This window comes from Pseudomonas sp. SK (assembly GCF_012975065.1).
Lineage (GTDB): Bacteria > Pseudomonadota > Gammaproteobacteria > Pseudomonadales > Pseudomonadaceae > Aquipseudomonas > Aquipseudomonas anuradhapurensis.
This window is the reverse complement of the sequence record NZ_CP051857.1, coordinates 1,886,364-2,000,170: the sequence shown is the minus strand read 5'-3', so window position 1 is coordinate 2,000,170 and position 113,807 is coordinate 1,886,364. Positions and strand designations below refer to the sequence as shown.

The window sequence follows — 113,807 nt, the reverse complement described above, 5'->3', positions numbered from 1 at the left end:
CCCCAAACTGGTCAGACCGGTAAGGCCAAAAAACCTTGCAATGTGGGTTTTTTCGCGCTTTTATGGCTTCGCGCTGAACAAACCGGTAAGACCACAATAATTAAGTCCTGCGCTCTTTCGCCCCGTGCGGCTACCGAAGCAAGGACACCGATCAGAGATCCCTCCCATGCTCAAATGGTGCTCGCGTTCGATCTTCCTTCAAGTCGTGCTTGGCCTTGCCCTCGGCATCGCCTGCGGCCTCAGCTTCCCCGAGCTGTCCTTGCAACTGAAACCGCTTGGCGACGGTTTCATCAAACTGATCAAGATGCTCATCGGCCTGATCGTGTTCTGTGTGGTAGTCAGCGGCATCTCGGGCGCCGGCGACCTGAAGAAGGTCGGGCGCATCGGCCTGAAGTCGGTGATCTACTTCGAGGTGCTGACCACCCTGGCGCTGGTGATCGGCCTGGTGTTCGCCTTCAGCAGCGGTATCGGCAGCGGCGCCAATATCCACCTGGACCAGCTGTCCAGTGCCGACGCCAGCAGCCTGGCCGAGCGCGGCCAGCACATTCACGGGGCCACGGCGTTCTTCCTGGAGCTGATCCCCACCTCGGTGATCGGGGCCTTTGCTGACAACAACATCCTCCAGGTGCTGCTGTTCTCGGTACTGTTCGGCAGCGCGCTGAACCTGGTCGGCGATTCGGCCGCCGGCATCTCGCGGCTGATCAACGAACTGAGCCACGTGATCTTCCGCATCATGGGCATGATCGTGCGCCTGGCGCCGCTTGGCGTGTTCGGCGCCATCGCCTTCACTACCAGCAAGTACGGCCTGGAATCGCTGCAACACCTGGGCGGGCTGGTGGCGCTGTTCTACCTGACCTGTGCCGGCTTCGTGCTGATCGTGCTGGGTACGGTCATGCGCCTGTCGGGCCTGAGGCTGCTGCCGCTGATCAAGTACCTGCGCGAAGAACTGACCATCGTCCTTGGCACGGCCTCTTCCGACGCCGTGCTGCCACAGGTCATGCGCAAGCTTGAGCACCTGGGCATCGGCACCTCTACCGTTGGCCTGGTGATCCCCACCGGCTACTCGTTCAACCTCGATGGCTTTTCCATCTACCTGACCCTGGCCATCGTGTTCATCGCCAATGCCACCGGCACGCCGTTGGCCATGACCGACCTGCTGACCATCCTGCTGGTGTCGCTGGTGACTTCCAAGGGCGCTCACGGCATCCCAGGCTCGGCGCTGGTAATCCTCGCTGCCACGCTTACCGCCGTGCCGGCGATCCCGGTGGTCGGCCTGGTGCTGGTGTTGGCGGTGGATTGGTTCATGGGCATCGGCCGGGCGCTGACCAACCTGATCGGCAACTGCGTGGCTACCGTGGCCATCGCCCGCTGGGAGAAGGACATCGACCTGGAGCGGGCGCACAACGTGCTGGACGGCAAACCTGGCTTCGCAGCCACGCCACGCAAGCAGCCCAACAACCATCAACAGGAATTCTGAGCGAACGTGGCCGGCACTGATGCCGGCCCTTCCAGGAGCAAACCGTGATCAGCTCATCGACCGTCGTCAACTCAGTGGTGGAAAAACTGCGCCAGGCCCTCGCCCGCGGCCAATGGCGCAGCGGCGACATGCTGCCGGGCCAGCGCGAGCTGGCCGAACAACTGGGCATCAGCCGCCCCAGTCTGCGCGAAGCGGTGACCGTGCTGGAAACCCTGGGCCTGGTGCGCTCGCTGCCGGGCAAGGGCGTGCTGGTGCTGGACGCCGAGGCCGCCGCCCAGGAGCCCGCACTGGACACCAGCGCCGCAGCCAGCCTGGCCGACGTGCTGGAACTGCGCTACACCCTGGAACCATTCATCGTCGGCCTGGTGGCGCAATCGGCCAACAGCCAGGACATCGGCCAGCTGCGCCTGACCCTGATGGACATGCGCGAAGCATTGGAAGCCGCAGACAGCGAAGCCGGGGTCAGCGCCTACATTGCCTTCCACGAGGCGCTGTTCGCCCTGACCACCAACCCGATCTTCCAGAGCGTGGTGCAGCAGACCGGCAATGCCCTCAAGCAGAGTGCCGACATGCTGCGCAAATCGCCCGAGCACCTGGCTGCACGGCTACAGGAAAACGAAGCAGTGGTGCGTGCCATCCGCGAACGCAACAGCGCCCAGGCCAGTGCCCAGATGCGCCAGCACATCCTCGCCGAAGGCCTGCGCATGGGCATCGCCCTGAACATTCCGGACGAACACCCGCATCCATGACCCAGGAGAGCGACCATGAACGCCGCCCCTCACTTGCCGGCCCTGCTCGCGGCCGGCGAAACCCGCCTGTCGGCCGAGCAGATCTACCCGCGGCTGTTCGACGCCATTCTCGAACAGCGCCTGCCACCTGGCAGCCTCTTGCCCGAGCAGGCGCTGGGGCATGCGTTTGGTGTCAGCCGTACCGTGATTCGCCGCGTGCTCGGACGCCTGTCCGACCAGCAGGTGGTCGTGCAACGCCCCAGCCACACTGCGCACCTGGCCACGCCCGACCCGGAGCAGGCACGCCAGGTACTGAGTGCCCGGCGCCTGGCCGAAACCACGTTGATCACCCTGGCCGCCCAACGCGCCCGACCGCTGCAGATTCGCCAGCTGCGGCAACTGGTGGAGCGCGAGCGCCAGCATCATGAAAGCGGCGAGCGCTGCGCAGCGATCCGCCTGGGCGGGGAGTTTCACCTGAAACTGGCGCAGGTGGCCGCCAATGCGCCACTGGCCCGGTTTCTCAATGGCCTGGTGCCGATGACCTCGCTGATCATCGCCCGCTACGAGTCGCCGTGCTGTGACCACTGCGCGTGGCAAGAGCACGCGGCGATCATCGACGCCGTGGCCCAAGGCGATGCCGAGGCGGCCTTGACCCTGATGCACCAGCACCTCGACCGCCTGGAAGAAAAACTCGACCTGCAATGACCGGGCCGCTGTGCGGCTCAGCGCTGGCAAGCCAGCGGCTACCGCTGTTGCGCTGCGCTTGAAGTTACCGACAAGCGTGTGGCAGCTGGCTTGCCGGCGATGGGCTGCACTGCAGCCCCTGGCCCCCCACCCTATACTCCAGGAATCACCCCCAGCCTCTACCAGGGAAGCGTTTGCGTGAGCGCTCGAGTTTTCCTGATGCTGTGCCTGTTGCTGACCCTCGCCGGTTGCGCGGGCAAGCGCCCGCCTGTCCCGCCGCCACCGGTGGTACTCACTACCGCCACCTGGCAACGTATCGACCAGGAACTGATCGACGCCTCGGTCGGTGCCGCCGGTTCGGCCAACGACTATGCGCGGCGCTCCATGCGGGTGTGGAAGGAGCAGGTCCAGCAACGCACCGAAAGCGACTTCATCCCGTGGTTCACCGGCTACTGGACCCAGCAATGGCTGACGCTCAAGGTGGCCTGGTACAAGCTTGACAGCGGCGAAGGACGAGAGCCGGCAGAAAAGCGCCTGGCGCTGTACCTGCAGGAGCAATACCACGAACGGGTGATCGAACCCGTGGCAGAGCAGATCAACCCCGAAGGCATCCGCGACCGTGCCTGCGAGCTTTACCTGCAACTGCTCGGCCAGCAGCTGCCAGCCATCATCGGCCGCTATAACGCCCCGCCCGAGCAGTTCAGCCAGCGCCTCAACCGCATCCCCGCGATCGCCCTGGGGCCGCCGGATGCGCGCAATGCCAGCTTGTACCAACTGCTGCGGGCCAAGTCACTGGCCGAGCAACCGGCCTGGCAAGCCATGCGCCAGCACTTGCACCAGCAAGCCAGCAAAGGCCCTGGAAAGACCGATGTCGGGCTGAACTCGGTGGCCACGCAGGCCAGCGAAAAACTCGGCGCCACCTTGGCCCCGCGCGGCATCGCCAGTGCCGTGGCGTCGGCGGTAGGCAAGGTAGCCGGGGCGATGATTTCGATTGCCGCGGCCGGCTACGGGATCATGACCCATGACCGGGAACACCCGCAGATGGTCGAGCAGTTACGGGGCATCCTCAACGTGGCGTTGAACCAGGAATGGCAAGAGCTGATGGAGAACCGCCAGAGTGGTGCCATGGCGGGCGTGTACTACCTGTCGGGGCAAATCGAGGACAGCCTGCTGGCCAGTGCGCCGCGGCCGATCGACCAGCCGGTCGAACAGCAAGTGAAGCAGCGGCAGGAGCCGGTGATCATACCCCTGTCGCCCTAGCGGCTGCCGGTACCGGCGCAAGCCACATCAGGCTGGCGCCATTGCCGACCTGGGCAAGCCGAAGATCCGGTCGAACGCCCAGTTGTAGGCAAAGGTGTAGCACGGCACCAGCACAATGAACGCCATGTCCACCAGCAATGCCTCCAGCAATGTCATGTCCAGCCACCAGGCAATCAGCGGAATCAGGTAGACCACCAGCGTCAGCTGGAAGCCGACGGCATGTGCCAGCCGTCGCGCCACACTGCGCCCGCGCGTGACCTGGCGGCTTTCCCACCATTCGAACAAGGTGTTGTAGATCAGGTTCCAGAGCATGGCGATGGTGGTGATCATCACCGCCAGAGGCCCGGTATGCGTAGCCTCGGTGTCCGACAGGTAGGCCAGCCCGAGGGTCGACATGCACAGCCCGATCAGTTCATAGAAGGTCACGTAGACCAGTTTGCGCCTGAGTCCTTGCACCCGGATTACCTCGTGTTGTTGGAAAGCGATGGGGGGCGATGATGCTTCATCACTCTTGACAGCAAAAGTCAGCAGCTGTCAGATCTGCTGACAGGAGTGCTGCCATGAACTTTTCCAGCGACAACATCCAGCTGTTTCTCGCCGTGCTCGACCGCGGTTCGTTTTCTGCCGCCGCGCGGGCGCTGCAGCGCGTGCCGTCGGCAGTCAGCATGGCCATCGCCAACCTCGAGGCCGAACTGGGCTACACCTTGTTCGAACGCGGCCCGCGCGAGGTCCGCCCGACTCCACGGGCCCTGGCCCTGGAGCCGCATGCCCGGCTGATCGCCGAGCAACTGGGGCTGCTCCAGGTGCACGCGCTGGAGCTGTCCCAAGGGCTGGAAAGCAGCCTGACCCTGGTCGTGGTCCCGGATATCGACCACCGCCCGGTGCTGGCCGCCATCGCTTGCCTGGGTGAACGCTATCCGCTGCTGGACATTGCCCTGCTCAGTGCCCCCCAGGAAGAAGCCCTGCAGCTGCTGGACAGCGGCTGTGCCGACCTCTGCGTAGCCTTTGCCGGGCTGCAGGTCGATGCCCGCCGTGGCTTCCAGCACATCGGCATGGAGTCGCTGGTGGCCACCCTGTCCCCTGCCCACCCGGCCTTGCGTGACGGGCGCATCCACTACCTCGAAGACCTGACCCGGGTGCGCCAGATCCTGGTGCGCAGCCGCGACTTGCCGCTGACCGACCCACGGCCACTGATCGGCGCCACACACTGGTCCACCGACAGCTTCGACCTGGCCCTGCAGATGGTCGAGGCCGGCCTGGGCTGGGGCGACCTGCCGCTGTCGCGGGTAGCGCCATTGCTGGCCAGCGGGCGCCTGGTACGGCTGGATTTCCACAACACGCGCAACGAGTTGCAGTTGCCGGTGCACATCCTGTGGCGCAAGCAACACCCCCTGCAGCAGGCCGCACGCCTGTTGATCGAGCAGCTGTGTAGCCAGTGAATACCGTCTGTCGAAACCACCGTCAGAAATTTCTGTAGGCGCTTCAACCTTTTACCCCGTGAGCCGATATCCCTATCGATAGGTTCCGCAGTGTGTCATGAGCGCGCTGCGCCCTCCCCTCAATGGCCCAAGGTCTCGAAACATGAACCTGAAATTTCGCCACAAGATCCTGCTCAGTGCCTGCGGTGTCGTGGTCCTGGCATTCGCCTTGTTCACGCTCTACAACGACTACCTGCAGCGCAACACCATCCGCCAGAACATCGAAGCTTCGGTGCAGCAGTCCGGTGCACTGACCGCCAGCAGCGTGCAGAACTGGATGAGCGGGCGCATTCTGGTGCTGGAAAACCTGGCCCAGGACATTGCCGAGCAAGGTGCCGGTGACAACCTGGCCGGGCTGATCGAGCAGCCGTCCTATACGCGAAATTTCCTGTTCACCTACCTGGGCCAGGCCAACGGTGCATTCACCCAGCGCCCCAACGCACAGATGCCGGCCGGTTACGACCCACGCCAACGCCCGTGGTATGGCGCCGCAGCCGGCGCCGGGCAGACCGTCCTGACCGCCCCGTACCAAGGCGCCGTCGGCGGCCTGATGGTCACCATCGCCACCCCGGTGAAAAGCAAGGCCAATGGCGAGCTGACGGGTGTAGTCGGTGGTGACGTCACCCTCGACACCCTGGTCGAGATCATCAACTCGGTCGATTTCGGTGGCATCGGCCATGCCTTCCTCGCCGACAGCAATGGCCAGGTGATCGTCAGCCCGGACAAAGACCAGGTGATGAAGAATCTCAAGGACATCTACCCTGGCAGCAACCTGCGGGTGGCCGCCGGCATGCAGGATGTCACCCTCAATGGCCAGGACCGCATCATCTCCTTCGCCCCGGTGACCGGCCTGCCTTCGGCGCAGTGGTACATTGGCCTGTCGATCGACAAGGACAAGGCCTATGCCGCGCTCGGCCAGTTCCGCACTTCGGCGATCATCGCCATGCTGATCGCCGTGGCCGCCATCGGCGGCCTGCTCGGCTTGCTGATTCCGGTGCTGATGCGCCCGCTGACCACCATGGGCCGCGCCATGCGCGACATCGCCGAGGGCGAAGGTGACCTCACCCGCCGCCTGGCTGTACAGAACAAGGACGAATTCGGCGAACTGGCCAGCTCGTTCAACCGCTTCGTCGAACGTATTCATGCCTCCATCAGCGAAGTGTCCTCGGCTACCCGTCAGGTGCACGACTTGTCGGAGAAAGTGATCAACGCCTCGAACGCTTCGATCATTGGCTCTGAAGAGCAGAGCATGCGCACCAACAGCGTGGCAGCGGCAATCAACCAGCTGGGGGCGGCCACCCAGGAAATCGCCCGCAATGCCGCAGATGCCTCGCAGCACGCCAGCGGTGCCAGCGAGCAGGCCCATGGCGGCCGGGAAGTGGTCGAAGAGGCGATCAACGCCATGACTGCCCTGTCGCAGCGCATCAGCGAATCCTGCGCACAGATCGAAACACTCAATGCCAGCACCGACGAAATCGGCAAGATCCTCGACGTGATCAAGGGCATCTCGCAACAGACCAACCTGCTGGCGTTGAACGCTGCCATCGAGGCGGCCCGCGCCGGTGAAGCCGGGCGTGGCTTTGCCGTGGTGGCCGACGAGGTGCGCAACCTGGCGCACCGCACCCAGGAGTCGGCGGAAGAGATCCACCGCATGATCACCAGCCTGCAGGTCGGCTCGCGCGAAGCGGTGCACACCATGAACACCAGCCAGGTCTCCAGCGAGCAGACCGTGCAAGTGGCCAACCAGGCCGGCGAGCGCCTGGCCAGCGTGACCCAGCGCATTGGCGAGATCGATGGCATGAACCAGTCGGTGGCCACCGCTACCGAGGAGCAGACCGCCGTGGTCGAGAGCCTCAACCTGGACATCACCCAGATCAACGCGCTGAACCAGCAAGGGGTGGAAAACCTCAACGAAACCCTGCGCCATTGCGACCAACTGGCCCAGCAGGCAGGGCGCCTGAAGCAGCTGGTGGGCAGTTTCAGGATCTGACCCGGCGGATCAGGCGGCACGGGCTGCTGCCGCCCGTACCGCCCCTATCGCCGGCAAGCCAGCGCCCACAGTGACTGCAAATGACGTGCAGCCACTTCAACCGAGGTGGCTGGCTGGCCGGCGACAGGGCTGCCCAGCAGCCCTATACCACCGCTGCTTTCACAGCCCTGCCCCGCCGCACCCAGGCCAGCAACACTGCCGCCATCAGCACGAAGCCCAGATAGCCGAACAGCGGATACACTTCGCCGACCAGGCTGATGAACCCCACCAGGCTGCAGCCGAACGCCACCAACCCGGTCGCCACCGAAGCCCAGCGGAACTTCGTCGTGCCCGCCGGCAACAGCCGCGAAAGGAACGAAAACAGCGTACCCACTGCGGTGTTGACGATCATGCCGAAGATGATCAGACACATCACCAGCCCCAGCAGCGGCGACACTTCACTGGCAATCGACAGCATCGGCATCGGCAGGTTGGCCACGCTGTCCAGGCGCGACAACAGCCCCGCACTCATCACCAGCATCAGGCCACCCAATGCCGCACCACCGAGCAAGCCGCCCCACATCGCGATGTTCTCGCCCTTGGCCGAGCCACCCAGAATGGCCAGGATCGGCGCACCGGCAACCACGTTGTAAGACACATAGAGGCACGCGCCCAGCAGCCAGTGACGAGCACCGGCCTGTTGCTGGCTGGCCAGCTGGTCGAGCTGGGCGAAGCTTTGCTCCCGGGTGAACACGGCATACAGCGCAATCGCCGACGCCACCAGGATCAGCAGCGGCGTGATGGCGCCAATTGCCAGTATCACCCTGCGCACGTCCAGGCACACGATGCCCACCACTACCAGCGTCACCAGCATGCTGCCGCTCAATGCCGGGATGCCGAACTGCTGCTCCAGCAAGGCGCCGCCGCCCGCCAGCATGACCACGGTGACGGCGAACATGAAGAAGGTGATCAGCCAGTCGACGAACAGGCCCAGGTGACGGCCACAGATAGCCTGGATCACATCCTTGTGCGAGGTGGCCTGCTGGCGGTGGCCCAGCCCTGCCAAGGCCATGCCGAGCAACGTGAACAGGGCCGCACTGACCAGTGCTCCAAGCAAACCCCAGACACCGAAATCGACGAAGAACAATAACAGTTCCCGCCCCGAGGCGAACCCCGCCCCCACGATCACGCCAACGAACGCGCCGGCAATCTTCAGCTGTTCTTGCATGTGCACCTCTGAATTTTATTGTTGTTGTGTCACTGGCAGCGCATTCCCTTGTAGCAGCGGGCTTGCGTCGCGATGAGTTGCAGAGCGGCCCCGGCACTTGGTGCTGCAAAGCTGGAATCCTGGGGCCGCTTCGCGACCCATCGCGCCACAAGGCCGTGCCTACACCCTCAGATCAGCCCTCGCCGACGAATGCCTGCACTTCAATCTCCACATCCACCCCCAGCGCCAATGCCGAAGCCACGGTCGAACGCACTGGCAGCGCCGCGCCGAAAAATTCCTTGTACACCTCGTTGAAACCGGCGAAGTGGCTCATGTCCGACAGCCACACCGTGGCCTTGACCACCTGGTCGAAACGCGCGCCGCAGGCCGCCAGGCTTTCGCCGATACGCTCACAGGCCGCACGGGTCTGCGTCTGGATGTCACCACGCACCACTTCGCCGGCAGCGCTCATCGGCACCTGACCGGAGAGGAACAGAAAGCCGCCAGCCTTCACCGCACGGGAAAACGGGAATGGCAGGCTGCTGGGAAAACGCTGGATTTCATTACTCATGTGATGCTCCTTTCAGGGTTGCTGGAAACGGGCCGGGGACAGGCGCTCGGGCGCCACGCCCTGGCTGACAAGTTCGGCGCACAGCGGTTGGCCAAGCAGCAGGTCGGCGGCCAGGCGCGAGGCGCCCGCAGCGGACTGGATGCCATAGCCACCTTGTGCCGCCAGCCAGAAAAACGCTGGCGCGTGCACATCGAAGCCGATCACCAGGTCACCGTCGGCGACGAACGAGCGCAGCCCGGCCCAGGTGTGGCTTGGCCGACGGATCGCCAGGGTGGTCATGCTTTCGATGTTGAAGATACCCAACGCCACGTCCAGTTCTTCGGGCGCGGTGTCCTGGGGTTCGACCGGGTCGGCATTGGCTGGCGAGCCCAGCAGTTGGCCGGCGTCGGGCTTGAAGTAGAAGCTTTCGTCGACGCCGATCACCGCCGGCCAGCGGGCGAAGTCCTGGTCTGCCGGGCCGGGGAAGGTGAACGCGCTGCGTCGGCACGGTTGCAGGCCGATCCGCGCCACGCCGCACTGCTCGGCGACGCGGTCGGCCCAGGCACCTGCGGCATTGACCAGCTGGCGCGCCTGCACCGAGCTGCCATCGCCCAGCTCAACCTGCCACAACTCATCCTGGTAGCACGCCCGGATCAGCTCGGCGTTGCAGCGCAACGCCCCGCCGGCTCCGCGATAGCCGCGCAGGAACCCCTGGTGCAGGGCGTGCACGTCCAGATCCATCGCCCCCGGCTCCAGCACCGCACCGGCCAGCGTCTCGCCACGCAGGCACGGCACCAGGGCCAAGGCGGCATCGCGGTCGAGCAGGCTGACTTCGGTGCCGTTGGCCAGGTTCTGCGCATGGGCCTGCTCGAGCAGCCCGCGCTGTTCCAGGCTGGCCACATACAGGCAGCCACGCGGCTCCAGCAGCGGGTGCTCGCAGAAGCCAGGCGGTGGCGCTGCGTAGAAGGCCCGGCTGGCGCGGGTCAATGCCTGGATCTGCGGGGTGCCGTAAGCCTCCATGAACATCGCTGCCGAACGCCCGGTGGAATGGTAGCCAGGCTGCGCCTCACGCTCGAGCAGCAGCACCTTCTGCTGACCCGCCAGGCGATAGCCCAGCGATGCTCCGGCGATACCGGCGCCAATGATCAGGGTGTCGTAGATAGGGTTCATGCACGCTCCTGTCGGTAATTATCATTTATGAGAATTCTAATATATGAGAATTTAGCCGCGTGCAAGTGCGCAAGGTAAGATAGCCGACCAACGACGCATGCCGAGAACCCGAATGCCCGCTGCCCTACCCCTGCTGGACCGTGCCATTGTCGGCCAGCGCCTGCGCCAGGTGCGCAAGACACGCCAGCTGACCCTCAAGCAATTGTCCGAGGCCAGTGGCGTACCTGTGTCCACCTTGTCGAAAATGGAACTGGCCCAGGTTTCGGTGAGCTACGAAAAACTCGCCGCCGCCGCCCGCGCGCTGAATGTCGACATTGCCCTGCTGCTGCGTGCCGGTGGCACGGTCGCCGCTCCGGCACCGGTGACCGTAGTGGTCGACTCGCTGCCGACGGCGGCGGGCTACTCGACCGGCACCTATGACTATCACCCGATCGCTGGCGACTTTCCCGAGCGCCGCATGACGCCGGCCTATGCCCGCATCATTGCACGCGAACGTGGGCAGTTCGATGATTTCATCCGTCACCCCGGGCAAGAGTTCGCCGTGGTGCTGAGCGGGCGCGTGCGCATCGAATTCGAAACCGGCGAAGCGGTGAGCATCGGGCCACAGGAAACTGCGTATTTCGACAGCCAGGTGGGGCACATCTACCTGTCGGAGAGTGACGACGGCGGCGATGCGCATGTGATGGTGGTGATGACCGATCGCTGAGTTGCCCTGATCCGCATGACTGACCTGTTGAAACTGCCCTGGCCGCCTGGGCGAGGCCAGCCGCGGTTATAACCTAATAACGAACAAGTCTATTTGGCTATAAAAAAATCTATATGCTGGCTGCATCCGATAACGGGCAAAGTTGGGCGGTCGAGTAGCGTATGGATGTAGGTTCTTTCGGTTTCACCATTGCGGGCCTGATCGTGGGTTTCATCGTCGGCATGACCGGCGTCGGCGGCGGCTCGCTGATGACCCCGATCCTGTTGTGGTTTGGCATCAGCCCGGCAACGGCAGTCGGTACCGACCTGCTGTATGCCGCCGTCACCAAGGCCAGTGGCGTCTGGGTGCATGCGCGTAACCACAACGTCGACTGGAAGATCACTGGCCTGCTGAGCCTCGGCAGCGTGCCCGCAGCGGCGCTGACCTTGTGGTTCCTCAGTACCTTGCATACCGACACTTCGGCGCTCAACGCGATCATCAAGCAAGGCCTGGCGGTGGTGCTGATCCTCACCGCGTTGGCCATCCTGTTCAAATCGCGCCTGCAAGCCTTCGCCAGCCGTCATGCCGGCGACCACTATCACCTCAGCGACCGCAGCCTGAACATCCTCACCATACTCACCGGCGTGGTGCTGGGGGTGATGGTTACCCTCACCTCCATCGGTGCCGGCGCACTGGGTACCGTGGCCCTGTTCCTGCTGTACCCGTTCCTGGTCACCCGCCGCCTGGTCGGTACCGAAATCGCCCATGCCGTGCCACTGACCCTGGTGGCGGGCCTGGGCCATGCGGGCATGGGCAACATGGACTGGTCGCTGCTGGGTTACCTGCTGCTGGGCTCGCTGCCGGGCATCTACCTGGGCAGCCATCTCACCGGGCGGATTTCCGACCGCGTGCTGCGTCCGTGCCTGGCGGCGATGCTGCTGCTGATCGGCTACAAGCTGGCGTTCTGAGCCTCATCCCAGGCGCAGGCGCCACTGCCCGGTAAAGCTCAGGTCCAGGCGCGACAGCGGTAACACATCGATCCGCTGGCCAGCACCCGGCGGGCAGCCGAGCACCTGCACCAGCACTGCGCGCATGTTCATCGGGTGGGTGATTGCCATCCATTCACCTGGCCTGTCGAAGGCCGCCAGCCATGCGGCCATGCGCTGGCAAAGCGCGATAAACGACTCGCCACCGTGCACATCACTGGCCGGATCCTGCAGCCATTCGGCCAGAGCCTGCGGTTGCTCGGCCTGCAACTGCTTCAACGGCAACCCGCGCCAACGCCCCAGGTCGCAATCGGCCAGCGCTGGCTCGACCTCTACCCGCCCTGGCAACAATGCCGCGGTTTGGTACGCTCGCCGCTCTGGCGCGGTCAGCACCGACACCCCGCTAAGGTCAGCGAAAGGCGGTGCAACCAACGGCAGGATAGCGTCGTCGGTGTGGTGGAGACGCCCGCTCTTCTGAGCCTGGGTCAGGGCATGGCAGATCAGGGTCAGGCGGATGGCTTTCACCGGGCATCTCTCGTTGGTGGCAGGGGCGCATGGTTTAGCATGCCGAGACAATTCTTGCCGCAACAATCGTGGCCGGCGACCACCGGTGTGGCGTGCAGCACGTCGTGTGCGCCAATCGCAATTTGCATCCTGCCCGCCGCCTCCTACAGTTGGGAGCGTAGCGACCCTGCAGAGCCCACCATGCATAGCCACCAACCAAGCCGCCCCCGGGGCGCCGGCAAACACCTGCTGAAAATCCCCCGTAGCGTCTGGGCGCTGGGCTTCGTTTCGATGTTCATGGATATTTCTTCGGAGATGATCCACGCCCTGCTGCCGTTGTACATGGTCACGGTGCTCGGCACTTCGGTGGTCGCCGTGGGCGTTATCGAGGGCATCGCCGAGGCGACGGCCGCGATCACCAAGTGTTTTCTGGAGCCCTGAGCGACCGCCTGGGCAAACGCAAGCTGCTGACGGTGCTGGGCTATGGCCTGGGGGCGCTGACCAAGCCGGTGTTTCCCTTGGCTGCGGGTTTGGGGTGGCTGGTCGCGGCGCGCTTCGTCGACCGCGTGGGCAAGGGTATTCGCGGGGCGCCGCGGGATGCGCTGGTGGCTGATGTCACCCCGGCGGAACTGCGCGGTGCGGCCTTCGGCCTGCGCCAGGCGCTCGACACGGTTGGCGCCTTTCTGGGGCCATTGCTCGCCATCGCATTGATGTGGATGACGGCGAGCCATTTCCAGACCGTGTTCTGGGTGGCGGTGCTCCCGGCGTTCGCGGCGGTGTACATCCTCATCGCCTTCGTCCACGAGCCTGAAACGCCGGCCACCCCCAGGCCGCTGCGTTCACCGCTGGCACTGCACGCACTGGTTCGCCTGGGGCCGGCCTATTGGCGGCTGATCGGCCTGGCCACGCTGTTCACCCTCGCCCGCTTCAGCGAGGCGTTCCTGCTGTTGCGCGCACAGGACATGGGCCTGGCGCCGCTGTGGGCCCCGGCGGTGCTGGTGCTGATGGCGCTGGCCTACTCGCTGTCGGCCTATCCCGCCGGGGCCCTGTCGGACCACATGGGCCGGCGTGCCGTATTGATGATGGGGCTGGGCCTGCTGATCGCCGCCGACCTGCTGCTGGCCCTGCTGCCCGGCTGGAGCGGGCTTGCCCTGGGAGTTGCCGCCTGGGGCCTGCACCTGGGTTTCAGCCAAGGCATCTTTGCCGCGATGATTGCCGACAGCGCCCCGGCCGACCTGCGCGGTACAGCCTTCGGGCTGTTCAACCTGCTGACCGGGGTGGCGCTGCTGGCGGCCAGCGTGGTGGCCGGGCTGCTGTGGGATGGTGCCGGGTTCCAGGCAACCTTCCTGGCCGGCGCGGGCTTTGCCAGCGCCACCCTGCTGGGCGTGGCGTTGTTACGCTGAGCCCAGCAGGCGGCCAGATCATGGCTATGCGCGCTGAAAGGCCCTACACCAGCGCCGGGTGCTGCTCCAGTAACGACCAACCACCCTGCCCGTCCACTTCCAGGCGATGGGTATGGAACCCCGCCAACGTGCTGCGATGCCCGACACTGACCAGCAAGGTGCTCGGCATTTCCGTACGCAACAGCGCGTACAAGGCATGCTCGAGCCCTTCGTCCATTGCCGAAGTGGACTCGTCGAGGAACACCACTTGGGGCCGGTTGAACAGGACCCGCGCGAACGCCAGGCGCTGCTGTTCCCCGACCGAAAGAATGTGTGACCAGTCACAATTGACCTCCAACCGCTCGGCCAGGTGGGCAAGGTTGACCTGGCGCAACACCTGCTGCATCCGTGGTGCGTCTTCCGGGTTGCCAGCCTCCGGGTAGGCGATGACGGTGCGCAGATCACCCAGCGGCAGGTACGGGCGCTGCGACAGGAACAGGGCCTGATGGCCCAGCGGCCGCCTGACCGTGCCTTCGGCATACGGCCACAGGCCGGCCAGGGCACGCAGCAGCGTGGTCTTGCCGCTACCCGACGGGCCCTTGATCAGCAGCGCCTGGCCGGCACGCAGGTCAAGCTCCAGGTCGGCGATAAGGGTATGCCCGTCCGGGCGCAGCACCTGCAGGCCTGCAATCTCCAGGGCCTGTGCCTGGTCCTGGGTGGTGACACGTGGCAAGGCGCTTGCCTGCGCGTTGGCATCGAGGAAGCCGGTAAGACGGTCAAGGGTCGCCCGGTACTGGGCGAACGCATCATACGATTCGCGGAAGAACGACAGTGAATCCTGCACCTGGCCAAAGGCCTGGGAGGTCTGCATGACATCGCCCAGCTTGATCGCACCGCTGAAGAAGCGCGGGGCCTGGAGAATGAACGGGAAGACCACCGCCACCTGGCTGACCCCCAGGTTGAACCCACTGAACTTGAGGTTTCGGTAAACCAGCGCCCAGGCATTCACGATCAAGGCGCCAAAGCGGCCCAGCAAAGTGCGTCGCTCGACCTGCGCGCCCTGATAGAAGGCGATGTTCTCGGCATTTTCGCGCAGGCGCATCAATGCATAACGGAAGTTCGCGGTGAGCTTCTCGTTGAGGAAGTTCAGGCGAATCAGCGGGCGCCCGAGGCGGAAGGCAATCCAGGTGGCGACGATGACATACAGGTACACGGCGAACACCATTGCCCGGGGGATCTCCATGCCGGCGACCGCCAGCGGGGCGGACAGCCCCCAGAGAATCCCGGTGAAGGCCACCAGCGACACCAGCGCGCTGACCGCGCCCAGTGCCAGGGTCACCGAGTTGCTGACGAAGGCGTTGACGTCCAGCTCGATACGCTGGTCGGGGTTGTCTACCGGCTCAGCGAGGAACTGGCCGCGGTAGTAGGCATCGCCCTGCATCCAGTCGTGGGTCAGACGCTCGGTCAGCCACACCCGCCATTTGATGCTGAACGCCTGGCTTACATAAAAGTTGAACAGCGAGCGCAGCACATGGATGGTGGCCAACACTGCGAAGACGCCGAGCAGGTACCAGAAGGCCGCTTGGTCAAGGCCCTGCAAGGCGCTGTAGAAGCCGTTGTACCAGAACGAGAACAGCACGTTCAGGCGCACCGAGAATAGCGTCAGCACGAGGAGCAGTGCGAACACCAACAGCGGCCGCCAGCTGCGCCTGAAATTGAAATAGGGCCCGGCAAGCTGCCAGAACTGGCTGCCCCAGCGCGTGAAGCGCACGGCCAGTGTGGCGGCTGCAGCAAAGCAGACAAGGGTGGTGAACGAGGCGATTGCCAGCCAGCTCAGGCTCTCTTGCAGGGCCTGGTGCCAGTTCATTTCCATGGTGGGTTTCCGTGCTGAGTGTTTCCGCGAGCGTAACATTGTGCGCGGATTCATCAGACCAAAATGACGCACTTTTCATGATTGCGGTTGAGCGCTGTGCGTGCTTGGTGTGGGTACGCGAATATTGCCCAGCGCTGCAGGAGCGGCCTTGCGTCGCGATCGGTGCAGGAGCGGCTTTCGCCGCGACGCAGGCGGCGCGGTTTGCCAGGTAGATCAGAGTTGCAGGGATCGCGCTGGTTTTGCCGGCGCAAAGACAAAACCCCTACCTGCATGCGCAGATAGGGGTTTTGCGAAATGAATCTTGACGATGACCTACTCTCACATGGGGAAGCCCCACACTACCATCGGCGATGCATCGTTTCACTACTGAGTTCGGGATGGGATCAGGTGGTTCCAATGCTCTATGGTCGTCAAGAAATTCTGTTGCCAGAAGGTCTTGGTAGACACTCCAGCGAATTCGGATATGCGATATGTGTGGTTCGTTGCGAACTTTCGGTTCGTATCATCTTCACCACCGCAATCTGCGTCAGCAAATTGCTTGGGTGTTATATGGTCAAGCCTCACGGGCAATTAGTATTGGTTAGCTCAACGCCTCACAGCGCTTACACACCCAACCTATCAACGTCGTAGTCTTCGACGGCCCTTCAGGGAACTCAAGGTTCCAGTGAGATCTCATCTTGAGGCAAGTTTCCCGCTTAGATGCTTTCAGCGGTTATCTCTTCCGAACATAGCTACCCGGCAATGCCACTGGCGTGACAACCGGAACACCAGAGGTTCGTCCACTCCGGTCCTCTCGTACTAGGAGCAGCCCCTCTCAAATCTCAAACGTCCACGGCAGATAGGGACCGAACTGTCTCACGACGTTCTAAACCCAGCTCGCGTACCACTTTAAATGGCGAACAGCCATACCCTTGGGACCGGCTTCAGCCCCAGGATGTGATGAGCCGACATCGAGGTGCCAAACACCGCCGTCGATATGAACTCTTGGGCGGTATCAGCCTGTTATCCCCGGAGTACCTTTTATCCGTTGAGCGATGGCCCTTCCATACAGAACCACCGGATCACTAAGACCTACTTTCGTACCTGCTCGACGTGTTTGTCTCGCAGTCAAGCGCGCTTTTGCCTTTATACTCTACGACCGATTTCCGACCGGTCTGAGCGCACCTTCGTACTCCTCCGTTACTCTTTGGGAGGAGACCGCCCCAGTCAAACTACCCACCATACACTGTCCTCGATCCGGATAACGGACCTGAGTTAGAACCTCAAAGTTGCCAGGGTGGTATTTCAAGGATGGCTCCATGAGAACTGGCGTCCCCACTTCAAAGCCTCCCACCTATCCTACACAAGCAAATTCAAAGTCCAGTGCAAAGCTATAGTAAAGGTTCACGGGGTCTTTCCGTCTAGCCGCGGATACACTGCATCTTCACAGCGATTTCAATTTCACTGAGTCTCGGGTGGAGACAGCGCCGCCATCGTTACGCCATTCGTGCAGGTCGGAACTTACCCGACAAGGAATTTCGCTACCTTAGGACCGTTATAGTTACGGCCGCCGTTTACCGGGGCTTCGATCAAGAGCTTCGCTTGCGCTAACCCCATCAATTAACCTTCCGGCACCGGGCAGGCGTCACACCCTATACGTCCACTTTCGTGTTTGCAGAGTGCTGTGTTTTTAATAAACAGTCGCAGCGGCCTGGTATCTTCGACCGGCATGGGCTTACGGAGCAAGTCCTTCACCCTCGCCGGCGCACCTTCTCCCGAAGTTACGGTGCCATTTTGCCTAGTTCCTTCACCCGAGTTCTCTCAAGCGCCTTGGTATTCTCTACCTAACCACCTGTGTCGGTTTGGGGTACGGTTCCCAGTTATCTGAAGCTTAGGAGCTTTTCTTGGAAGCATGGTATCAACCACTTCGTCGCCTAGAGGCAACTCGTCATCAGCTCTCGGCCTTGAAATCCCGGATTTGCCTAAGATTCCAGCCTACCACCTTAAACCTGGACAACCAACGCCAGGCTGGCCTAACCTTCTCCGTCCCTCCATCGCAATAACTGGAAGTACAGGAATATTAACCTGTTTTCCATCGACTACGCTTTTCAGCCTCGCCTTAGGGACCGACTAACCCTGCGTCGATTAACGTTGCGCAGGAAACCTTGGTCTTTCGGCGTGCGAGTTTTTCACTCGCATTGTCGTTACTCATGTCAGCATTCGCACTTCTGATACCTCCAGCAAGCTTCTCAACTCACCTTCACAGGCTTACAGAACGCTCCTCTACCGCGTCATCAAAGATGACACCCGTAGCTTCGGTGCATGGTTTGAGCCCCGTTACATCTTCCGCGCAGGCCGACTCGACTAGTGAGCTATTACGCTTTCTTTAAAGGGTGGCTGCTTCTAAGCCAACCTCCTAGCTGTCTAAGCCTTCCCACATCGTTTCCCACTTAACCATGACTTTGGGACCTTAGCTGACGGTCTGGGTTGTTTCCCTTTTCACGACGGACGTTAGCACCCGCCGTGTGTCTCCCATGCTCGGCACTTCCAGGTATTCGGAGTTTGCATCGGTTTGGTAAGTCGGGATGACCCCCTAGCCGAAACAGTGCTCTACCCCCTGGAGTGATACATGAGGCGCTACCTAAATAGCTTTCGAGGAGAACCAGCTATCTCCGAGCTTGATTAGCCTTTCACTCCGATCCACAGGTCATCCGCTAACTTTTCAACGGTAGTCGGTTCGGTCCTCCAGTCAGTGTTACCTAACCTTCAACCTGCCCATGGATAGATCGCCCGGTTTCGGGTCTATACCCAGCGACTAAACGCCCTATTAAGACTCGCTTTCGCTACGCCTCCCCTATTCGGTTAAGCTCGCCACTGAATATAAGTCGCTGACCCATTATACAAAAGGTACGCAGTCACCTAACAAAGTAGGCTCCCACTGCTTGTACGCATACGGTTTCAGGTTCTATTTCACTCCCCTCTCCGGGGTTCTTTTCGCCTTTCCCTCACGGTACTGGTTCACTATCGGTCAGTCAGTAGTATTTAGCCTTGGAGGATGGTCCCCCCATGTTCAGACAAAGTTTCTCGTGCTCCGTCCTACTCGATTTCATTGACAAGAGATTTTCGTGTACGGGGCTATCACCCACTATGGCCGCACTTTCCAGAGCGTTCCACTAATCTCAAATCAACTTAAGGGCTGGTCCCCGTTCGCTCGCCACTACTAAGGGAATCTCGGTTGATTTCTTTTCCTCAGGGTACTTAGATGTTTCAGTTCCCCTGGTTCGCCTCTTGCACCTATGTATTCAGTACAAGATACTCAGCTTATGCTGAGTGGGTTCCCCCATTCAGAGATCTCTGGATCACAGTCTGTTTGCCGACTCCCCAAAGCTTATCGCAGGCTACCACGTCTTTCATCGCCTCTGACTGCCAAGGCATCCACCGTATGCGCTTCTTCACTTGACCATATAACCCCAAGCAATCTGGTTATACTGTGAAGACGACATTCGCCGAAAATTCGCATGTTGCTCTTTCGAGCAGAACTCACAAATTTTACCTTAGCCTGATTAACCAGCAGTGAAACTGGTCATCAGTCTATATCTATCACATATCCGAATTTTTAAAGAACGATCTGACAAAAGCCAGAAATCAACATTCACATTGGAATGCTCATTTCTAAGTTCTGAGCAGTGCTGCGAAACCTGAAAGAGTGGTGGAGCCAAGCGGGATCGAACCGCTGACCTCCTGCGTGCAAGGCAGGCGCTCTCCCAGCTGAGCTATGGCCCCGTGTATTCTAGGCCGCACCAAGTAATTGGTAGGTCTGGGCAGATTTGAACTGCCGACCTCACCCTTATCAGGGGTGCGCTCTAACCAACTGAGCTACAGACCTATAACAGGGTCGCGTTACAGCATCGTCTTTTACAATGAATCAAGCAATTCGTGTGGGAGCTCATCAGCAGGCTGATGTCGTCGATTAAGGAGGTGATCCAGCCGCAGGTTCCCCTACGGCTACCTTGTTACGACTTCACCCCAGTCATGAATCACACCGTGGTAACCGTCCTCCCGAAGGTTAGACTAGCTACTTCTGGTGCAACCCACTCCCATGGTGTGACGGGCGGTGTGTACAAGGCCCGGGAACGTATTCACCGCGACATTCTGATTCGCGATTACTAGCGATTCCGACTTCACGCAGTCGAGTTGCAGACTGCGATCCGGACTACGATCGGTTTTGTGAGATTAGCTCCACCTCGCGGCTTGGCAACCCTCTGTACCGACCATTGTAGCACGTGTGTAGCCCAGGCCGTAAGGGCCATGATGACTTGACGTCATCCCCACCTTCCTCCGGTTTGTCACCGGCAGTCTCCTTAGAGTGCCCACCATAACGTGCTGGTAACTAAGGACAAGGGTTGCGCTCGTTACGGGACTTAACCCAACATCTCACGACACGAGCTGACGACAGCCATGCAGCACCTGTGTCAGAGTTCCCGAAGGCACCAATCCATCTCTGGAAAGTTCTCTGCATGTCAAGGCCTGGTAAGGTTCTTCGCGTTGCTTCGAATTAAACCACATGCTCCACCGCTTGTGCGGGCCCCCGTCAATTCATTTGAGTTTTAACCTTGCGGCCGTACTCCCCAGGCGGTCAACTTAATGCGTTAGCTGCGCCACTAAAATCTCAAGGATTCCAACGGCTAGTTGACATCGTTTACGGCGTGGACTACCAGGGTATCTAATCCTGTTTGCTCCCCACGCTTTCGCACCTCAGTGTCAGTATCAGTCCAGGTGGTCGCCTTCGCCACTGGTGTTCCTTCCTATATCTACGCATTTCACCGCTACACAGGAAATTCCACCACCCTCTACCGTACTCTAGCTCGCCAGTTTTGGATGCAGTTCCCAGGTTGAGCCCGGGGCTTTCACATCCAACTTAACGAACCACCTACGCGCGCTTTACGCCCAGTAATTCCGATTAACGCTTGCACCCTCTGTATTACCGCGGCTGCTGGCACAGAGTTAGCCGGTGCTTATTCTGTCGGTAACGTCAAAACAGCAAGGTATTAACTTACTGCCCTTCCTCCCAACTTAAAGTGCTTTACAATCCGAAGACCTTCTTCACACACGCGGCATGGCTGGATCAGGCTTTCGCCCATTGTCCAATATTCCCCACTGCTGCCTCCCGTAGGAGTCTGGACCGTGTCTCAGTTCCAGTGTGACTGATCATCCTCTCAGACCAGTTACGGATCGTCGCCTTGGTGAGCCATTACCTCACCAACTAGCTAATCCGACCTAGGCTCATCTGATAGCGTGAGGTCCGAAGATCCCCCACTTTCTCCCGTAGGACGTATGCGGTATTAGCGTTCCTTTCGAAACGTTGTCCCCCACTACCAGGCAGATTCCTAGGCATTACTCACCCGTCCGCCGCTGAATCAAGGAGCAAGCTCCCGTCATCCGCTCGACTTGCATGTGTTAGGCCTGCCGCCAGCGTTCAATCTGAGCCATGATCAAACTCTTCAGTTCAATACTGCTTGGGTTTTTAAGAAACCCTAAACTTGGCTCAGCAATCTCAAATGACTATGTGATTTCTCGCATGGCCACTTGTGATGCTGATAATCTTTGTGACTATCAGTCCGTACTCACAAGCACCCACACGAATTGCTTGATTCGATTTGTTAAAGAGCGTTTGGTTAAGAGCGTTTCGTCTCAACCGAGGCGCGCATTCTACGCTTTCCTCATTTGCTGTCAAGCGTTTATTTTGAAGTTTTTTACGAGAAACTCGTTTAGCTTCAAACACTTGACTCAACGGGTGGCTTGCCTTGCTTCGCTACCGCGCTGGAGTGGGGCGCATTATAGGGTGATATTCGAGGCGGTCAACCTTTAATTTCAATAATCTGCAATCTTCCCAAAAAGACTCTGCTGGGCCACCCGGTGGCCACAGCCCTTGCAGTGCCGGTGATATCGAGCGCCCCGCACAGCGCATCGCTGGCAGCGCCTGCATCTGTCTCGGCCTATCCATCCTGTGCATTCGCCGCTGTCTACCTTGGCTGTTCCCTTTCAGCCCAATTGCGCACTATAGTGCGCATTCTCAACCTGCCAAGGATCGCCGTACAGAAATGAACACCCAGCCTCGCAGCCTGGCCGCCACCCTCTTTCCGATCGGCCTGCTGCTCATTGCCATGGCATCGATACAGTCCGGCGCTTCCCTGGCGAAAAGCATGTTTCCTATCGTCGGCGCCCAAGGCACCACCACCCTGCGGCTGATCTTCGCCAGCATCATCATGCTGCTGATATTGCGCCCCTGGCGCGTGCGCATGACTGCCCACACCCTGCGTAACGTGATCATCTATGGCATGGCCCTGGGCGGCATGAACTTCCTCTTCTATATGGCGCTGCGCACGGTACCGATCGGCATTGCCGTGGCCCTGGAATTCACCGGACCACTGGCGGTGGCGATGTTGTCCTCGCGTCGGCCAATCGATTTCCTGTGGATTGCCCTGGCCATCGTCGGCCTGCTGCTGTTGCTACCGGCTGGTGATGGCGGGCAGGCCCTGGACCCGGTCGGTGCCGCCTATGCCCTCGGCGCCGGAGTGTGCTGGGCACTGTACATCCTGTTCGGGCAACGTGCCGGGGCCGAGCATGGCATTCAGAGTGCCGCGCTGGGGGTTGTGGTGGCTGCCCTGTTTGTCGCGCCCATCGGTATTGCCCACGCTGGCAGCACATTGCTTACACCCGCCGTGCTCCCCCTGGCCCTGGGCGTTGCGATTCTGTCCACCGCCCTGCCCTACAGCCTGGAAATGGTCGCGCTCACACGTATCCCGGCGCGCACCTTCGGTACCCTGATGAGCATCGAACCGGCATTCGGCGCACTGTCCGGCCTGCTGTTTCTCGGCGAAGTGCTGACGCTCACCCAATGGCTGGCGATTCTGGCGATCATCATTGCCTCGGTCGGCACCACCTTGTCCATGCGCAAGGAGCCCAGCCCGGCGGTCGCCGCAGACTGACATGAGAAATATTTTCATTTGAGACAGGAATAGTGATTGTGGCGGCCCGCCGCGCTGATTAAGCTGTCACAAAATCATCATCTCTACGCTATCTACTGGACAGAACACGGACGCTGGGGAAATTTCAGGAAGAATCAAAGCAATAACGACGGGGCCAGACGGCTGATCCGCCCTGCATTTAAGGACAGGAATGAAACGTATTTTTCTCATCCTGGCCATCTTGGCCATTGCTGGATGTGCCGCCACCGCCAAGACCGAGGTCAAAAGGGGCAAGAAGGGCCTGCATATCAATTGCTCCGGCCTTTCCTCCTCGTGGGACAACTGTTACAGCAAGGCTGCGAGCGCCTGCAGCACGCGGGGCTATCGCGTCATCGCACGCTCGGGCGATAGCGATGAAGAACCGGGTGACTACTTGTTCGGCATCAACCCGGCGGGTTACACCAGCCGCAGCATGATCGTCATCTGCAAATAAAAAAGGGCAGCTCGCAAGCTGCCCTTTTTACTTGAAGCCTTATAACGGCGCGGTGCGCGTCTCAAGCCAGGCCAGCGCTTCGCCCTTGAGCAAGGGTGCCAGGCGCTCGCGCACCTGGGCGTGATAGCGGTTCAACCAATCCCGTTCGTCCCTGGCCAGCAGCTCGGGCAACAGGCAACGGATGTCGATCGGGCACAGCGTCAGGGTTTCGAAATTGAGGAACTCGCCAAAGGCGCTCGTGCCGGCCTCGCGGGTGACGACCAGGTTCTCGATGCGCACGCCCCACTGCCCCGGGCGGTAGGTGCCTGGCTCGATCGAGCTGATCATGCCCGGCTGCATCGCGGTCTGCGGTGTCGGCGCGGCCTGATAGGCAATCACCTGCGGCCCTTCGTGCACGTTCATGAAATAACCCACCCCATGCCCGGTGCCATGGCCGTAATCCACCTGGTCAGCCCAGATCGGTGCCCGCGCAATGGCGTCGAGCAACGGCGACAGCACGCCACGCGGGAAGCTGGCGCGCGACAAGGCAATCATGCCCTTGAGCACGCGCGTGCAGTCCTGCTTCTGCTGCAGGCTGGGGCTGCCCACCGGTACCATGCGGGTGATGTCGGTGGTACCGCCCAGGTATTGCCCACCCGAATCGATCAGCAGCAGACCATCGCCCTCGATGACCGCGTGCGACTGTTCGGTGGCGCGGTAATGCGGCATGGCGCCGTTGCCATTGAAGGCGGCAATGGTCGCGAAACTCAACGAAACGAAGCCCGGGCGACGGGCTCGCGCAGCGCTCAGGCGCTCGTCGATGGTGAGTTCGGTGATGGTTTCCTGACCGAGGTTGGCCTCGAACCAGGCGAAGAACTCGCACAGGGCCGCGCCGTCCTGCTCCATCGCCTGGCGAATGTGCATCAGGTCGTCTTCGCCTTTGCACGCCTTGCTCAGGGTGGTGGGGTTGATTCCCTCGACCAGCTCAACCCCGCCGGGCAGGTTATCCAGCAGGCCACAGGTGACCCGGGCGGGATCGATCTGCAATCGGCTGCCGGCTGGCAGGGCGCCGAGGGCGCTACCGGCTTCGGTGTAGTCACGCACCTCGATGCCATCCACTGCCAGCACCTGGCGCAGATGGTCATCGAGCTTGTCCTGGCCGACGAACAGGATGGCTTGCTCCTGGCTGATCAGGGCGAACGCCATGAACACCGGGTTGTAGGACACGTCGCTGCCGCGCAGGTTGAAGAGCCAGGCGATGTCGTCCAGGGTGGCGATGAAGTGCCAGTCGGCGCCCTTGGCCTGCAGGCTCTGGCGCAACTGCTTGAGTTTTGCTGCCCGGCTCACCGTGGCATGCGGCGGCAAGTGCTGGTAGACCGGGTTGCCCGGCAGCGCCGGGCGCCCATCCCAGACCTGTTCGAGCAGGTCCCGGCCAGTCACCAGCCGCGCCCCGCGCAGCTTCAACCGGTCGCCCAGCTGGCGTGCCGAAGCCAGGGCCATGACCGCACCATCCACCGCCACGCTGCCGTTGCGCTCGACGTGGTCGCCCAGCCATTCCAAGGCGCCGGGTTTGCCTGGCAACAGCTTCATCAACTCGATGCCAGTGCCTGCCAGCTCATGCTCCGCCTGTTCCCAATAGCGGCTATCGACCCATAACCCGGCAAAATCGGCCGTGACCACCAGCGTGCCAACCGAGCCATGGAAGCCAGACAGCCACCGGCGCCCCTGCCAGTATGCCGGCAGGTATTCGGAAAGATGGGGGTCGGCCGAGGGTACCAGCAAGGCATCGATGCCCTCTGCGGCCATGACCTGGCGCACGTGCGCCAGGCGCTGCGGCACGCTTTGCCCAAGGGTGGTCTGAACGTTCATGCGCTCTCCTGCGGCTACATCACGGTTGATCCAGTGTGCCGATAATGGAACAGCCGTCGAAGCCCTGCAATCGTGGCGACCGACACACGGTATGCATTGCCCGCCACGCCCTGCACATACAGGACATTTCCTACAGCGCGGCCGGGACCACCGATCAAGTTTTGCTGAACTTCGCCAAAGTAACGGCTTCACACAGATACATTCACTGCATACAGGCAAACGACCATGCCCAATGCCAGCGCCCCTAAAAGCGGCGTGGTGCTGCTCGACACCCGGGCACGCACTCCTGACCACGAGCATGCCGTGCATCTCAAGCTCGCCGAAGGCCTGGCGCGCTTGCTGGGTTGCCCATACGTGCAGCCCAGCCAACCGCCGAGCGCCGCCGATGGCTACTACTACCTGCCCACCGAAACCTTGGTCGACCCCAAGCGCCAGGCCAGCCTGGGCATCTGCAGCGAGCACGACCTGTTCGGTGGCCTGGTCGCCTATCCATACATGGCGACCAAGGCAATCTCCCACCCGTTACCGGCGGGGGCCAGTTTCCCTCCAGGCTGGACCGATGCCTTCGCCCGGCAAGCCAGCGACGCCCTGTTGCGCGGCTACACGGTGTTCAGCAAGGCCGACGCACGCAACGCCGCGCACCTGCTGCTGCTGGACGGCCCATTGCGGATCAAGCCCGTGCTGGCTTGTGCAGGCCGCGGGCAGCAGGTCATCACCACGCTGGATGCGCTGGAACCACTGCTAGCCGGCATGGATGACCAGGACCTGGCCCTGTGGGGGCTGGTGCTGGAAGAAGACCTGAGCGAGGTGCAGACCTTCAGCGTCGGCCAGGTGCGCGTCGCCGGCCACACCTGCAGCTACCACGGCATCCAGTACCTGACCCGCGATCACCAGGGCGTCGAAGTCTATGGCGGCTCCGATCTGGTGGTGGTGCGCGGCGGCTACGACGCGCTGCTGCAGCTACCACTGGAAGATCACCTGCGCCTGGCCATCAACCAGGCAATCGTCTACGAGCAGGCAGCCGAGCGCCACCTGCCGGGCTTCATCGCCTCGCGGCGCAACTATGACATCGCCCGCGGCTTCACTGCCGAGGGCCACTTGCGCAGCGGCGTACTCGAACAATCCTGGCGGCTGGGCGGCGCCAGCAGTGCCGAACTGCTGGCCTTGCAAGCCTTTGCCAGCGACCCGGCATTGCAACGGGTGCGGGCTTCCACCCATGAAGTATTCGGCATCCCCGAACTGCCCACTGACGCCACCCTCTTCTATCAAGGAAACGACAGTGAACTCGGACAACTCAGCAAATTTGCGCGGATTCGCGACTATGACCATTCAGAGTGAAACCGTTGAACTGCAGGTCGAGGATGACAGCATCGTCGGCACCCTGGTCAGCCCTGGCAGCAAGATGCCGGGCATTCTCTTCGTGCATGGCTGGGGCGGCAGCCAGCAGCGCGACCTGGCACGTGCCCGGCATATCACCGGGCTGGGCTGTGTCTGCATGACCTTCGACCTGCGCGGCCACGAAAAGACCGAAAGCCAACGGCTGACCGTTACCCGCGAACAGAACCTGATGGACCTGGTAGTGGCCTACGACCGCCTGGTCAGCCACCCCGCTGTCGACAGCAGTGCCATCGCCATCATCGGCAGCAGCTATGGCGGCTACCTGGCCACCCTGTTGACCCGCGAGCGGCCGGTCAAATGGCTGGCCCTGCGCGTCCCTGCCATGTATTGGGACGAGGAATGGGACATTCCCAAGCAGACCCTGGACCGGCAGCGCCTCAACGCTTACCGCCAGCGCCCGCTCGGGCCGGCGGACAACCGCGCACTGGCAGCCTGCGCCGAGTTCGCCGGCGATGTGCTGCTGGTGGAGTCCGAACAGGACGACTATGTGCCGCACAGTACGCTGATGAGCTACCGCTCGGCATTCGTCAGCGCTCATTCGCTCACGCACCGCATCGTCGACGGTGCCGACCATGCGTTGTCCAGTGAAGCTTGTCAGAAGGCCTACAGCTCGATCCTGGCGTCGTGGATCAGCGAAATGGTCATCGGCGCCCGGCTGGACCGTTACCCGCACTATGCGCCCTGGTATGCCTGAGCTTCACTCAGCTGGCAGTGCAGGCCGCCATCGGCGCCACGGACCAGGCTGCGCAGGGTCTGGTAGGCGGCAAACCTGACGCCACGCGCCTGATGCTCGGCGAGCAGTTCGAGAAACGGCTCCTCGACGAAATAGGCAGCAGCCGCCGCCCACGCCTGGCGGGACTGCCATTGCAGGTACTGCAACACTCGGCTGCCATCGTCACTGGCCTGGATGCTGACCCCCTGCAACCCCTCACAGCGTGTGGCCAGCTCTTCGCTGCGCGTCACCAGCGCCTGGGCCAATGCCTGCTGGCGGACGCCGGGTACTTCATATTCGATCATCTGGGTAAACCACAGGGCCTGGGGTGTTGCCATCATGAGCAGTCTCCTTGCTACGGACGCATGCAGCGCGATGCCGGGCAGGGTAAAACCTCAAGTTAAGTCAAGGTCAAGCGTTTTTCCGCTGCGGATACGCCGCACTCGCCCTGGCCGGAGACGGCAAAGCGCCGGCGATAATCGCTCGGGGTCAGGCCGGTTATGCGCAGAAACACCTTGCGAAACGCGCCCGGGTCCTGGTAGCCGACACCCCAGGCGATCTGATCGACGGTACGCCGGGTGAACTCCAGCAAGCGGCACGCCCGCCCTACCCGCACTTGCTGGCAGTACTCGGTCGGCCGCAGCCCCGTTGCAGCACGAAAACGGCGCAGGAAAGTGCGGGCTTCCAGTCCCGCGCATGCAGCCATGCCGGCCAGGTCGACATCCTGCCCGCCATTGCCCTGCAACCAGTGCTGGACTTTCAGCACCGCCTCGTCGCCATGCGCCAGACGCGGGCGGAACACGACACCAGGCAGCGGCGCCGACACCGGTTGCACTGCCAGGTAGCGGGCGGTTTCGCCTGCCAGGGTCGCGCCCATGAAGCGCTCCAGCAAACGCAGGCCCAGGTCGGTCCAGGCCATCAAGCCGGCCGAGGTGATCAGGTCGCCATCATCGAGCAAGGGCTGCTGGGCCTCGACCCGTATCCTGGGAAACCGCTGGGCCAGCGCTTGCACGTAGTTCCAGTGGGTACAGGCCGGGCGCCCGTCGAGCAGGCCGCTGGCAGCGATGAAGAACACACCGATGCACACCGAGGCCAGCACCGTGCCGCGCCCGTGCAGCTCGCGCAGCGGCGCACGGTGGCGCTCCAGCAACTCAGCTTGCGGTGCCGACTCCAGGCTCGGCGGTATGATCAGCACGCGCAGATCAGGCAAGGCGGCGCCTGGGCTCTCGGGCGCAGGCTGCAGTTGCCCCAGGTCGTCGACCTGCCAGAAGCTGACACGTAGCCGCGGCAACTCGACGGCCCCCAGCTCGGCGGCTACCCGGTTGGCCACCAGAAACAGGTCGGCCAGGCCATGCACAGCAGCACGCTGCGCGCCCTGGTACAGCAGCAGGCCGATATCCAGGCTGGTGGCGTTGTCAGTTTTTGCCCGCATAGTGTCGTTTGCGCCAATCCTCAGGTCAGTGGCCACAGCCTATAACTAACGTCATCCAACGACTACTGCCACAGGAGGCAGCATGAGCAAGCAGGCGCTGATCATCATCGACATCCAGAACGACTACTTCCCCGGCGGCAGATGGACCCTCGATGGCGCTGAGCAGGCAGCCGACAATGCCGCACGCCTGCTGGCGGCGGCACGCCAACGGGGCGACCTGGTGGTGCACGTGCGGCATGAGTTCGAGAGTGCCGATGCACCATTTTTCGCGCCGGGCTCGCAGGGAGCTGCCATCCACGCCAAGGTCCGGCCCGAAGCGGGTGAGCCGGTGGTGCTCAAGCACAAGGTCAATGCCTTCCTCGGCACCGAACTCGAACATACGCTGGACCAGCATGGTGTCGAAGCCCTGACCATCGTCGGCAGCATGAGCCACATGTGCATCGACGCCGCGACCCGTGCCGCAGCAGATCTCGGCTACCAGGTGACCGTGGCGCACGATGCCTGTGCAACCTTGCCCCTGGAGTTCAATGGCAAGCAGGTGCCTGCGGCGGACGTGCATGGGGCGGCAATGGCGGCGTTGGCGTTTGCCTATGCCAAGGTGGTGAAGACCGATGAACTGCTGAAAAGCTGATCGGCTTGGGGTTCCCCGGGGGGGCTGCTGTGCAGCTCCCACACCTGCAAACTCAAATAACAACATTACGCACAAAGCGCACCGCCAAGGCCCCGTCATTGCGATAGGCATACCGGCAATTGCTGGGAAACACATGAAACTGGCCTTGCCGCAGGCAGTGCTCGGCCCCTTCGATGATCAGTGTCAGTTGCCCTTCGGCGACATAGATCTGCTCGCTCCAGCCCTCGGCATCGGCCTCGCTGCAGTAGCACTCCCCCGGCGCCAGGGTCCACTCCCACAGCTCCACCTCGCGCCTTGCCGGGCTGCTGCCCAGCAGCACCGCCCTGCTCTGTGGATGCTCACCCGCCCAGGCCAGCTCTTCGATACGGCCCGGGTCACGCTGGTCCGGAGCCTGGATCAGGGTGCTGAAGGCCACGCCGAGGGCTTCGGCAATCAGGTCGAGGGTCGTCAGGCTGACATTCTTTTCGCCCGCCTCGATCGCCACCAGCATGCGCCGGCTGACCCCGGAACGCTCGGCGAGCGCGGTCTGACTCATGCCTGCGGCGTTGCGCAGGCTGCGTACATTGAGGCTGACATGTTGCAGCACCGACGCCCGGTGCGAAGATTCTTTGTGCACTATAGTGCTCACTGGTCGGGATTGCGCAGTATACTGCCCACTTTGCGGCCGATTGTGCGCCGCCCCTTCCGAGTGCGCAAGACCATGAACCAGCCCAGCAGCAAGCCGACCGCCGCCGTTACCTTTCGCCTGAGCAAGGCCGAACTGGTGCTGGTCTTCATCACCATGTTGTGGGGCGGCACCTTTTTGCTGGTGCATAACGTGATGGCCGTCAGCGGGCCGATGTTCTTCGTCGGCCTGCGCTTCGCAGCAGCCGCGCTGTTCGTGGGCGTGGTATCGGCGCGGGCACTGCCTGGGCTGACGTTCACCGAACTCAAGGCCGGCGTGCTGATCGGCGTGTCGATCATGCTTGGCTACGGCCTGCAGACCATGGGCCTGCAAACCATCAGCAGCAGCCAGTCGGCATTCATCACCGCGCTGTATGTGCCATTCGTGCCGCTGCTGCAATGGCTGGTGCTGGGCCGCCGGCCCGGCCTGATGCCGAGCATCGGTATCGGCCTGGCGTTCATCGGCCTGATGCTGCTGGCCGGCCCGGAAGGCGGCCGCCTGCATTTCAGCGAGGGCGAGCTGGTGACCCTGGTCAGCGCGGTGGCCATCGCCGGCGAAATCATCCTGATCAGCCGCTATGCCGGCCAGGTCGATGTGCGCCGGGTCACCGTGGTGCAACTGGCGACCGCCTCGCTGCTGGCATTCCTGATGATCGTGCCGACCCAGGAGCGCATTGCCGATTTTTCCTGGCTGCTGCTGGCCAGTGCGGTGGGCCTGGGCGCGATGAGCGCGGTGATCCAGGTGGCGATGAACTGGGCCCAGAAATCGGTCTCGCCCACCCGCGCCACGCTGATCTATGCCGGCGAACCCGTGTGGGCCGGGATCGTCGGGCGTATCGCCGGCGAACGCTTGCCAGGCGTGGCACTGCTCGGCGGCCTGTTGATCGTGATCGCGGTGGTGGTCAGCGAACTCAAGGTGCGTCGCGCGGGCGAAACCGAGCCAGCGCTGGAAGCACAAAGTGAACGCTAGCGGCACGCCCCTTCTCTAAAGCTGCGGCTATGCTTTGTAAGAAACTGTTATAAAAAATCAGCTGGTCACAGCCTATTTGTAGGATTCTGCGACAGCTTGCGTGTTGGTGATCACCCCCCTGGCACGTATGATTCCTGGCAAACTTCTCCAGAATAGGCCGCTATGTCATTGATAGTGCTATTGCTCCTGCCGTTCGTGGGCAGTTGCCTGGCAGCCGTGCTGCCGCACAACGCACGTAACGCGGAGTCCATTCTCGCCGGGCTGGTCGCCCTGGTCGGCACTGTCCAGGTAGCACTGCTGTACCCTCAGGTTGCCCACGGCGGTGTGATCCGCGAAGAGTTCCTCTGGCTGCCCAGCCTGGGCTTGAACCTGGTGCTGCGCATGGACGGCTTCGCCTGGCTGTTCGCCTTGCTGGTGCTGGGCATCGGCGCGCTGGTGTCGCTGTATGCCCGCTACTACATGTCGCCACAAGACCCGGTACCGCGCTTCTTCGCCTTTTTCCTCGCCTTCATGGGCGCCATGCTCGGCCTGGTGATCTCCGGCAACCTGATTCAGCTGGTGTTCTTCTGGGAACTCACCAGCCTGTTCTCCTTCCTGCTGATCGGCTACTGGCACCACCGTGCCGACGCCCGTCGCGGTGCCTACATGGCGCTGATGGTCACGGGTGCGGGCGGCCTGTGCCTGCTGGCAGGGGCACTGCTGCTCGGCCATGTGGTGGGCAGCTACGACCTGGACAAGGTCCTGGCTGCCGGCGACGTCATCCGCCAGCATGCACTGTACCCGGTGCTGCTGCCGCTGATCCTCATCGGCGCCCTGAGCAAGAGCGCCCAGTTTCCCTTCCAGTTCTGGCTGCCCCACGCCATGGCCGCACCGACCCCGGTGTCGGCCTATCTGCATTCGGCGACCATGGTCAAGGCCGGGGTGTTCCTGCTGGCCCGCCTGTGGCCGGTGCTGTCGGGCAGCGAAGAGTGGTTCTGGATCGTCGGCGGTGCAGGCGCCCTCACCCTGCTGCTTGGCGCCTTTGCCGCGATGTTCCAGAACGACCTCAAGGGCCTGCTGGCCTATTCGACTATCAGCCACCTGGGCCTGATCACCCTGCTGCTGGGGCTCAACAGCCCATTGGCCGCCGTTGCCGCCGTGTTCCACATCCTCAACCATGCCACCTTCAAGGCCTCGCTGTTCATGGCCGCCGGCATCATCGACCATGAAAGCGGCACCCGTGACATTCGCCGCCTGAGCGGCCTGGTGCGGCTGGTGCCGTACACCGCCACACTGGCCATGGTGGCCAGCGCCTCGATGGCCGGCGTGCCGTTGATGAACGGCTTCCTGTCCAAGGAAATGTTCTTTGCCGAAACGGTGTTCATCAGTGCCACCGCCTGGGTCGAGGCCACGCTGCCGGTGATCGCCACCCTGGCTGGCACCTTCAGTGTGGCCTATGCCCTGCGCTTCACCGTCGACGTGTTCTTCGGCCCCAGCGCCGAAGACCTGCCGCACACCCCGCATGAACCGCCACGCTGGATGCGTGCGCCAGTCGAATTGCTGGTGCTGACCTGCCTGGTGGTGGGCATCTTCCCCGCCCAGTCGGTCGGCCCGCTGCTGGCAGCCGCCGCCCTGCCGGTGGTGGGCGGTACCCTGCCGGAGTACAGCCTGGCCATCTGGCACGGCTGGAACGCGCCGCTGATCATGAGCCTGATAGCCATGAGCGGCGGCATCGTGCTGTACCTGGTGCTGCGCAAACAGCTGCGCCTGGGCCGCTTCCCCTACCCGCCGCTGATCGAGCGCTTCAACGGCAAGCGCCTGTTCGAGCACGGCCAGGTGCAACTGATGCTGCTGGCGCGGCGCATCGAGCGCCTGCTTACCAGCCGCCGCCTGCAATCGCAGCTGTTCATGCTGGTACTCGCCGCCTTCTTCGCCGGCCTCATCCCCATGCTGTACAGCGGCCTGAGCTGGGGCGACCGGCCGAAGATTCCCGGCTCGGGCGTGTTCGTCGCGCTGTGGCTGATTGCGATTGCCTGCGCTATCGGCGCCGCCTACCAGGCCAAGTACCACCGCCTGGCGGCCTTGATCATGGTCAGCGTCTGCGGCCTGATGACCTGCATCACCTTCGTCTGGTTCTCGGCGCCCGACCTGGCCCTGACCCAGCTGGTGGTGGAAGTGGTCACCACCGTGCTGATCCTGCTCGGCCTGCGCTGGCTGCCACGGCGGATCGAAGGTGTGTCGCCACTGCCGGGCAGCCTGGACCGTGCACGCATGCGCCGCTTGCGCGACCTGTTGCTGGCGGTGCTGGTAGGTGGCGGCATGGCGGTGCTGTCCTACGCCATGCTGACCCGCCCGACACCCAACGACATTTCCTCGTTCTACCTGAGCCGCGCGCTGCCCCAGGGTGGTGGCACCAACGTGGTCAATGTCATGCTGGTCGACTTCCGTGGCTTCGACACCCTTGGTGAAATTACCGTGCTGGTGGCCGTTGCGCTGACTGTGTTCGCGTTGCTGCGGCGCTTCCGCCCACCGAAGGAAAGCATGCAGTTGCCGTCGCAGCAGCGCCAGCTGGCACCCGATGTGGTCACCGACCTGATCAACCCGCGGCATGCCACCGACACCGCCCTGGGCTTCATGATGGTGCCCGCGGTGCTGGTGCGCCTGCTGCTGCCGATCGCCCTGCTGGTATCGATGTACCTGTTCATGCGTGGCCATAACCAGCCAGGGGGCGGCTTCGTCGCCGGCCTGGTGATGTCGGTGGCGTTCATCCTGCAGTACATGGTGGCCGGTACCCAGTGGGTCGAAGCACAGATGAGCCTGCGCCCGCTGCGCTGGATGGGCACCGGGCTGCTGTGCGCAACCCTGACCGGGGCGGGCGCCATGCTGTTGGGCTACCCGTTCCTCACCACCCATACCGCCCACCTGCACCTGCCGGTGCTCGGCGATGTGCACGTGGCCAGTGCGCTGTTCTTCGATGTCGGCGTGTTCACCGTGGTGGTCGGCTCGACCCTGCTGATCCTCACGGCCCTGGCGCACCAGTCGGTGCGCGCCTACCGCCCGGGCAACCCGGCGAAAACCAGCCAAGCGGGAGCCGCCTGATGGAAGAAGTGATTGCAATCGCCATCGGCGTCCTGGCCGCCTCGGGGGTATGGCTGATCCTGCGCCCGCGGACCTACCAGGTGATCATGGGGCTGTGCCTGCTGTCGTACGGGGTCAACCTGTTCATCTTCAGCATGGGCAGCCTGTTCATCGGCAAGGAACCGATCATCAAGGACGGCCTGCCGCAGGACCTGCTGCATTACACCGACCCGCTGCCGCAGGCGCTGGTGCTCACCGCCATCGTCATCAGTTTCGCCATGACCGCCCTGTTCCTGGTGGTGTTGCTGGCCTCGCGCGGCCTGACCGGTACCGACCACGTCGATGGCCGGGAGCGTGACGAATGAGCGGCATGAGTCAACTGATCATCGCGCCCATCCTGCTGCCGCTGGTAACGGCGGCGGTAATGTTGTTGCTGGGCGAGAAACACCGGCAGCTGAAGGCCCGGTTGAACCTGCTGTCGACCTTCACTGGCCTGGCCATCGCGGTCAGCCTGCTGTTGTGGGTGCGCATCCAGGGCCAGGCGGAATCGATCGGCGTCTACCTGCCGGGCAACTGGTCGGCGCCGTTCGGCATCGTGCTGGTGGTCGACCACCTGTCGGCGTTGCTGCTGACCCTCACCGGCACCATCGGTTTCAGTGCCCTGCTGTTTGCCCGAGCCCGCTGGGATGGCGCCGGCGCCAGTTTCCATGCGCTGTTCCAGATCCAGTTGATGGGCCTGTACGGCGCCTTCCTCACCGCCGACCTGTTCAACCTGTTCGTATTCTTCGAGGTGCTGCTGGCTGCCTCCTATGGCCTGCTGCTGCACGGCTCGGGGCGTGCCCGGGTGCGTGCCGGCCTGCACTACATCGCCATCAACCTGTTTGCCTCGTCACTGTTCCTGGTCGGCGCGGCGATGCTGTATGGCGTGACTGGCACCCTGAACATGGCAGACCTGGCCGTGAAGATCCCGCTGGTGCCGGAGGCCGACCGTGGCTTGCTGCATGCCGGTGCGGCGATCCTGGCCATCGCCTTCCTGGCCAAGGCCGGCATCTGGCCATTGAACTTCTGGCTGGTGCCGGCCTATGCCTCGGCCAGCGCGCCGGTGGCGGCGCTGTTCGCGATCATGACCAAGGTTGGTCTGTATGCCGTGCTGCGCCTGTGGACCCTGCTGTTCTCGGGGCAGGCCGGGGCTTCGGCGCACTTCGGTGGTGACTGGCTGGTATCAGGTGGCCTGGTCACCCTGGCAGTGGCGGCGGTGTCGATCCTGGCGGCGCAACGCCTGGAGCGGATGGCTGCCCTCAGCATTTTGGTCTCGGCCGGTACCCTGCTCGCCGCCATCGGCTTCGCCCAGTCGGCGCTGACCGGTGCAGCGTTGTTCTATCTGGTCAACTCGACCCTGGCGCTGTGCGCGCTGTTCCTGCTCGCCGAGCTGGTCGAACGCTCGCGCTCGGCCAATGAAGCACCGCTGGACGAAGAGGAAGACGCCATGCCGCCGCCGCTGGAGTCACTGCACCCGCCCAAGGGCATCAACCTCGATGATGAGCAACAGGTGGTGATCGGCCAGATCATCCCCTGGACCATGGCGTTTCTCGGCCTCAGCTTCATCGCCTGTGCCCTGCTGATCATCGGCATGCCACCGTTGTCGGGCTTTATCGGCAAGCTCAACCTGATCAGCGCGCTGTTCAACCCGCTGGGGCTGGGCGTGCCCCCTGAACAACCACTGGGTATGTCCGGCTGGGGCCTGGTGAGCTTGCTGATCCTGTCAGGCATGGCCTCGCTGATTGCCTTTGGCCGTGTCGGCATCCAGCGTTTCTGGAAGCCCGAAGAGCGCCCGTCGCCGCTGCTGCGCCGCTATGAATGCCTGCCCATCGTCATCCTGTTGGGCCTGTGCATGGTCCTCAGCCTCAGGGCCGAGCCGTTGCTGCGCTATACCCAGGACACCGCCGCCAGCCTGCAGGCTCCCGAGCTTTACATACAAGCCGTCATGGCCGCGCGACCCGTCCCCGGCCCGACCTCGCTCGACGTACAGGTGCAGCCATGAAGCGACTGTTCCCCGCCCCGTTGTTATCGGTGTCGCTGTTCGCGCTGTGGCTGCTGCTGAACCTTTCGCTCAGCCCCGGCAACCTGCTGCTGGGTGCTGCACTCGGCGTGCTGGCGCCGCTGCTGATGGCACCACTGCGCCCCCAGCATGCCCATGTGCGGCGGCCACTGGTCATTGCCCGGCTGATCGGCCGGGTCGGCATCGATGTGATCATTTCCAACCTGCTGGTGGCCCGTGGCGTGCTGCGTGCCGGCAAGCAACCGCCACGCTCGGCGTTCGTGCACATCCCGCTGAGCCTGCGCGATGCGCATGGCCTGGCGGCGCTGTCGATGATTACCACGGTAGTGCCAGGCACGGTCTGGTCCGAGCTGGCGCTGGACCGCAGCGTCTTGCTGCTGCATGTGTTCGACCTGGACGATGAGGCGGCCTTCATCCAGCACTTCAAGGACACCTACGAACGCCCGCTGATGGAGATCTTCCAATGACAGGTCTGCTTGCCAATGCTGTCCTCGCCAGCCTGTTCATCTTCGCCCTGGCCATGGCCCTGGCACTGATCCGGCTGTTCCGCGGCCCGTCCGCCCAGGACCGGGTGCTGGCGCTGGACTACCTGTACATCCTGGCCATGCTGAGCATGCTGGTGCTGGGCATCCGTTATGCCAGTGACACCTACTTCGAAGGTGCACTGCTGATTGCGCTGTTCGGCTTCGTCGGCTCGTTTGCCCTGGCCAAGTTCCTGCTGCGTGGTGAGGTGATCGAATGACTGAACCCCTGCAACTGCCGTTCTGGGTAGAACTGGTGACCGCCGTGCTGCTGCTGGCCGGCAGCCTGTTTGCGCTGGTCGGTGCCGTGGGCCTGGTACGCCTGAAGGACTATTTCCAGCGCATGCATCCGCCGGCACTGGCCTCGACCATCGGTGCCTGGTGCGTGGCGCTGGCCTCGATCATCTACTTCTCCTGGCTCAAGCAAGCGCCGGTGCTGCACGCCTGGCTGATTCCGATCCTGCTGTCCATTACCGTGCCGGTCACCACCCTGCTGCTGGCCCGGGCAGCGCTGTTCCGCAAGCGCATGGCCAACGAGCCGGTACCGGAAGAAGTCAGCAGCGGTCGCGATCGCGGCAACTGACCAGTCGCCTCACGCCTGGCTGAGGCGCTGCAACTCGCGGCGGACCATGGCCACATAGGGCGGCGGGCCAAGGCGGTACAATTCGCTTGCTACCCAGGTCAACCAGGCGCCTTGCAGTTCCCCGCGCCTGGCCAGCAAACGCTGGGCCTCGGCCACGGCATCCGCCTGGTGTTGGCGATGAAACTCGGCACGCGTGGCGGGTGTGTCGTCACGGGTCATTCACTGGCCTTGAAGGTGGTCAGTTCACCTTTGCGCCATTTGGCGACCTTGCCGGTCACCGCCTTGAGCAACTTGCCCAGGCCTTCCTGAATCTGCTGCTGTGCGGCGAATACCAGCATCACGCCGTGGCCCTCGCGGAACACGATGCCCTCGCCTTCAGGTACCGAGACGAAGGCGTAATCGCCTACGCCATAGACGTTCAGCTTGATTTCACGAAAGCGCATTTCCAGCTTGCCACCTTCCCGGCTGGGCAGCACGGCGGCGCGGAAGTGGTCGCCGACCTTCAGTTCGAGGCGCTGCTTGTCGTCGACCACCAATGCGCTTTCGGTGTCGATTTCGGCCATGTACAGGCCTTCGGGATTCTGTTCGGTGACGTAGACAAAGCGGCCCTGGAACAGCTGGGCCAATTTACCGCGCAAGTCGCCCAGGGCGAACAACGCATGGGTATCAAGAGTGCTGACTGCCAATGAAGTAATCCTCAACCGGTTACAACCCGCGCTCACCCAAGCTCGGTGAAGCACGGCCATTTCTTGTCGATAGGCGAAAAGAGTAATGAAGCGATATGCGAAATGTCTGCGCCCGCTGGCGATGCAGCGTGCGGGATTCTTTACTCTGGCTTGCCAGATCTGGCCTCAATACAGGCTTTCGGCATATTCCCGATCCGGGAAGTGTAATGTCTGACAGCAAACCCGCCAGAAAGATGCGACAGGCAATGCCGGAGCGCACGTGAAAACGGGCCCTGCAATCCATCAGTGCATTACTGAGGGAAGAATATGCACGAAAACACCGAAATCCGTCGAGAGGCAAAGCGCATTTCTTGCCGTTGATACAGCCTGCCCTCGTTTTACCAGGCCCGGCGCAATCGATGCGCTCAGGCGGCCAAGCCTTTCTTCAACTGCTGCAACCAGGCTGCCTGGCACTCCAGCGCCTCTTCGCGCGTGGCGAAGGCGGTACCACGCCGCTCGCCATTGACCAGCACCACCCAGCAGATGCGTTTACCCAGCGCCCGCAGCGTGGCCGGCACACCCGAGCCAATCATCACGGCTACATCGACCCGGCTATTCATCATTCCCTCCGGAATTTAATTAGCACCCTAACGATAAAGCCATGATACGCCCGCTCGCCGCGCGGAAACAGCGCATCCCGGTACAGCAGTTTTACGCGCGGGGCAACAAAACCGCCGGCGGCAAAGAAACGCAAAGAGCCCCAGGGATCGCTCCGTGGGGCTTGGCACACCGCGCGGGGTTACACCTGGCGCTGGTGGCGATCGAGCTGCTCGTGGCGCTCCTGGGCTTCGATGCAGTACTTGGTGGTCGGGCTGATCAGCAGGCGCTTCAGGCCGATCGGCTCACCGCTGTCGTCGCACCAGCCGAAGCTCTCGTCGGCAATACGGTCCAGGGCCATTTCCAGCTGGGGCAACAGGCGCTGGTCGCGGTCGATGGCATTTACCAGCCAGCTACGCTCCTCTTCGACCGAAGCCACGTCGGCAGGGTCCGACGGGGTGTCCAGGCCTTCGATGGTGGCACGGCTCAGCTCGATGCGTTCATGGGTTTCGACTTTCATCGCCTGCAGCAGGCCAGCGAAGAAAGCCAGCTGGTCAGCGTTCATGTAGTCATCGGCCGACATGGCCAGCAACTGTTCCTTGGTCATCGATTTCTCTATGAAAAAATGTGCATTTGGGCGATTCATATGCTGCCGACGCCTTGGCATCGGTGGCGGAATTCTTCAAGCGCCAACCGGCACTCTTTTACAGGGGGCGGAAGTCTAAGGCGCCGCGTCGCGTGGAGCAACTGCAATCGGGTGGGAATTTGCTTCCATTGTCTACATTCCGCTGGTCGGTGCCTTCAGCTCAATGCTATCGCCACCCTCATACGAGGAGTCTGGCCGTGGCCCTGCGCGGCGCTGGCGCTGGCGCTGGCGCTGGCGCTTGCTCTTGCTCTGCTTTTGATCTTGATCTTGATCTTGATCTTGATCTTGATCTTGATCTTGATCTTCGCGACTTCAGGAGGCCGAACGCAGGCCTTGCGGAGGGAGGTGACGGGCATGGATGCCCGTCAAGCGCTGAGGCCCCATGGATGGGGCCTGCAGCGCGTCCTCCCGGGAGCAAGGCCGGAGTGAGGGAACCCCGAAGCGCAGCGTAGGGGCCGGATGATGGGAGCGCAGCGTTTTTTGGTTACTTTTTGCCGCGTTTGGCAAAAAGTGACTCGCCGTAAGGGCGAAAAGGTGAGTCAGCGTCGTCATCGCCAATGGACTTTGCGCGCGATAAAAACCAGCGTTATCCCGCTTTAATCTTTTCGCTTTTCGCTTTTCGCTTTTCGCTTTTCGCTTTCAAGCGTGGGCTTTAACAATGAGGTCAACATTCATTTTCAAACGCGGCGCTTAGTCACCTTTCCGCCCTTACGGCGGGTCACTTTTTGCCAAACGCGGCAAAAAGTAACCAAAAAACGCTGGCTCCCATCATCCGGCCCCTACGCTGCGCTCCGGGGTCCCCTCGCTACGGGCTTGCTCCCGGGAGGACGCGCTGCAGGCCCCATCCATGGGGCCTCAGCGCTTGACGGGCATCCATGCCCGTCACCTCCCTCCGCAAGCCCTTCGCTCGGCCTCCTGAAGTCGCATTCGGCGGCGCCTGAACTATCGCGCGCTTAAAAGCAAAAGCAACGGCAACGGCAACGGCAACGGCAACGGCAACGGCAACGGCAACGGCAACGGTAACGATGCTGCTATCAACGATCCTTGAACTGCGCCTCACGCTTGCCAATGAACGCAGCCATGCCCTCTTTCTGGTCCTCGGTAGCAAATGCCGCATGGAACACCCGCCGTTCAAAGCGCACGCCTTCGCTGAGGGTCACTTCAAACGCCCGATTGACGCTCTCCTTCACCATCATGCTCACCGGTATCGACTTGCTGGCAATGGTCGCCGCCACCTTCAGCGCCTCTTCCACCAGCTCCGCCTGCGGCACGATACGCGCCACCAAGCCAGCGCGCTCGGCTTCTTCAGCGCCCATCAGGCGGCCGGTCAAGCACAGCTCCATGGCCTTGGCCTTGCCGACCGCACGGGTCAGGCGCTGGGTGCCGCCCATGCCCGGCAGCACCCCGAGGTTGATTTCCGGCTGGCCGAACTTGGCATTGTCCGCCGCCAGGATGAAGTCACACATCATCGCCAGCTCGCAGCCTCCACCCAGGGCAAAGCCGGACACCGCGGCGATGATCGGCTTGCGCCGGTTGGCAATACGGTCGGCATCGCTGAACAGGTCGTCGACGTAGATTTGCGGGTATTGCAGCTCGGCCATTTCCTTGATGTCGGCACCAGCGGCGAAGGCCTTGGCGGAACCGGTCAGCACCACGCAGCCAATGTTCGGGTCACGCTCGAGCTGGTCCAGGGCCTGGTTGATCTCGCCGACGATCTGCGCGTTCAGCGCGTTCAGCGCCTGTGGGCGGTTGAGGGTGATCAGGCCGACCTTGCCGTGGATGTCCAACAGGATGGTTTCGAATGCCATGCAGTCTGCTCCTTCAAAGATTGCGCGCAATGACCATGCGCTGAATGTCGCTGGTGCCTTCGTAGATCTGGCAAACCCGAACGTCGCGGTAGATACGCTCCAGCGGGAAGTCGCTCAGATAGCCATAACCGCCCAGGGTCTGCAAGGCATCCGAACAGACCTTTTCGGCCATTTCCGAGGCAAACAGCTTGGCCATCGACGCTTCCACCAGCGCCGGGCGCCCGGCATCGCGCAGTGCCGCGGCGTACAGCACCATCTGCCGGGCCACGGCAATTTTCGTTGCCATGTCGGCCAGGCGGAACGCCACCGCCTGGTGTTCGATCAACGCCTTGCCGAAACTCTGTCGCTCGTTGGCATAGTCGCGCGCCACTTCGAACGCCGCGCGGGCCATGCCCACCGCTTGCGCGGCAATGCCGATACGGCCACCTTCGAGGTTGGCCAGGGCAATCTTGTAGCCCTCACCCTCCGCGCCCAGGCGATTGGCCAGCGGCACGCGCACATTGTCGAAAACGATCTGGCAGGTGTCGGAAGCGTGCTGACCAAGCTTGTCCTCGACCCGCGCCACCTGGTAACCCGGCGAATCGGTGGGCACGATGAAGGCGCTGATGCCGTGCTTGCCGGCGTCCGGGTCGGTGACAGCGAACACGATCACCACCCCGGCGTTCTGCCCGGAGGTGATGAATTGCTTGCTGCCGTTGAGCACATAGTGGTCGCCATCCAGGCGCGCACGGGTCTTCAGGCTGCTGGCATCGGAGCCAGCCTGCGGTTCGGTCAGGGCGAAGGCGCCGAGCATCGCGCCGCTGGCCAGCGGGGCAAGGAACTGGGCTTTCTGCTGCTCGCTGCCAAAGCGCAGGATCGGCACGCAGCCCACCGAGTTGTGCACGCTCATGATCGTCGAGCAGGCACCATCACCGGCGGCGATTTCCTCCAGGGCCATGGCATAGGCCACATAGCCGGTGTCGCTACCGCCCCACTGCTCCGGCACCAGCATGCCGAACAGGCCCAGCTCGGCCATCTCGGCGATGGCCTCCTTGGGGAAGCGATGTTCCTTGTCCCATTGCTCGGCAAACGGCTTCAGGCGCTCCTGGGCGAAGGCGCGCACCGCGTCGGCGATCTGTTGTTGCTCGTCAGTTACCAGCATGGTTCACCTCAGTACAGGCATTCGACAGCCATGGCCGTGGCTTCGCCACCGCCGATGCAAATGGCCGCCACCCCGCGGCGCAGGTTGTTCTGGCGCAGGGCCGACAGCAGGGTCACCAGGATGCGTGCGCCGGAGGCGCCAATCGGGTGGCCAAGGGCGCAGGCACCACCATGGATGTTGACCTTGTCGTGTGGCAGGTCGAGGTGCTTCATGGCCGCCAGGGTGACCACGGCGAAGGCCTCGTTGATCTCGAACAGGTCGACCTCGGCCAGGTTCCAGCCGGTGCGCTTCATCAGCTTGTCGATGGCACCGATCGGGGCAGTCGGGAACAGCGCCGGGGTGTCGGCGAAGGCGGCATGACCATGGATCAGCGCCAGTGGCTTGAGGCCGCGCCGCTCGGCTTCGGAGCGGCGCATCAGCAGCAGCGCCGCGGCACCGTCGGAAATCGAACTGGAGTTGGCCGCAGTCACCGTACCACCTTCACGGAACGCCGGCTTGAGCTGCGGGATCTTGTCCAGGCGGGCCTTGGGCGGCTGCTCGTCGTCCTTGACCAGGCGTTTTTCCTTGCCCTCGGTGACTTCCACCGGGACGATCTCGGCGGCAAACCGGCCGCTGCTGATCGCCGCCTGGGCACGGGTCAACGAGGCAATCGCGAACTGGTCCTGGGCCTCACGGCTGAAGGCGTTGGCCTGGGCGCAGTCTTCGGCGAAGGTGCCCATCAGCCGGCCCTTGTCGTAGGCGTCTTCCAGGCCGTCCATGAACATATGGTCGATGATCCGGCCGTGGCCCATGCGATAGCCACCACGGGCCTTGTCCAGCAGGTAGGGGGCATTGGTCATGCTTTCCATGCCACCGGCCACTACCACGTCGGCGGTGCCGGCCAGCAGCAGGTCATGGGCCATGATCGCCGCCTGCATGCCCGAGCCACACATCTTGTTCAGCGTGGTGCAGGTGGTGTGCTTGTCCAGCCCGGCCCCCAGCGCAGCCTGGCGGGCCGGCGCCTGGCCCTGGCCAGCCGGCAGCACGCAGCCGAACAGGACCTGCTCGACACTGGCGGCATCGATGCCGGCACGCTCGACGGCAGCACGAATGGCCGCGCTGCCCAGTTGTGGCGCCGTCAGGCTCTTGAGGTCGCCCTGCAGGCCGCCCATGGGCGTGCGCACAGCGCTGACGATTACGATCGGGTCGTTGGCGAGGGTCATGTTGGTTCTCCTTACTTGGCAGCCATGCGCAGTGCACCGTCGAGGCGGATCACCTCGCCGTTGAGCATGCTGTTCTCGATGATGTGGCGGGCCAGCGCGGCATATTCCTGCGGGCGCCCCAGGCGTGGCGGGAACGGCACGCCGGCCGCCAGCGATGCCCGTACCTCCTCGCTCATGCCGGCCATCATCGGCGTTTCGAAGATGCCTGGGGCGATGGTCATCACCCGGATGCCGAAGCGTGCCAGTTCGCGGGCCGCCGGCAGGGTCAGGCTGGCGATGGCGCCCTTGGAGGCTGCGTAGGCGGCCTGGCCGATCTGCCCGTCGTAGGCGGCGATGGAAGCAGTGTTGATGATCACCCCGCGCTCGCCGCCCTCATCGGCAGGCTCTTCGGCCATGGCCGCCGCGGCCAGGCGCAGCAGGTTGAAGCTGCCGATGAGGTTGACGTTGACCACCTTGGCGAAGCTGGCCAGGCCGTGCGGGCCCTGCTTGCCGAGCACTTTTTCGGCACCGACGATACCCGCGCAGTTGACCAGCCCGTGCAGGCTGCCAAAGGCACTGACAGCCGCGTCGACCGCTGCCTGGGCAGCCTGCTCGTCGCTGATGTCGGCCACCGCGAAGCGGGCGTTGTCGCCCAGTTCGCGGGCCTTGGCTTCGACAGCCTGGGCATTGAGGTCGACCAGCATGACCTTGGCGCCGGCCGCGACCAGCATCTGCGCGGTGGCAGCGCCCAGCCCGGAGGCGGCGCCGCTGACGATGAAGTGTTTGTTGGCTATTTGCATGATCGGTTTCCTTTCACGCGCTGGCAGGGGTGGCCTGTTGCGCTTGTTGTTTGGCGACTTCCTGGTTACGCAGGATGAAGCGTTGCAGCTTGCCGCTCGGGGTCTTGGGCAGCTCGCTGACGAATTCGATTTCCCTGGGGTAGGCATGCGCATACAGGCGCTGGCGCACGTGCTGGCGCAGGGTTTCTTCCAGCTCGGCGCTAGCGACGTGGCCGCTGGCCAGGACCACGAAGGCCTTGATCAGCTCGGTCCGCTCAGGGTCCGGTTTACCGATTACGGCGGCCTCGACCACTGCCGGGTGTTCGATCAGCGCGCTTTCCACATCGAACGGGCCAACCCGGTAACCCGAGGTGGTGATCACGTCGTCGCTGCGGCCGACGAAGCTGATGCTGCCATCCGGGTTCAGCTCGACGGTATCGCCGCTGAGGTAGTACTTGCCGACGAAGGCCTTGGTCGGCAGGCCGTGGTAGCCGCCAAACCAGCACAGCGGCGACTGCTCACGGTCGACCGCGAGAATCCCCGGCTGGCCGGCTGCCAGTTCCTGCCCCTGCTCGTCCACCACGACGATGCGATGGCCGGGGATGGCAAAGCCGGCCGAGCCCAGGTGCACCGGGTGCTGCAGGCCATGATGGTTGCACAGCACCATGCCCAGTTCGGTCTGGCCATAGTGGTCGTGGATGGTCACACCGAGTTCGTCGGCAAACCAGCGGATCACCTCCGGGTTGAGCGGTTCGCCGGCGCTGCTGACCACCCGCAGCCGGCCCTTGACCGGCTTGGCGAATGCGTCGCCGGCAGCTATCAGCAGGCGGTAAGCGGTGGGCGAGCCGGCCAGGTTGGTGATGCCCAGCGTGTCGATCACCTGGGCGCAGCTGTCGACGCTGAACGGGCCATCGTAGAAGGTGGTGGCATGGCCCAGCGACAGCGGGCCAGTGACGGCGTAATACAGGCCATAGGCCCAGCCCGGGTCGGCCAGGTTCCAGAAGTTGTCCTGCGGGCGCAGGTCGATGGCATCGCGCATGTAGCCCTGGAACGCGACGATCGCACGCAGCGGCACCTCCAGCGGCTTGGCCGGGCCGGTGGTACCGGAGGTGAACATCAGCAGGAACGGGTCATTGCCCGAACGCATCTGCGCTTCGCAGCGCTCCGTCGTGCTGGCCAGGCTCTGCTGGAAATCCAGCTCGCCGCTGCGGGCGTTGACCGTGATGATGGTCGGGCAGCCGTGCACATCGTCCAGCTTGGCGCGGTTGTTGCTGTCGGTGACGACGACGCGGGCGTGGGATTGGTCCAGGCGGTGCTCGATGGCCTTGGGGCCGAAGGCGGTGAACAGTGGCTGGTACACAGCCCCCAGGCGCCAGGTGGCAAGAATCGTGATCAACAATTCGGGGGTACGTGGCATCAAGCCAGCGACGCGATCGCCCGCTTGCACCCCTTGGGCCTTGAGCACCGTGGCGAAACGGGCTGCCAGGTCGCTGAGCTGGTCGAAACTGTACCGCGCAATGTTGCCGTCGCGGTCCATGCTGGTCAGTGCCAGCTTGCCGGCCCCGGCATGGCGGTCGCAGCATTCGACACAGGCATTGAGGGCCGTGAGGTCGCCATGCAGCGCCGCCGCAGCAGCCTGGGCATGGTCGAAGGCACGAACGGCCTCGGCGTAATCACGCATCGTCGGACTCCTGGTTTGTTGTTTTTGGAGTTAACCATCGGTCCGACGATGTTCGCGCCGCTCAGGCACGGCGACAATGGCCAAAGCTGTCAATCTGGATGACCGGTTTGGCCGCCTCGGGCTCAGCCCTCGGCACGCTCGGTAGCACGCAGATAGGATTGGCTCAGCCCGCTGATCAAGCGCTCGATATCCGCGGCTTCCCGCTCTCGCAGCAGCTCCAGCTGTGCTTGGTATTCGGCCGGCGACAAGGCCGGCCTCTGTGCTTGAAGCCGGATTGCGCGCTGGCTGTAGTCCGCTGTGATGGCGTCGAACATCTGCTCATGCCGCTGGCGCAGATAACGGCGCCAGAATTCACGCTGGCTCAGGCTATCGGTGAGGGCGCTGAGCGTTTGCGCCTGGGTCACCCGCCGGTACGCCTCCTCGACCTGGGAATCTGCCAGTTCCGCCGCATCGGGGTAGTTCATGGCATGCGGCTGGCAGGGCAATGCCAGGCGAACACGCAGGCGCACCCGGTAGGCCAGTTGCAGGGCCAATTCGTCGAGATGCTGCCCAGCCGAGAGGCGTTGCCGACCATCCCGATAAGCGATTACCTCCAGCTGCTCCAGGCGGAACAGCTGCCGGCCCAGCGTCAGTAAATTGCTTCTGCTCTCGGGGGCGAGCGCCTGGGTTGCCGCCTGGGCCTGCCTGACTTCCAGTTGCAACGCACTGAAGTGGCTGGCGACCGCATCCGAGCAGGACAATGACAGGCCGACACGCTCGAAAACCCGCGTGCAAAGCACCGGGTCAGCGTCCAGCGCACCCAGCAGGTTCCACACGCCCTCCACCAGTTCTGCGCGTGCCGCCCCCGCCTGACGGTAATCGGCGGTGAATTCCAGGCGGGCCAACAGCCTGAACAACCGGTTGCTCGCTGGCTGCTGCAGCATGCGCCGCCACAGCCCCTGCCGGCGCAGCTGCTCGGCTGCGTCTGCATCGGCAACCAGAAGCGTGAGCGCGCGCGGCAGATCGACGGGCCATGACGTCTCGGGCAAGTGCCCGTGCTCGTTGATGACGTCAAGCGCATGAAATTGCTGCAAGGCCATGCCCGACAGCGGATTGCGGTCTACCAGGATGGCGCGGCGGAATGCGTAGGGCATCTGCTGGATCTCGTCCGGCACCGTGCGCAATTGGTTGTCACGCAGGTCGGCACGCTCGAGCGAACCACACAGCTCCAGGTACTGTGGCCACGTGCCAAGCCGACAGTGGCGCAGGTTCAGGTTGCTCAACCGGGAGAAATGGTGAAGCCTCAGGTCCAGCGCCTCCAGCCGGTTGTAGCTAAGGTCGAGATGGACCAGATTGGGCAGGCCTTGGAGGATCTCCACTGCCTGGGCATCGAGGCGGATCTGGTTGTGTGCCAGGCGCAACACCTGGATGTCCGGCAGATAAGCGATGCCCAAGGGCAGGCGCAGCAACTGATTGCCGCTCAGGTTCAGCTCGGTCAGGGCAGTGAACGGGCGCAGGAAATCGACCGGGATATCGTTGACCAGCGTATCGTGAAGGCTCAGCACCGTGACGCGATGGAACTCGATCTGCGGCGGTAATGATGGCAGCGTGCGCAATTGCGAACCGGTCAGCGACAAGCGCTGCCCCTGCGCTCGACCTTCGCCGGCCGCGACCACCTCACCTTGTAGTCGCCATGCCCGAAGGATGCTGTCTGCGCTCAACCTGCGCGCGGCCTGGCGACTTTCCTGCAACTCGCTGGCAACCCAGCGGTTCAGCTGCTGGACCAACTGGTCGTGGTCGTCCTGCAGCTGCACCAGTTGCTCGAACACCGGCCGCTCGCCCTGCTGCAGGCGCGCCAGCTCGTCATCGAGCGCGGGCTCGTCCAGGCCTGGATACAGCGCGCGCAGGCGGTCGCGAATGATCGCCTGTTCGTCCCTGGGGTTGGCGCCGGGATGGTCGCTGAGGGGGTAGCCCACACGTCCATCCGGCAGGCGCCGGCCCGGGTTGAACCAGTTGCGCTGCTCGGGCCAACCAAGCATGCGGGTCACGCCCCAATGCGAAGCGGGCAACTGTGCCAGCAGCCGCTCGCGCAACTGCTCCGCCGAGTCGATGCCTGGCCGTTGCGCGGGCGTCAGCGCGGCGAAGATGGCCTCGAAGATGCTGCCGGGGTCGGCCAGGGTAACCGCTTGTTCCTCACCCAGGCCGTTGTACAGCTGGAACCGGCCATTGCTGCGCACCAGTATCCTGTCGGCCGGACCTTGCCCGGCGCTACCGAGGAGCTTGATCGAACGCCCGTCCACTGCGCCCTCGCGCAGGTCGATCGCGATGTTTTCCAGCTCGAGGCTATCGAGTAACGTCAGCGCGAGCTCCCCCGTTTCATTGCTGTAGCCGGCACTCAGGTATAACCCGGCCAACGCCCGGTTCAGCCGCGCCAGGCGCAACTGCGCACGCGCACCCTGCGCACAGGGCAACGGCAAGCGTTGTTCGACCCGCGCCATGTCACGCTCGAGTTCGCTGGCCTCGGCGACCACTTCGCGCACATAGGCCGCCGGCAAGCCTGGAAAGTCCCGCTTGATCAACTGCGTCAGGGGGTCCTCGGCAAACGGTTGCTGGGTGAGATGGGCGAACAGTTGCGGGCGCAGCTCGGCTTCCTGCGCCAGTACCTGCGCCAGCCCTTTGCCGACCTGCGGGCGGCCCTCACTCCAGGCCAACAGCTCGCTGTCGGGCGGCATCAGGGTGTTCAGGCGAAGTCGCGTGAAGAACGTGTCGATGCGCGCCTGTGCCTGGAAAGCGCGCAGGGTTTGCCCCAGGTTTACCGGCGCGGGGCGGTTCTCCACCAGCACACCGCGCAGCTCGTCCAGGTCGACACCGGCCACCTGCAATACCTGCTCCGCCTGGCTGGGCTCGATGAGCGGATGCTGCGGCCACAGCGCATCGAGCATGCGCCCAGGCGCCTGCCAGGTCAGCGGCTGCTCGTGCAGCAAACGCCAACTGCGCTCGCCGTTATGCAGCACCACCGGGCCATAACCGCCCTCCACCGAGGCATGGCGCAAGCGGTAGGGTCCATCGGCAACAGGCTTGTGCAGCTCAAGGTAATGTCCGTCGATGCGTACCCAGCGCCGCCCAGCCACGGCAAAACGCCCGTCCTCATGCATATCGATGGTGTCTGGCATGGATTGGTACTGGGCAGGGTCATAGCGCCACAAACGACTTTTCCCGGCGCCCATGCTGATCGGCTCCAGGCCGTCGACGAAAGCACTGCGCAGGTAACCGGCCCCAGCCACGGTAGCCGCCGTGGCCGCCAGGGTCTCGGCGACCCAGAGTAGATGATTCAGCGCTTCGTGCTGGTGCCCCCTGTACCAATCCGTCACCCCTTCGAACACTTCCGAGCAGACCTGCACAACCAGCTGCCCCATCAGCAAGGCGCCGACCACCGGAATGAAGAACCCGGCCAGGTTCACAAGGTCGAGCCCTACGGCTTTCCACTCGGCGTGCCTGGCCGCTACAGCGAGGCTATCGGCATCGGCGCTGGAGACCAGCAACAGCGTTGCATCGTCCTTGACCCGCTGGACTTGCAGGGTCGCCAGTTGGGTGAAGATGCTGCCTGTCTGCGGCACGCTTGCCAGCTGCAGGTCTGGCCGCTCGTCACCCAGGCGCTGGTCGAGCAACGTGACGAAACTTGCGCGCTGCTCAAGGCTGATCAGCTGAGTGAAGTACTGCCGGTAAGCCGTGTTCTGCAGCTGCTGCGCGATGGCGTTGTTCATGGCCGCCGCCGTTTCGAAGTGACGCAGGGCCTGATGGGGATCGCTGGGCAGGTAAAGCACGCTACCCCGGTCCACGCCGGCGTTATCACGTAATTGAATCAGCAAGCCGTCAGCCACCGGTTGTCCCAGCATCGTCAGCAGCCGTGGGTCGCCCTTGAGCCCCTGCGGGCGATGTACCTGGCTGTCGTCGACCACCTCACGCAGGGCAATTTGTATCCCGGCGCCGATGTCGCCCTGTAACGCAGCCACTTCGATCGCAAGCTTCAGCGCCGAACGTTTGTCCTCGGCCAGGATCGCCTGGGTAGCCGGGCTGAACACCCGTTGCAGCTCATCCTGATAAAGGCGCCCAACATCCAGCTTGCGGCACGCAGCGATGAACGTATCCAGCGATGCGCTCAATGGCTGGTCCCGCCCTGGCATCACCAACCCTGTACCGTTGAAGTAGCGGGTATCCGTGGCAAAGTTGCGCATCAGCCGCTGCAAGCCGTTTTCACGGCTTTCGCTGTATTCGTAGACCTGTTGCAGCGTGCCCGGAAGGGTGTCGAAGCGCGGTGCCACCTGCAGCCACTCGAGCTGGTCGAAGGCCACCCCGTCCGGCAAAGGCGCATCCAGCAACGCTGCCAGGTGCTTTTCGGCAAACTGCGGCGGCGGCAGCAGATCGAGCATCAGCCCGCGCAGGCGGGCCTGGCTCGCATGATGTGCGTTCAGGCTGTTACGCAGGGTATTGATCTGCCCACGTGAGGCGCGCTTGAGCCAGGCCGGTAACCTGGCTGCGATGAATTGATCGTGACTAGCGGTAACAGCGGGCATGAGAGGCTCCTGAGTGTTGAGCAGAGCCGGTCATGCTGACCAAGTACCGCGGCACAACGCAGAGGGAAGTGTTCCGAGCCTCCGTAGGCTACCGCCTGACAGCGCTGCTCATGCCTCAGCGCCCCGGGGCGCGGGCCTGGATCAGTGCGCGATAGTGCCCGGGGTTGCAGCCGAACCACTTGCGAAACGCCTTGTAGAACGAACTGTTGTCTGCAAAACCCAGACGCTCGGCAATCTCGCCCAGGCCAGCCTCCTCCCCGCTCAGCCAGGCAATTGCCAGTTCCCGCCGCACGCTGTCCTTGAGGCCCTGGTAGGTCTGCCCCTCTTCGGCAAGACGCCGGCGCAGCGTCGACGGCGACAGACACAGTTGCCGGGCCAGGCTGTCGCCATCCGGCCACTGCCCGGGCGCCTGGTGCAGCAAGTCATGGCGCAGGCGCCGGGCGAAGCTGGCCGGGTCGCGGTACTTGACCAGAATGTTGCCCGGGGCCTCGGCGAGAAAGCGTTGCAGTTCCTCGGGCGTGCGCCTGATCGGCAGGTCCAGGCTGTCAGCGGCAATGATCATGCGCGTGCGCGGGCGCTGGAACTGCAGGTTTTCCGAGAACATCACCCGGTAATCGTCGCAAAAAGGCGGCTCGCTGCAGCGCAGGTCGATGGCCAGGATCGGAATGCGCCGCCCGGCCAGCCAGCAAGCCAGGCCATGCACGATCATCCAGAAGGTGAAATAGGTGAAGGCCCGGCGCGGCGCGTCACGCGGTTCGTTGATGACGATCTCGGCCAGGCTCTGCTGGCGCACCAGGCTGGGTTGCAGGTCTTCGAGCATCAGCGAGAGGAACGCCAGCGCCGTTTCCAGGCCGGCCCCCAGCGTCGGCTGGGCCATGCTGGCCCGGCACATGAAGGCCAGGCTGCCGCTGCGCAGGCCACGTGGGTCCATGGCGAAGAATTCGTCGTTGCAGCGCCGCGTCAGCAAGCGCCAGAGCCGGGCATAGGCTTCGGCACTGACCCGCGCTTCTGGCAGGTGCAATTGTTCCACGGCGATGCCGGCCCTGGCCAGCAGGCCGCTGTCGGGCTCGCCAGCGGGGCAGGTCTGCAGCAGCGCTTCGCGCACCAGCTGCATGGAAATGGTGTCTTTTTCGCTCATCGACGATGGTGTCCGCTCAATTCCGGCCATCTTAGGCCGCCCCTTTCAAAACAGCCATCACAGCCCCGCAGCCAGGCCCAGGAAGGCCTGGATCAGGCGCAGCTCACGGCGGCGCTCCAGGCATCCGACCAGGTGCTGGTTGACCAGCCCGCGACCAGCCAGGGGCCGGGCCACTACCCGTGGGTCATTGGCCACTTCGGTCGACGACACCACGCCGATACCCAATTCGCAGGCCACGGCCTCGGTCACTGCCTCGCGGCTGTCCAGCTCCAGCAATACCCGAGGCTGCACAGCGGCCTGGCTGCACGCCTTGTCGAAGGTGCGACGGGTGGTGGAGTTCGGCTCGCGCAGCACCATGATCTGCTGGTGCAGCGCCGCCAGCGGCAGGTCGTCCTCGCCGCTGGCCCAGGCATGCCCGGCCGGCAGCAAGGCACACAGCCGCGACTCGCACAGGTTCTGCAAGTGCAGGCCCTTGCGCGGCTCGATCTCGGTCAGCACCGCCACATCGGCGTGTTCGCCAAGCAGTGCCGCGAGGGTTTCCTGGGCGTTGCCCAGACGCAGGTTGACCGTGATGCCCGGATAGCGCTCGCGCAACAGTGCCAACATCGGCATGACCCGGTGCGGGCCGTCGGCCGCCACTTCCAGGCGCCCGGTCAGCAGCTGGCGGTTGGCCTCGAGCATGACCTGCGCCTCTTCGGCCAGGCCGAACATGGCGCGGGTGATCGCCGCCAGGCGGGTGCCCTCTTCGGTCAACTCCACCCGCCGCGCAGTACGCCGCAGCAAGGTGATCTGGTAGTGCTCCTCCAACGCTTTCACGTGCCCGGTCACCGCCGGCTGGCTGATGAACAGGCGCGCCGCAGCACGGGTAAAACTGCCCTCGCGGGCGACCGCATCGAAAGCGCGCAACTGGAACAGGTTCATGCGTATCGGCCTGACTTATAGCTCGGATAACAACAAACAATTTGATTGATAGAAGCCCGAATTGCAACCTAGGTCCACCAGTTTCAGCCCACCGCTTGCGAGGAATAACGGCATGAGCAACGCCCCGATTCTGCTGACTCCCGGCCCCCTGACCACATCGATGCGCACCCGCCAAGCCATGCTGGTGGACTGGGGTTCATGGGACCGCGACTTCAACCAGCTGACCGCCAGCGTGTGCGAGCAGCTGCTGGCGATCATCGATGGCAGCGCCAGCCATCACTGTGTGCCCCTGCAGGGCAGCGGCACCTTCGCCGTGGAAGCCGCCATCGGTACCCTGGTGCCACGTGACGGCAAGGTGCTGGTATTGATCAACGGCGCTTATGGCCAACGCCTGGCGAAGATCTGCAAGGTCCTCGGCCGCGCCTTCAGCACCTTCGAAACCGCAGAAGACCAACCGACCACCGCTGCCGATGTCGAGCGCCTGCTGGCCGCCGACCCGGCGATCAGCCATGTCGCGCTGATTCACTGCGAAACCAGCACCGGTATCCTCAACCCGCTGCGCGAGATCGCCGAGGTGGTCAAAGGCCACGGCAAACGCCTGATCATCGACGCCATGAGCTCGTTCGGCGCACTGCCGATCGATGCCCGCGAAATCCCCTTCGAGGCGCTGATCGCCGCCTCCGGCAAATGCCTGGAAGGCGTACCCGGCATGGGCTTCGTATTTGCCGAAAAAGCCGCCCTGGCCGCCGCCGAAGGCAATGCCCACTCGCTGGCCATGGACCTGCACGACCAGCATGCCTACATGGCCAGGACCGGCCAGTGGCGCTTCACCCCGCCAACCCATGTGGTGGCCGCGCTGCATGAAGCGCTGCAGCAGTACCACGAGGAAGGTGGCCTGCCAGCGCGTCATCGACGCTACGCCGACAACTGCAAGACCCTGCTCGCCGGCATGGCCGCCATCGGCCTGCGCAGCTTCCTGCCGGCCGAGATCCAGGCGCCGATCATCGTCACCTTCCATGCGCCGAACGATGCCCGCTATCAGTTCAAGGACTTCTACGAGCGGGTCAAGGCCAAGGGTTTCATCCTTTACCCGGGCAAGCTGACCCAGGTCGAAACCTTCCGCGTCGGCTGCATTGGCGTGGTCGGCGCGGACGGCATGCAAGCCGCCGTGAATGCCGTGGCCGAAGTGCTGCGGGAAATGGAAGTACTGCACGTCTGACCCTTGCCCACCCCAATCCAGGAATCAGCGCACATGAACTACAACAACCCTACCCGGCTGCAGGCCGCCATTCTCGACTGGGCCGGTACCGTGGTCGATTTCGGCTCCTTCGCCCCGACCCAGATCTTTGTCGAAGCCTTCGCCGAATTCGACGTGCAGGTTTCCATCGAAGAAGCCCGCGGCCCGATGGGCATGGGCAAGTGGGACCACATTCGCACCCTGTGCGACGTGCCGGAAATCGCCGAGCGCTACCGCCAGGTGTTCGGCCGCACCCCGACCGACGATGATGTCACCGCCATCTACAACCGCTTCATGCCGCTGCAGATCGAGAAGATCGCCGTGCACTCGGCGCTGATCCCTGGCGCGCTGGATACACTCACCGGGCTGCGCCGCGACGGGCTGAAGATCGGCTCGTGCTCGGGCTACCCGAAAGTGGTGATGGACAAGGTGGTGGCGCTGGCGGCGCAGAACGGTTACGTCGCCGACCACGTGGTGGCCACCGACGAAACCCCGAACGGCCGCCCCTGGCCGGCGCAGGCCCTGGCCAACGTGATCGCGCTGGGTATCGACGATGTGGCGGCCTGCGTGAAGGTCGACGACACCGTGCCGGGTATTCTCGAAGGCCGCCGGGCCGGCATGTGGACCGTGGCCCTGGTGTGTTCGGGCAATGCCTTGGGGCTGACCTGGGAGGGCTACCGCGCACTCAGCGCCGAGAAGCTGGAAAGCGAACGCCAGCGCATCCATGCGCTGTTCGCCGGTTCTCGTCCGCATTACCTGATCGACACGATCAATGAACTGCCTGAAGTGGTCGCCGATATCAACCGGCGCCTGGCCAAGGGCGAGATGCCGCAGGCCTTCTGAAGGCTGCCCGTGCAGCAGCGGCCGCGTGTCGCGATCAGGCTGCGCAGCAGCCACGGCGCCTTCTGCATCAGTGCATGAGCCGTGGGCCTGCTGCGCAGCCCGATCGCGACATGCGGCCGCTGCTGCCGGTACAGCGCAAACGCCTGGGATACCCCCCCTACTCCGGCAACTGCACCTGCGGCTTGGTCGCGGCGAAGATCGCCCAGCTCGACACGAACAATGCCGCGATCAGCGGCCCGATGACGAAGCCGTTGAGGCCGAACACCGCCAGCCCGCCCAGGGTCGACACCAGGATCAGGTAATCCGGCATGCGCGTGTCCTTGCCCACCAGGATCGGCCGCAGCAGGTTGTCCACCAGGCCGATCACCAGCACCCCGAACGCGGTCAGGATCACCCCCGGCAGGATCGCCCCGCTCAGCAGGAAATAGGCCGCCACCGGCGCCCAGACGATGCCCGCGCCCACCGCCGGCAGCAGCGACAGAAACGCCATCAGCACCGCCCACACCAGCGCACTGGGGATATCCAGCACCCAGAAGATGAATCCACCCAGCGCCCCCTGGGTGATGGCTACCAGTACGTTGCCTTTAACCGTGGCCCGCACCACGCGGTTGAACTTCAACTGCAGGCGGCGCTTCTGCTGCTCGGGCAGTGGTACCGCCAGCCGTACCCGGCGAGCGACCTCCGCACCTTCGCGCAGGAAGAAGAACAACAGGTACATCATGACGCCGAAGCTGACCACGAACTCGAACGTGCCCTGGCCAAAGCTGAATGCCCGGCTGGCCAGCACCTGGCTACCTTGGGTCGCCCACTTGCTGATCTTGTCGCGCAACCCGTCCAGGTTGCCCATGCCCATGCTGTCCAGGCCGCGCTGGGCGAAGGTCGGCAGCATGTCCTTGCCGCGCTCGACATAGCCGGCGATGTCCAGTTGCCCGCTCTCGATGCGCTGGTACAACAGGGCGCCCTCCTGCACCAACAATGCACTGGTGATGATGACCGGCAACACCGCCACCAGCAGGCATACCAGCAAGGTGGTGGCCGCGGCCAGGTTGCGCCGGCGCCCGAAGCGGATCAGCAGGTGGCGCTGCAACGGCGCGAACAGGATGCCGAGTATCACCGCCCAGAAGATCGCGCCGTAGTAAGGCAGCAGGATCCACACGAAGGCGATGGTCACCAGCGCCAGGAGCACTGCCAGGGCTCGGTTCTGTAAAGCGGTTTCGTTCATCGCATGTCCTCAGCTGGCCTCTGGGATATTAGTGCGCGCCGCCTGGGTAAAAGTGCCGCGCTTTCCTTGATGCAGATCAATGCACACAGGGTCTGCCAGCACTAGCATCCGCGCCTTTTGCCCCGGTGCGCACATGAACCCTACCGCCAAGCCCGAACTGCTGGCCCCCGCCGGCACCCTCAAGACCATGCGCTACGCCTTTGCCTATGGCGCCGACGCGGTCTACGCCGGCCAGCCGCGCTACAGCTTGCGGGTGCGCAACAACGAGTTCGACCATGCCAACCTGGCGCTGGGCATCCAGGAAGCGCATGCCCTGGGCAAGCGCTTCTACGTGGTGGTCAACATCGCCCCGCACAATGCCAAGCTGAAGACCTTTCTCAAGGACCTGGCACCGGTGATCGAGATGGCGCCGGATGCGCTGATCATGTCCGACCCAGGCCTGATCATGCTGGTACGCCAGCATTTCCCGCAGATGCCGGTGCACCTGTCGGTGCAGGCCAATACGGTCAACTGGGCCAGCGTGCAGTTCTGGCAACAGCTGGGCCTGAGCCGGGTAATCCTGTCGCGCGAGCTGTCGCTCGAAGAAATCGAGGAAATCCGCCAGCAAGTGCCGGACATGGAGCTGGAGGTGTTCGTCCATGGGGCCCTGTGCATGGCCTATTCCGGGCGTTGCCTGCTGTCGGGCTACCTCAACAAGCGCGATGCCAACCAGGGCACCTGCACCAACGCCTGCCGCTGGAAGTACGACGCCACGCCCGCCACCGAAAATGCGACCGGCGACATCGTGCGCGAAGTACAACCGACACTGGGCCTGGGTGCACCGACCGACCAGCTGTTCCTGCTCCGGGAGAGCAACCGCCCCGGCAGCGAAATGCCTGCGTTCGAGGACGAACACGGCACCTACATCATGAATGCCAAGGACCTGCGTGCCATCCAGCATGTCGCCCGCCTGACCGGTATCGGCGTGCATTCGCTGAAAATCGAGGGCCGTACCAAGTCGCATTTCTACTGCGCGCGTGCCGTGCAGGCATACCGCCAGGCCATCGACGACGCGGTGGCCGGGCGGCCATTCGACCGCGCGCTGATGGACAACCTCGAATCGCTGGCACAACGTGGCTACACCGAGGGCTTCCTGCGCCGCCATGTGCACGACGAATACCAGAACTACCAGCGCGGCAACTCGGTATCCGAGCGCCAGCAGTTCGTCGGTGAGCTGACCGGGGCGCGTGTCGATGGCCTGGCCGAAGTCCGGGTGAAAAACCGCTTCGCGGTGGGCGACCACCTGGAGCTGATGACGCCGCGCGGCAACTACCACTTCGACCTGCACCGCTTGTGCAACCGCCAGCAGCAGCCGATCGAGGTGGCGCCAGGTGATGGCCATGTGGTGTACCTGCCGATCCCCGAGCAGGTGGCCCTCGACTACGCCCTGCTGATGCGCGACCTTGGCAGTGACGAGGTGGCCAGCTGACAATCCTGTAATGTGCGTCTCAGCTGCCTGACAGCTGCCAGGGGCGAACATCCTGCAAGCCGCTTACACTTGGCGGCAGACCTACCGCTGGAAGGAGTGCTTCACCATGCTGCGCAAACACCTGCTGACCCTGGGCCTGCTGGCCGTCACCGGCCTGGCCCAGGCCGCCGAGACCATCGACGTGTACCGCGACCCCAATTGCGGCTGCTGCAAAGCCTGGATCAGCCACCTGCGCGACAACGGCTTCACCGTCAACGATCACGTCGAGCCGAACATGAGCGCGGTCAAGCAACGCCTGGGTGTGGCGCCACGGCTGGCGTCCTGCCATACCGGGGTGATCGACGGCAAGTTCGTCGAAGGCCACGTGCCGGCCGAGCAGGTACGCCTGCTGGCCAAGCGCAACGACCTCAAGGGCCTGGCCGTGCCGGGCATGCCGATGGGCTCGCCGGGCATGGAAATGGGTGACCACAAGGATGCCTACCAGGTCATCGGCGTGACCCAGGATGGCCAGGACACCGTGGTCGCCAACTACTGATGCCGGCCACCCGCGCCGGCACTGATACAACTGGCGAAAAACCAGCCTGACAGGTTTCATGCCTGGTAACACCTTTCGCGCTCCGTGTGGTCCATCGACTGTTACAGTCGCCTCTTCCTACCTGGCCCTACACGGAGTGCCCCCATGCTGCGCGCAACCGCCCTGGCCCTGGCCTGCCTTGCCGGCAGCCCGGCCATCGCCGCCGAGTCGCCCACCTACGGCCCCCAGCTCGAAGGCTTCAGCTACCCGTACCCACTCAGGCATTTCGATTTCCAGTCCCAGGGCCAGGCCTTGCAGATGGGATACATGGACGTGCCTGCCCAAGGCCAGGCCAACGGCCGCAGCGTGGTGCTGATGCACGGCAAGAACTTCTGCGCCGCCACCTGGGAAACCACCATCGACGCCCTGAGCAAGGCCGGCTACCGGGTTATCGCCCCCGACCAGGTCGGCTTCTGCAGCGCCAGCAAGCCGACGCATTACCAGTACAGCTTCCAGCAACTGGCGAGCAACACCCATGCCCTGCTCGAACAGTTGGGCGTGAAGCAGGCCATAGTGCTTGGCCATTCCACCGGCGGCATGCTCGCCACCCGCTACGCGCTGATGTACCCGCAACAGGTGCAACGCCTGGCGCTGGTCAACCCTATCGGCCTGGAAGACTGGAAAGCGCTGGGCGTGCCCTACCGCACGGTTGACCAGTGGTATGCCCGTGAGCTCAAGCTGGATGCCGACGGCGTGCGCGAATATGAGCGCAAGACCTACTACGCCGGGCGCTGGAAGCCGGAGTACGAGCGCTGGGTACAGATGCTGGTCGGCCTCAACAAGGGGCCAGGACATGAAGCGGTGGCGTGGAACTCGGCACTGATCTACGACATGATCTTCACCCAGCCGGTGTATTACGAGTTCAAGGACCTGCAGATGCCGACCCTGCTGCTGATCGGCGACCAGGACAGCACGGCCATCGGCAGTGATATCGCGCCGCCGGAGGTGAAGGCCAGGCTGGGCAAGTACGCCGTGCTGGGGCCGCAGGTGGCCAAGCTGATGCCCAGGGGCGAGCTGATCACCTTCGAAGGCATGGGCCATGCGCCGCAGATCGAAGAGCCGGTGCGGTTCAACCGGACGCTGGTCGAGTGGCTGGACAAATGAGCCGGTAGTCGAGGGGCTGCTCTGCCTGCCCGCGAAGGGCCGCAAAGCGGCCCCCTAACCTTTCCAGATTTGCGCCTCGGTCCAGCCCAGTTCGGCAAAATCACTTGCCCGCAAGCCAGCCTCTTCCTCGCAGAAAAACTCGTCCAGCTGCGGCGGCCGGATTGCCGTGTCGCTGAGCATCGCATGCACCTGCCCGCGGTGATGCACCTGGTGCTCGAACAGGTGTGCCAGCAGGCGCAAGCGTTGCTCGCGCTGCACCCGGTCGGGCCGCACGATGTTCACATAGCGCCCCAGTTCGTCATCTCGCAAGCCACGACAATAGGTGATCAGCCGGTGATCGGCCTGGGCCTGCTCGGCCTGCAGGTCGGTACAGGTGGCAAACGGCTGTTCCGGCTCGAAGAAGCGCTCGCCATCGGCGTCGGGCAACTCCCCACGTTGCTCGCACTCGAGCATGTGCAGGTAGAACCAGTCCACCGTCAGCAGGTGGTTGAGGGTGGCCTTGATCGACGGGAAAAAGCTGCAGCGCGGGGCGACGAATTCATCCTGGGTCAGTTGCAGGCAGGCCTTGTACAGGCGGTGGTTGGCCCAGCCATTGTTGTAGGCCTGGGTCAGCAGGTAATGCGACAACGGCTCCATGGCTACCCTCCTTTTCAGGCGAAGCGTTGCAGTTGCATCTCCCGTAGCCGGCTCAGGGTCCGTTGGTACGGGAACGCCAGATACCCTTGAGTGTAGAGGGCATCGAGCGGCACCTGCGCTTCCAGGTACAACGCCACCCGGCGGTCGTAGCATTCGTCGACCAGGGCGATGAAGCGGCGCACCGCATCATCCTTGGGTGACAGCGCTGGCAATTCGCGCTCACCCGCCGCCACCCGCTGCGCGCCATCCTCGGTGCCACGGGCGATGCGCCCGGCCCGCTGTTCACCGCCGAGCGCCGGAACGCCCGATACCAGGATGGCCGGGAAACGGTCGCACAAGGCCATGAATTCCATGGCTGCCAGCGGCTGTTCGCACAGGTCGCTGAAGCGGCACCAGATAGCCTGCTGGCTGCGCCGCACCACCTGCACCTGCCTGGCCCCCAGGGCCAAGGGCTGATCATCGCCCGCGTCGCTCGGGCTGAGTTGGCGGAACACTTCAGCCAACGGGCTGGCCTGCCCCGCCTGCGCCACCCAGTAACGCTGGCGGGCGGCACCGGGGTGCAGGCGATGGTCCTGCTCGCCGGCTACCGGCAGTACCTGCATGTGCCGCTGGATGGCGGCGATGGCGGGCAGGAAACGCTCACGGTTGAAGCCGTCGCGGTAAAGCTGCTCGGGTGGCTGGTTGGAGGTGGCGACAAGGACCACACCCTGGTCGAACAGCACCTGGAACAGGCGGCCGAGAATGATTGCATCGCCAATGTCGCTGACGAACAGCTCGTCGAAACACAGCACGCGGATCTGCGCGGCCAGCTCCCTGGCCAGCGCCAGCAGCGGGTCTGCGGTGCCGTTGAGCAGGAACAGGCGCTGGTGGACCCAGGCCATGAAATGGTGGAAGTGCTGGCGCCGACTGGGAACCTGCAGGCACCGGTGAAACTGGTCCATCAGCCAGGTCTTGCCACGGCCGACCGGGCCCCAGAGGTAGATGCCGAGGCTGGCGCGGCCTTGTTCGACAGCCTGGAAGCAGGCCTGCAAAGCCTCGACGGCACGGGCCTGGGCCGGGTCGGCGACATAGCCCTGGGTGGTCAGGGCCTGCTGGTAGAGGGAGTGGGGATCGATAGCCATGCGGCATTCTACACGGCTGACATACCGCGGACCTTGTGGAAACAACGGTCTTATCTGAATTCAAAAGGCTGCCGCGATCCCTGTGGGAGCGGGCGTGCCCGCGAACACGGGCGAAGCCCGTGCCATCCACCGCGGCGCCTGCTTCGCGGGCACGCCCGCTCCCACAGGGGCCGGGTACAGCAGTGGTGATCAAGCGTCGCCCAAGCCTACCTTGAGCAGCGCACCATCCTTGTCATCGGTCAGTACATACAGGTAGCCGTCCGGCCCCACCCGTACATCGCGGATACGCGCCTTCAGCTCACCCAGCAGCCGCTCTTCATGCACTACCTTGTCGCCATCCAGCTGCAGACGGATCAGCTCCTGGGTGGCCAGCGCACCAATGAACAGGTTGTGGTCCCACGCCTTGAACGTCGGGCTGTCGTAGAACGCCATGCCGCTGACCCCCGGCGACTGCTCCCAGACATGCTGTGGGTCGACCATTCCGTCCACGTGCTTGCCCTCGGCCTCGGGAATAGGCAGCAACGAATAGTTGATGCCATGGGTCGCCAGCGGCCAACCGTAGTTCTTGCCAGGCTTGGGGATGTTGATCTCGTCGCCGCCACGCGGGCCGTGCTCGTGGGTCCAGAGCTTGCCGGTCCAGGGGTTGAGCGCGGCGCCTTGCGGATTGCGGTGGCCATACGACCAGATCTCTGGCCGCACATTGTCCCGGCCAACGAAGGGGTTGTCCCTGGGCACCTCACCGTCTGGCAGGATGCGCACGATCTTGCCTTGCAGCTTGTCCAGGTCCTGGGCGGTCGGGCGCTGGTTGTTCTCGCCGAGGGTGATGAACAGGTAGCCGTCGCGGTCGAACACCAGGCGCGAGCCGAAGTGGTTGCCGACCGACAGCTTGGGCTGCTGGCGGAAGATCACGGTGAAATTTTCCAGCCGGGCACGGTCGCTGGACAACTGACCACGGCCCACTGCAGTACCAGCCTTGCCATCACTGCCTTCCTCGGCATAGGACAGGTAGACGGTGCGGTCCTTGGCGAAGTCCGGGGACAGCACCACATCCAACAGGCCGCCCTGGCCCTCGGCCCAGACCTTGGGCACGCCGCTGATCGGTGCGCCGACCTTGCCTTCGGCGTTGACCAGCCGCAGGTTGCCGGCACGCTCGGTGACCAGCATGTCCTTGCCGCCCGGCAGAAACGCCAGGGCCCACGGGTGGCGCAGGCCATCGGCTACGGTATTGACGGTCAAGCTGCCTTCTTCACTGCGCAACTGCTGTTCGGCCGCCGCCTGCGCCAACAGCGGCAGCAGTGCGGCGGCAATGACGCTGACAAGCCAGGTTACTTGGCGCATGCAGGATTCCTTTGCGTACTTGGCTCACGGCGCGCGCGGGTTGTCGCGGGGCGGCCGGGTGGGTTCCAGGTTCGGGGTCTGTTGCTGGCGACGCAGGTTGTCGCCGTTGCCAATGCCACGATTATCCAGCGTGGGTGGGCGCGGGTAAGGCTCGGTGGACGGGCCACGCAGCGGCGGCGTGGCCGGCATGCTGCCCTGGCGGCTGTTGGGGTTGGCGCGCTGGATCGGGCTGTTGTAGGGGTTGTTGTTGCTGGCGGCGATTTGCACCGGTGGCTCGGCTGCGGCATGCGCGGACAGGGACAGCGCCAGGCCGAGTGCCAGGATGGGCAAGGTTGGGGTCATGCTTCACCTCCTGTACGAAAAAGCCGCGCCTGGTGGCTTTGATAGCCTACGGCGCGAAGGGTTCGCGGCAAAAGTGTGAATGCGGGTGGAGATGATTCCTGATGTTTCAGTATGGCTTCGGGGGCTGCTGCGCAGCCCTTCGCGACACAAGGCCGCTCCTACAGGGGAACCGTTCGCCTCGGCGCAGATTACGGGGCCTGCACCTTGTGCCGTGCGGCATACAGGCACAGCATCTCCATCGCCAGGGTCGCCCCGGCCAGCGCGGTGATGTCGGCGTGGTCATAGGCCGGTGCCACCTCCACCAGGTCCATGCCGATCAGGTTGATACCGCGCAAGCCACCGAGGATCTCCAGCGCCTGCAGCGTGCTCAGCCCGCCGCACACCGGCGTGCCAGTACCGGGCGCATAGGCCGGGTCGAGGCAGTCGATATCGAAGGTCAGGTACACCGGTCGTTCGCCCACCCGCTGGCGAATCGCCGCGATCACCGCCTCGCTGCCCTGGCGGTGCACCTGGCGGGCATCAAGGATGGCAAAGCCCTGGCTGTCGTCATTGGTGGTGCGCAGGCCAATCTGTACCGAACAGGCCGGGTCCACCAGGCCTTCGCGGGCGGCGTGCCAGAACATGGTGCCGTGGTCGATGCGCTGGCCCTCCTCGTCCGGCCAGGTGTCGCTGTGCGCATCGAAGTGGATCAGCGCCAGCGGGCCGTGGCGCCGCGCGTGGGCCTTGAGCAGCGGGTAGCTGATGAAATGGTCGCCGCCCAGGGTGAGCATGGCGCAGCCCGCCTCCAGGATATGCGCCGCATGCGCCTCGATGCTGTCCGGTACCGATTGCGGCGTGCCGCTGTCGAAGGCGCAATCGCCGTAATCGATCACCGCCAGGTGATCGAACGGATCGAACGCCCACGGCCAATGCCGGGCCCAGGCCTGCTGCACCGAGGCGGCGCGGATCGCCCGCGGGCCGAAGCGCGCGCCGGGGCGGTTGCTGGTAGCCGTATCGAACGGCACCCCGCTGACGACCACATCGACGCCACGCAGGTCACGGCTGTAGCGGCGGCGGGAAAAACTGGTGATACCGGCGTAGGTACTTTCCGCGGCGGTGCCGTACAGGCTGTCGCGGGTCATGGCCTGGTCATTGTTTGCAGCGTGCTCCACGGTCAGGCTCCTGTTCATCATCGGTTACTGGCGGCTGCGGAAGGCGGTCCACAGGCGGTTGCGCTGGCGCAGGTCGGCCAGGGCCATGCTGCGGTCGGCATATAGCCGCTGGCGTACCGCCTGCGGCGGGTAGATGTCCGGGTCATTGCGCACGGCTTCGTCCACCAGCGGCGTGGCTGCCTGGTTGGCGTTGGCGAAGAACAGCGTATTGGTCAGCGCGGCGACCGACTCGGGCTTGAGCATGAAGGCAATGAACGCCCGCGCCGCTTCGGGGTGCGGGGCGTCCCTGGGGATGACCAGGTTGTCCTGCCAGACCAGCGTCCCCTCGCGGGGGATGCGGTAGATCAGCTCGAACGGCTTGCCGGCGCGGCGCGCCTGGTCGGCGGCCATCGCTGCATCGCCGTTGTAGGTCAATGCCAGGCACACGCTGCCGTTCGCCAGGTCGCTGATCTGCCGGCCATTGGCCACGTAGCTGATCGAAGGCTGCAACTGGCTCAACAGCTGTTGCGCCGCCGCCAAGTCGCCCTTGCTTTGGCTGTAGGGGTCCTTGCCCAGGTAGTTCAGGGCGACGCCGATCACTTCCTGCGGCGAGTCGGGCATGGCGATGCCACAGTCCTTGAGGCGGCTGGCGTACTCGGGCTTGAACAACAGGTCAAGGCTGTCCAGCGGCACATCGCCCAGGCGCTGGCGTACCGCTTCGACATTCACCCCCAGGCCTAGGGTGCCCCAGGTGTAGGGCACGGCATGGCGGTTGCCGGGGTCGGCTTCGGCGAGCTTGGCCAGCAGGTCCGGGTCGAGGTTGGCATAGCCGGGCATGGCCTGGGCGTCGAGCGGCTGCAAGGCATTGGCCCTCAGCGCCCGGGCCAGTACGCTGGAAGACGGCACCACCACGTCGTAGCCACTGCCACCGGTCAGCAGCTTGGTTTCCAGCACCTCGGTGGTGTCGAAGGTGTCGTAGCGCACCTTGTAGCCGGTTTCCTGCTCGAAACGCTGCAGGGTTTGCGGGGCGACGTAGTCGGCCCAGCTGTACAGATTGACAACCTTTTCCTCGGCCTGCAGTGGCAAGGCCAGGAGCAGAGACAGCAGGCATAACGAGCGATGCATGGCGGACACCTCGGCAAGTGGGTGGATGCCGCGAGCATGCCAGCCGGGTTACATTGCAGGAATGGCAAGTTTGCAAAGCTGACATTCATCAGGAGCAATGTAATGCTCGGACAACTGCACGACCTCGACCTGCACCTGCTGCGGCTGTTCGTCACTGTAGCCGAGGCCGGTGGCTTCAGTGCCGCCCAGGGCGTGCTGGGCCTGAGCCAGCCCACCATCAGCCAGCGCATGGCGCAGCTGGAAACGCGCTTGGGCTACCGCCTGTGCAGCCGGGGCAAGGGCGGTTTTGCCCTGACCGAAAAAGGCGCGTTACTGCTGGACGCCACGCGTGACCTGCTGCTGGACATCGAGCGCTTCCGCCAGCAGGCCAATGGCGTTGCCGGGCGGCTGTTGGGGACGGTTCGGGTCGGCATGGCAGAGAATCAGGACAAGGCGGTGAACCTGCGCCTGGCAGCGGCCATCGCGGCGTTTCGCCGGCGTGCCGAGGCGGTGCAGCTGGAGCTGATCAGTGCGCCGCCGGCGGAGCTGGAGCGGCTGTTGCTGGAGCAGCGGCTGGACTACGCCATCAGCTATTTCTCCGGTAACCAGGCGGCGTTCGATTACCAGCCGCTGTTCGAGGAGCGGCAGCGGCTGTATTGCGGCGCCGGGCATGTGCTGTTCGGCGTAACGGGGGTGACGCACGAGCGCTTGCTGGAAATGGACCAGGTGCGCCATCCGTACCGGTTTCTCAAGGGCGGCGAGCCGTTCCAGAGCCGGCGCAGCATGGCGGTCGCAGAACAGATCGAGAGCGTGCTGACGTTTGTCCTGTCGGGGCGGCACATCGGTTACCTGCCCCGTCATTACGCGCAGACCTGGGAGGCCGAGGGGCTGTTATGGGCGTTGGATCCGCGGCTGGATTTCGTCGTGCCGTTTACCCTGGCCCGGCATCGGGCGCAGGGGGTTGGCGAGGCACAGCAGGCATTTGCGCAGGATTTGCTGGCGGCGTTTGCCTGAACCGGCCGTATCGCGGGCTTGCCCCCAGGTATGGCCCTGGCGCGGAATCTGTTGGAGCGGCTTCGGCCGCGATCACCGGCGCAGCCGGTGCCATCCACCGCAGCGCCTGCATCGCGGATAAATCCGCTCCTACAGGTGTGAACCGCGCCGGCTTCGGGTTGACGCGGTTCCTGTAGGCACGGCTTCGGCCGCGATCACCGGCACAGCCGGTGCCATCCACCGCAGCGCCTGCATCGCGGATAAATCCGCTCCTACAGGTGTGAACCGCGCCGGCTTCGGGTTGACGCTGTACCGGTAGGAGCGGCCTTGCGTCGCGAAAGGGGTGCGAAGCACCCCCACGATTTCAGCCACCACAGCTGTGGCCGGGGCCGCTTTGCGGCCCATCGCGACACAAGGCCGCTCCTGCCAGGGGCAATTCCACCCTGGGACAGGGTTAGTAAGCCATGCTCCAGGTCAGGGTGTAGGTGCGCCCACGCCCCTGGTAGCCATACAGGTACGCTGGCCCGTAGGTCGGTGAATAGAACAGCGTCGCGCGCTGCCCCCAGACCGTGCTGTACTGCTTGTCCAGCAGGTTCTGGATGCCGGCGCTGAAGGTGCCGAAGCCGGTGTCCTGGCTACCCAGCAGGTCGAAGGTGGTGTAGCCGTCGATCTCGTGGTCGGCATCGTCCTTCAAGCTGAACGCGTGGTTGGCCTGCAAGCGCGCCGTCCGGCCGTCACCCTTCCAGCCGACGAACGCGGTGGCCTTGGACAGCGAGGCATAGCGGGCATCCCGCTTGATCCAGTCGCCATCGGCATCCTCTTGTTCGGAACGGGTCAGGTGCAACGTGCCGCCGGTTTCCCAGCCGCTCTGGAAGTGACGGGTCAGTGCACCTTCGAAACCGAAGTCACGGCTCTTCTGCTCTTCCACATCGATGGTCAGGGTCTGCGAATCGACGTTGATGATCTTGTCCGACCAGATGTAGTACAGCGCCGCCTGGGCATCCCAGTCCAGGTCGGCATAGCGCCAGCCCAGCTCCACCTGGCGGCTCTTGATACCGGCCAGCGGGTTGTCGGCGACACTCAGGCCAGGCTTGCCGTAGTACTTGGCCGGGTCGGGCAGGTCGAAGCCTTCGCCGTAGTTGGTCCACACCTGGTGACCGTTCTTGAAGTCGTAGATGGCTCCAACGTTGAACAGGTTGACCTGGTAGTCGTTGCTGCCGCCCGGCACACCCTTGAAGTCGCTGACGTCCACGTCCATCTGCTGGCGCCGGGCGCCGCCGGACAGGGTCAGGTTGTCGCTGACATGCCAGTCCAGCTGGGCGTAGATCGATACTCCGTCGACCTGATAGCTGGGGTAGCGCGCGGCCTTGCTGTCCTTGTCCAGCTCCAGGCCGCCCGACTCGGAAGAAGCCTGGGCGTTGAAGGTGGTCTGCTGGGCATTGAAACGCTCATGGTCCAGATCGACACCATACGTCAGCTTCAGCGTGTCCCACTGCTTGGCGAACAGGCCCTTGAGGCTGGTGACCTCGAAGTTCTGCTGCGAGGCGGCAAAGTACACCCCGCGCGAGCCCGTGGGATTGGCGCGGTTGTAGTACGGGAACGGGTAGAAGTTGTCGTTTTCCTTGCGGTACGAGGCCTGCAGGTAGAAATCCTGGCCCAGCACGTCGCTGTGGTGGTAGTTGGCGTTGAGCAGCAGGCGCCGGGTACGCGGCTCCAGGCCCGACGAGTAGCCACTGCGCAACTCGGCGTCTTCGAGGTCGGACGGGGCGTTGTAGTTGAGGTTGGGGAAGTAGATACCGGTACTGCCATGGTTACCCGAGTCATAGTACTGGGCCAGCAGGTCGAGGCTCTGCTGGTCATTCAGTTGCAGCCCGAGGGTACCGAGCACGTCGACAGTGCGGTTGTACTGCAGGTCGGTCTGGGTGTTGTCGATGAAGATCTGCTCGCCCGCGCCGTCATAGAAGGCTTCGTTCTGCTCGCCGGAGATCCCCAGGCGGGCGTTGACCCGCTCGTTGCCGCCACTGATCGACTGGGCGATACGGGTGGACAGGTCGTCGCTGTTGTTGAAGCCGCTGCTGGCGCCAAGCTGGGTCTCGAAGCGTGCCGGGCCCGGTTCACCCTTCTTGGTCACGATGTTGATGATGCCGCCAGTGGCGCCGCCGCCGTAGATGGCGCTGGCTCCGGACAACACCTCGACCCGCTCGACGTTGAACGGCGAAATGCTGTCGAACTGGCGCGACAGGCCGCGCGAGCTGTTCTGGCTGACCCCGTCGATCATTACCAGTACGTTGCGCCCGCGCATGTTCTGGCCATAGTTGGTGCGCCCTTCTGGCGCCAGGTCGAGGCCTGGCACCAGTTTGCCGATGGCTTCCTTCAAGCTGACGCCGCTGTCGATCTGCTCGCGCAGTTGCTGCTGGTCGACGACCCAGACGGTGCCGGGGATTTCGCTGATCGCGGTGCTGGTGCGCGAGGCCACGCTGACTTCGATCGGCTTGAGGTTGACGGCCTGCGGAGCGCTTTCGGCCTTGTGCAGGGTGACTGTGCGGGCATCGCTGAACTGCCAGCGCATGCCGCTGCCGGCCAGCAGTTGCTGCAGGGCCTGCGCGACGCTGTAACTCCCCTGCAAGGCTGGGCTGGCCTGCCCGGCGACGTCGCTGGTGGTGTACAGCAGGTGCAAATCGGCCTGGTCGGCGAAGCTGGTCAGGGCCTGATCCAAAGGTTGCGCTGGCAAGTCCAGCTGGACCTGGCGCGCCTGGACCTGGGCCTGTTCGGCAGCGCTCGCGGCGCCAGCCTGCAGTGGGCCGAGCAGCATGGCCAGGGCACTGCAGGAGACCAGGGCATGGTGAAGAGGAACGCGGCGGCGGAACATGGGCTTGAACATCAGAGGCACGGGTGAGCTTCCAGACAAGTCGTAAATGAGAATGAGTTGCTGATCAGTCCCCCTACGACGATCTGGCCTCCCGGAACTTGCAGTGGCAAATGAAAAAAATTTTCATTCTGCCCGTGCCGAGCGCTTCGCGGCTGAACCCGCTCCCACCAGTACCGCACAGGTCCGCATGGCCATGCCGCCTCTGCAGGAGCGGCTGCAGCCGCGAAAAGGCCGGTATCGACGGATCAATAAACCACGGCCAGCCAGGGCAAGTAGGTGACCCGCAAGCCATAGCGCTGCTCCAGGGTCTGCAACAGCGCTTGCGGCTCATCCAGGTCGAACACCCCGCTGACCTCCAGCGCCGCCAGCTTGCTGTCCGACAACACGATCCGCCCATGCCGGTAGCGCTCCAGCTCCGCCAGCACCTGCCCCAGCGGCCTGCCGTTGAAGATCAGCTTGCCGCGCTGCCAGGCCATCTGCGCGCCGGCATCGGCTGCGACGGGCAGTGCATGCTCGCCGACCTTGGCTGCGCCTCGCGCCAGCACCACATGGCCATCACGGCGCACGCTGAAGGTGGCCGCGCTGCCCTGCACGCGCTCGCCTGCGCTATCGACCACAAACGGCCGTGCATCGTCCGTGGTCTCGAACAAGGCCTCCCCGGCCTCCAGTACCACGCGCCGCTCATGCTCATTGAACACCACGCGCAGGGCACTGGCGCTGTTCAGCGTCACCCGCGAGCCGTCGGCCAGGCTGATGACCTGCCGCTGCCCTACCCCGGTGTGGTAATCCGCCAGCAGCACCGGTGCCTGCTGCCAACCCGCCACGGCAACGGCCAGCACCAGCGCCGCAGCCAGCCCCGCCTGCTTGAGGCGGTCGCGGCAATGGCGCAGGGCCTGGCCGATATACTTGGCCACCATGCTTTCGGAAACGCCCAGCCGTTGTGCCACCTGCGCCTGGGTCAGGCCCTCGATGCGGTTGAGCAACAGCGCCTGACGAGCGTTGTCGGACAGCTGCAGCAGCGCCTGGTCGAGGATCTGCAAACGCTCCCGGGCCAGCAACGCCGCCTCCGGCGCTGGCCCCGGGCAGGCCACCTCGTCGGCGCCCTCGCTGTGCTCGTGGCTGGCGGCAATGCGCTGTTCGCGCCGCAAGGCATCGATTGCCAGGTTGCCGGCCACACGGAAGATGAAGCGGCGCGCGTGCAGCACCGGTACCGCCTGCTGGTCGATGTTCACCAGCTTGAGGTAGGTTTCCTGCGCCACGTCGGCCGCGCGCTGGCGGTCGCTCATGCGCCGGGTCAAGAACTGCAGCAGGTCGTCGTAGTGTTCCTGGAAACTCGTCAACAGGCCCGACACGGGTGAGGTCAGCATGGGATCAGTTACGGCCAGTAGGAGGAATTAGCGGACGTTAATGAGAAACAGTATCTTCCATCTGCACCGCCACTTTCAACGCCGTCGCGCATTTGCCACACTGACCCACCGCTCACTCCGGCAAGGTCGTCCGCCCATGACTGCCCGTCTTTATCGCTACACCCGCCTGTTGCTGATCCTGCTGCTGGCCTGCGGCCCAGGGGCTTGTGCCCTGTTCCAGCCACGCGACCCGGTCAATATCAGCGTGATCGGCATCGAGCCGCTGCCCGGGCAGGAACTGGAGCTGCGCATGGCCGTGAAAATGCGCGTGCAAAACCCTAATGAAACGCCGATCGACTACAACGGCATTGCCTTGAACCTGGAGGTGAACGGCCAACCGCTGGCCGCTGGCGTCAGTGACCAGCAAGGGCACATTGGCCGCTATGCCGAAGCGGTGATCGTGGTGCCGGTGAGCATCACGGCATTCGCGTTCCTGCGCCAGGCCTATGGGTTGGGCCAGGTGAACGCACTGCAGGGCCTGCCTTACAGATTACGCGGCAAGCTGGCCGGTGGGCCGCTGGGGACCGTGCGCTTTACCGACGAGGGCAAGCTGGACCTGCCCAGCGGCGGCTACTGGTAGCCGCCAGGCAAGGGGCTCAACGGTTGGCGCTGGCGGCAGCCATCAGTTTGTTGACTTCGCTGCGCACCATGTTGGCGTATTCCGGCGGCGACATGCCATCCAGCTCGGCACGCACCCACTCGGCCCACTTACCCTTGCGCCGCGGCTTTTCGGCGATCAGCCGCGCCGCTTCGCCCTTGGCCTTGCCCAGGTTGTTCTGCCACAGCTCGAACAGCCGAGCCTTCTCTGCCTCGATCTGTGCCCGTTCCTCGAAGCTCATGTTGGCCAGATTGAAACTCATGAATCACCCGCTTGCTGGTAAATGGCGGCTATCTTACACCAACACCCAGACCGCACGCCGAAGCAACTTTTCTGGCGCAGCGGTATCCATTGCTCCAACAACCATCGACGAGGACGAGTTCATGGCCCGCAAACCTGCCGCACCGGCCGACAGCGATCAAATCAAGGACCAGGTATTCAGCGAACTGCAGGCGCTGATCGAGGAATCGGAACGGCTGCTGAACGACAGCGCTGCCCTGGTAGGTGACGAGGCGGAAACCTTGCGTGCGCAGGTGCAGTTGAAACTGCGTCAGGCGCGCCAGGCTGCCAACAGGATGCGCGACAGGGCGCAACCGGTGGTGGAGGCCACCGAGGACTACATCGGTGGCCACCCGTGGCAGACCGTGGCGGTTTCCGCAGGCCTGGGCCTGCTGGTCGGCCTGCTGCTGGGCCGGCGTCACTGACGCCGTGGCCGCCTGGTGCGATCAGGCGGCCTGCGCCAGCGGGATACCACTGTGGAAGCGCAGTTCCTGATCCGGTGACTGGATCAGCTCGACTTCCGCTGCACGGACCAGTTCTACCCGGCGGGCGATGTCCGCCGCATCGCCGTAGTGATGCGCCAGTTTCAGGTAGCCCTGGTAGTGGCGCGCTTCGCTTTTCAGCAGGCCGTGGTAGAAACGGCCCAGTTCCTCGTCCAGGTGCGGCACCAGCGCGGCAAAACGCTCGCAACTGCGCGCCTCGATGAACGCTCCCACCACCAGCGTATCCACCAGCTTGACCGGCTCGTGGGCACGCACCAGGCGCCGCAGGCCCGACGCATAGCGCCCCGCCGACACCGGGCGCAGCGGCACACCACGGCGTTTCATCAGGCGCAGCACCTGCTCGTGGTGCACCAGTTCCTCGCGGGCCAGGCGCGACATCATGTTGATCAGGTCGAGGTGCGTGTTGTACTTGGCGATCAGGCTCAACGCGGTGCTGGCGGCCTTGAATTCGCAATTCTTGTGGTCGATCAGCAGGGTTTCCTGGTCGGCCAGCGCCGCTGCGATCCAGGCATCTGGCGTCGGGCAACCAAGAAAGGCGTCGATTTCGGGGATCAGGGACATGAGCGTGCAACCACAAGGCCAGGCAGGGTTGGCGATTATACCGGCGGCGACGGGCGACGCCAGTGACTATGCTTGATGTGTATCAAGCGCCTGTGGGGGAAGCGCCGACTATAGTCAGGCATTGGTCGCCACCTTTGAACGGAGCTAACGCCCATGCAAGCCGTCCGCAGCATCCTCGTCGTCCTCGACCCCGCGCATGCCCACAGCCGGGCCCTGACCCGGGCCAAGCTGATTGCCAGCCTCACTGGCGCGCGCCTGCACCTGCTGATGTGCGACAAGAAGCATGACCATAGCGCACTGCTGAGCCTGCTGAGCAGCCAGCTGCACGATGACGGCTACGACAAGGTCACCCATGAGCAGGCCTGGCATGACACCTTGCACGAGTCGATCATCGATGTGCAGCAGGCCGAAGGCTGTGAGCTGGTGATCAAGGAACACCGCCCGGACAACCCGCTGAAAAAGGCCCTGCTCACCCCCAGCGACTGGAAGCTGCTGCGCCAGTGCCCGAGCGCCGTGCTGATGGTCAAGAGCGAACGGCCGTGGACCGGCGGCAAGATCCTCGCCGCCGTCGACGTGGGCAACCAGGATGAAGACCACCGGCACCTGCATGCAAGCATCATCGACCATGGCTTCGGGATTGCCGAGCTGGCCAAGGGCGAGCTGCATGTGATCAGCGCCCATCCATCGCCGATGCTGTCGGCGTCGGACCCGGTCTACCAGTTGAGCGATACCATCGAAAAGCGTTATCGCGAGGCGTGCAAGGCGTTCCAGGCCGAGTACGACATCAGCGAGGAGCGCTTGCACGTGGCCGAAGGGCCGGCGGATGTGCTGATCCCACATACCGAGCAGAAGCTCGACGCGGTGGTGACGGTGATCGGTACGGTGTGCCGCACGGGGATTTCCGGGGCGTTGATCGGCAATACCTCGGAGGTGGTGCTGGATGCGCTGGTGGGAGATGTGCTGGTGCTCAAGAGCGAAGAGGCCATTGCCCACCTGGCGGAACTGGCCCGCGGCTGAATCCAGCCTGTCGGGGCCCTATCGCCGGTAAGCCAGCACCCACAGCGACTGCAGTGGCCTCACGTCATTTGCAGCTCACTGCCCGCTTCGCGGAAAAATCCGCGCCTACAGTTGACGCTGCACCTGTAGGAGCGGCTTCAGCCGCGATCCGGCATAGCCGGTGCCAGCCACCGCGTCGCCTGTTTCGCGGATAAATCCGCGCCTACAGTTGGCGCTATCCCTGTAGGAGCGGCTTCAGCCGCGATCACCGGCACAGCCGGTGCCAGCCATCGCGTCGCCTGCTTCGCGGATAAATCCGCTCCTACAGTTGACGCTGCCCCTGTAGGAGCGGCTTCAGCCGCGATCACCGGCATAGCCGGTGCCAGCCACCGCGCCGCCTGTTTCGCGGATAAATCCGCTCCTACAGTTGGCGCTATCCCTGTAGGAGCGGCTTCAGCCGCGATCACCGGCACAGCCGGTGCCAGCCACCGCGTCGCCTGTTTCGCGGATAAATCCGCGCCTACAATCGACGCGGTAACTGTAGCAGCTGGCTTGCCGGCGACGGGCTGCAGAGCAGCCCCGGTGGCTAGCTCAACGCCTCCCGCACCTTCGGGTCAAGCCCCTCCCCCGGGTGGGCCTCACTCCATTCCGCCAATTGCCGGCGCATCGCCGGCGTCCAGAAGCTCTGCAGGTGGTTGCGGACCCCTTGCACCGCCAGCGTGTGGTCCGGCTCGCTGTCGAAGTAGTGGGCAATCTGGTTGGCCATCTTGACCAGGCTGTCGGCACTCATCGGCGCACCTCGGCCTTCTCTGCGCTACGGCGCTCCTGCAGCAACCGCTGCTGTTCCTCACTGAAGTCCTGGTAACGCTTCTGCCACTGCGAAGGCTGGAACACCTTCACCACTTCCACCGCCGTCACCTTGTACTCAGGGCAGTTGGTGGCCCAGTCGGAGTTGTCGGTGGTGATCACGTTGGCCCCCGATTCGGGGAAGTGGAACGTGGTGTACACCACCCCCGGCGCCACCCGCGTACTGACCTTGGCGCGCAGCACGGTCTGCCCGGCACGGCTGCCGATGCCGACCCAGTCACCGTCGTGGATACCCCGGCTTTCGGCGTCGGTCGGGTGGATTTCCAGGCGGTCGGCGTCATGCCAGGCGACGTTGGCGGTGCGTCGGGTCTGGGCGCCGACGTTGTACTGGCTGAGGATGCGCCCAGTGGTCAGCAACAGCGGGTAGCGGTTGTTGACCTTCTCGTCGGTGGCGACGTAGCCGGTGAGCATGAAGCGACCCTTGCCGCGCACGAACTGGTCGATGTGCATGGTCGGCGTGCCGTCAGGCGCGGCGTCGTTGCACGGCCACTGCAGGCTGCCGTGGCGGTCGATCTCGGCATAGCTGACGCGGTGGAAGGTCGGCGTCAGGCGGGCGATCTCGTCCATGATCTCGGACGGGTGGCGGTAGTGCATCGGGTAGCCCAGGGCGTTGGCCAGGGCAATGGTCGCCTCCCAGTCGGCCTTGCCGGCCAGCGGCTCCATGACCTTGCGCACGCGCGATATGCGCCGCTCGGCGTTGGTAAAGGTGCCGTCCTTTTCCAGGAACGAGCTGCCCGGCAGGAACACATGGGCAAACTTGGCGGTTTCGTTGAGGAAGATGTCCTGCACCACCACGCACTCCATGGCCAGCAAGGCCGCAGTGACGTGCTGGGTGTTGGGGTCGCTCTGGGCAATGTCCTCGCCCTGGCAGTACAGCGCCTTGAAACTGCCGTCCAGCGCCGCCTCGAACATGTTGGGGATACGCAGGCCCGGGTCAGGCTGCAGGGTCACACCCCAGGCACGCTCGAACTCGGCGCGTACGCCCTCGTTGGAAATGTGCCGGTAGCCGGGCAGTTCGTGCGGGAACGAGCCCATGTCGCAGGAACCCTGCACGTTGTTCTGCCCGCGCAGCGGGTTCACCCCTACCCCTTCTCGGCCGATGTTGCCGGTGGCCATGGCCAGGTTGGCGATGCCCATCACTGCGGTACTGCCCTGGCTGTGCTCGGTCACGCCCAGGCCGTAGTAGATGGCTGCGTTGCCGCCAGTGGCGTAGAGCCGGGCGGCAGCGCGGATCTGGTCGGCCGGCACGCCACAGACCGGGCCGAGCACTTCGGGGGCGTTGTCCGCCAGGCTGACAAAGTCGCGCCAGCGGGTGAATTCCGCGGTCTCGCAGCGCGCGTCGATGAAGTCCTGAGCCAGCAGGCCTTCCGTGACGATCACGTGGGCCAGGGCATTGAGCATGGCCACGTTGGTGCCCGGGCGCAGCTGCAGGTGCAGCTCGGCGCGGGCATGCGGCGAATCGACCAGGTCGATGCGGCGTGGGTCGATCACGATCAGCCGCGCGCCCTGGCGCAGGCGGCGCTTGAGCTGCGAACCGAACACCGGGTGCGCGTCGGTGGGGTTGGCGCCGATCACCAGCACCACGTCGGCCTGCATCACCGAATCGAAGCTTTGCGTACCGGCAGACTCACCCAGGGTTTGCTTGAGGCCATAGCCGGTGGGCGAATGGCACACCCGCGCGCAGGTATCGACGTTGTTGTTGCCGAACGCGGTGCGTACCAGTTTCTGTACCAGGTAGGCTTCTTCGTTGGTGCAACGGCTGGAGGTGATGCCGCCAATCGAGTCGCGCCCGTACTTGAGCTGGATGCGGCGGAACTCGCTGGCAGCATAGTTGACCGCCTCGTCCCAGCTGACTTCCTGCCAAGGGTCTTCCAGGCGCTTGCGGATCATCGGCTTGGTGATGCGGTCCGGGTGGGTGGCGTAGCCCCAGGCGAAACGGCCCTTGACGCAGGCATGGCCGTGGTTGGCGCCGCCGTTCTTGTCCGGCACCATGCGCACCAGTTGGTCGCCTTTCATTTCGGCGCGGAACGAGCAGCCGACGCCGCAGTAGGCGCAGGTGGTGATCACCGCGCGCTCGGGCTGGCCCAGCTGCACCAGGCTCTTTTCAGTCAGGGTCGCGGTCGGGCAGGCCTGCACACAGGCACCGCACGACACGCATTCGGAGGCGAGGAAGTTGTCCCCTCCCGCCGCCGCTACCCGCGATTCGAAGCCGCGGCCGGTGATGGTCAGGGCGAAGGTGCCCTGGATGTCCTCGCAGGCGCGCACGCAGCGGCTGCAGACAATGCACTTGCTCGGCTCGTAATCGAAATACGGGTTGGATACGTCCTTCTGCTCGGCCAGGTGGTTGGCACCGTCGTAGCCATAGCGCACCTCGCGCAGGCCCACCTGGCCGGCCACGGTCTGCAGCTCGCAGTTGCCGTTGGCGGAACAGGTAAGGCAGTCCAGCGGGTGGTCGGAGATGTACAGCTCCATGACGTTGCGGCGCAGCCCGGCCAGGCGTGGGGTTTCGGTGCGCACCACCATGCCTTCGCTGACCGGCGTGGTACAGGACGCCGGGTAGCCGCGCATGCCTTCGATTTCCACCATGCACATGCGGCACGAGCCAAAGGCTTCGAGGCTGTCGGTGGCGCACAGTTTGGGGATGCTGGTGCCAAGCATGGCGGCGGCACGCATTACCGAGGTGCCGGCGGGCACGGTGACGGACCGGCCATCGATGCTCAGGCTGACCTGCACCTCGCTGTCACGCGCCGGGGTGCCGAGGTCGCTGCTTTTATCAGAAGCGGGGTCGAAGAAATTGATCACTGCGCGGCCTCCGTGTGGGTCAGCCCGAAATCGGCGGGGAAGTACTTCAGGGCGCTGGCCACCGGGTAGGCGGTCATGCCGCCCATGGCGCACAGCGAGCCGTACTGCATGGTGTCGCACAGGTCGCGCAGCAACAGGGCCTGGTCATGGCGCTCGGTCAGGTCGCTGGTGGCGATCAGCCGGTCGACCACTTCCATGCCGCGGGTCGAGCCGATGCGGCACGGGGTGCACTTGCCGCAGGATTCCTCGGCGCAGAATTGCAGGGCGAAGCGCGCCATGCTGGCCATGTTCAGGGTGTCGTCGGCCACGACCACACCGCCATGGCCGAGCATCGCGCCCATGGCCGCGAAGGCTTCATAGTCCAACGGCGTATCGAAATGGCTGGGCGGCACCCAGGCGCCGAGCGGCCCACCCACTTGGGCCGCCTTCAGCGGCCGGCCACTGGCCGTGCCGCCGCCATAGCCTTCCACCAGCTCGCGCAGGGTCAGGCCGAAGGCTCGCTCGACCAGGCCACCGTGGCGAATGTTGCCGGCCAGCTGGAACGGCATGGTGCCCAGCGAGCGGCCCATGCCGAAGTCACGATAGAACGCCGCGCCCTTGGCCAGGATCACCGGCACCGAAGCCAGGGTCAGTACGTTGTGCACCAGCGTCGGCAAGCCGAACAGGCCTTGCAGCGCAGGCAGCGGTGGCTTGGCACGGACAATGCCGCGCTTGCCTTCGATGGATTCGAGCAGTGCGGTTTCTTCACCGCAGATGTAGGCACCGGCGCCAACCCGCACTTCCAGGTCGAAGGCCTGGCCGCTGCCGGCCACGTCGCTGCCGAGGTAGCCGGCATTCCGGGCGATGGCGAAGGCCTGGTCGAGCACGCGGATCGCGTCGGGGTATTCCGAGCGCACGTAGATGTAGCCCTTGTCGGCACCCACGGCGAGGCCGGCGATGATCATCCCTTCGATCAGCAGGAACGGGTCGCCTTCCATCAGCATGCGGTCGGCGAAGGTCCCCGAGTCGCCTTCGTCGGCGTTGCACACCACGTACTTCTGCCCGGCCCCGGCGTCACGCACGGTGCGCCACTTGATGCCCGCCGGGAAGGCCGCGCCACCGCGGCCACGCAAGCCGGAATCGAGCACGGCGGCGACCACATCGGCACCGCCCAGCGCCACAGCCGCTTCAAGGCCGGCGAAACCGCCATGGGCACGGTAATCGTCCAGCGACAGTGGCCGGGTGATGCCGGCGCGGGCGAACAACAGGCGCTGCTGGGTCTGGAGATACGGAATTTGTTCGACCGGCCCCAGCGCCAGCGCGTGGCCAGCGGGTTCACCAGCCAAAGCATCGAGCAAGGCCGGTACGTCTTCAGCGCTGAGCGGGCCAAAACCCAGGCGCCCTTGCGCACTGTCGCACTCCAGCAGTGGCTCCAGCCAGTAGAGCCCACGTGAGCTGGTGCGCTGGATATCTACCGCCAACTGGCGGCGTTCGGCCTCGCGCTGCAAGGCATCGGCGACCTGGTCGGCACCCACCGCACGGGCTACCGAATCGCAGGGGATGTAGAGCTTCAGCATGCGGCGTCCTCCCGGCAGGCGTCGACCAACGCCCGCAGGCGTTCAGGGGTGAGGCGCGCATGTACCTGGCCATCCAGCTCCAGGGCCGGCGAGCAGGCGCAGGCCCCCAGACAATAAACCGGGCGCAGGCTGATGGCGCCGTCGGCACTGGTGCCATGGTCGTCCAGCGCCAGCTGCTCGCGCAGCTGCGCGGCCAGCGCCTCGGCGCCTCGGCTCTGGCACGACTCGGCGCGGCACAGGCGCAGGGTATGGCGTGCCGGCGGCGTAGTACGGAAATCGTGGTAGAAGCTGATCACCCCGCGGACCTCGGCCAGGCTGAGGTTCAGGGCATGAGCAATTTCGCCGACAGCGGCATCGGGGACGTAGCCGATGGCGTGCTGGATGGCATGCAGGATCGGCAACAGGGCGCCGGGGGTATCCTTGTCGCGCGCCAGGATGTCGTGGATCACGGGCAGGTGGAGCAAATCATCAGGCATACAGCGGACCTCGGCATCACGGACCCGCCTGAAGGTTTGTATGGGCAGGTATCCGGCGTGTTCTGCTGCGGCGCGCCGGCCACGTCACGGTTGCGTGGTGCCAGCGGCCTCCTTGCCTGCGGCCGTACGTCTGCGCGTACTGGTCCGAGGCATCCTGCAAGCATGGCACTTGTGGCGCCGGAGGGTTGCGTGCGAACGACCAGGCGCATCCTGAAACCGACGCGGGGTTCGCACTGCTGTCAGGGCTGCACTGGCGGCGGTCTTGTTGGCGCGGCCTGGTGTCGCGATCGGGCTGCGGCGCTGCCCCGGGACAATTGCATCGGGACAAATAGTGCTGGGGCCGCTTCGCGCCCCGTTCGCGACACAAGGCCGCTCCTACACGACCTGCCTGGTGATCAGTGCTTCCCTTGTGCCGCCTCGGCCGTCTCGATCAACTTGTCGAACTTGCGGTTCGGCTGGGCGAAGCGTTCATCGCTCTTGGCCCGTGCCTTGATGTTCTGTGCCGAGCTGGCCAGGTCAGCGATGGTCACCACCGTCCAGCCCCGGTCTCTGGACACCCAGTACACCAGTTCACCGTCGGCAGAAAACGCCTCGAGCCGGCCGCCGCTGTTGGGCACCGGCTTGGCCTGCCGGGCCATCGGCAACAGTTGCTGCACCTGCGCCTCGTCGGTGCTGGCCAGGCGCAGCTCCACCTGACGAAGCTGGTCGGTCTCGTTGAAGGTTGCCTTTACCTGCGTGATGGGAATACCCCCAAGGTTGAAATCACCCTTCGGGTTACGCCCCTGAACGAACTCGGTGGGTACCTGATAGTGATAGCCCGTCACCTGCTCGACCTCGCTGAACTGCTGTTGCAGGATGGCCATGGTCTGGGGCTTGGGCATGCCCAGGGTGAACTGGCCGACTTCCAGTGCCGACCAGGCTGGCAGGGGGAAAAGAGCGCAGGCGAATAACAGCGGCAGGGTCCGTTTCATTGGCAAATCTTCCTTGAAATGAGCCCTGCAAGCTAAACCCTGTGCGCTGATCAGACAATACTGGCAGGGTGCCAAACCGCCCGGCCCCGGCATCAGCCCATTGCCTTGTCCATGCAGGGCCGGCAGGCGCTCACAGCTACCGCTGGAGCAGCGCTGCGGACTGTGTCTGGTTGCCACGCAGCGCAGCCCATGCCAGCGCAGCGACCCAGACCACGGACACGCCGTAATTGAGTCGCTGATACAAGCCAAACCCGTGCCCGTCCGCCATGGCTTTGCCCATCATCGCCACGGTGGCGATTGCCAGGACCAGACAAAGCGCAGAGAAGCCTGCGAACACCGACGAGCAGAGCAATTGCTTGCCCAGCCAACACCACAGCGCGCTCGCCAGCGTCAACGACAGGAACATGACCAGGCCTGCCGCATTGTGGATGTGCTGGGAAATGGAAGGCTGTGCCGGTACGCAGCCCTCATCACAGGCGAACAGGCCCGTGGCGAAACTGGCCAGGCCGTGAAGCAATATCAACGCAGCGCTGAACAGGGCCAGGCGCGAACCGGCGAAACGGCGCGCCACACCCAACGCGAAAAGCGCGAACAGCAGCCCCAGAGGGAAATTGTTCACCCACGCGGAATACGCATGAGTCGGGGCGCCCACCGCCCCTAACTGGCTCATCGCCTGGTCGAGGTGGCTGTAGCCCGGATAGCCCAGCGCGGTCAGGGATACGCCAAGCAAGAGCCAGACAGGAATCAAAAACCCTGCGCCCAGCAAGGCCTGGTTGGTGTTGTTCATGGTGATGCACTCCTTTGCCAGTGATCGATTTCGTCTCGTACGAAACCGCTTCATATCAGGGGACACGTCGGCCATTACGTTGCCATTCTTGCAGCGTGCCGAGGGTGATTCACGGCATGTGGTTTGCCGTACTCGCCGCCTTGGGGCTTGTTGCCAGGCGCCGCAATTCGCCCACCTCGGCAAACCACTCATGGCCGTGGAGCGTGCCGAATGCTTCAGGGGTACCGTAGCCCCAGGCAACCGCGCCAAATGCGATACCCGCTGTCGCTGCGGCTTCACCATCGGTAGGTTGGTCACCTATATAGATGACCTGCTCTGGCGCCACGCCGAACTTGCGCATGAGCCGACGCAAGCGCGATGCCTTGCCGAAAATGGACGCCCCGCACTCGAAGGCGCGGATATGGCGACAGCTGGGGCCCAGCACTTGCGTGACATTGTCCCTGGAGTTGGAAGATACCACTGCCAGGATCAGCCCCTGCTCATCAAGCTGGCTCAACGTATCGGCGATGCCCTGGAACAGCGCGATCGAGCCGCGATGTTTCTTCATCAGGCTTATGAAGGTACGCGCTACCAGCGGTAGCTTCCAGCGCGGCATGCCGATATGCGACATGATCTCCCGGGCCCCAAGCCTGCGTAAGGCATCCAGTTCTTCTGGGCGAATGCGGTTGAAGGCGTGCTTGTCGGCCACCTGGTTGAACACCGCAACGAAGAAGGCAAAGGAGTCCGCGAGCGTGCCGTCAAAGTCGAAGATGGCAAGTCGGTATGACATGAGAGGTTCCTTCCTGGCGTGCTGGCAGCCTTCCTGACCGCCGCGTGAACTGCGCTTGATGACCAAGCGCGTAAATAACCAGCCTTGAGTGCTGTTGATTCAGCTGAACACCCAGAGCACCCGGGTGGGCTTGTCGGTCAGGTTGGCGTAACGAAAACTGGCATGCGGTTGCAGCTGAAAGCTGTCACTGGCGCGCAGCGTTACCGGCTCGCCGCCATCCAGCCAGACGGTCAGTTCGCCTTCGAGCACGAAGCAGCCCTGTTCCGAGCTGTCGTCGAGGTACTCCTCGCCGCTGCTGGCGCCCGGCTCCAGGTGGCTGTCGAGCATGGAGAACGCCCCCGATATGGTGGGCGATGCCAGCACATCGGTGATGCCGCCGGCCAGATGAAGCGTACGGCGCTCGTGTGGCCGGGTGACCCAGTCGAGTTCGCGCGGCTTGTCCAGCTTGTAGAAATAGGCGGTGGAGACACCGAGTTCTTCGCTGATGGCCGTGAGGTCGGCCACGGTTGGCCGCGAGACGCCGCGCTCGACCTGGGAAAGAAAACCCACCGAACGACCAATGCGCTGGGCCAGTTCGCCCAGGGTCAGGCCCTTGAACTTGCGCAGGTCGCGAATCAGTACGGCCAGGCCTTCGATCTCTTCGTGCACTTTCATGTTGAATCGCGACTATCGGACAGGGAAATTGATGCCCTGAAAAGTACAGGATTCATTGCACAAAGCAAGGTGTCACGTGGGCAGATAGGGGCCGCCTTGCGGCCCCGGATGACACTGACTGGCGCTTAACGAACAGCCTCGTACGTCAGGTCCAGGCACTTGCGGGCCTTTTCCACCAGTTCGTCGATTTCCGCGATGCTGATCACCAGCGGTGGCGCGATGATCATGGTAGCGCCGACGGCACGCATGATCAGGCCATTGTCGAAGCAGTGCTGGCGACAGATCATGCCGACCCCTTTGCCCTGGTAACGGGCGCGGGTGGCCTTGTCCTGCACCAGCTCGATCGCACCGAGCATGCCCAGGCCGCGCACCTCGCCCACCAGCGGGTGGTCGGCCAGCTCGCGCAAGCGCTGCTGCAGGTAAGGCGCGGTCTGCTTGCGCACCTGCTCGATGATCTGCTCATCGCGCAGGATGCGCAGGTTCTCCAGGGCCACCGCGGCCGCCACCGGGTGGCCGGAATAGGTGAAGCCGTGGTTGAAGTCGCCGCCTTCGCTGATCACCTTGGCCACTTCATCACGCACGATCACACCGCCCATGGGGATGTAGCCGGAGGTGAGGCCCTTGGCGATGGTCATCAGGTCGGGCTTGAGGCCGTAATAGTCGCTGCCGAACCACTCACCGGTTCGGCCGAAACCGCAGATCACCTCGTCGGCGACGAACAGGATGTCGTACCGGGCCAGGATCTCCTTGACCTTCGGCCAGTAGGTCTGCGGCGGAATGATCACGCCACCGGCGCCCTGGATCGGTTCGGCGATGAAGGCAGCGACGTTGTCGACGCCAACCTCGAGAATCTTCTTCTCCAGCTGCTCGGCCGCCCACACGCCAAACTCGGCCTCGGTCATGTCGCCGCCTTCGCCATACCAGTACGGCTGCGGGATATGCACGATATCCGGGATCAGCCCACCCTGCTGGTGCATGCCGCTCATGCCCCCCAGGCCTGCGCCGGCCACGGTGGAGCCGTGGTAGCCGTTGATGCGGCCAATGATCACCTTCTTCTGCTTCTGGCCCTTGATCGCCCAGTAATGACGGACCATGCGCAGCACGGTGTCGTTGCCTTCAGAGCCGGAGCCGGTGAAGAACACGTGGTTCATACCGGCTGGGGCGACATCGGCGATCGCCTTGGCCAGTTCCAGCGCTGGCGGGTGTGCGGTCTGGAAGAACAGGTTGTAATACGGCAACTGCTTCATCTGCCGGCTGGCGACTTCGGCCAGCTCATCACGGCCATAGCCGACCGCCACGCACCACAGGCCGGCCATGCCATCGAGTATCTGGTTGCCTTCGCTGTCCCACAGGTACACACCCTTGGCCGAGGTGATGATGCGCGGGCCCTTCTCGGCCAGTTGCTTCACATCGCTGAACGGCGCCAGGTGATGGTCGCGGCTCATCGCCTGCCAGGCCAGGGTTTGGGGGTTCTGTTCACTCATTGCTTTCACTCCATCTGCTTGCGCAGCCGGGCCGCGCCGTATTTTTGTAAGTTGCGAACGGTGGTGTTCAGGCGGACAGCATCAGCTTCTGGCGCAGTACCGAACGTTGCCGGCAGGCCTTGCCGAAGGTCTGGAAGATGGTCAGGTAGTGCGGGTTGTCCATGACCTGGAACTCCGGGTGCCATTGCACGGCCAGGGCAAACCCCTTGCTATGCTCCACCGATATCGCTTCGACCAGGCCATCGGGTGCCAGCGCTTCCACCCGCAGCCCGGGAGCCAGCACATCGATGCCCTGGCCGTGGATGGAGTTGACCTCGATGAGCGCCGGCAACCCCATGCGCTCGAGCATGCCGCCGGGTTCGATATGCAGCGCGTGGCGCGGGCCATACTGCTGCTCGATGGGCTCGCCCTTGCCTTCGCGGTGGTCCATGAACAGCCCGGTCTCGTGAACGTTCTGGTGCAGGCTGCCGCCCAGCGCCACGTTCATTTCCTGGAAGCCGCGGCAGATGCCGAGCACCGGCACACCAGCAGCAATGGCCGCACGCATCAGCGGCAAGGTGGTGGCATCCCGCAGCGGATCATGGTGAGTGCCGGCAGCACTGGCCGGGCCGTGATAGTGGAACGGTTCGATGTTGGACGGCGAACCAGTGAAAATCAGCCCATCCACCACGTCGAGGATATCGGCGCTGTCCATCAGCTCGGCGAGACTGGGAATCACGATCGGCAACCCGCACGCCGCCTGGGCCGCCGCGCGTGCGTACTTCTCACTGATGGTCTGGGTGGCATGCTGCTCGATCACGCGGGTGCATGCAGTAATGCCGATCACGGGCACACGTGGCATATCTTCCTCCGGCAAATCCATGTTGCGCGTTGTATTGCAACGCTAGAAAGAGAGGGCTCGGGGGAGCCCAGGTCGCTACAGGAACCAGCGGTATTCGCGGGCATCGATGTGGCGCATGAAGTCCTGTTGCTCCTGGTACTTGTTTTCGCAATAGACCATCACGAACTCACTGCCCAGGCCTTGGTTGACCACCGGGTGGTGGCGCATGGCGGCCAGGGCACTGAACGCCTCCTTGGGGAAATCGATGCCGCTCTGGCGGTTGTCGTTCAGCGGGGCGATGGGCTCAAGGCCCCGCTCCAGGCCATGCTCCATGCCGGTCAGAATGGCCGCCAGCACCAGGTACGGGTTGGCGTCGGCGCCGGCCAGGCGGTGTTCGATGCGCAGGTTGCGCGGGTCGGACTCGGGGATGCGAATGCACGCATCGCGATCTTCGAAACCCCAGCTGGCCTTGCTCGCCGCATTGACCATCGCGCCGTAGCGGCGGTAGGCATTGTGGTTGGGGGCGAAGATCGGCATGCAGTGCGGCAGCAGCTCCAGGCAGCCTGCCACGGCGTGGCGCAGCTTGCGCTGCTCGGCGCCCGCCAGGATGTTGTTGCCGGCGCCGTCGTACAGGCTGACGTGCACATGCATGCCGCTACCCGGCGCGTCCAGGTACGGCTTGCTCATGAAGCTGGCCCGATAGCCATGTTTCATCGCCACACCACGCGTGCTGCGGCAGAACAGTGCCGACCAGTCGGCTGCGCTCAGGGCATCGTCGCTGTGGGAGAAGTTGATCTCGAACTGGCCCGGGCCCAGCTCGGCAGTGATCACGTTCGCCGGCACGCCTTGCTCGTTGGCAACGTCGACCATCTCGTGCAGCACCGAGGCAAAGCGCGACAGCCGCTCGATGTGCATGTTCGGCTGGTCGTCCGGGTCGCCGCTTGCCGTGTCGCGCGGGTATTGCGGCAGGCCGTTGGCCAGCTGGCGGTCGAACAGGTAGAACTCCAGCTCGAAGGCGACCACCGGATGGATGCCACGCCTGGCCAGGCGCTGCAGCACGCGGGCCAGCACCTCACGGGGCTCGAATTCGATCGGCTGGGCGGTGCCATCGGAGGTGATCAGCATCTGGCCGATCACTTGCTGCTCCCAACGCACCGGCTTCAGGGTACCCGGCACCAGGCGCCGGACGGCATCCGGGTCGCCATCGGCGAAGCAGTAGTCACCGATCGGGTACAGGCCACCCTGGGTGCCCAGCAACACGCAGTTCTGCGGCAGTTTCAACGGCGTGCCGGCGGCCACCTTCTCCAGCATGTCCATGGGGTAGCGCTTGCCGTAGAAGTGCCCGGGGATATCCAGCGCAATCAGGTCGACATAACGTATTTCTGGGTACTTGGCGCGGAACGCGCGCACTTCTGTCAGCAGATCCGGAAAGATGACACTCATCTTCTTGTCCTTGTGAGGTGAACGAATTCAGTTGAAGACCCAGAGCACACGGGTGGTAGTTTCCGTCAGGTTGGCGTAACGGAATTGCGCGTGGGGTTGCAGCTGGAAGCAGTCGTTGGCCTGCAGGGTCACGGCGTCGCCGTCGTCCAGCCACACCGTGAGTTCGCCTTCGAGCACGAAACAGCCCTGCTCGGAACGGTCGGTCAGGTACGGCTCGCCACTGCAGGCACCTGGCTCGAGATGGCTGTCGAGCATGGCAAAGGCTCCGGTGATGCTCGGCGAAGCCAATACATCGGTGATGCCCGATTCCAGGTACAACGTGCGCCGTTCGTGAGGGCGCGTGACCCAGCTGATGCCACGGGGCTTGCTCAGGTTGTAGAAGTACGCGGTGGATACGCCGAGCGCTTCGCTGATAGCGGTGAGGTCGGCCACGCTCGGGCGCGAAACCCCACGCTCGACCTGGGACAGGAAGCCCACCGAGCGGTTGATGCGCGCGGCCAGTTCGCCCAGGGTCAGGTTCTTGAATTTGCGCAGGTCGTGAATAAGGATCGCGAGGGCTTCAACCTCTTCGTGCATCTTCATCGATTCGGACTGCCGTGAAATTTTTAGCGTTATTTTTCATGAAAAAATACAGCAAAAATTTCACGAGTCAAGCCCGCTTGCTTTCATGACGCTGGTGTCGTGCTGGCAAGCCGTCTGCCTCGCTGGCTATGCGGTACTTGCTCATAGCATATGGAAATTCGTATATTCGCCTATCCATATGTAACGAGCCCCAGCATGATCAGTCCCCCAGAACTCTTCAAAAGCCTGGCCGATGAAACCCGCGCACGTGCCACCCTGCTGATCGCCAGCCTCGGCGAGCTCTGCGTGTGCGAGCTGATGTGCGCCCTGGGCGACAGCCAGCCGAAGATCAGCCGGCACCTGGCGCAGTTGCGCAGCAGTGGCTTGCTGCTGGACCGCCGCCAAGGCCAATGGGTGTATTACCGCCTCAACCCGGCCCTGCCCGACTGGGCCATCGAGCTGCTGCAGCTGACCCTGAAAGCCAATGCCCAATGGCTGCAAGCCAACACTGAGCGCCTGCAGAACATGGACGGTCGCCCTGTCCGCACCAGCGCCTGCTGCTGAACCACTTTTTTCGAGCCTGCCATGCTAGTCGCACTCAGCGTTTTTCTGTTCACCCTCATCCTGGTCATCTGGCAACCCAAGGGCCTTGGCGTCGGCTGGAGCGCCGCGCTCGGCGCGCTGATCGCGCTGGCGGCCGGCGCGGTGTCGCTGGGCGACATCCCGACCGTGTGGGCGATCGTCTGGAATGCCACCGCCACCTTCATCGCCGTGATCATCATCAGCCTGCTGCTGGACGAGGCCGGTTTCTTCGAGTGGGCGGCGCTGCATGTGGCGCGCTGGGCCAGGGGCAGCGGCTACCGCTTGTTCGCCTTCTGCGTATTGCTGGGCGCTGCGGTATCGGCGCTGTTCGCCAACGATGGCGCGGCACTGATCCTCACCCCCATCGTCATGTCGATGCTGATGGCCTTGCGCTTCTCGCCGGCAGCCACGCTGGCATTCGTCATGGCGGCAGGGTTCATCGCCGACACCGCCAGCCTGCCGCTGGTGGTGTCCAACCTGGTGAACATCGTGTCCGCCGATTATTTCGGGCTGGGGTTCGCCGAGTACGCCTCGGTGATGGTGCCAGTGAACCTGGCGAGCGTGGCCGCCACCTTGCTGGTGCTGTTCCTGTACTTCCGTCGCGACCTGCCGAAGCAGTACGCCGTCGAGGCCTTGCAGGTGCCGCGCGCGGCGATTCGCGACCAGGCGACGTTCGTGGTGGGCTGGTGGACGCTGCTGGTCTTGCTGGTCGGCCTGTTCGCCTTGGAGCCGCTCGGTATCCCGATCAGCGCGGTCGCGGCCGTGTGCGCGGCGTTGCTGTTCGCGGTCGCCGCCCGCGGCCACCGGATCTCCACCCGCCGCGTGCTGCGCGAAGCGCCGTGGCAGGTGGTGATCTTTTCCCTTGGCATGTACCTGGTGGTCTACGGCCTGAAGAACGCTGGCCTGACCGACTTCCTCAGCCATCTGCTCGAGCGCTTTGCCGAGCAGGGCGTATGGGGCGCGGCCATCGGCACCGGCCTGCTGTCGGCGCTGCTGTCATCGGTGATGAACAACATGCCCAGCGTGCTGGTCGGCGCCCTGTCGATCCAGGGCAGTGGCGCCGAGGGGCTGGTGCGCGAAGCCATGGTCTACGCCAACGTGATCGGCTGTGACCTGGGGCCGAAGATCACCCCGATCGGCAGCCTCGCCACGCTGCTGTGGTTGCATGTGCTGGAACGCAAGGGCGTGCGTATCACCTGGGGGTATTACTTCAAGGTCGGCATTTTGCTGACCCTGCCCGTGCTGCTGTTCACCCTGTCGGCGCTGGCATTGCGCCTGAGCCTCTGATATCCACCCCCGCGCGAGGAGTCTTCCATGCGAGTTCTGTTCATGTGCACCGCCAACAGTTGCCGCAGCATCCTTTCCGAAGCGCTGTTCAACCATATGGCGCCTGCAGGGTTCGAGGCAATCAGCGCCGGCAGCTTCCCCAAGGGGCAGGTGCTGCCGCGCAGCCTCACTACCCTGCAACAGGCCGGCATCCCCACCGAGGGCCTCAGCAGCAAGGGCAACGATGCCTTCGCAGGCAACCCGCCGGACATTGTCATCACCGTCTGCGACAAGGCTGCCGGCGAAGCCTGCCCGGTGTACTTCGGCACCGCACTGAAAGCCCATTGGGGGCTGGAGGACCCGTCCGAGATCCAGGGTGACGAAACGCTGATCGACGCGGCCTTCCGCGCTACCCTGGGGCATATCCGCAAGCGCTGCGAAGCATTCTTCAGCTTGCCGTTTGCCTCGCTGGATCGCGACGGCTTGCAAAAAGAGCTGGATCGCATCGGCGCATTGTGAACTCCCGAGGGTGTTAAAAAAGAGCAACCACGGCTAGGCACGATGTTGGCGAAACGGCGGATGCTAGCACCCACCGCACTTCCCGGAGACATCCTGCGTTGACTGACCAACCGTACGGCCATGCTTATGCCAAACGGTTCGAGGCCGTGCTTGCCTATATCGACCGCCATCTTGAGGGTGACCTGTCGGTAGCCGCCTTGAGCCGGATCGCCCATTTTTCGGCGTTCCACTTTCATCGGCAGTTTTCGGCGTATATGGGCGTGCCGGTCTCGCGCTATGTGCAACTGATGCGGCTGCGGCGCGCGGCCCATCAGCTGGCCGCCTCGCCTGCCGCTTCGGTACTGGAGGCCGCGTCGGCGGCCGGGTTCGAAAGCCCCGAGGCCTTTGCCAGGGCGTTCCGGCGGGCCTTCGGCATGACGCCGAGCGCGTTCGCCAAGGCCCCGAACTGGTACACCTGGAATGCGGTATTCGATGTTCCCCAGCTATCCAGGAGTATTACCGTGCAAATACGTATCGTGGACTTTGCCAAAACCCGTGTGGCCGCGCTCGAACACCGCGGCGCGCCGACCAGCCTCGGCGACAGCGTCGCGCGTTTTCGCCAGTGGCGTCTGCAGAGTGGCCAGTCACCGGTGGCCAGCAGCCGCACCTTCGGCATTCCGTACGACAACCCGGACACCACCCCGGCGCAGGATTTTCGCTTCGCGATTTGCGGCGAGATAGACGGGGCCTTGTTGCCCAATGATTTTGGCGTGCATGAGCTGACCCTACCGGCGGGGCGCTGTGCGGTGGTTCGCCATCGTGGCTCGCCGGACTATATCGGTGAGACGATCTATCCGCTGTATCGGGACTGGTTGCCGTCGAGTAATGAAGAGCTGCGTGACCATCCGCTGTTCTTTCATTACTTGAGCGTGTATCCGGATACACCAGTGGAGCAGTGGGAGACGGATGTTTACGTTCCGCTGAAATAGGTTGGGGGGTTGAGGCGTTTGCGGACTGCCCATCAGTCGTCCATGCTTGGCAAATGGTTAGACTATGCCACTCCCCCTAATCCACCCTGCTCGGGCTACCGGGTGGGGTAGCAGATGTGTGCAGTTAAGCGGCCTTCAGCAGACCAAGGAATGTCTTCTTCACTTAACCCGTCCCAACCTAAAAGTTTCAGAAACGTATCGATTCACTCGGCAGACCAACCACAACCGTGAAAGTTCAGGTTATACAGCCATGCCTAACAGGCACATTAAAGAATTGGCGCTAGAGTATTTCCTTTCCCCCACACCACCACAATATGCGCTGCTCCTACAGGCTTAATTCGTTTCCGCCATTGAGGATGAGTTCTACAGAAAGCTTCACCCAGTCCCCTCCAGCAGAGGAATTGCTTGCCCCAGTAGTAGCAAGCGCAAACCCAAGCCTGGCTTACCCAAGCTGCTTTATAAATCCAAGTACCGGCAACGCAACATCATCGAGCCATGTTTGGCGGCCTGAAAGGAAGTCACCGTATCGTGACACGCTTCGACAAACGTGCGAAAAGCTATATGACCAAAATCTCACCGGCATTGTTTCATGCAGTGTTTGCGACATCTCTTTTCGCACAGAAACTAATCCAGGACAACTTTAAAGCTATCACTCTCTGAGCAATGTATCAGAAATTCACGACACACTGTCTCATTTCCATTCAAGGCAATACAACCATAACCCACATCGTCATGAGGATAAATTGCAACACTTAAAGATGGATCAATATAGAAACACTGATATCCAATTACACCCGAATAACACATCATCAACCTTGAAAGATCAATGAAGTCTGCATAATCAAGACTTAAGCTCAGAGAGCTTGCGGCCAAGGGGGCTTCCCCAAACCTAAAACTTTCATACTCGTTAGTCATAGGCAAAAGCAATCGCCTAGATTTCATTTTCTCATAAATATGCCGATACCTTCTGATTACTTCCTTATCTTTCTCTCTTTCGTCGTCGAACGAAAGCGCCGTAAGAATCACAACCCTTTCATTGCTTGACCCAAAAAAGCCCTCAAACAGTGAAACAGCCTCATCTACCAGCGAAAGCGAGAAACCATGTTTCTTTTCAAAATACCCTACCCAATTAACCGAAGCACTTAATCCACCGAAGTTGATATCGCTTAACGAAAAGCTATTTTTCAATTTTGATAACTTTTGCATCACTCATCCCTACTGTTATTTTTCTCTTTCGTTCTGGCTCAGATTTTCCTATACCAACCTTCCACTCGCCTTGTTTGTCGCTATGAGACGTATCACTTTTGCTCCATATTTCATTCGTCTTACTATTTTTATAGTCCCCCCCTCTGAGCTTCACAAAGTCTTCAGGATGAGTTGATGGCGTCCTGACGATATCTCCTACCTCTGCACTATTCACTTTCTTCTTAGGGTTGTCTAAGAAGCACATGGAAAGACCGAGGGGGTCAATCCACTCGACAGGGTTTGGCGCATAGGCAAACAGGTTCAAGCCACCGGTGTAGCTGATCGGGTCCTGACTCACAAACCGCCCAACCCTCGGATCATAGTACCGATACCGGTTGTAATGCAGCCCCGTCTCATGGTCGTGGTACTGGCCTTGGAAGCAAATCGGGTTGGTCAGGCCGACTTGCTTGGCCCATTCCGAGCGGGTTTCCTTGACCTCACCCCACGCCTTGTACTGCGCCGTCCACGCCACTTCGCCATTGTGGTCGGTGAGCTCCATCGGCGTACCAAGGTGGTCACACTGGTACCAGAGAATCGCATCGAATGCCTGCGGCTTGACCTCGGTGTGCCACAGCGGGTCCTGATCAAAATCGTATTCCCGGTCGCTCCAGTCTGGCTGGCGCAGCAGGCGGATCGGGCTGTTTCGTTGTGCCTGGACCACCGGCACGAAGCTGCCCGGCTCATACAGGTAATGCACGGTGCGCCCGGTCTCGCCCTCACCCTGCGGCGGTGAGCTTTCCCAAGCCAGGTTATCGCCATCCCAGCCATACAAGGTGTAACCACAACCCAGTTCGCGCTGGCGCTTGGCCCGCTGCATCTGGTTCCAACCGCTACCCGCCCGCGGATCATCCTGGTGGTGCGCGGTGGAGTGCTTGTGCAGACGGCGGCCCAGCGCGTCGTAGCTGTACACCACGCTGAGCTTGTCATCGTCGAAGCGCACCAAACGGTCGAACAGGTCCCAGCTGAGGCGCGCCTTTTCGCCGTTGTGCAGGCGATGGATCAGGTTGCCGCGTTCGTCGTACTGGTAGTGGGTCCCGGCGTATTCACGCAGCAGGTTGTCCATCAGCTTGTTGCGCCGCGGGTCGCTTTCCAGCGGGCGATTCAGCGCCTGGGCCTTGTCGTCCAGCAGGTTACCGGCAGGGTCGAAGGCGAAGGTCTCGACACCCAGGCGACTGGTGGCTTGCAGCAGGCGGCCAACCGGATCGTACCGATAGGCCAGGTGGCCACGACGGGTGTCGTGGATATCGGTCAGCTGACCCACGGCGTCGTACTGGTACTGGCGCTTGAGCAACGTGGACTTGCCGTCGTGGCTACCCAGCAACTGCTCTTGCAGGCGGCCAGCCGGGTCCCAGCTCTGGGCCTGCATCAGCTGGTTGCCCTGATGCCGGACCACTTCGCGGTGCAGGTCATCGCGCTCGTAGGCCAGCAGTTCATGCTGGTCGAGGGTCATGCCCAGCACGTGGCCGCTGCCGTAGGTGAGCACGCTGACCTTGTGGCCATCGGGGCGAACGGTCGCGATACGGTTGTTGAGGCCGTCGTACTCGTGCTGCCACACCGCGACCATCGGCACCTCGGTGCCGAGGTAGTACTGGTGCTCGCGGGTCAGGTTGCCCGCCTCGTCATGGAACCATTGCAGCTTGCTGGCCGCGTTGATCGCCTGGATCAGGTTGCCGTTACCGTCGTAGGCGAAGGTCTCTTCCTGGCGCTGGTCACCCAGGCTGGCCACGCGAGAAGCGAGCCGGCCCACCGGGTCGAAGGTGATGTCGATGCGGCGCTGGCCGACCTGGGTACTTGCCAGCCGGCCCGTATCAGCATCGTACTGGTAACGCGTCACCAACCCGTCGAAGCCTTGCTCCTGCAGCAACCGCCCGACCGGGTCGTAGAGGAAGTCGGCCTTGCTCTCGTTCTCGTTCTCCAGGCCGATCAGGCGGCCGAGTTTGTCCCAGCGATAACGCAGCGTGTGTTCATTGGCATCCACCCGCTCGGCAAGCAGGCCCGCGCTGTTGTAGGCCCAGGTGGTGCAGCGGTCCAGCGCATCGGCATGGGCCAGCAGGCGGCCTTCGGCATCGCGCTCGAAGCGCTCTTCGGTGGCGTCCGGGTGAATGACTTTTGCCAGCTGGCCGGCCTTGTATTGGTAGACCGTCTTGTTGCCCGCCGCATCGGTGAACTGCACCAGCTGGCCGAAGTCGTCGTATTCCCATTGACTGGTCTTGCCCGAACAGTCGGTGTATGCGACCAGTTGATCCGCTGCGTTGTAGGCCAGCTTCTTCTCGTTGCCGTTGGCATCCTTGATCGCCTTGACCAGCCCGGAAGGCGTGTAGGCGAACTCGGTCTTGTTGCCCAGCGGGTCGGTGGTCTTGACCAGGTTGCCTTTCTTGTCGTAGTCACGCAGCCACAGGCCACCTTCGGCATCGCGGATCTTGATCGGGTGACGACGGTCGTCATAGGCGATGTGGACCTGACTGTGGTCAGCCCGGATATGACGGATGACGCTGCCTTGCTCGTCGTAGTCGTAACGGTCTTCGCTGCCGTCGGCGTGCACATGGCGCACCACATTCTTGCGCTCGTCACGGAAGATCCACTCCGAGCGCTCATCCGGATAGCGCACGCGGTACAGGTGGCCGAGGATGTCGTAGTAGTACCAGGTCTCCTGGCCGTGGGCGTCGGTGACGTAGGTCAGGCGAATGTTCTCGTCCCATTCCAGGCGGGTGTCGTAACTGCCGTCATCGGCCCATTCACGAGTGGCCTTGGCGTCGAAGGCGCTGCCGTCCCACTGCAGGTTCATGCCGCGACCGGTGCGGTCGGTGTAACGGGTCACCAAGTGGTTCTGGTATTGATAATGCCAAGCCGCGCCATGCTCGTCCTGGGCGGCGACCAGGTCACCCTGATCATCGTAGTGGTAGGCACACAGCTGGCGCAGTGGTTGACCGTCACGCATTTCCCACAGGCCGGTGATATGGCCGCGGTCATCGATCAAGGTGCCGAGGTGGCGGTGGATCTGGCTCGGGTCATCCTGATAGGTGACGACGTCCGAGAGCACCGGCCGGCCATTGTGGCGGTGCTCGTAATGCAGCATGCAGCCGGCGCCACTGGCGAGCGTGATCTTCTGCAGGTAATACCGATCACCCACGCGCAGGTAATATTCCTTGCGCTCGAAGCCGCGGCAGACCACCAGTTCGTTTTCGCGGCTGCGAACCAGCAGTAGATCCTCGATGGCATTGAACTGCGACTGCTCCACTTTCGGCAGTTCGAACGCGTGGCTACGACCGTCGTGGTCATGGAACACCAGCCCCTTGCCCACCACGTCTATACGCGTGGTGAACTCGGTGACCCAGCGTGCGCCGAGGGTACCTTCATCGTATTCGCTCAAGCGCGAGTGATAGGTCCGTTCCCATTCGATGGGGAACGGGCCGGGCAGACTGAAATCGGTATGCAGGATGAATTCGGAGCCCAGCGAGAAACTGATGCTGTGGCCTGTACGTGCCTTGGGTTCGGGAGGGCATGGCTTGCGCTTGGGGCTGGCCGTGCCTTCCGCCTTGGTCTGCGAGCCACTAACCGCCAACTCACCCTTGCCCTTCTCCCGCTGCACCTGCGTCACGGTCCCCGGCTTGCTCACCCCCGGCTGCCCGTTCCTGTTGCGCTTGCGAAAGCCCTTCACCGCCCCGCTCAGCACATTCAGCATCCAGCCGATGCTCATCTGCGTGCCCGGGTCCGCCAGCTTGTTCAACTGCCGCGCCATCTCCGGCCCCAGCGCGCGCAGTTGCCCGGTGTTGGCCAGCACCTTGGTCTTGATCTGGTCCGGCAGCAGTTTGCTCGTGGCGCTGTTGGCCAGCCCCTTGCCGGCGGCCTTGTAGGCGTTGTGCACGGCACCGAAGATGTTGCTGAACGCCGCCTTCGGGTCGTTGAGCAGCTTGTCGGCGGCGGCGGACACCTGTTTGCCCGCCTTCGACAGGTCACCCTTGGCGTCCAGCTGGCCCAGGGCGACCTTCTCCAGCCCGGTGGCGATCTCGCTGGTCATCTTTATGCCCAACGCGCCGGCGTCGGCCAGGATGCCGGCGATCTTCGGCTGCGCCTTGGCCACGAAGTCGTCGATGGTGCCGGCGATGGTCGCGTTGAGGTGGCCGATCAGTACCTGGATCAGCGAATCGCCCAGCAGCATCTTGGCGCTGTTGCGCAGCTCCTGGCGCACCAGGAACAGGGTCGGGCGCAGGCTCATGCGCGCCGCGGCCATGGTCGGCGGTGCCGGCAGCACGCCGATCAGGTTGATGCCCAGGCTGACCCAGTCGAGCAGCTGGCGGTTCTTGCTCTTGACCAGCGTCACCACGTCGCCCAGGGCATCGACCAGGGCCATGATGTTGCCCACCACCGGCAAGGCGCCGGCCACGGTCTTGATCCGTTCGAGGGTGACGTAGCCGCCGCTGACCGACTGCAGCCAGGCGTCGAAGGCGGCGGCGCCACGGCCGACGTCCTTGGCGTCGATGGTGTTGAGCGGGGCGACGGCGACCTGGGGTTCGCGTTGTTTGGCGTCGGTCATGCCAGCACCTCATGGTTCAGCTTGGCCGGGTTAGCCGGGGCGCTGAGCTTGGGCAGGCTCGGCAGTTGCTTGAGGGCGCTGGCGGCCTTGAGCGTGGGCGCAGCGCCGGGCACCACGTTGCTGGCCAGCTGGGCCATGGCGCCGGTGTCGCCGCCGACGGCGGCATTGACCTGTTGCGCCTTGTGCAGTGCGGCCTGGCCGCTTTTCGCCAGTTGCATGCCGGTGCCGGCCAGGGCCTTGCCCTGTTCCAGCAGGCTGTTGCCGCCCGGGCCCATCAGGCCCTGGGCCATCGATTTACCTTGTGCCATCGCGTTCTGCATCAGTCCCTTGCCCTTGTCCATGCCTTGCTGTGTCAGTGCCAGGCCCTTGCCCAGCAGCCCGTCCTCGCCTTTGCCGGCGCTCAGCACCTCACCCACCACGGCCTGCTGGCCCGGGGCGATATCGTTGAAATCGGTCTTCGCCGGCCAGCTACCGGGGCCGAAGTGGCTGCCCTCGGCCCAGGTGTCGGCCGGGTCGAGACCGAAGTCGACCCACAGCGGGCCGGCGGCAGCGCCGCTGGCCTGGTTGAAACCGTTGCCGTCGAGCGTGCCCTTGATCGACTTGCCCAGCGCGTCGAGCACGTCGTAGTCGCCGGTCTTCACACCCTTGCTGTTGGCGTACTGGTACAGCAGCTCCAGGTCGCCCTTGCCGGGTTTCGGCGGTTCGGGGAAGGTGCCGGCCTTGCTGGCGGCGCCGATGTGCGCAAACTTCGCGGCATGGGCGGTGTAGTTGCCGCTGGTGACGTGGGTGATGCCGCCGGCGTTGTAGGTGGTGGCGCTGCCGCCGCCCTGGATCACCAGCTCGGTCTTGGCGGTGAGCACGATGCGCTCGGCGTTGGCGGTGATGTCGAGCTTGGCCAGCAGGTTGATGTTGTCTTTCAGGGCGCGGATGTCGATGTCGCCGGAGGCCGACACCAGTTTCCAGCCCAGGCTCTGCACGAACAGGCGCATGCCCTGGCTGGCACTGGCCAACAGGCGCTTGCCGATCGACAGGCTGGTATGCCCGGTGCTGCTCAGCGCCAAGTGGCTGCCGCTGGTGATGTGGTTCGGGCCAGGCGTGGTCAGGGCGATGCCGGCCGGGCTCGACAGCACCAGGTGAGGCTGGACGAACTCGGGGAACTCGTTGGCGCTCTGGTTGACCGGACCACTGCCGAGGATGCCCAGGTGCTGGGCGTGCAAGTCCTTGGCAACCTGATCCTGGTCGCCCGGTTCCTGGGCCTGCATCTGCTTGGCCAGTTCCGCCAGGCTGTCCTGCTGCTCGCTGGCAGTGGCCAGGCGTTCGGCGGTTTCGGGCAGGTCCTTGTGGTGCCGGGCTTCGTTCGGGCGCGGTTCGGTGGTGAGCAGCAGGCCGCCGGCGGCGCGCACGGCGCCGTGGCGATCAGTGCGCAGCTCGAAGCCCTCACCCCGTGGCGCGCCGCCGCTCGGCCGTGGGTGGGTCAGGTAGCCGAGGTTCAGGGCACTGGCGCCGTGGTCGCTGCGCAGGGCGATGCTGATCTCGCTGGTGGTGTCGTCGATGCGCAGTTCGTTGTTGCGGCTGCCCTTGTATTCCTTGCTCTTGATGGTGGCCAGGGTCTTCAGCTCGGGCAGCTTGTAGTGCGGCATGTTCACGCCGTGGTACAGGCAGCCGGTGATCAGCGGCTGGTCGGGGTCGCCTTCGAGGAAGCTGACCAGCACTTCCATGCCCACCCGTGGCAGCTGCAGGCTGGCAATGCCCTGCCCGGCCCAGCCGGAGGCCACACGCATCCAGATGCTGGACTTGTCGTCGGCCTGACCTTCGCGGTCCCAGAAGAACTGCACCTTGACCCGGCCATATTCGTCGCAATAGATCTCCTCACCCTCGGGGCCGCTGACCACGGCGCGCTGGGTGCCGAGGATGCGTGGCTTCGGGTGGTTCAGCGGCGGACGGTAGACCGCTTCCCAGGGGGTGGCGCTGAAGAAGTTGCGGTAGCCCTGCTGGAACCCGTCGAAACGCGGGTCGACGTCGCTGGTGATGGCTTCTTCCAGCACCTGCGGCTGGCGGCCCTGGTGGCGTACTTCGGTGAGCAACCACAGGTCGTTCCAGGCTGCATTCAGGTGCGCGGTCAGCGGCAGGAAGTGCCCACTGGCCAGCAGCGGCTGGTCGCTGCGGCCCTCGGCCAGGCGAAAGTCGCTGCGGTGGCGCTCCAGGGCGCGGGTGGCCAGGTGCTTGCCCCGGGCGCGGTCAAGGAAGCGCCCGGGGTAGTCGTAGTCTTCGAGCTCGGGCTCGGCGTGGCTGACCGACTCGCCCTCGAGCTGGATCAGCGGCTTCTTGAAGTCGTAGTCGCGGCGGGTGACGCTGCTGGTGCGGGTTTCCACGCGCAGGCCGAAGCGCTTGATCATCGGCGTGTCGGCGACCAGCCCGGCATCCTGCTGGTAGGCCACCGGCGCCAGCTTGGGGAACACCGTCTGGTCGTCGCCGAACACCAGCTGGTGGCCTTCGGCGCTGTGGCGGAAGTGGTAGTGGATGCCCTCTTCTTCACACAACCGCTGGATGAATTGCAGGTTGGACTCGTCGTACTGCACGCAGTACTCGCGGTCCGGGTAAACGGCGCCCAGCTGGAACTGGTAGGCGTTGGCGAGGATGCCATGCTCTTCCAGCACCTGGGCGATGATCTTCGGCACGTTCATGTGCTGGAACATGCGCTGGTTGATACGGTGGGCCAGGTAGGCCAGCTGCGGGCGCAGGGTCACCTGGTAGCGGGTCAGGCGCTTGCCCGCCTCGCCTTGCGCGGCGCGGTAGATCAGCCCATGCAGGCCGCGTCCGGCGTCGCCCAACTGAAGGAACGCGGGCTTGTGCAGCAGGCTCTCCAGGTCCAGCGAGGGACGTTCGCTGACCAGCTCCAGGTCGATGGCGTAGGGCTGGCTGATGGCTTCCTTGCCGTCGAAGGCGAGGACCTGGAAATCGTGCTCCAGGCCGTCGATGTGCAGGCTGAAATGGGTCTGGTTTGCGGCGGCAAACATCCTTGTCCCTCTTTCCTGGGGAGTGAAACGACCTCGAGGTAGCGCGCCGCTCACGCGGCGCATCGCGGATGAATCCACTCCTGCAGGCAGGCGGGCGGCGGCGCCAGCCGAAACATCGCGTCGGGCCGATCAGGCAGGCAACCAGGGCCTCACAGGTGCGGCACGTTGCAACCGATGCAGGAGCGGATTCATCCGCGATGCGCCGCGCGGGCGGCGCTCGATCTCATGGGCGATGCAACGCTGGCGTCGATCACCCAGAGACCCCGAGCCTTAGCCGGCGACCGGTGCGCGCCAGTCGTCAGAACCGGAAGTACCGGACACTTCGTGGGTCCAGGTGATCTTGCGGTAGGTGAAATACACGTCTTCCAGGTGGGTGAAGTGGGCGTTGGCCGGGTCCTGGCAGTTGTGCATGTAGTCCTTGATGTCGACGATGATCGCGTCTTCCAGGACGGTGGTGTAGTAGTGCTCCTGGGTGCCCTGGGCCGAGGTGCGGTACCACTTGATCTCGACCTTGGTCATGCGCTCGCCCGAGGTCAGGGCGGCCAGCAGCAGCGGCGAAGCCTTGTCGAAGACCTTGGTGATCTTCACCGGCTTGTGCACGCGCTGACCCGTCGGCTGGCCGGACTGTGGATCACGCGGGATGATCACTTCGTGTTCGAAGCCCTGGACCATGACCTGGTCTTCGTGACCTTCCTGGTAGGTGTTGCCTACCGAGTCGGCGGTGAACGCGCCAGCGGTGATCAGGCCTTGTTTTTCGCCGGTGACGGCCATGTAGGCGGGAGTTGCCATGAGTGATGCTCTCCATGCTTGAGAAAGTCGCCCGGTGGCAGGAAATTGCCAGGCGGGGGACATCTCCTTATACAAGCCCCGTGCCAGGTATTTTTTATCCTTTTAAATCAATAGTTTAAAAATGCTACACACTCATTTGGATAGTTTTTCAGCTACCTGCTATCCAAAAGTTGCGCAACTTTTTGCGCAGTACTGGCAAAAAGTTGCGCAGTTGGCTGTACATGGCAGCTGCTAAGGCCTGCGAGGAACTATCCACATACTTATCCACATTCAACTGCGCAACTTCTTGCGCAGTTGACTTTATAGTCAACAAAGTGAATCGCATCTCGAATGTAACCGTATAAGGGAGTGGAACGGAGCGTCGACTGGCATGCTGGAACCATACCCGCGCTACGCCAATCGACAACGGGTAGCGCAGAGATCGCGAACGCGATCACTTTAGGCATCTGGATTACGCTCGGTCGCCGCTGCAGCATCTCGAAGAAGTGCTCCAGCACCTCATCGAGTTTCTCCAACGTTGGCCGCCGACCTCGCTCACGTGTTTGCGGGCGAACATCTGGCTCTATTGGTAGACTGTCACCTTATCGCGGTTGATGCGGATCTGAGCTGTGTAGCTGATGGTGCCGTCGGCCTTCTTGCGGGGTCTAAACGTTGCCATGAGAATTGGTACACGTCCTGATTCGCTTGGTACATGTACCAAGCGCTTTGTATAAATGCCCCAAAACCCCCGAAAATCGGTACAGAACACGTTGAACGAAATGACCGCAAAATCAGGCTCTAAGCCAGAAACCATGCGCCCTGAGCCCTCCCGTCGCTTCAGCGTTGCCCCCATGATGGACTGGACCGACCGCCACTGCCGGTTCTTCCTGCGCCTGCTTTCCAGGCAAACCCTGCTCTACACCGAAATGGTCACCACCGGCGCCCTGCTGCACAACGACGCCCACCGATTCCTCCGCCACGATGCCTCCGAGCACCCGTTGGCCCTGCAACTGGGCGGCAGCGTGCCAGCCGACTTGGCCGCGTGTGCCCGCCTGGCCGAAGAAGCCGGCTACGACGAGGTCAACCTCAACGTCGGTTGCCCCAGCGACCGGGTGCAGAACAACATGATCGGCGCCTGCCTGATGGCCCACCCGGCGCTGGTGGCCGATTGCGTGAAGGCCATGCGCGATGCCGTGTCGACTCCGGTGACGGTCAAGCACCGCATCGGTATCAATGGCCGTGACAGCTACGCCGAGTTGTGCGACTTCGTCGGCCAGGTGCGCGAGGCCGGTTGCCGCAGTTTTACCGTGCATGCGCGGATCGCGATCCTGGAAGGGTTGTCGCCGAAGGAAAACCGTGAGATCCCGCCGCTGCGCTATGACGTGGCAGCGCAGTTGAAGGCGGACTTCCCGGACCTGGAGATCGTGCTCAATGGCGGCATCAAGACCCTGGCCGAATGCCAGGCGCACCTGCAGACCTTCGACGGCGTGATGCTCGGGCGCGAGGCGTACCATAACCCCTACTTGCTGGCCGAGGTGGACCAGCAGCTGTTTGGCAGCGAAGCGCCGGTGGTCAGCCGTAGTGAGGCGCTGGCGCAGTTGCGCCCTTATATCGTCGCGCACATGCAGGCGGGTGGGGCCATGCATCACGTTACCCGGCACATCCTGGGGTTGGCCCAAGGGTTCAAAGGCGCCCGAAGGTTCCGTCAGTTGCTGTCGGCGGACATCCACAAGGCGGCGGAGCCGCTGGCGGTGTTCGACCAGGCGGTGGAGCTGCTGCAGGGGCGCTGAGCAATTTACCCCTGAAGCAGGTGGCGTGTGGCTGGCACCGGCTTCGCCGGTGATCGCGGCTGAAGCCGCTCCTACAAGTACGACTATAACTGTAGGAGCGGATTTATCCGCGATGCAGGCGCCGCGATGGTTGCCATCGGCCGAGCCCATGTTCGCGGGCATACCCACTGCCACAAAGAGTGTGCAACCTGTGGATCCCGAGCAAGACACTTACGCCAGCCAGTAGATCTGCCGTCAGGCAACCCGCTGCGGAACCTCAGGCCAGCTTGCGACTCGAATCTTCACCTTTCACACAGCCCTTCCGGGCAAGCCCGTGCCCAGGCCCTTGAGCGGCCGTCGGGGCTCGGGTAATGTCGAGTCATTGCACAGGACAGAGCACGCCCATGACCTCCAAGCTGGAACAACTCAAGCAGTTCACCACCGTGGTCGCCGACACCGGGGACCTGGACGCCATCACCCGGCTGAAACCGGTCGATGCCACCACCAACCCGTCGCTGTTGCTCAAAGCCGCTGCCATCCCTGGTTATGCCGACCTGCTCAAGCAGGTGAAAGCCGACGCCAAGGGCGATGTCGACCTGGCCTGCGACCGCTTCGCGGTGGCCGTGGGTTCGGGCATCCTCAAGGTCATCCCCGGGCGAATTTCCACCGAGGTGGATGCCCGCCTGTCGTTCGATGAGCCAGCCCTGCTGGCAAAAGCCCGCAAGCTGATCGAACTGTACGAGGCCGCCGGCGTGGGCCGCAACCGCGTGCTGATCAAGCTGGCTTCTACCTGGGAAGGCATCCGCGCCGCCGAGAAGCTGGAGAAGGAAGGCATCCAGACCAACCTTACCCTGCTGTTCTCATTCGCCCAGGCCCAGGCCTGCGCCGATGCCGGGGTGTTCCTGATTTCACCCTTCGTGGGGCGTATCTACGACTGGTACAAGAAAAGCACCGGCCAGGACTACGTCGGCGCCGAGGACCCAGGCGTGCAGTCGGTCACGCGCATCTACAACTACTACAAGGCCAATGGCTACGACACCGTGGTCATGGGTGCCAGCTTCCGCAATATCGGCCAGATCGAGCAACTGGCCGGCTGCGACCGCCTGACCATCAGCCCCGAGCTGCTGCAGCAACTGAGCGAAGACCAGGGCGATCTGCCACGGGTACTGCAACCGGGCAAGGCCGGCGAGGCCAAGCAGCAGCTGAACGAAAGCCAGTTCCGCTGGGCGATGAACGAGGATGCCATGGGTACCGAGAAACTGGCCGAGGGTATTCGCCAGTTCGCGCGGGACCAGGAGAAGCTGGAGAAGTTGATGGCTGAAAAGGCCTGATACATTTCGGGTTTGCCTGACGGGCGGGAAGTGTTCAGCATTTTTCGCCCGTTTTGTTTTACCGAGTCATAGTTGTGTATTTGTTTCTCGGACCTCTTCGCGGGCACGCCCGCTCCCACAGGGATCTCCACAGTGCTTGAAAGCGCCGCCATACCTATGGGAGCGGGCGTGCCCGCGAAAGGGCCCGCATAGCCCCCGAGCTGTCGATGACCTCCCCTACCCCATTGCCCCTCGTACTCGCCGGCCCGGTACTGCGCCGCCTGGAACCCCAGCGCCTGGCCATCTGGCTGGTCGCCACGCAACCACTGCAACCCGAATTCATCTTTCCGGCAAGCGAGGCCCGGGTCGATTGCCAGGTGGTCGCGGTGGGCCAGCACGCCTTCATCCACCTGCTGGATATCCACTTCGTCCAGCCACTGCCCTGCAACCAACTGCTCGACTATGACCTGCTCATCAATGGTCAGGGCATCGCCGACTGGGCGCCACACTTGCTCTACACCGGCACCCAGCGCCCAAGCCTGGTACTGCGCGATCGGCTCGACCACCTGTTGCATGGTTCCTGTCGCAAGCCGCATTTCCCGGCCGCCGATGGCCTGCTGTGCGCCGACCGCCTGCTGCAGGCCTGCGAAAAACCCGCAGAACGCCCCGCCGTGCTGCTGATGACCGGCGACCAGGTGTACGCCGACGATGTGGCTGGCCCGATGCTACGCGCCATCCATGTTCTGATCGCGCGCCTGGGCCTGTTCGACGAAACCCTCGATGGCGCGGTAGTCGCCGACAGCCAGGCGCTGTACCGGCACCCTGCCTGCTACTACCACCGCGCCGACCTGCTGCCGGCCCAGCCGCGCAACGAAACCCTGCGCGAGCGCTTTTTCGGCGGCAAGCGCAAGCCGATCTTCTCGTCGAGTAACGCCGATAACCACCTGGTGACCTTCGCCGAGGTCATGGCCATGTACCTGCTGGTGTGGTCCCCCGTGCCCTGGCAACTGGTGAACCTGGACATGCCCAGCGGGCTCAGCGCACCGCGCCAGGCCCGCTACCAGCAGGAGCTGCCGCTGATCCAGGCGTTTGCCGACAAGCTTGGCCAGGTTGCACGGGTCATGGCCCACCTGCCCTGCCTGATGATCTTCGACGACCACGACATCACCGACGACTGGAACCTGTCGGCGCAATGGGAGGCAACCGCCTATGGCCACCCCTTCTCGCGGCGGATCATCGGCAACGCCCTGCTCGGCTACCTGCTGTGCCAGGCCTGGGGTAACGACCCGGACGCTTGCCAGGCACTGATCGGCCAATGCCAGGCGCTCGGCAGCCAGCCCCAGGACGAGCTGATCGGGGAACTGCTGCGCTTCCAGGGCTGGCAGTTCAGCCTGCCCAGCAACCCGCCCTTGCTGGTGCTGGACACCCGCACCCGCCGCTGGCGCAGCGAGAGCAGCCTGGCCAAGCCGTCCGGCCTGCTGGACTGGGAGGCGCTGAGCGAACTGCAGCTCGCGCTGCTCGACCACCCGTCGGCAATCATCGTGTCGCCTGCACCGATCTTTGGCGTGAAGCTGATCGAGACGGTGCAGAAGGTATTCAGCTGGTTGGGCTACCCGCTGCTGGTGGATGCCGAGAACTGGATGGCCCATCGCGGTGCGGCGCAGGTCATCCTCAACATCTTCCGCCACTCCCGCACCCCGGGGCACTACGTAGTGTTGTCCGGGGACGTGCATTACTCGTTCGTCTATGAAGTGCTGATCCGCCACCGCCAGCGCAGCCCGCATTTGTGGCAGGTGACCAGCAGCGGGATCAAGAACGAATTCCCGCGGCGTTTACTCGACGTGCTCGACCGGCTCAACCGCTGGCTATACGCGCCGCGCTCGCCGCTCAACTGGTTCACCAAGCGTCGCGAGATGGAGGTGGTGCCGCGTACGCCCAGCCATAGCAAGGCCGGCGAGCGGTTGTGGAATGGCGCGGGCCTGGGGCAGGTTTTCTTCGATGAACAGGGGCGGCCGGCACGGGTCTACCAGCTGGATGCGGATGGGGGTGAGGCGACCGAGTTTATTGGCAGAACATAGCCAGGCATAGTAACCGTGTTGCCTGTGCCCGCCCTTTCGCGGGCACGCCCGCTCCCACACGAATCCCTGTGAGCCAGCGGGCAACCTGGTAGCTGTGGGAGCGGGTTTACCCGCTAAGTCGCCGGCGCAGGCTGACGATCAGGTCCGCTCCAGCGCACTGACCAGGTCATGGAAGGCTTCGCGGTTGGAATCGTTCAGGCCCATGAGGATCTTGTGCGCCTCCAGTACCTTGGAGCGCACCACGTCCTCATTCTGGTCCTGCGATGGCAGGTCGGTCAGGCACTCCGGGCATGGAATCGGACGATCGACGATGTTGAACACCTGATCGAAGCCCATCGACTGCAACAACCGGGAAATGTCCGGATTGGTAGTGACCACGGTCGGCAGCAGCCCTACCTTCTGCCGCGACAGGATCGACAGTTTGGCCAGCAGGCCCAGGGTGGTGCTGTCGATGCTCTCGGTTTCGGTCAGGTCGATGACAATCGCCGAGAAGTTCAACGCGGTGAAGATCTTCTCGATCGTCGCATCCAGCGCCGAACACAGGGTCAGACGCACTTCACCGACGAATTTCAGTACAAAGGTACCGCTCTGCTCGGCGAACTGAATTCTACCGGTACTCATTGAAGGTTCCTGCTCAACACCAATAGGGCGATATCATCCGGCATCTCCCCAAGCGTAGCCAATCCAAAACGTTGACGCAGCCCATCCAGGCTGCCACCTGCTGCCCTGACGATTTCCGGCAGGGCGGTTTCTTTATCTTTGAGCGTGTCACCCGGCAAAAGGTCCAGAATGCCATCGGACATCAGCGTGAGGCTGAACCGCGGCGGCAGTTCCACCACCAGGTCCTGGTAGTTGGCCTCGTCGAACAACCCCACTGGCAGGCCGCGGCCTTCCAGGTAACGGGTATGCTCAGGAGTATGCAGCACCGGCAACGGCAGATGGCCGCCTACGGCGTAGGTCAGCAGGCCGGTGTCCTCGTCGATCACCCCGCCGACCATGGTCACGTGCTTGCCCAGCTTGCAGTTGATCAGCCCGCGGTTGATGTGGCTGAGTACCTGCGAAGGTTTGAATTCGCGCATCTTGCCGCTGCGCTTGAATTCGAACAACAAGCGCGTGGTCATGAACTTCAGCAGCACGGTGACGAACGCCGACGAGGCGCCATGCCCGGACACATCGGCCAGGTAGAAGGCGATGCGCCGTTCGTCCACGCGGAAATAATCGGCAAAGTCACCCGACAGGTACAGCGACGGGATGATCTGGTGCTCGAAGGCGAACTCGCCGGCCACCCAGGGGCTTTCCGGCAGCATGTTCATCTGCACCTGGCGACCGGCTGTCTGGTCCTCCTGCAACAAGTGCAGGCTGGCCTCCAGCTCGCGGTTGGCGGCTTCGAGCTTGTCGCGGTAGCGCTGGTTTTCCAGCACCAGGCGCGAACGGTCGAGCGCCCGGCGCACCGAATGCTCGAGCACGGCCAGGTCTTCCAGCGGCTTGATCAGGTAGTCGGCCGCGCCCAGGCGCAACGCTTCCACCGCATCGCTCATGACGCCGGCACCGGACACCACGATCACCGGTAACTGCGGCGCGCGCTCGCTGACCTGGCGAATCAGCTCGAGGCCGCCCATCTGCGGCATGCGCAGATCGCAGATCACGAGGTCGGGCTGGTGTTCTTCGAAGACCTGAAGCCCCTGCTGGCCATTGCCGGCCTGGAGGACGCTGAAACCGCTGTCTTCAAGATAGGCGGCGAGGCTTGCACGGACCACGTCGTCGTCATCGATGATCAGCAGCGTTGCACTGGTTTTCTGCATGTGGGCGAACGGCGCCGATTGGGGTTGGTGCAGCGGGGTCGGCAAGGCAGACGGCCAGCTACGGGAATTCTCTATGGTCACACTCTACTTGAGTTGTAGGACAAGAACACCTGCCAGGCAACTGTCCGGCAACTGTGAGAGCGACCTTGTAAGGCGCAGACGGTACTCCCATCCGGCAGGCGTTTCAAGCATGCAAGGGTCGACCTCGCCGCACTTTACAGCGCAAATCACCGGGAGTTATAAGAAAGTCGTCCAGCGTAACCGACAGGAAGCATGCCGCATGTCCCACACGCCCTCCAGCCATGCCGAGAAACGCGACTTCATCCGCATGCGCATCGATGCCGAGGTCAGCCTGCTGCATGAAGGCCAGGTAATTGCCGCCGTGTGCCTGGACCTGTCCAGCAGCGGCATGCAGGTACAGGCCGCGCAGCACTTCCAGGTGGGGGACCGAATCGAGGTGCGGATCGAATCCGAGCATCCGGCGTTGAAGGGGCTGCATGCCAGCACCGAAGTGGTGTGGATTGCCGACCAGCCGGGTGGCCAACAGAAGTTCGGCCTGCGGATTCTGGCCATGCATTGATTGCCCTGCCTGGCGCCCCTTGTAGGAGCGGCCTGGTGTCGCGATGGGCTGCGCAGCAGCCCCGGGTTTCAGCTTTGCTGCATGAATCGCCGGGGCTGCTGCGCAGCCCATCGCGACACCAGGCCGCTCCTACACGGGGAATCGCGCAGGAAGGGCAATCGCGCAGGATCAGCCAGGCAGCAGATCAGAAGTCGTCTTCGACCTCGCCATCCTTGACCTTGAACTCGCGGTTCTGCAGGTAGGCATTGCGAATGAAGATGTACTTGTCACCCTGGATCAGCTTCTCGGCCGAGAGCAGGTCGGCGCGGGTGTCGATCACGTCCAGGGCGAAGATCGAGTTGCGCGTCGGCACATGGTCGATGTAGCGGTAGGGTTCGGTGTAGGTGTCCGGGTACTTGGCCACGCCGTCACGCACGGTGCTCGGCCCCAGCAGCGGGATGACCACGTACGGGCCACTCGGCACGCCCCAGTAGCCGAGGGTCTGGCCGAAGTCTTCGTCGTTGCGCTGCAAACCCATCCGGGTGCCGACGTCGAAGAAGCCGCCCAGGCCGAAGGTGGTGTTGACGATCAGTCGCGCCGTGTCCACGCCCGCCGCATGTGGCTTGAACTGCAACAGGTCGTTGGCCAGGTTGGTCACATCACCGAGGTTGCGGAAGATGTTGTGGATGCCATCTTCGAGGAACTGCGGGGTTACCGCCTGGTAGCCCTTGGCCAGAGGCTTGAGGGCATAGGTGTCAAGCGTATCGTTGAAGCGGAAGATCGGGCGGTTGACCGCTTCCCAGGGATCTTCCTCGGTGGCGGCCTGGGTAGCTGCCACGGGCGCCAGCAGCATGCTGGCGCAGACACAGGCCTGGGTGACACGTTCGATCACACTGGCACCGATCCTACGCATAGGTGTTTCTCCATCGGATTTCTCGGTCGCAAGCGCAACGGGGCGCTGCTGTACCGCGGCAGTATAGAGACTTGCGGGCTGATAAGCAGCTTTACACAACGTTGCTCAATAATTTGTGAACAACTGTTGCGCCATACCCGCTGTCACAGGGCGGTAACAATCGCCGAATAGCCTGCGGACTATTTGGGGACGTTGCCATGGACGCTGCACCCGCCTTCACCGCTGTGCTGTTCGGCTTGCGTGGCTGCCTGGTGCAAACCGCCGATGGCGCGCCCTCGCCCGCCCCTGGCGCGCTGGCCAGCCTGGCCAGCCTGCGCCAGCGCCAGGTGCCGTGCATCTGGCTGGATGAGCTCGACGCCAACCAGAACCAGCGCCTGGCCCAGGTACTGCCCGACTGGCTGCCAGGGCATACCGTGCAGGGCACACGCTGGCCGGCGCCGAACGCCTGCTGGCAGGCGCTGATGACGCTGGGCAGCGCACGCCTGGATGGCTGCGTGCTGGTCAGCGGCGAGCCGCGGCTGCTGCAGTCTGGCCTCAATGCGGGGCTGTGGACGGTGGGGCTGGCCGCTTGCAGCCCGTTCTGCGACCCCAGCTCGCGGCACTGGCAGGCCATGACCGCACAGCAACAGGACCTGGCCCGGGGCAAGGCGACGCTGGAACTGTTCAGCCTGGGTGTGCATTCGGTGATCGACCACCTCGAAGCGCTGGACACCTGCCTGCTGGACATCGCCCAGCGGCGGCGCAAGGGCGAAAAACCCTGATACAGCAGCGTTGACACGGATCATGCAAAGCTGCGGCAGGTGGATTACGCTGAACACAAGCCAGAACCTTTGCCGCTTCGCTGAGGTCCATGGCTTGCCAAGCCATTGATGGAGAACTACCAATGCCTGCCCGCGAATTGCAAGAGCGCCTGAACAGCTTGCGCGAGCAACTGGACCGCAACGTGCCGCTTTCTGACGAAGAACTGGCCGCGCTGCATGAAGAAGCGCGCCAGATCGAGGCGCAACTGAAACTTGAAGAAGCCACCCCAGACCATAACCTGGTAGACGGCGTGAACCTGGCGATCGAACGCTTCGAGGCCGACCACCCCGACCTCACCGCCACCCTGCGCAGCATTGCCAACTCGCTGCACAGTATGGGCATCTGAAAAAGCGGGGGTGCTTTGCCCCCCCCCCTTTCACCGGCACGCCAGCTCCGACCTCGACCGCATCGGCCTCGGGCCATCTGCAATACCTGCAGGAGCTGGCGTGCCGGCGATGGGCCGCAAAGCGGCCCCGATACCTTACTGGCGAACCAGGCGCTGGTTCTGCGGGCTGATCGCGCGGGTGCTGCGGTACGGGTTGATGTCCAGCCCTCCGCGGCGCACATAGCGCGCATACACCGTCAGAAACTCCGGCTGCAGCAGGTTCTTCAGGTCGAGGTAGATCCGTTCCACGCACTGCTCATGGAAGTCGGCATGCTGGCGGAAGCTGACCAGGTAGGTCAGCAGGCTGGCAGGGTCCAGCGCCGGGCCCTTGTAGTCGACCACCACGCTGCCCCAGTCCGGCTGGCCGGTGACCGGGCAATTGGATTTCAGCAGGTGGCTGTGCAGGGTTTCTTCCACCACCTGATCCGGGTTGCAGCGCAGCAGTTCGGGCTGCGGCTGCTGGTAGTTGCTGATGGCAACGTCGAGCGCATCGATGCACTGCCCCGGCAAGGCCACCACGCCCTGCGCCTCGACTTCGGCCAGGCTGCGCAGCTGCACGCCAACCGGCTTGCCGGCCGCGGCGGACAAGTCTTTTTCCAGGCAGGCCTGCAGCTCGCCAGACGAGGCGAACACGGTCTGGTTCAGCGAATTGAGGTACAGCTTGAACGACTTCGACTCGATGATGTTCGGCGAATCGGCCGGGATGGCGAACTCGCCGATCGCCACCACCGGCTTGCCCGAGGGCAGCAGCCAGCTCAGCTCGAAGCAGTTCCAGTAATCCACACCCTGCCAGGGCAAGGTCTGGGCGGTGACCCCCAGTTCGGCCCATTTCGCGGTACGCGGGATCGGGAACAGCAGCTGCGGGGAATAGGTGGCGATGTATTCGCTGGACTTGCCCAGCGGGGAATGTTCGGCAGCGGGATGCATGGAAACTGACCTGAAGGTTCGAAATTGTGCCTAGTCTACCGGTTTTGCGCCCTGCCTTGGAGCGCAAGTCACCAGGCGGTTACCGGGGAATTACAACTTTGTCAGTTTGGCCGAGCGGCTGCATCGTCACGTATCATCTCGGCCAAAGCCCTGCGCTACCTGGAGCCATGCCCCAATGAAACTGCTGATCGTCGAAGACCAGGCCCGCACCGGCCAGTACCTGTGCCAGGGCCTGAACGAAGCCGGCTTCGCCACCGAGCTGGCCAACGACGGCGAGACCGGCCAGTTCCTGGCGCTGACCGGCGACCACGACCTGCTGATCCTCGACGTGATGCTGCCCGGGCGGGACGGCTGGCAGATTCTCCAGGCCGTGCGCCAGGCCGGCCTGGATACACCGGTGCTGTTCCTCACCGCCCGCGACGCGGTCGAGGACCGGGTCCACGGGCTGGAGCTGGGCGCCGACGATTACCTGGTCAAGCCGTTCGCCTTCTCCGAACTGCTGGCACGCGTGCGCAGCCTGTTGCGCCGAGGCACCAGCCCCAGCCAGGACACCACCCTCGGCCTGGCCGACCTGCGCCTGGACCTGATCCGCCGGCGCGCCGAGCGTGCCGGCCAGCGCATCGACCTGACCGCCAAGGAGTTCGCCCTGCTCGAACTGCTGCTGCGCCGCCAGGGCGAGGTGCTGCCCAAATCGCTGATCGCCTCGCAGGTGTGGGACATGAATTTCGACAGCGACACCAATGTGATCGAGGTCGCGATCCGCCGCCTGCGGCTGAAGATCGACGACCCGCACCCCAACAAGCTGATCCACACCGTGCGCGGCATGGGCTACGTCCTCGAAGAGCGCGAGGAATGATGCGCCGGGTTTCCCTTGGCAGCCGCCTGGCCCTGCTGTTCGCCGCCTGCACTGCCGCCGTCTCGCTCGGCGCAGGCCTGATATTCAGCCGGGCCAGTGCGCAGCACTTCGTCGAACTGGACCAGCAACTGCTCGACTCGCGCCTGTCGCTGTTCCGTTCCCAGCTGGCCGGCCTCAGCAGCGCGGCCGAACTGCAGGCGCGCCTGCCAGCGCTGCGCGATGAACTCGGCCACCAGGCCGACCTGGCCCTGCGCATCAGTGGCAGCGACGGTGCCACCTGGTTCGAAAGCCGCACGGGCCTGCCCCAGGCACCGCTGCCCGGTGGGCTGGCGACCTTGCATGAGCAAGGCACGGACTACCGCAGCCTGGCCGTGTACCTGGTACAAGACGCCGCGCAGTCGCCGCAACTGGCCCTGTACCTCGATATCACCCACCACCAGCACTTCCTGCAGGGCATGCAGCGCCTGATCTGGTTGACGGTCGGCCTATCGGCGCTGGCCACCGCGCTGCTCGGCGCCTGGGCCGCACGCCGCGGGCTGCGCCCGTTGCGGCAGATGGGCCAGGTAGCCGCCAGCGTGTCGGCACGTTCGTTGACCACCCGCCTGCCGGTGGCGCAGATGCCCGAAGAGCTGGCCGAGCTGGCCAGCGCCATGAACGCCATGCTGCAGCGTCTGGACGATGCCTTCCAGCGTCTGTCGGCATTCTCTGCCGACATCGCCCACGAGCTGCGCACACCGCTGTCCAACCTGCTGACCCATACCCAGGTCACCCTCACCCGCCCGCGCAGCCTCGAGGAATACCGCGAGGCCCTGCATGGCAACCTGGAAGAACTGCAGCGGATGGCGCAGATGATCAACGACATGCTGTTCCTGGCCAAGGCCGACCATGGCCTGCTGGTACCGGGGCGAGCGCCGCTGGCGCTGCATGAGGAAGTGGATGCGCTGCTGGAGTACTACGCCCCATTGGCCGAGGACAGCAACGTACAGCTGTCGCGCGAGGGTGAGGCCTGCCTGCAGGGCGACCGGCACATGCTGCGCCGAGCGCTGTCCAACCTGCTCGACAATGCCTTGCGCTTTACCCCTGCGGGAGGGCAGATACAGGTGACGCTGGCGCCTGGGCCGACGCTGTGCGTGGCAAATACCGGAGGGACCATCGACCCGGCCGCATTACCGCGCTTGTTCGACCGCTTCTACCGGGTGGACCCGGCGCGGCGCGAAGGCACTAGCGAGCATGCGGGGTTGGGGCTGGCGATTACCCGGTCGATCGTGCAGGCCCATGGCGGGCGCATTCGGGCAGAGTGTGTGGATGGTTGGACGCGGTTCGTGATCGAGTTTACCGAAGATCGGTGAACCGGGGGCTGCTTTGCAGCCCATCGCGACACAAGGCCGCTCCTACAGGGGACAGCGATCAGGTTGGGCTCAAACCCTTGTAGCAGCGGCCTTGTGTCGCGATGGGGCGCAAAGCGCCCGCAAAATCTCAAGCAGACATCAGACAGCCAGGCCAATCGCCGGCTGCACCTGCGATGCCCGATAAGCCGGGTAGATGGTCGCCAGGAAGCTCATCACCAACCCGGCCGTGCAGATGATCGCCACATCGCCCCACTGCAACTGCGATGGCAGGCTGCTGATGAAGTACACATCCGAAGTAAAGATGTGCTGCCCGCTCACCCGCTCCAGCCAGCCGACGATCTGGCTGACATTGAACGCTGCAATCACCCCCAGCACGCCGCCAATCAGCGTACCGACGATGCCGATCAGGCTGCCCTGGACCATGAACGTGCCCATGATCTGCGCCGGCGTGGCACCGAGGGTGCGCAGGATGGCGATGTCGGGGCCCTTGTCGTTCACCACCATCACCAGGGTGGCGATGATGTTGAACGCGGCCACCGCGATGATCATCATCAACAGCAGGCCGATCATGGTTTTTTCCATCTTCATGGCGCTGAACAGGCTGCCCTGGGTATGCGACCAGTCATCGGCACGGTAGGCATCGCCCAGCCTGGCAGCGATGGCCTTGGACACCTGCGGCGCGGCATACAGGTCGTGCAGCTTCAGGCGCACGCCCTGCACCTGGCCCGGCGCCCAGCGCTGCATGGCGCCGGCATCGGCCACATGGATGTAGGCCTGCGAGCCGTCCAGCTCGGCACCCACCTTGAAGATGCCGACCACGGTCAGGCGCTGCATGCGCGGTGTGATACCGCCGGGTTCCTTGCTGATTTCCGGCACGATCAGGGTCAGCTTGTCACCGGTGTTGAGGCGGAAGCGGCGTGCGGTCAGCTCGCCGATGACCACACCGAACTCGCCCGGCTGCAGGTCCTGCAGGCGGCCCTGGACGATGTGCTGACCGACGATCGAGACCTTGCCCTCCTCGGCCGGGTCGATGCCGCCGACCTGGATCGGCTGCATCGCCCCCTTGTACGACAGCATGCCTTCCATTTCGGTAATCGGCGCTGCTGCCATCACTGCCGGGTCCTGCAGGGCCGCATCGGCCACCTTGTGCCAGTCATCCAGTGGCTGCGCGCCGAGGATGGCGGCGTGCGGTACCAGGCCGAGAATGCGCGAGCTCATTTCGCGCTGGAAACCGTTCATCACCGACAGCACCACGATCATCGCCAGTACGCCCAGCGACAGGCCGATCATCGAGGTCATCGAGATGAACGAGATGAAGTGGTTGCGGCGCTTGGCTCGGGTGTAGCGCGCGCCGATGAAGATGGGCAAGGGTCTGAACATGTACGGAAACACCCAATGAAAACAGGAAAACGGGGCAGCGCGGCCACCCCGTGCAGTCGATCAGATCGCCACCAGGTGACCGTCGTCGAGCTTCAGCACGCGGTCCATCTGGCGTGCCAGGTTGAGGTCGTGGGTCACCACCAGGAACGCGGTGCGCGAGGCACTGGACAGTTCCTGCATCAACTCCTGGATGCCCTGCGCGGTGTGGTGATCGAGGTTGCCGGTCGGCTCGTCGAGCATCACCAGGCCGGGGCGGTTGACCAGCGCCCGGGCAATCGCCACCCGCTGGCGCTCGCCGCCGGACAGCTCGGCCGGCTTGTGGTTGTAGCGGTGGGCCAGGCCGACCCGCTTGAGCAGCGCCTCGGCACGCTCACGGGCCTCGGGGATCGGTGTGCGGCCGATCAGCAACGGCATGCACACGTTTTCGATCGCCGTGAACTCCGGCAGCAGGTGGTGGAACTGGTAGACAAAGCCCAGCTCCCGGTTGCGCAGCAGGCCGCGCGCCCGCTCGCCCAGCGCCGACAGCTCCTCGCCGGCCAGCCAGACGCTGCCCTGGGTCGGCCGGTCGAGGCCGCCCAGCAGGTTGAGCAAGGTACTCTTGCCGGAGCCCGAACTGCCGACGATGGCCACGCGCTCACCGGCGTGCAGCTCGAGGTTGAGCCCGGACAGTACCTGCACCGACTCCGGGCCCTCGTCGTAGGACTTGCCCAGGTTGCGGCAACTCAGAACGGCTTTATCACTCATGCGCGACTCACTCATAACGTAGCGCCTCTGCAGGCTGGGTGCGCGCCGCACGCCAGGCCGGGTACAGGGTGGCGAAGAAACTCAGGACCAGCGCCGCAGCACAGACCATGTACACGTCCTGGGCCTGGATCTGCGACGGCAGGT

98 protein-coding genes, 2 tRNA genes, 3 rRNA genes and 4 pseudogenes (1 of these 107 only partly in view) are annotated in these 113,807 nt (G+C 63.7%); 44 read left to right on the top strand and 63 right to left on the bottom strand.

The window, feature by feature from the left end; genetic code table 11:
- The first annotated feature begins 166 nt into the window (after positions 1-166).
- The 4 genes from HG549_RS09155 (at position 167) to HG549_RS09140 (ending at position 4,149) form a co-directional block, all read left to right on the top strand.
- Positions 167-1,477 carry a C4-dicarboxylate transporter DctA gene (locus HG549_RS09155; protein ID WP_170029193.1) on the top strand — a complete coding sequence of 437 codons (1,311 nt, stop codon included), beginning with the start codon at positions 167-169 and terminating at the stop codon, positions 1,475-1,477.
- A 44-nt stretch (positions 1,478-1,521) separates the two neighbouring features.
- The gene (locus HG549_RS09150; protein ID WP_170029192.1) at positions 1,522-2,226 is read left to right on the top strand and encodes a FadR/GntR family transcriptional regulator; all 705 of its coding nucleotides are present in this window, start codon (positions 1,522-1,524) and stop codon (positions 2,224-2,226) included.
- A 15-nt stretch (positions 2,227-2,241) separates the two neighbouring features.
- Positions 2,242-2,910: a GntR family transcriptional regulator gene (locus HG549_RS09145; RefSeq protein ID WP_170029191.1), complete on the top strand. Its 669-nt coding sequence runs from the start codon at positions 2,242-2,244 to the stop codon at positions 2,908-2,910.
- 177 nt (positions 2,911-3,087) lie between these two features.
- Positions 3,088-4,149, top strand: coding sequence for a hypothetical protein (locus tag HG549_RS09140; RefSeq protein WP_170029190.1), 1,062 nt, complete (start codon positions 3,088-3,090; stop codon positions 4,147-4,149).
- Positions 4,150-4,176: 27 nt separating this feature from the next.
- Here the strand turns inward: HG549_RS09140 and HG549_RS09135 are convergent, their stop codons facing one another.
- Positions 4,177-4,605: a PACE efflux transporter gene (locus tag HG549_RS09135; RefSeq protein ID WP_170029189.1), complete on the bottom strand. Its 429-nt coding sequence runs from the start codon at positions 4,603-4,605 to the stop codon at positions 4,177-4,179.
- A gap of 104 nt (positions 4,606-4,709) precedes the next feature.
- Between HG549_RS09135 and HG549_RS09130 the strand changes: the two genes are divergently transcribed.
- The 3 genes and pseudogenes from HG549_RS09130 to HG549_RS26255 all read left to right on the top strand — a co-directional run bounded on the left by HG549_RS09130 (position 4,710) and on the right by HG549_RS26255 (position 7,617).
- Positions 4,710-5,588, top strand: coding sequence for a LysR family transcriptional regulator (locus HG549_RS09130; protein WP_170029188.1), 879 nt, complete (start codon positions 4,710-4,712; stop codon positions 5,586-5,588).
- Positions 5,589-5,685: 97 nt separating this feature from the next.
- Positions 5,686-6,714 (top strand): annotated as a pseudogene (mcpA, locus tag HG549_RS26260) (methyl-accepting chemotaxis protein McpA); the annotation flags it as partial.
- Between the two features lie 162 nt (positions 6,715-6,876).
- Positions 6,877-7,617 carry a methyl-accepting chemotaxis protein gene (locus HG549_RS26255; RefSeq protein ID WP_372241569.1) on the top strand — a complete coding sequence of 247 codons (741 nt, stop codon included), beginning with the start codon at positions 6,877-6,879 and terminating at the stop codon, positions 7,615-7,617.
- Between the two features lie 142 nt (positions 7,618-7,759).
- Here the strand turns inward: HG549_RS26255 and HG549_RS09120 are convergent, their stop codons facing one another.
- The 3 genes from HG549_RS09120 to HG549_RS09110 form a co-directional block, all read right to left on the bottom strand.
- Positions 7,760-8,824 carry a hypothetical protein gene (locus tag HG549_RS09120; protein ID WP_170029186.1) on the bottom strand — a complete coding sequence of 355 codons (1,065 nt, stop codon included), beginning with the start codon at positions 8,822-8,824 and terminating at the stop codon, positions 7,760-7,762.
- A 172-nt stretch (positions 8,825-8,996) separates the two neighbouring features.
- Positions 8,997-9,374 carry a RidA family protein gene (locus HG549_RS09115; RefSeq protein WP_170029185.1) on the bottom strand — a complete coding sequence of 126 codons (378 nt, stop codon included), beginning with the start codon at positions 9,372-9,374 and terminating at the stop codon, positions 8,997-8,999.
- 12 nt (positions 9,375-9,386) lie between these two features.
- On the bottom strand, positions 9,387-10,523 hold the full coding sequence (locus HG549_RS09110; protein ID WP_170029184.1) for an FAD-binding oxidoreductase: 1,137 nt from the start codon (positions 10,521-10,523) through the stop codon (positions 9,387-9,389).
- Between the two features lie 112 nt (positions 10,524-10,635).
- Here HG549_RS09110 and HG549_RS09105 point away from each other — a divergent pair, with 112 nt between their 5' ends.
- Together HG549_RS09105 and HG549_RS09100 are read left to right on the top strand one after the other, a co-directional pair.
- Positions 10,636-11,229 (top strand): helix-turn-helix domain-containing protein, encoded by a 594-nt coding sequence (locus HG549_RS09105; RefSeq protein ID WP_170029183.1) that lies wholly within the window; start codon positions 10,636-10,638, stop codon positions 11,227-11,229.
- 161 nt (positions 11,230-11,390) lie between these two features.
- Positions 11,391-12,176, top strand: coding sequence for a sulfite exporter TauE/SafE family protein (locus HG549_RS09100; RefSeq protein WP_170029182.1), 786 nt, complete (start codon positions 11,391-11,393; stop codon positions 12,174-12,176).
- A gap of 3 nt (positions 12,177-12,179) precedes the next feature.
- Here the strand turns inward: HG549_RS09100 and HG549_RS09095 are convergent, their stop codons facing one another.
- Positions 12,180-12,719, bottom strand: a complete 540-nt coding sequence (locus HG549_RS09095) for a histidine phosphatase family protein (RefSeq protein WP_170029181.1) — start codon at positions 12,717-12,719, stop codon at positions 12,180-12,182.
- 180 nt (positions 12,720-12,899) lie between these two features.
- Between HG549_RS09095 and HG549_RS09090 the strand changes: the two are divergent.
- Positions 12,900-14,101 (top strand): annotated as a pseudogene (locus HG549_RS09090) (MFS transporter).
- Positions 14,102-14,144: 43 nt separating this feature from the next.
- Here the strand turns inward: HG549_RS09090 and HG549_RS09085 are convergent.
- The 6 genes from HG549_RS09085 to HG549_RS09060 all read right to left on the bottom strand — a co-directional run bounded on the left by HG549_RS09085 (position 14,145) and on the right by HG549_RS09060 (position 21,440).
- Complete coding sequence (locus HG549_RS09085) at positions 14,145-15,953, bottom strand: ABC transporter ATP-binding protein/permease (RefSeq protein ID WP_170029180.1); 1,809 nt, start codon at positions 15,951-15,953, stop codon at positions 14,145-14,147.
- Positions 15,954-16,252: 299 nt separating this feature from the next.
- Positions 16,253-16,368 (bottom strand): 5S ribosomal RNA (gene rrf, locus HG549_RS09080).
- A gap of 134 nt (positions 16,369-16,502) precedes the next feature.
- Positions 16,503-19,394 (bottom strand): 23S ribosomal RNA (locus HG549_RS09075).
- A 245-nt stretch (positions 19,395-19,639) separates the two neighbouring features.
- A tRNA-Ala gene (locus HG549_RS09070) sits at positions 19,640-19,715 on the bottom strand.
- Between the two features lie 26 nt (positions 19,716-19,741).
- Positions 19,742-19,818, bottom strand: a tRNA-Ile gene (locus HG549_RS09065).
- Between the two features lie 85 nt (positions 19,819-19,903).
- Positions 19,904-21,440 (bottom strand): 16S ribosomal RNA (locus tag HG549_RS09060).
- Together the 16S, 23S and 5S rRNA genes with 2 tRNA genes alongside form the textbook arrangement of a ribosomal RNA operon.
- 593 nt (positions 21,441-22,033) lie before the next feature.
- Between HG549_RS09060 and rhtA the strand changes: the two genes are divergently transcribed.
- Both rhtA and HG549_RS09050 read left to right on the top strand, forming a co-directional pair.
- Positions 22,034-22,921 (top strand): threonine/homoserine exporter RhtA, encoded by an 888-nt coding sequence (gene rhtA / locus HG549_RS09055; protein ID WP_170029179.1) that lies wholly within the window; start codon positions 22,034-22,036, stop codon positions 22,919-22,921.
- A gap of 190 nt (positions 22,922-23,111) precedes the next feature.
- Positions 23,112-23,393 (top strand): hypothetical protein, encoded by a 282-nt coding sequence (locus HG549_RS09050; RefSeq protein WP_170029178.1) that lies wholly within the window; start codon positions 23,112-23,114, stop codon positions 23,391-23,393.
- A gap of 39 nt (positions 23,394-23,432) precedes the next feature.
- Here the strand turns inward: HG549_RS09050 and HG549_RS09045 are convergent, their stop codons facing one another.
- Entirely contained in the window at positions 23,433-25,241 is a 1,809-nt protein-coding gene (locus HG549_RS09045) for an aminopeptidase P family protein (protein WP_170029177.1), read from the bottom strand.
- Between the two features lie 225 nt (positions 25,242-25,466).
- On the opposite strand from HG549_RS09045, the gene HG549_RS09040 reads away from it, so the two are divergent.
- Together HG549_RS09040 and HG549_RS09035 are read left to right on the top strand one after the other, a co-directional pair.
- Positions 25,467-26,579, top strand: coding sequence for a DUF3182 family protein (locus tag HG549_RS09040; RefSeq protein ID WP_170029176.1), 1,113 nt, complete (start codon positions 25,467-25,469; stop codon positions 26,577-26,579).
- On the top strand, positions 26,563-27,333 hold the full coding sequence (locus HG549_RS09035; protein WP_170029175.1) for a S9 family peptidase: 771 nt from the start codon (positions 26,563-26,565) through the stop codon (positions 27,331-27,333). Before HG549_RS09040 ends, HG549_RS09035 begins: the two co-directional genes overlap by 17 nt.
- On the opposite strand, the gene HG549_RS09030 is transcribed toward HG549_RS09035, so the two are convergent.
- Positions 27,312-27,692 carry an antibiotic biosynthesis monooxygenase gene (locus HG549_RS09030; RefSeq protein ID WP_170029174.1) on the bottom strand — a complete coding sequence of 127 codons (381 nt, stop codon included), beginning with the start codon at positions 27,690-27,692 and terminating at the stop codon, positions 27,312-27,314. The genes HG549_RS09035 and HG549_RS09030 overlap by 22 nt on opposite strands.
- Positions 27,693-27,751: 59 nt before the next feature.
- Positions 27,752-28,783: a GlxA family transcriptional regulator gene (locus HG549_RS09025; RefSeq protein ID WP_170029173.1), complete on the bottom strand. Its 1,032-nt coding sequence runs from the start codon at positions 28,781-28,783 to the stop codon at positions 27,752-27,754.
- Between the two features lie 82 nt (positions 28,784-28,865).
- On the opposite strand from HG549_RS09025, the gene HG549_RS09020 reads away from it, so the two are divergent.
- Positions 28,866-29,414 carry a cysteine hydrolase family protein gene (locus tag HG549_RS09020; protein ID WP_170029172.1) on the top strand — a complete coding sequence of 183 codons (549 nt, stop codon included), beginning with the start codon at positions 28,866-28,868 and terminating at the stop codon, positions 29,412-29,414.
- 52 nt (positions 29,415-29,466) lie between these two features.
- On the opposite strand, the gene HG549_RS09015 is transcribed toward HG549_RS09020, so the two are convergent.
- A complete protein-coding gene (locus HG549_RS09015) occupies positions 29,467-30,030 on the bottom strand; it encodes a helix-turn-helix domain-containing protein (RefSeq protein ID WP_170029171.1) in 564 nt (187 codons plus the stop codon).
- Positions 30,031-30,114: 84 nt separating this feature from the next.
- Here HG549_RS09015 and HG549_RS09010 point away from each other — a divergent pair, with 84 nt between their 5' ends.
- The 7 genes from HG549_RS09010 to HG549_RS08980 all read left to right on the top strand — a co-directional run bounded on the left by HG549_RS09010 (position 30,115) and on the right by HG549_RS08980 (position 37,267).
- Positions 30,115-31,047, top strand: coding sequence for a DMT family transporter (locus HG549_RS09010; RefSeq protein WP_170029170.1), 933 nt, complete (start codon positions 30,115-30,117; stop codon positions 31,045-31,047).
- 162 nt (positions 31,048-31,209) lie between these two features.
- Entirely contained in the window at positions 31,210-34,125 is a 2,916-nt protein-coding gene (locus HG549_RS09005; protein WP_170029169.1) for a monovalent cation/H+ antiporter subunit A, read from the top strand.
- Positions 34,125-34,469, top strand: a complete 345-nt coding sequence (locus HG549_RS09000; protein WP_170029168.1) for a Na+/H+ antiporter subunit C — start codon at positions 34,125-34,127, stop codon at positions 34,467-34,469. The genes HG549_RS09005 and HG549_RS09000 overlap by 1 nt, the downstream gene beginning before the upstream one ends.
- The gene (locus HG549_RS08995) at positions 34,466-36,145 is read left to right on the top strand and encodes a monovalent cation/H+ antiporter subunit D (RefSeq protein ID WP_170029167.1); all 1,680 of its coding nucleotides are present in this window, start codon (positions 34,466-34,468) and stop codon (positions 36,143-36,145) included. Before HG549_RS09000 ends, HG549_RS08995 begins: the two co-directional genes overlap by 4 nt.
- Positions 36,142-36,630, top strand: coding sequence for a Na+/H+ antiporter subunit E (locus HG549_RS08990; RefSeq protein ID WP_170029166.1), 489 nt, complete (start codon positions 36,142-36,144; stop codon positions 36,628-36,630). The genes HG549_RS08995 and HG549_RS08990 overlap by 4 nt, the downstream gene beginning before the upstream one ends.
- A complete protein-coding gene (locus HG549_RS08985; RefSeq protein WP_170029165.1) occupies positions 36,627-36,905 on the top strand; it encodes a K+/H+ antiporter subunit F in 279 nt (92 codons plus the stop codon). Before HG549_RS08990 ends, HG549_RS08985 begins: the two co-directional genes overlap by 4 nt.
- The gene (locus HG549_RS08980; protein WP_170029164.1) at positions 36,902-37,267 is read left to right on the top strand and encodes a Na+/H+ antiporter subunit G; all 366 of its coding nucleotides are present in this window, start codon (positions 36,902-36,904) and stop codon (positions 37,265-37,267) included. The genes HG549_RS08985 and HG549_RS08980 overlap by 4 nt, the downstream gene beginning before the upstream one ends.
- A gap of 9 nt (positions 37,268-37,276) precedes the next feature.
- On the opposite strand, the gene HG549_RS08975 is transcribed toward HG549_RS08980, so the two are convergent.
- From HG549_RS08975 to HG549_RS08915, 13 genes are all read right to left on the bottom strand, one after another.
- A complete protein-coding gene (locus HG549_RS08975; protein ID WP_170029163.1) occupies positions 37,277-37,486 on the bottom strand; it encodes a hypothetical protein in 210 nt (69 codons plus the stop codon).
- On the bottom strand, positions 37,483-37,953 hold the full coding sequence (locus HG549_RS08970) for a hypothetical protein (RefSeq protein ID WP_170029162.1): 471 nt from the start codon (positions 37,951-37,953) through the stop codon (positions 37,483-37,485). Before HG549_RS08970 ends, HG549_RS08975 begins: the two co-directional genes overlap by 4 nt.
- Positions 37,954-38,357: 404 nt before the next feature.
- Positions 38,358-38,552 (bottom strand): hypothetical protein, encoded by a 195-nt coding sequence (locus HG549_RS08965; protein ID WP_170029161.1) that lies wholly within the window; start codon positions 38,550-38,552, stop codon positions 38,358-38,360.
- 179 nt (positions 38,553-38,731) lie between these two features.
- A complete protein-coding gene (locus HG549_RS08960; protein WP_003259022.1) occupies positions 38,732-39,136 on the bottom strand; it encodes a TraR/DksA C4-type zinc finger protein in 405 nt (134 codons plus the stop codon).
- A 194-nt stretch (positions 39,137-39,330) separates the two neighbouring features.
- Positions 39,331-39,531 (bottom strand): hypothetical protein, encoded by a 201-nt coding sequence (locus HG549_RS08955; protein ID WP_170027514.1) that lies wholly within the window; start codon positions 39,529-39,531, stop codon positions 39,331-39,333.
- A 678-nt stretch (positions 39,532-40,209) separates the two neighbouring features.
- Positions 40,210-40,983, bottom strand: coding sequence for an enoyl-CoA hydratase (locus HG549_RS08950; RefSeq protein WP_170029160.1), 774 nt, complete (start codon positions 40,981-40,983; stop codon positions 40,210-40,212).
- Between the two features lie 13 nt (positions 40,984-40,996).
- Positions 40,997-42,124, bottom strand: a complete 1,128-nt coding sequence (locus tag HG549_RS08945; RefSeq protein WP_170029159.1) for an acyl-CoA dehydrogenase — start codon at positions 42,122-42,124, stop codon at positions 40,997-40,999.
- Between the two features lie 8 nt (positions 42,125-42,132).
- Positions 42,133-43,326, bottom strand: coding sequence for an acetyl-CoA C-acyltransferase (locus HG549_RS08940; protein ID WP_170029158.1), 1,194 nt, complete (start codon positions 43,324-43,326; stop codon positions 42,133-42,135).
- Positions 43,327-43,337: 11 nt separating this feature from the next.
- Positions 43,338-44,105, bottom strand: coding sequence for an SDR family NAD(P)-dependent oxidoreductase (locus HG549_RS08935; RefSeq protein WP_170029157.1), 768 nt, complete (start codon positions 44,103-44,105; stop codon positions 43,338-43,340).
- 13 nt (positions 44,106-44,118) lie between these two features.
- Positions 44,119-45,765 (bottom strand): AMP-binding protein, encoded by a 1,647-nt coding sequence (locus HG549_RS08930; RefSeq protein ID WP_170029156.1) that lies wholly within the window; start codon positions 45,763-45,765, stop codon positions 44,119-44,121.
- Between the two features lie 122 nt (positions 45,766-45,887).
- On the bottom strand, positions 45,888-50,318 hold the full coding sequence (locus HG549_RS08925) for an NEL-type E3 ubiquitin ligase domain-containing protein (RefSeq protein WP_170029155.1): 4,431 nt from the start codon (positions 50,316-50,318) through the stop codon (positions 45,888-45,890).
- 115 nt (positions 50,319-50,433) lie between these two features.
- Positions 50,434-51,456 carry an AraC family transcriptional regulator gene (locus HG549_RS08920; protein WP_170029154.1) on the bottom strand — a complete coding sequence of 341 codons (1,023 nt, stop codon included), beginning with the start codon at positions 51,454-51,456 and terminating at the stop codon, positions 50,434-50,436.
- 57 nt (positions 51,457-51,513) lie between these two features.
- Positions 51,514-52,377 carry a LysR substrate-binding domain-containing protein gene (locus HG549_RS08915; protein WP_170029153.1) on the bottom strand — a complete coding sequence of 288 codons (864 nt, stop codon included), beginning with the start codon at positions 52,375-52,377 and terminating at the stop codon, positions 51,514-51,516.
- A gap of 112 nt (positions 52,378-52,489) precedes the next feature.
- Between HG549_RS08915 and HG549_RS08910 the strand changes: the two genes are divergently transcribed.
- Together HG549_RS08910 and phnX are read left to right on the top strand one after the other, a co-directional pair.
- Positions 52,490-53,596, top strand: a complete 1,107-nt coding sequence (locus HG549_RS08910) for a 2-aminoethylphosphonate--pyruvate transaminase (RefSeq protein WP_170029152.1) — start codon at positions 52,490-52,492, stop codon at positions 53,594-53,596.
- A 33-nt stretch (positions 53,597-53,629) separates the two neighbouring features.
- Entirely contained in the window at positions 53,630-54,457 is an 828-nt protein-coding gene (gene phnX, locus HG549_RS08905; RefSeq protein WP_170029151.1) for a phosphonoacetaldehyde hydrolase, read from the top strand.
- Between the two features lie 157 nt (positions 54,458-54,614).
- Here the strand turns inward: phnX and HG549_RS08900 are convergent, their stop codons facing one another.
- Positions 54,615-55,679 carry an AI-2E family transporter gene (locus HG549_RS08900; RefSeq protein WP_170029150.1) on the bottom strand — a complete coding sequence of 355 codons (1,065 nt, stop codon included), beginning with the start codon at positions 55,677-55,679 and terminating at the stop codon, positions 54,615-54,617.
- A gap of 133 nt (positions 55,680-55,812) precedes the next feature.
- Between HG549_RS08900 and yegQ the strand changes: the two genes are divergently transcribed.
- The 3 genes from yegQ (at position 55,813) to HG549_RS08885 (ending at position 58,825) form a co-directional block, all read left to right on the top strand.
- On the top strand, positions 55,813-57,147 hold the full coding sequence (yegQ, locus tag HG549_RS08895; RefSeq protein WP_170029149.1) for a tRNA 5-hydroxyuridine modification protein YegQ: 1,335 nt from the start codon (positions 55,813-55,815) through the stop codon (positions 57,145-57,147).
- 106 nt (positions 57,148-57,253) lie between these two features.
- Positions 57,254-57,682: a DUF411 domain-containing protein gene (locus HG549_RS08890; protein WP_170029148.1), complete on the top strand. Its 429-nt coding sequence runs from the start codon at positions 57,254-57,256 to the stop codon at positions 57,680-57,682.
- A 144-nt stretch (positions 57,683-57,826) separates the two neighbouring features.
- Positions 57,827-58,825, top strand: a complete 999-nt coding sequence (locus HG549_RS08885; protein ID WP_170029147.1) for an alpha/beta fold hydrolase — start codon at positions 57,827-57,829, stop codon at positions 58,823-58,825.
- 54 nt (positions 58,826-58,879) lie between these two features.
- Here the strand turns inward: HG549_RS08885 and HG549_RS08880 are convergent, their stop codons facing one another.
- From HG549_RS08880 to HG549_RS08855, 6 genes are all read right to left on the bottom strand, one after another.
- Positions 58,880-59,461: a DinB family protein gene (locus HG549_RS08880; RefSeq protein ID WP_170029146.1), complete on the bottom strand. Its 582-nt coding sequence runs from the start codon at positions 59,459-59,461 to the stop codon at positions 58,880-58,882.
- 14 nt (positions 59,462-59,475) lie between these two features.
- Positions 59,476-60,582: a cell division protein ZapE gene (zapE, locus tag HG549_RS08875; protein ID WP_170029145.1), complete on the bottom strand. Its 1,107-nt coding sequence runs from the start codon at positions 60,580-60,582 to the stop codon at positions 59,476-59,478.
- A 189-nt stretch (positions 60,583-60,771) separates the two neighbouring features.
- Positions 60,772-61,920 (bottom strand): PQQ-dependent sugar dehydrogenase, encoded by a 1,149-nt coding sequence (locus HG549_RS08870; protein ID WP_170029144.1) that lies wholly within the window; start codon positions 61,918-61,920, stop codon positions 60,772-60,774.
- A gap of 24 nt (positions 61,921-61,944) precedes the next feature.
- Positions 61,945-62,262 carry a hypothetical protein gene (locus tag HG549_RS08865; protein WP_170029143.1) on the bottom strand — a complete coding sequence of 106 codons (318 nt, stop codon included), beginning with the start codon at positions 62,260-62,262 and terminating at the stop codon, positions 61,945-61,947.
- A 188-nt stretch (positions 62,263-62,450) separates the two neighbouring features.
- Entirely contained in the window at positions 62,451-63,413 is a 963-nt protein-coding gene (gene speB / locus HG549_RS08860; protein WP_170029142.1) for an agmatinase, read from the bottom strand.
- Between the two features lie 24 nt (positions 63,414-63,437).
- Positions 63,438-64,517 (bottom strand): polyamine ABC transporter substrate-binding protein, encoded by a 1,080-nt coding sequence (locus tag HG549_RS08855; RefSeq protein ID WP_170029141.1) that lies wholly within the window; start codon positions 64,515-64,517, stop codon positions 63,438-63,440.
- Between the two features lie 102 nt (positions 64,518-64,619).
- Here HG549_RS08855 and HG549_RS08850 point away from each other — a divergent pair, with 102 nt between their 5' ends.
- Entirely contained in the window at positions 64,620-65,510 is an 891-nt protein-coding gene (locus HG549_RS08850) for a LysR family transcriptional regulator (protein WP_170029140.1), read from the top strand.
- A gap of 433 nt (positions 65,511-65,943) precedes the next feature.
- Here the strand turns inward: HG549_RS08850 and HG549_RS08845 are convergent, their stop codons facing one another.
- Both HG549_RS08845 and HG549_RS08840 read right to left on the bottom strand, forming a co-directional pair.
- On the bottom strand, positions 65,944-68,370 hold the full coding sequence (locus HG549_RS08845; RefSeq protein ID WP_170034108.1) for a TonB-dependent receptor: 2,427 nt from the start codon (positions 68,368-68,370) through the stop codon (positions 65,944-65,946).
- Between the two features lie 233 nt (positions 68,371-68,603).
- Positions 68,604-69,725 carry a sigma-70 family RNA polymerase sigma factor gene (locus tag HG549_RS08840; protein WP_170029139.1) on the bottom strand — a complete coding sequence of 374 codons (1,122 nt, stop codon included), beginning with the start codon at positions 69,723-69,725 and terminating at the stop codon, positions 68,604-68,606.
- Positions 69,726-69,861: 136 nt separating this feature from the next.
- Between HG549_RS08840 and HG549_RS08835 the strand changes: the two genes are divergently transcribed.
- The gene (locus HG549_RS08835; RefSeq protein WP_170029138.1) at positions 69,862-70,344 is read left to right on the top strand and encodes an LEA type 2 family protein; all 483 of its coding nucleotides are present in this window, start codon (positions 69,862-69,864) and stop codon (positions 70,342-70,344) included.
- 16 nt (positions 70,345-70,360) lie between these two features.
- On the opposite strand, the gene HG549_RS08830 is transcribed toward HG549_RS08835, so the two are convergent.
- The gene (locus HG549_RS08830; RefSeq protein WP_025338356.1) at positions 70,361-70,624 is read right to left on the bottom strand and encodes a hypothetical protein; all 264 of its coding nucleotides are present in this window, start codon (positions 70,622-70,624) and stop codon (positions 70,361-70,363) included.
- Positions 70,625-70,745: 121 nt separating this feature from the next.
- Between HG549_RS08830 and HG549_RS08825 the strand changes: the two genes are divergently transcribed.
- Positions 70,746-71,066 carry a YqjD family protein gene (locus tag HG549_RS08825; RefSeq protein ID WP_170029137.1) on the top strand — a complete coding sequence of 107 codons (321 nt, stop codon included), beginning with the start codon at positions 70,746-70,748 and terminating at the stop codon, positions 71,064-71,066.
- Between the two features lie 21 nt (positions 71,067-71,087).
- Here the strand turns inward: HG549_RS08825 and HG549_RS08820 are convergent, their stop codons facing one another.
- Positions 71,088-71,705 (bottom strand): tRNA-(ms[2]io[6]A)-hydroxylase, encoded by a 618-nt coding sequence (locus tag HG549_RS08820; protein WP_170029136.1) that lies wholly within the window; start codon positions 71,703-71,705, stop codon positions 71,088-71,090.
- A gap of 153 nt (positions 71,706-71,858) precedes the next feature.
- Here HG549_RS08820 and HG549_RS08815 point away from each other — a divergent pair, with 153 nt between their 5' ends.
- Positions 71,859-72,722 (top strand): universal stress protein, encoded by an 864-nt coding sequence (locus tag HG549_RS08815; protein ID WP_170029135.1) that lies wholly within the window; start codon positions 71,859-71,861, stop codon positions 72,720-72,722.
- A gap of 565 nt (positions 72,723-73,287) precedes the next feature.
- On the opposite strand, the gene HG549_RS08810 is transcribed toward HG549_RS08815, so the two are convergent.
- The 12 genes from HG549_RS08810 to HG549_RS08755 all read right to left on the bottom strand — a co-directional run bounded on the left by HG549_RS08810 (position 73,288) and on the right by HG549_RS08755 (position 85,912).
- Positions 73,288-73,491: a formate dehydrogenase subunit delta gene (locus tag HG549_RS08810; RefSeq protein ID WP_170029134.1), complete on the bottom strand. Its 204-nt coding sequence runs from the start codon at positions 73,489-73,491 to the stop codon at positions 73,288-73,290.
- Entirely contained in the window at positions 73,488-76,370 is a 2,883-nt protein-coding gene (fdhF, locus tag HG549_RS08805; RefSeq protein WP_170029133.1) for a formate dehydrogenase subunit alpha, read from the bottom strand. The genes HG549_RS08810 and fdhF overlap by 4 nt, the downstream gene beginning before the upstream one ends.
- Positions 76,367-77,926 (bottom strand): NADH-quinone oxidoreductase subunit NuoF, encoded by a 1,560-nt coding sequence (locus HG549_RS08800; protein WP_170029132.1) that lies wholly within the window; start codon positions 77,924-77,926, stop codon positions 76,367-76,369. Before HG549_RS08800 ends, fdhF begins: the two co-directional genes overlap by 4 nt.
- A complete protein-coding gene (locus HG549_RS08795; protein WP_170029131.1) occupies positions 77,920-78,402 on the bottom strand; it encodes a formate dehydrogenase subunit gamma in 483 nt (160 codons plus the stop codon). The genes HG549_RS08800 and HG549_RS08795 overlap by 7 nt, the downstream gene beginning before the upstream one ends.
- Positions 78,403-78,797: 395 nt before the next feature.
- Positions 78,798-79,373 (bottom strand): hypothetical protein, encoded by a 576-nt coding sequence (locus HG549_RS08790; RefSeq protein ID WP_170029130.1) that lies wholly within the window; start codon positions 79,371-79,373, stop codon positions 78,798-78,800.
- Positions 79,374-79,509: 136 nt separating this feature from the next.
- Positions 79,510-80,160 (bottom strand): DUF998 domain-containing protein, encoded by a 651-nt coding sequence (locus tag HG549_RS08785; RefSeq protein WP_170029129.1) that lies wholly within the window; start codon positions 80,158-80,160, stop codon positions 79,510-79,512.
- Between the two features lie 109 nt (positions 80,161-80,269).
- On the bottom strand, positions 80,270-80,995 hold the full coding sequence (locus HG549_RS08780) for an HAD hydrolase-like protein (protein WP_256666089.1): 726 nt from the start codon (positions 80,993-80,995) through the stop codon (positions 80,270-80,272).
- A 33-nt stretch (positions 80,996-81,028) separates the two neighbouring features.
- Positions 81,029-81,583, bottom strand: coding sequence for a helix-turn-helix domain-containing protein (locus HG549_RS08775; protein WP_170029128.1), 555 nt, complete (start codon positions 81,581-81,583; stop codon positions 81,029-81,031).
- 125 nt (positions 81,584-81,708) lie between these two features.
- Complete coding sequence (locus HG549_RS08770) at positions 81,709-83,067, bottom strand: aspartate aminotransferase family protein (protein ID WP_170029127.1); 1,359 nt, start codon at positions 83,065-83,067, stop codon at positions 81,709-81,711.
- A 67-nt stretch (positions 83,068-83,134) separates the two neighbouring features.
- Positions 83,135-83,908, bottom strand: coding sequence for a gamma-glutamyl-gamma-aminobutyrate hydrolase family protein (locus tag HG549_RS08765; RefSeq protein ID WP_170029126.1), 774 nt, complete (start codon positions 83,906-83,908; stop codon positions 83,135-83,137).
- A gap of 75 nt (positions 83,909-83,983) precedes the next feature.
- Positions 83,984-85,330: a glutamine synthetase family protein gene (locus HG549_RS08760; RefSeq protein ID WP_170029125.1), complete on the bottom strand. Its 1,347-nt coding sequence runs from the start codon at positions 85,328-85,330 to the stop codon at positions 83,984-83,986.
- Between the two features lie 27 nt (positions 85,331-85,357).
- Entirely contained in the window at positions 85,358-85,912 is a 555-nt protein-coding gene (locus HG549_RS08755) for a helix-turn-helix domain-containing protein (RefSeq protein WP_170029124.1), read from the bottom strand.
- Positions 85,913-86,107: 195 nt separating this feature from the next.
- Here HG549_RS08755 and HG549_RS08745 point away from each other — a divergent pair, with 195 nt between their 5' ends.
- The 5 genes and pseudogenes from HG549_RS08745 to HG549_RS26250 form a co-directional block, all read left to right on the top strand.
- Complete coding sequence (locus tag HG549_RS08745) at positions 86,108-86,455, top strand: metalloregulator ArsR/SmtB family transcription factor (RefSeq protein WP_170029123.1); 348 nt, start codon at positions 86,108-86,110, stop codon at positions 86,453-86,455.
- Positions 86,456-86,476: 21 nt separating this feature from the next.
- Positions 86,477-87,760 (top strand): arsenic transporter, encoded by a 1,284-nt coding sequence (locus HG549_RS08740; RefSeq protein ID WP_170029122.1) that lies wholly within the window; start codon positions 86,477-86,479, stop codon positions 87,758-87,760.
- A 27-nt stretch (positions 87,761-87,787) separates the two neighbouring features.
- Entirely contained in the window at positions 87,788-88,258 is a 471-nt protein-coding gene (locus tag HG549_RS08735; RefSeq protein ID WP_170029121.1) for an arsenate reductase ArsC, read from the top strand.
- 98 nt (positions 88,259-88,356) lie between these two features.
- Positions 88,357-89,226 (top strand): GyrI-like domain-containing protein, encoded by an 870-nt coding sequence (locus HG549_RS08730; protein ID WP_170029120.1) that lies wholly within the window; start codon positions 88,357-88,359, stop codon positions 89,224-89,226.
- A gap of 421 nt (positions 89,227-89,647) precedes the next feature.
- Positions 89,648-89,854, top strand: a pseudogene (locus tag HG549_RS26250) (IS5/IS1182 family transposase); the annotation flags it as partial.
- Here the strand turns inward: HG549_RS26250 and HG549_RS08725 are convergent.
- From HG549_RS08725 to HG549_RS26245, 5 genes and pseudogenes are all read right to left on the bottom strand, one after another.
- The gene (locus HG549_RS08725; RefSeq protein WP_170029119.1) at positions 89,851-90,432 is read right to left on the bottom strand and encodes a hypothetical protein; all 582 of its coding nucleotides are present in this window, start codon (positions 90,430-90,432) and stop codon (positions 89,851-89,853) included. The pseudogene HG549_RS26250 and the gene HG549_RS08725 sit on opposite strands and share 4 nt — an antisense overlap.
- Complete coding sequence (locus HG549_RS08720) at positions 90,404-95,005, bottom strand: RHS repeat-associated core domain-containing protein (RefSeq protein ID WP_256666087.1); 4,602 nt, start codon at positions 95,003-95,005, stop codon at positions 90,404-90,406. Before HG549_RS08720 ends, HG549_RS08725 begins: the two co-directional genes overlap by 29 nt.
- Positions 95,002-98,022, bottom strand: a complete 3,021-nt coding sequence (locus HG549_RS08715; RefSeq protein ID WP_170028025.1) for a type VI secretion system tip protein VgrG — start codon at positions 98,020-98,022, stop codon at positions 95,002-95,004. Before HG549_RS08715 ends, HG549_RS08720 begins: the two co-directional genes overlap by 4 nt.
- Before the next feature lie 270 nt (positions 98,023-98,292).
- Complete coding sequence (locus tag HG549_RS08710; protein WP_011531920.1) at positions 98,293-98,811, bottom strand: Hcp family type VI secretion system effector; 519 nt, start codon at positions 98,809-98,811, stop codon at positions 98,293-98,295.
- Between the two features lie 419 nt (positions 98,812-99,230).
- Positions 99,231-99,356: pseudogene (locus HG549_RS26245) on the bottom strand (site-specific integrase); the annotation flags it as partial.
- A 246-nt stretch (positions 99,357-99,602) separates the two neighbouring features.
- On the opposite strand from HG549_RS26245, the gene dusA reads away from it, so the two are divergent.
- The 3 genes from dusA (at position 99,603) to HG549_RS08695 (ending at position 103,947) form a co-directional block, all read left to right on the top strand.
- Positions 99,603-100,580 (top strand): tRNA dihydrouridine(20/20a) synthase DusA, encoded by a 978-nt coding sequence (dusA, locus tag HG549_RS08705; RefSeq protein WP_170029118.1) that lies wholly within the window; start codon positions 99,603-99,605, stop codon positions 100,578-100,580.
- A gap of 383 nt (positions 100,581-100,963) precedes the next feature.
- On the top strand, positions 100,964-101,890 hold the full coding sequence (gene tal, locus HG549_RS08700) for a transaldolase (protein WP_170029117.1): 927 nt from the start codon (positions 100,964-100,966) through the stop codon (positions 101,888-101,890).
- A gap of 206 nt (positions 101,891-102,096) precedes the next feature.
- Positions 102,097-103,947, top strand: coding sequence for an alkaline phosphatase D family protein (locus tag HG549_RS08695; protein WP_170029116.1), 1,851 nt, complete (start codon positions 102,097-102,099; stop codon positions 103,945-103,947).
- A gap of 138 nt (positions 103,948-104,085) precedes the next feature.
- Here the strand turns inward: HG549_RS08695 and rssC are convergent, their stop codons facing one another.
- On the bottom strand, positions 104,086-104,568 hold the full coding sequence (gene rssC, locus HG549_RS08690; protein ID WP_051098867.1) for an anti-sigma factor antagonist RssC: 483 nt from the start codon (positions 104,566-104,568) through the stop codon (positions 104,086-104,088).
- A complete protein-coding gene (gene rssB / locus HG549_RS08685) occupies positions 104,565-105,749 on the bottom strand; it encodes a two-component system response regulator RssB (RefSeq protein WP_170029115.1) in 1,185 nt (394 codons plus the stop codon). Before rssB ends, rssC begins: the two co-directional genes overlap by 4 nt.
- Before the next feature lie 280 nt (positions 105,750-106,029).
- On the opposite strand from rssB, the gene HG549_RS08680 reads away from it, so the two are divergent.
- On the top strand, positions 106,030-106,329 hold the full coding sequence (locus HG549_RS08680) for a PilZ domain-containing protein (protein WP_170029114.1): 300 nt from the start codon (positions 106,030-106,032) through the stop codon (positions 106,327-106,329).
- A gap of 184 nt (positions 106,330-106,513) precedes the next feature.
- Here the strand turns inward: HG549_RS08680 and HG549_RS08675 are convergent, their stop codons facing one another.
- Positions 106,514-107,221, bottom strand: coding sequence for a VacJ family lipoprotein (locus HG549_RS08675; RefSeq protein ID WP_170029113.1), 708 nt, complete (start codon positions 107,219-107,221; stop codon positions 106,514-106,516).
- Between the two features lie 197 nt (positions 107,222-107,418).
- On the opposite strand from HG549_RS08675, the gene HG549_RS08670 reads away from it, so the two are divergent.
- Both HG549_RS08670 and HG549_RS08665 read left to right on the top strand, forming a co-directional pair.
- Positions 107,419-107,982 carry a phosphonoacetaldehyde phosphonohydrolase-related protein gene (locus tag HG549_RS08670; protein WP_170029112.1) on the top strand — a complete coding sequence of 188 codons (564 nt, stop codon included), beginning with the start codon at positions 107,419-107,421 and terminating at the stop codon, positions 107,980-107,982.
- 122 nt (positions 107,983-108,104) lie between these two features.
- Positions 108,105-108,368 carry a DUF4404 family protein gene (locus HG549_RS08665; protein WP_015269548.1) on the top strand — a complete coding sequence of 88 codons (264 nt, stop codon included), beginning with the start codon at positions 108,105-108,107 and terminating at the stop codon, positions 108,366-108,368.
- 135 nt (positions 108,369-108,503) lie between these two features.
- Here HG549_RS08665 and queF read toward each other — a convergent pair whose 3' ends face one another.
- Positions 108,504-109,334, bottom strand: coding sequence for an NADPH-dependent 7-cyano-7-deazaguanine reductase QueF (gene queF, locus HG549_RS08660; protein ID WP_170029111.1), 831 nt, complete (start codon positions 109,332-109,334; stop codon positions 108,504-108,506).
- Positions 109,335-109,509: 175 nt separating this feature from the next.
- Here queF and cinR point away from each other — a divergent pair, with 175 nt between their 5' ends.
- Positions 109,510-110,190 (top strand): two-component system response regulator CinR, encoded by a 681-nt coding sequence (gene cinR / locus HG549_RS08655; RefSeq protein ID WP_170029110.1) that lies wholly within the window; start codon positions 109,510-109,512, stop codon positions 110,188-110,190.
- Complete coding sequence (locus HG549_RS08650; protein WP_170029109.1) at positions 110,187-111,539, top strand: heavy metal sensor histidine kinase; 1,353 nt, start codon at positions 110,187-110,189, stop codon at positions 111,537-111,539. The genes cinR and HG549_RS08650 overlap by 4 nt, the downstream gene beginning before the upstream one ends.
- Positions 111,540-111,677: 138 nt before the next feature.
- On the opposite strand, the gene HG549_RS08645 is transcribed toward HG549_RS08650, so the two are convergent.
- The 3 genes in view from HG549_RS08645 to HG549_RS08635 are tightly spaced (at most 60 nt apart) and all read right to left on the bottom strand, a layout consistent with a single transcriptional unit that may run on beyond the window.
- Positions 111,678-112,919, bottom strand: coding sequence for a lipoprotein-releasing ABC transporter permease subunit (locus HG549_RS08645; protein ID WP_170029108.1), 1,242 nt, complete (start codon positions 112,917-112,919; stop codon positions 111,678-111,680).
- A gap of 60 nt (positions 112,920-112,979) precedes the next feature.
- Positions 112,980-113,663 carry a lipoprotein-releasing ABC transporter ATP-binding protein LolD gene (lolD, locus tag HG549_RS08640; protein WP_170029107.1) on the bottom strand — a complete coding sequence of 228 codons (684 nt, stop codon included), beginning with the start codon at positions 113,661-113,663 and terminating at the stop codon, positions 112,980-112,982.
- A gap of 7 nt (positions 113,664-113,670) precedes the next feature.
- Positions 113,671-113,807, bottom strand: the final stretch of a protein-coding gene (locus tag HG549_RS08635) for a lipoprotein-releasing ABC transporter permease subunit (protein WP_170029106.1). Its footprint extends 1,114 nt past the window's final position; the window shows 137 of its 1,251 coding nt (coding positions 1,115-1,251); its start codon lies off the right edge, out of view; the stop codon is at positions 113,671-113,673.

What these genes read in the sequence shown, in the direction of transcription:
- HG549_RS09155 (WP_170029193.1), top strand. Translation starts at nt 167, where the DNA reads ATGCTCAAATGGTGCTCGCGTTCGATCTTCCTTCAAGTCGTGCTTGGC.
- HG549_RS09145 (WP_170029191.1), top strand. Translation starts at nt 2,242, where the DNA reads ATGAACGCCGCCCCTCACTTGCCGGCCCTGCTCGCGGCCGGCGAAACC.
- HG549_RS09130 (WP_170029188.1), top strand. Translation starts at nt 4,710, where the DNA reads ATGAACTTTTCCAGCGACAACATCCAGCTGTTTCTCGCCGTGCTCGAC.
- HG549_RS26255 (WP_372241569.1), top strand. Translation starts at nt 6,877, where the DNA reads ATGCGCACCAACAGCGTGGCAGCGGCAATCAACCAGCTGGGGGCGGCC.
- HG549_RS09120 (WP_170029186.1), bottom strand. Translation starts at nt 8,824, where the DNA reads ATGCAAGAACAGCTGAAGATTGCCGGCGCGTTCGTTGGCGTGATCGTG.
- HG549_RS09115 (WP_170029185.1), bottom strand. Translation starts at nt 9,374, where the DNA reads ATGAGTAATGAAATCCAGCGTTTTCCCAGCAGCCTGCCATTCCCGTTT.
- HG549_RS09110 (WP_170029184.1), bottom strand. Translation starts at nt 10,523, where the DNA reads ATGAACCCTATCTACGACACCCTGATCATTGGCGCCGGTATCGCCGGA.
- HG549_RS09105 (WP_170029183.1), top strand. Translation starts at nt 10,636, where the DNA reads ATGCCCGCTGCCCTACCCCTGCTGGACCGTGCCATTGTCGGCCAGCGC.
- HG549_RS09100 (WP_170029182.1), top strand. Translation starts at nt 11,391, where the DNA reads ATGGATGTAGGTTCTTTCGGTTTCACCATTGCGGGCCTGATCGTGGGT.
- HG549_RS09085 (WP_170029180.1), bottom strand. Translation starts at nt 15,953, where the DNA reads ATGGAAATGAACTGGCACCAGGCCCTGCAAGAGAGCCTGAGCTGGCTG.
- rhtA (WP_170029179.1), top strand. Translation starts at nt 22,034, where the DNA reads ATGAACACCCAGCCTCGCAGCCTGGCCGCCACCCTCTTTCCGATCGGC.
- HG549_RS09050 (WP_170029178.1), top strand. Translation starts at nt 23,112, where the DNA reads ATGAAACGTATTTTTCTCATCCTGGCCATCTTGGCCATTGCTGGATGT.
- HG549_RS09045 (WP_170029177.1), bottom strand. Translation starts at nt 25,241, where the DNA reads ATGAACGTTCAGACCACCCTTGGGCAAAGCGTGCCGCAGCGCCTGGCG.
- HG549_RS09040 (WP_170029176.1), top strand. Translation starts at nt 25,467, where the DNA reads ATGCCCAATGCCAGCGCCCCTAAAAGCGGCGTGGTGCTGCTCGACACC.
- HG549_RS09035 (WP_170029175.1), top strand. Translation starts at nt 26,563, where the DNA reads ATGACCATTCAGAGTGAAACCGTTGAACTGCAGGTCGAGGATGACAGC.
- HG549_RS09030 (WP_170029174.1), bottom strand. Translation starts at nt 27,692, where the DNA reads ATGATGGCAACACCCCAGGCCCTGTGGTTTACCCAGATGATCGAATAT.
- HG549_RS09025 (WP_170029173.1), bottom strand. Translation starts at nt 28,783, where the DNA reads ATGCGGGCAAAAACTGACAACGCCACCAGCCTGGATATCGGCCTGCTG.
- HG549_RS09020 (WP_170029172.1), top strand. Translation starts at nt 28,866, where the DNA reads ATGAGCAAGCAGGCGCTGATCATCATCGACATCCAGAACGACTACTTC.
- HG549_RS09010 (WP_170029170.1), top strand. Translation starts at nt 30,115, where the DNA reads ATGAACCAGCCCAGCAGCAAGCCGACCGCCGCCGTTACCTTTCGCCTG.
- HG549_RS09005 (WP_170029169.1), top strand. Translation starts at nt 31,210, where the DNA reads ATGTCATTGATAGTGCTATTGCTCCTGCCGTTCGTGGGCAGTTGCCTG.
- HG549_RS09000 (WP_170029168.1), top strand. Translation starts at nt 34,125, where the DNA reads ATGGAAGAAGTGATTGCAATCGCCATCGGCGTCCTGGCCGCCTCGGGG.
- HG549_RS08995 (WP_170029167.1), top strand. Translation starts at nt 34,466, where the DNA reads ATGAGCGGCATGAGTCAACTGATCATCGCGCCCATCCTGCTGCCGCTG.
- HG549_RS08990 (WP_170029166.1), top strand. Translation starts at nt 36,142, where the DNA reads ATGAAGCGACTGTTCCCCGCCCCGTTGTTATCGGTGTCGCTGTTCGCG.
- HG549_RS08985 (WP_170029165.1), top strand. Translation starts at nt 36,627, where the DNA reads ATGACAGGTCTGCTTGCCAATGCTGTCCTCGCCAGCCTGTTCATCTTC.
- HG549_RS08980 (WP_170029164.1), top strand. Translation starts at nt 36,902, where the DNA reads ATGACTGAACCCCTGCAACTGCCGTTCTGGGTAGAACTGGTGACCGCC.
- HG549_RS08975 (WP_170029163.1), bottom strand. Translation starts at nt 37,486, where the DNA reads ATGACCCGTGACGACACACCCGCCACGCGTGCCGAGTTTCATCGCCAA.
- HG549_RS08965 (WP_170029161.1), bottom strand. Translation starts at nt 38,552, where the DNA reads ATGAATAGCCGGGTCGATGTAGCCGTGATGATTGGCTCGGGTGTGCCG.
- HG549_RS08960 (WP_003259022.1), bottom strand. Translation starts at nt 39,136, where the DNA reads ATGACCAAGGAACAGTTGCTGGCCATGTCGGCCGATGACTACATGAAC.
- HG549_RS08955 (WP_170027514.1), bottom strand. Translation starts at nt 39,531, where the DNA reads ATGCCCGTCACCTCCCTCCGCAAGGCCTGCGTTCGGCCTCCTGAAGTC.
- HG549_RS08950 (WP_170029160.1), bottom strand. Translation starts at nt 40,983, where the DNA reads ATGGCATTCGAAACCATCCTGTTGGACATCCACGGCAAGGTCGGCCTG.
- HG549_RS08945 (WP_170029159.1), bottom strand. Translation starts at nt 42,124, where the DNA reads ATGCTGGTAACTGACGAGCAACAACAGATCGCCGACGCGGTGCGCGCC.
- HG549_RS08940 (WP_170029158.1), bottom strand. Translation starts at nt 43,326, where the DNA reads ATGACCCTCGCCAACGACCCGATCGTAATCGTCAGCGCTGTGCGCACG.
- HG549_RS08935 (WP_170029157.1), bottom strand. Translation starts at nt 44,105, where the DNA reads ATGCAAATAGCCAACAAACACTTCATCGTCAGCGGCGCCGCCTCCGGG.
- HG549_RS08930 (WP_170029156.1), bottom strand. Translation starts at nt 45,765, where the DNA reads ATGCGTGATTACGCCGAGGCCGTTCGTGCCTTCGACCATGCCCAGGCT.
- HG549_RS08925 (WP_170029155.1), bottom strand. Translation starts at nt 50,318, where the DNA reads ATGCCCGCTGTTACCGCTAGTCACGATCAATTCATCGCAGCCAGGTTA.
- HG549_RS08920 (WP_170029154.1), bottom strand. Translation starts at nt 51,456, where the DNA reads ATGAGCGAAAAAGACACCATTTCCATGCAGCTGGTGCGCGAAGCGCTG.
- HG549_RS08915 (WP_170029153.1), bottom strand. Translation starts at nt 52,377, where the DNA reads ATGAACCTGTTCCAGTTGCGCGCTTTCGATGCGGTCGCCCGCGAGGGC.
- HG549_RS08910 (WP_170029152.1), top strand. Translation starts at nt 52,490, where the DNA reads ATGAGCAACGCCCCGATTCTGCTGACTCCCGGCCCCCTGACCACATCG.
- phnX (WP_170029151.1), top strand. Translation starts at nt 53,630, where the DNA reads ATGAACTACAACAACCCTACCCGGCTGCAGGCCGCCATTCTCGACTGG.
- HG549_RS08900 (WP_170029150.1), bottom strand. Translation starts at nt 55,679, where the DNA reads ATGAACGAAACCGCTTTACAGAACCGAGCCCTGGCAGTGCTCCTGGCG.
- yegQ (WP_170029149.1), top strand. Translation starts at nt 55,813, where the DNA reads ATGAACCCTACCGCCAAGCCCGAACTGCTGGCCCCCGCCGGCACCCTC.
- HG549_RS08890 (WP_170029148.1), top strand. Translation starts at nt 57,254, where the DNA reads ATGCTGCGCAAACACCTGCTGACCCTGGGCCTGCTGGCCGTCACCGGC.
- HG549_RS08885 (WP_170029147.1), top strand. Translation starts at nt 57,827, where the DNA reads ATGCTGCGCGCAACCGCCCTGGCCCTGGCCTGCCTTGCCGGCAGCCCG.
- HG549_RS08880 (WP_170029146.1), bottom strand. Translation starts at nt 59,461, where the DNA reads ATGGAGCCGTTGTCGCATTACCTGCTGACCCAGGCCTACAACAATGGC.
- zapE (WP_170029145.1), bottom strand. Translation starts at nt 60,582, where the DNA reads ATGGCTATCGATCCCCACTCCCTCTACCAGCAGGCCCTGACCACCCAG.
- HG549_RS08870 (WP_170029144.1), bottom strand. Translation starts at nt 61,920, where the DNA reads ATGCGCCAAGTAACCTGGCTTGTCAGCGTCATTGCCGCCGCACTGCTG.
- HG549_RS08865 (WP_170029143.1), bottom strand. Translation starts at nt 62,262, where the DNA reads ATGACCCCAACCTTGCCCATCCTGGCACTCGGCCTGGCGCTGTCCCTG.
- HG549_RS08855 (WP_170029141.1), bottom strand. Translation starts at nt 64,517, where the DNA reads ATGCATCGCTCGTTATGCCTGCTGTCTCTGCTCCTGGCCTTGCCACTG.
- HG549_RS08850 (WP_170029140.1), top strand. Translation starts at nt 64,620, where the DNA reads ATGCTCGGACAACTGCACGACCTCGACCTGCACCTGCTGCGGCTGTTC.
- HG549_RS08845 (WP_170034108.1), bottom strand. Translation starts at nt 68,370, where the DNA reads ATGTTCAAGCCCATGTTCCGCCGCCGCGTTCCTCTTCACCATGCCCTG.
- HG549_RS08840 (WP_170029139.1), bottom strand. Translation starts at nt 69,725, where the DNA reads ATGCTGACCTCACCCGTGTCGGGCCTGTTGACGAGTTTCCAGGAACAC.
- HG549_RS08835 (WP_170029138.1), top strand. Translation starts at nt 69,862, where the DNA reads ATGACTGCCCGTCTTTATCGCTACACCCGCCTGTTGCTGATCCTGCTG.
- HG549_RS08830 (WP_025338356.1), bottom strand. Translation starts at nt 70,624, where the DNA reads ATGAGTTTCAATCTGGCCAACATGAGCTTCGAGGAACGGGCACAGATC.
- HG549_RS08825 (WP_170029137.1), top strand. Translation starts at nt 70,746, where the DNA reads ATGGCCCGCAAACCTGCCGCACCGGCCGACAGCGATCAAATCAAGGAC.
- HG549_RS08820 (WP_170029136.1), bottom strand. Translation starts at nt 71,705, where the DNA reads ATGTCCCTGATCCCCGAAATCGACGCCTTTCTTGGTTGCCCGACGCCA.
- HG549_RS08815 (WP_170029135.1), top strand. Translation starts at nt 71,859, where the DNA reads ATGCAAGCCGTCCGCAGCATCCTCGTCGTCCTCGACCCCGCGCATGCC.
- HG549_RS08810 (WP_170029134.1), bottom strand. Translation starts at nt 73,491, where the DNA reads ATGAGTGCCGACAGCCTGGTCAAGATGGCCAACCAGATTGCCCACTAC.
- HG549_RS08800 (WP_170029132.1), bottom strand. Translation starts at nt 77,926, where the DNA reads ATGCTGAAGCTCTACATCCCCTGCGATTCGGTAGCCCGTGCGGTGGGT.
- HG549_RS08795 (WP_170029131.1), bottom strand. Translation starts at nt 78,402, where the DNA reads ATGCCTGATGATTTGCTCCACCTGCCCGTGATCCACGACATCCTGGCG.
- HG549_RS08790 (WP_170029130.1), bottom strand. Translation starts at nt 79,373, where the DNA reads ATGAAACGGACCCTGCCGCTGTTATTCGCCTGCGCTCTTTTCCCCCTG.
- HG549_RS08785 (WP_170029129.1), bottom strand. Translation starts at nt 80,160, where the DNA reads ATGAACAACACCAACCAGGCCTTGCTGGGCGCAGGGTTTTTGATTCCT.
- HG549_RS08775 (WP_170029128.1), bottom strand. Translation starts at nt 81,583, where the DNA reads ATGAAAGTGCACGAAGAGATCGAAGGCCTGGCCGTACTGATTCGCGAC.
- HG549_RS08770 (WP_170029127.1), bottom strand. Translation starts at nt 83,067, where the DNA reads ATGAGTGAACAGAACCCCCAAACCCTGGCCTGGCAGGCGATGAGCCGC.
- HG549_RS08765 (WP_170029126.1), bottom strand. Translation starts at nt 83,908, where the DNA reads ATGCCACGTGTGCCCGTGATCGGCATTACTGCATGCACCCGCGTGATC.
- HG549_RS08760 (WP_170029125.1), bottom strand. Translation starts at nt 85,330, where the DNA reads ATGAGTGTCATCTTTCCGGATCTGCTGACAGAAGTGCGCGCGTTCCGC.
- HG549_RS08755 (WP_170029124.1), bottom strand. Translation starts at nt 85,912, where the DNA reads ATGAAGATGCACGAAGAGGTTGAAGCCCTCGCGATCCTTATTCACGAC.
- HG549_RS08745 (WP_170029123.1), top strand. Translation starts at nt 86,108, where the DNA reads ATGATCAGTCCCCCAGAACTCTTCAAAAGCCTGGCCGATGAAACCCGC.
- HG549_RS08740 (WP_170029122.1), top strand. Translation starts at nt 86,477, where the DNA reads ATGCTAGTCGCACTCAGCGTTTTTCTGTTCACCCTCATCCTGGTCATC.
- HG549_RS08735 (WP_170029121.1), top strand. Translation starts at nt 87,788, where the DNA reads ATGCGAGTTCTGTTCATGTGCACCGCCAACAGTTGCCGCAGCATCCTT.
- HG549_RS08725 (WP_170029119.1), bottom strand. Translation starts at nt 90,432, where the DNA reads ATGCAAAAGTTATCAAAATTGAAAAATAGCTTTTCGTTAAGCGATATC.
- HG549_RS08720 (WP_256666087.1), bottom strand. Translation starts at nt 95,005, where the DNA reads ATGACCGACGCCAAACAACGCGAACCCCAGGTCGCCGTCGCCCCGCTC.
- HG549_RS08715 (WP_170028025.1), bottom strand. Translation starts at nt 98,022, where the DNA reads ATGTTTGCCGCCGCAAACCAGACCCATTTCAGCCTGCACATCGACGGC.
- HG549_RS08710 (WP_011531920.1), bottom strand. Translation starts at nt 98,811, where the DNA reads ATGGCAACTCCCGCCTACATGGCCGTCACCGGCGAAAAACAAGGCCTG.
- dusA (WP_170029118.1), top strand. Translation starts at nt 99,603, where the DNA reads ATGCGCCCTGAGCCCTCCCGTCGCTTCAGCGTTGCCCCCATGATGGAC.
- tal (WP_170029117.1), top strand. Translation starts at nt 100,964, where the DNA reads ATGACCTCCAAGCTGGAACAACTCAAGCAGTTCACCACCGTGGTCGCC.
- HG549_RS08695 (WP_170029116.1), top strand. Translation starts at nt 102,097, where the DNA reads ATGACCTCCCCTACCCCATTGCCCCTCGTACTCGCCGGCCCGGTACTG.
- rssC (WP_051098867.1), bottom strand. Translation starts at nt 104,568, where the DNA reads ATGAGTACCGGTAGAATTCAGTTCGCCGAGCAGAGCGGTACCTTTGTA.
- rssB (WP_170029115.1), bottom strand. Translation starts at nt 105,749, where the DNA reads ATGCAGAAAACCAGTGCAACGCTGCTGATCATCGATGACGACGACGTG.
- HG549_RS08680 (WP_170029114.1), top strand. Translation starts at nt 106,030, where the DNA reads ATGTCCCACACGCCCTCCAGCCATGCCGAGAAACGCGACTTCATCCGC.
- HG549_RS08675 (WP_170029113.1), bottom strand. Translation starts at nt 107,221, where the DNA reads ATGCGTAGGATCGGTGCCAGTGTGATCGAACGTGTCACCCAGGCCTGT.
- HG549_RS08670 (WP_170029112.1), top strand. Translation starts at nt 107,419, where the DNA reads ATGGACGCTGCACCCGCCTTCACCGCTGTGCTGTTCGGCTTGCGTGGC.
- HG549_RS08665 (WP_015269548.1), top strand. Translation starts at nt 108,105, where the DNA reads ATGCCTGCCCGCGAATTGCAAGAGCGCCTGAACAGCTTGCGCGAGCAA.
- queF (WP_170029111.1), bottom strand. Translation starts at nt 109,334, where the DNA reads ATGCATCCCGCTGCCGAACATTCCCCGCTGGGCAAGTCCAGCGAATAC.
- cinR (WP_170029110.1), top strand. Translation starts at nt 109,510, where the DNA reads ATGAAACTGCTGATCGTCGAAGACCAGGCCCGCACCGGCCAGTACCTG.
- HG549_RS08650 (WP_170029109.1), top strand. Translation starts at nt 110,187, where the DNA reads ATGATGCGCCGGGTTTCCCTTGGCAGCCGCCTGGCCCTGCTGTTCGCC.
- HG549_RS08645 (WP_170029108.1), bottom strand. Translation starts at nt 112,919, where the DNA reads ATGTTCAGACCCTTGCCCATCTTCATCGGCGCGCGCTACACCCGAGCC.
- lolD (WP_170029107.1), bottom strand. Translation starts at nt 113,663, where the DNA reads ATGAGTGATAAAGCCGTTCTGAGTTGCCGCAACCTGGGCAAGTCCTAC.